This is a genomic window from Paenibacillus polymyxa (assembly GCF_018614975.1).
Classification (GTDB): Bacteria; Bacillota; Bacilli; order Paenibacillales; family Paenibacillaceae; genus Paenibacillus; species Paenibacillus polymyxa_E.
Window position 1 is genome coordinate 57,672 of record NZ_JAGGNR010000007.1, and the last position, 115,343, is coordinate 173,014.

General features: G+C 47.1%; 62 protein-coding genes, 4 pseudogenes and 1 riboswitch (2 of these 67 cut by a window edge). Of the genes and pseudogenes, 11 read left to right on the top strand and 55 right to left on the bottom strand.

Going from position 1 to position 115,343, the window contains the following annotated elements; all coding sequences use genetic code 11:
- Nucleotides 1-1,356, bottom strand: the 5' portion of a protein-coding gene (locus J7E78_RS02980) for an extracellular solute-binding protein (RefSeq protein WP_251034795.1). It extends 297 nt beyond the left edge of the window; the window shows 1,356 of its 1,653 coding nt (coding positions 1-1,356); it begins with the start codon at nucleotides 1,354-1,356; the stop codon falls past the left edge of the window.
- A gap of 199 nt (nucleotides 1,357-1,555) precedes the next feature.
- Here J7E78_RS02980 and J7E78_RS02985 point away from each other — a divergent pair, with 199 nt between their 5' ends.
- Nucleotides 1,556-1,813: a GlsB/YeaQ/YmgE family stress response membrane protein gene (locus tag J7E78_RS02985; RefSeq protein ID WP_105598914.1), complete on the top strand. Its 258-nt coding sequence runs from the start codon at nucleotides 1,556-1,558 to the stop codon at nucleotides 1,811-1,813.
- Nucleotides 1,814-2,328: 515 nt separating this feature from the next.
- On the opposite strand, the gene J7E78_RS02990 is transcribed toward J7E78_RS02985, so the two are convergent.
- The 30 genes and pseudogenes from J7E78_RS02990 to J7E78_RS03175 all read right to left on the bottom strand — a co-directional run bounded on the left by J7E78_RS02990 (nucleotide 2,329) and on the right by J7E78_RS03175 (nucleotide 71,787).
- Nucleotides 2,329-3,615: a diguanylate cyclase domain-containing protein gene (locus J7E78_RS02990; protein ID WP_215074872.1), complete on the bottom strand. Its 1,287-nt coding sequence runs from the start codon at nucleotides 3,613-3,615 to the stop codon at nucleotides 2,329-2,331.
- Between the two features lie 464 nt (nucleotides 3,616-4,079).
- Nucleotides 4,080-4,607: an antiterminator LoaP gene (gene loaP / locus J7E78_RS02995; protein WP_215074873.1), complete on the bottom strand. Its 528-nt coding sequence runs from the start codon at nucleotides 4,605-4,607 to the stop codon at nucleotides 4,080-4,082.
- A gap of 145 nt (nucleotides 4,608-4,752) precedes the next feature.
- Nucleotides 4,753-5,952, bottom strand: a complete 1,200-nt coding sequence (locus J7E78_RS03000) for a cytochrome P450 (RefSeq protein ID WP_215074874.1) — start codon at nucleotides 5,950-5,952, stop codon at nucleotides 4,753-4,755.
- A gap of 106 nt (nucleotides 5,953-6,058) precedes the next feature.
- On the bottom strand, nucleotides 6,059-6,574 hold the full coding sequence (locus J7E78_RS03005) for an isoprenylcysteine carboxylmethyltransferase family protein (protein ID WP_215074875.1): 516 nt from the start codon (nucleotides 6,572-6,574) through the stop codon (nucleotides 6,059-6,061).
- A gap of 103 nt (nucleotides 6,575-6,677) precedes the next feature.
- Nucleotides 6,678-7,319, bottom strand: coding sequence for a phosphopantetheine-binding protein (locus J7E78_RS30155; RefSeq protein ID WP_463674768.1), 642 nt, complete (start codon nucleotides 7,317-7,319; stop codon nucleotides 6,678-6,680).
- A gap of 36 nt (nucleotides 7,320-7,355) precedes the next feature.
- Nucleotides 7,356-8,957 (bottom strand): annotated as a pseudogene (locus J7E78_RS30160) (type I polyketide synthase); the annotation flags it as partial.
- 243 nt (nucleotides 8,958-9,200) lie between these two features.
- Nucleotides 9,201-14,123, bottom strand: a pseudogene (locus J7E78_RS03010) (SDR family NAD(P)-dependent oxidoreductase); the annotation flags it as partial.
- 19 nt (nucleotides 14,124-14,142) lie between these two features.
- Nucleotides 14,143-25,173 carry an SDR family NAD(P)-dependent oxidoreductase gene (locus J7E78_RS03015; protein WP_215074877.1) on the bottom strand — a complete coding sequence of 3,677 codons (11,031 nt, stop codon included), beginning with the start codon at nucleotides 25,171-25,173 and terminating at the stop codon, nucleotides 14,143-14,145.
- A 111-nt stretch (nucleotides 25,174-25,284) separates the two neighbouring features.
- Nucleotides 25,285-42,900 carry an SDR family NAD(P)-dependent oxidoreductase gene (locus tag J7E78_RS29235; RefSeq protein WP_251034783.1) on the bottom strand — a complete coding sequence of 5,872 codons (17,616 nt, stop codon included), beginning with the start codon at nucleotides 42,898-42,900 and terminating at the stop codon, nucleotides 25,285-25,287.
- Between the two features lie 42 nt (nucleotides 42,901-42,942).
- Nucleotides 42,943-48,828: a type I polyketide synthase gene (locus J7E78_RS03080; RefSeq protein WP_215074878.1), complete on the bottom strand. Its 5,886-nt coding sequence runs from the start codon at nucleotides 48,826-48,828 to the stop codon at nucleotides 42,943-42,945.
- A gap of 35 nt (nucleotides 48,829-48,863) precedes the next feature.
- Nucleotides 48,864-54,128, bottom strand: coding sequence for an SDR family NAD(P)-dependent oxidoreductase (locus tag J7E78_RS03085; protein WP_215074879.1), 5,265 nt, complete (start codon nucleotides 54,126-54,128; stop codon nucleotides 48,864-48,866).
- A 48-nt stretch (nucleotides 54,129-54,176) separates the two neighbouring features.
- On the bottom strand, nucleotides 54,177-55,418 hold the full coding sequence (locus tag J7E78_RS03090) for an FAD-dependent oxidoreductase (RefSeq protein WP_215074880.1): 1,242 nt from the start codon (nucleotides 55,416-55,418) through the stop codon (nucleotides 54,177-54,179).
- Nucleotides 55,419-55,472: 54 nt separating this feature from the next.
- On the bottom strand, nucleotides 55,473-58,754 hold the full coding sequence (gene fabD, locus J7E78_RS03095) for an ACP S-malonyltransferase (protein WP_215074939.1): 3,282 nt from the start codon (nucleotides 58,752-58,754) through the stop codon (nucleotides 55,473-55,475).
- Nucleotides 58,755-59,323: 569 nt separating this feature from the next.
- Nucleotides 59,324-59,653, bottom strand: coding sequence for a metal-sensitive transcriptional regulator (locus J7E78_RS03100; protein ID WP_215074881.1), 330 nt, complete (start codon nucleotides 59,651-59,653; stop codon nucleotides 59,324-59,326).
- Nucleotides 59,654-59,730: 77 nt separating this feature from the next.
- Nucleotides 59,731-59,919 carry a ferredoxin gene (locus J7E78_RS03105; protein ID WP_215074882.1) on the bottom strand — a complete coding sequence of 63 codons (189 nt, stop codon included), beginning with the start codon at nucleotides 59,917-59,919 and terminating at the stop codon, nucleotides 59,731-59,733.
- A gap of 94 nt (nucleotides 59,920-60,013) precedes the next feature.
- On the bottom strand, nucleotides 60,014-60,253 hold the full coding sequence (locus J7E78_RS03110) for a glutaredoxin family protein (protein WP_215074883.1): 240 nt from the start codon (nucleotides 60,251-60,253) through the stop codon (nucleotides 60,014-60,016).
- A gap of 33 nt (nucleotides 60,254-60,286) precedes the next feature.
- Nucleotides 60,287-60,499: a heavy-metal-associated domain-containing protein gene (locus J7E78_RS03115; protein ID WP_311516913.1), complete on the bottom strand. Its 213-nt coding sequence runs from the start codon at nucleotides 60,497-60,499 to the stop codon at nucleotides 60,287-60,289.
- The gene (locus J7E78_RS03120; RefSeq protein WP_215074884.1) at nucleotides 60,496-61,125 is read right to left on the bottom strand and encodes an NAD(P)/FAD-dependent oxidoreductase; all 630 of its coding nucleotides are present in this window, start codon (nucleotides 61,123-61,125) and stop codon (nucleotides 60,496-60,498) included. Before J7E78_RS03120 ends, J7E78_RS03115 begins: the two co-directional genes overlap by 4 nt.
- 16 nt (nucleotides 61,126-61,141) lie before the next feature.
- Nucleotides 61,142-61,459, bottom strand: coding sequence for a hypothetical protein (locus J7E78_RS29240; protein ID WP_251034785.1), 318 nt, complete (start codon nucleotides 61,457-61,459; stop codon nucleotides 61,142-61,144).
- The gene (locus J7E78_RS03125; RefSeq protein ID WP_251034786.1) at nucleotides 61,443-62,021 is read right to left on the bottom strand and encodes a hypothetical protein; all 579 of its coding nucleotides are present in this window, start codon (nucleotides 62,019-62,021) and stop codon (nucleotides 61,443-61,445) included. Before J7E78_RS03125 ends, J7E78_RS29240 begins: the two co-directional genes overlap by 17 nt.
- 27 nt (nucleotides 62,022-62,048) lie before the next feature.
- Nucleotides 62,049-64,283 carry a heavy metal translocating P-type ATPase gene (locus J7E78_RS03130; RefSeq protein WP_251034787.1) on the bottom strand — a complete coding sequence of 745 codons (2,235 nt, stop codon included), beginning with the start codon at nucleotides 64,281-64,283 and terminating at the stop codon, nucleotides 62,049-62,051.
- Nucleotides 64,284-64,312: 29 nt separating this feature from the next.
- Nucleotides 64,313-64,513: a cation transporter gene (locus J7E78_RS03135; protein ID WP_047843207.1), complete on the bottom strand. Its 201-nt coding sequence runs from the start codon at nucleotides 64,511-64,513 to the stop codon at nucleotides 64,313-64,315.
- Between the two features lie 282 nt (nucleotides 64,514-64,795).
- Nucleotides 64,796-64,963 (bottom strand): annotated as a pseudogene (locus J7E78_RS03140) (RCC1-like domain-containing protein); the annotation flags it as partial.
- Nucleotides 64,964-65,155: 192 nt separating this feature from the next.
- Nucleotides 65,156-67,087, bottom strand: coding sequence for a fructose-1,6-bisphosphatase (locus tag J7E78_RS03145; RefSeq protein WP_215074886.1), 1,932 nt, complete (start codon nucleotides 67,085-67,087; stop codon nucleotides 65,156-65,158).
- 252 nt (nucleotides 67,088-67,339) lie between these two features.
- On the bottom strand, nucleotides 67,340-67,564 hold the full coding sequence (locus tag J7E78_RS03150; protein WP_215074887.1) for a hypothetical protein: 225 nt from the start codon (nucleotides 67,562-67,564) through the stop codon (nucleotides 67,340-67,342).
- Nucleotides 67,565-67,665: 101 nt separating this feature from the next.
- Entirely contained in the window at nucleotides 67,666-68,706 is a 1,041-nt protein-coding gene (locus J7E78_RS03155; RefSeq protein WP_215074888.1) for an NADH:flavin oxidoreductase, read from the bottom strand.
- Between the two features lie 205 nt (nucleotides 68,707-68,911).
- Nucleotides 68,912-69,487 (bottom strand): TetR/AcrR family transcriptional regulator, encoded by a 576-nt coding sequence (locus tag J7E78_RS03160; protein WP_053783056.1) that lies wholly within the window; start codon nucleotides 69,485-69,487, stop codon nucleotides 68,912-68,914.
- 141 nt (nucleotides 69,488-69,628) lie between these two features.
- Nucleotides 69,629-69,820 carry a hypothetical protein gene (locus tag J7E78_RS03165; RefSeq protein WP_215074889.1) on the bottom strand — a complete coding sequence of 64 codons (192 nt, stop codon included), beginning with the start codon at nucleotides 69,818-69,820 and terminating at the stop codon, nucleotides 69,629-69,631.
- 126 nt (nucleotides 69,821-69,946) lie between these two features.
- A complete protein-coding gene (locus tag J7E78_RS03170) occupies nucleotides 69,947-70,288 on the bottom strand; it encodes a hypothetical protein (RefSeq protein ID WP_215074890.1) in 342 nt (113 codons plus the stop codon).
- A complete protein-coding gene (locus J7E78_RS03175; RefSeq protein WP_215074942.1) occupies nucleotides 70,276-71,787 on the bottom strand; it encodes an FAD-dependent oxidoreductase in 1,512 nt (503 codons plus the stop codon). The genes J7E78_RS03170 and J7E78_RS03175 overlap by 13 nt, the downstream gene beginning before the upstream one ends.
- Nucleotides 71,788-71,953: 166 nt before the next feature.
- On the opposite strand from J7E78_RS03175, the gene J7E78_RS03180 reads away from it, so the two are divergent.
- The gene (locus J7E78_RS03180; protein ID WP_215074891.1) at nucleotides 71,954-72,523 is read left to right on the top strand and encodes a TetR/AcrR family transcriptional regulator; all 570 of its coding nucleotides are present in this window, start codon (nucleotides 71,954-71,956) and stop codon (nucleotides 72,521-72,523) included.
- A gap of 146 nt (nucleotides 72,524-72,669) precedes the next feature.
- Here J7E78_RS03180 and J7E78_RS03185 read toward each other — a convergent pair whose 3' ends face one another.
- The 3 genes from J7E78_RS03185 to J7E78_RS03195 all read right to left on the bottom strand — a co-directional run bounded on the left by J7E78_RS03185 (nucleotide 72,670) and on the right by J7E78_RS03195 (nucleotide 75,613).
- Nucleotides 72,670-73,368 carry a hypothetical protein gene (locus J7E78_RS03185; RefSeq protein WP_251034788.1) on the bottom strand — a complete coding sequence of 233 codons (699 nt, stop codon included), beginning with the start codon at nucleotides 73,366-73,368 and terminating at the stop codon, nucleotides 72,670-72,672.
- A 101-nt stretch (nucleotides 73,369-73,469) separates the two neighbouring features.
- The gene (locus tag J7E78_RS03190) at nucleotides 73,470-74,834 is read right to left on the bottom strand and encodes a sensor histidine kinase (RefSeq protein ID WP_311516914.1); all 1,365 of its coding nucleotides are present in this window, start codon (nucleotides 74,832-74,834) and stop codon (nucleotides 73,470-73,472) included.
- A 71-nt stretch (nucleotides 74,835-74,905) separates the two neighbouring features.
- Nucleotides 74,906-75,613 (bottom strand): response regulator transcription factor, encoded by a 708-nt coding sequence (locus J7E78_RS03195; RefSeq protein WP_215074893.1) that lies wholly within the window; start codon nucleotides 75,611-75,613, stop codon nucleotides 74,906-74,908.
- 157 nt (nucleotides 75,614-75,770) lie between these two features.
- Here J7E78_RS03195 and J7E78_RS03200 point away from each other — a divergent pair.
- From J7E78_RS03200 to J7E78_RS03210, 3 genes and pseudogenes are all read left to right on the top strand, one after another.
- Nucleotides 75,771-75,866: pseudogene (locus tag J7E78_RS03200) on the top strand (GlsB/YeaQ/YmgE family stress response membrane protein); the annotation flags it as partial.
- A 189-nt stretch (nucleotides 75,867-76,055) separates the two neighbouring features.
- Nucleotides 76,056-77,612: a glycine betaine uptake BCCT transporter gene (locus J7E78_RS03205; RefSeq protein WP_215074894.1), complete on the top strand. Its 1,557-nt coding sequence runs from the start codon at nucleotides 76,056-76,058 to the stop codon at nucleotides 77,610-77,612.
- Between the two features lie 153 nt (nucleotides 77,613-77,765).
- Nucleotides 77,766-77,900 (top strand): NAD(P)-dependent oxidoreductase, encoded by a 135-nt coding sequence (locus J7E78_RS03210; protein WP_251034789.1) that lies wholly within the window; start codon nucleotides 77,766-77,768, stop codon nucleotides 77,898-77,900.
- Between the two features lie 135 nt (nucleotides 77,901-78,035).
- On the opposite strand, the gene J7E78_RS03215 is transcribed toward J7E78_RS03210, so the two are convergent.
- From J7E78_RS03215 to J7E78_RS03255, 9 genes are all read right to left on the bottom strand, one after another.
- Complete coding sequence (locus tag J7E78_RS03215; RefSeq protein WP_215074895.1) at nucleotides 78,036-78,521, bottom strand: nitroreductase family protein; 486 nt, start codon at nucleotides 78,519-78,521, stop codon at nucleotides 78,036-78,038.
- A gap of 17 nt (nucleotides 78,522-78,538) precedes the next feature.
- Nucleotides 78,539-79,114 carry a nitroreductase family protein gene (locus tag J7E78_RS03220; RefSeq protein ID WP_215074896.1) on the bottom strand — a complete coding sequence of 192 codons (576 nt, stop codon included), beginning with the start codon at nucleotides 79,112-79,114 and terminating at the stop codon, nucleotides 78,539-78,541.
- Between the two features lie 18 nt (nucleotides 79,115-79,132).
- Complete coding sequence (locus tag J7E78_RS03225; RefSeq protein WP_017688279.1) at nucleotides 79,133-79,615, bottom strand: MarR family transcriptional regulator; 483 nt, start codon at nucleotides 79,613-79,615, stop codon at nucleotides 79,133-79,135.
- A gap of 279 nt (nucleotides 79,616-79,894) precedes the next feature.
- The gene (locus J7E78_RS03230; protein WP_215074897.1) at nucleotides 79,895-80,857 is read right to left on the bottom strand and encodes an amidohydrolase family protein; all 963 of its coding nucleotides are present in this window, start codon (nucleotides 80,855-80,857) and stop codon (nucleotides 79,895-79,897) included.
- A gap of 16 nt (nucleotides 80,858-80,873) precedes the next feature.
- Nucleotides 80,874-82,367, bottom strand: coding sequence for an ABC transporter substrate-binding protein (locus tag J7E78_RS03235; RefSeq protein ID WP_215074898.1), 1,494 nt, complete (start codon nucleotides 82,365-82,367; stop codon nucleotides 80,874-80,876).
- A 56-nt stretch (nucleotides 82,368-82,423) separates the two neighbouring features.
- On the bottom strand, nucleotides 82,424-83,305 hold the full coding sequence (locus tag J7E78_RS03240) for a carbohydrate ABC transporter permease (RefSeq protein WP_215074899.1): 882 nt from the start codon (nucleotides 83,303-83,305) through the stop codon (nucleotides 82,424-82,426).
- Between the two features lie 17 nt (nucleotides 83,306-83,322).
- Complete coding sequence (locus tag J7E78_RS03245; RefSeq protein ID WP_036615375.1) at nucleotides 83,323-84,255, bottom strand: ABC transporter permease; 933 nt, start codon at nucleotides 84,253-84,255, stop codon at nucleotides 83,323-83,325.
- 334 nt (nucleotides 84,256-84,589) lie between these two features.
- Entirely contained in the window at nucleotides 84,590-85,810 is a 1,221-nt protein-coding gene (locus tag J7E78_RS03250; RefSeq protein ID WP_215074900.1) for an amidohydrolase family protein, read from the bottom strand.
- 23 nt (nucleotides 85,811-85,833) lie between these two features.
- Nucleotides 85,834-87,093 (bottom strand): amidohydrolase family protein, encoded by a 1,260-nt coding sequence (locus tag J7E78_RS03255; protein WP_215074901.1) that lies wholly within the window; start codon nucleotides 87,091-87,093, stop codon nucleotides 85,834-85,836.
- A gap of 202 nt (nucleotides 87,094-87,295) precedes the next feature.
- On the opposite strand from J7E78_RS03255, the gene J7E78_RS03260 reads away from it, so the two are divergent.
- Nucleotides 87,296-88,954, top strand: a complete 1,659-nt coding sequence (locus tag J7E78_RS03260) for a PucR family transcriptional regulator (protein WP_215074902.1) — start codon at nucleotides 87,296-87,298, stop codon at nucleotides 88,952-88,954.
- A gap of 143 nt (nucleotides 88,955-89,097) precedes the next feature.
- Here J7E78_RS03260 and tenA read toward each other — a convergent pair whose 3' ends face one another.
- Together tenA and J7E78_RS03270 are read right to left on the bottom strand one after the other, a co-directional pair.
- Nucleotides 89,098-89,760, bottom strand: a complete 663-nt coding sequence (gene tenA / locus J7E78_RS03265; RefSeq protein ID WP_215074903.1) for a thiaminase II — start codon at nucleotides 89,758-89,760, stop codon at nucleotides 89,098-89,100.
- 113 nt (nucleotides 89,761-89,873) lie between these two features.
- A riboswitch (TPP riboswitch) is annotated at nucleotides 89,874-89,971 on the bottom strand.
- Nucleotides 89,972-90,034: 63 nt separating this feature from the next.
- On the bottom strand, nucleotides 90,035-92,707 hold the full coding sequence (locus J7E78_RS03270; RefSeq protein WP_215074904.1) for an endo-1,4-beta-xylanase: 2,673 nt from the start codon (nucleotides 92,705-92,707) through the stop codon (nucleotides 90,035-90,037).
- A 239-nt stretch (nucleotides 92,708-92,946) separates the two neighbouring features.
- Between J7E78_RS03270 and J7E78_RS03275 the strand changes: the two genes are divergently transcribed.
- A complete protein-coding gene (locus tag J7E78_RS03275; protein ID WP_215074905.1) occupies nucleotides 92,947-93,339 on the top strand; it encodes a collagen-like protein in 393 nt (130 codons plus the stop codon).
- A 70-nt stretch (nucleotides 93,340-93,409) separates the two neighbouring features.
- Here the strand turns inward: J7E78_RS03275 and J7E78_RS03280 are convergent, their stop codons facing one another.
- Both J7E78_RS03280 and J7E78_RS03285 read right to left on the bottom strand, forming a co-directional pair.
- The gene (locus J7E78_RS03280; RefSeq protein WP_215074906.1) at nucleotides 93,410-95,149 is read right to left on the bottom strand and encodes an ABC-F family ATP-binding cassette domain-containing protein; all 1,740 of its coding nucleotides are present in this window, start codon (nucleotides 95,147-95,149) and stop codon (nucleotides 93,410-93,412) included.
- A gap of 124 nt (nucleotides 95,150-95,273) precedes the next feature.
- Nucleotides 95,274-96,137 carry a LysR family transcriptional regulator gene (locus J7E78_RS03285; RefSeq protein WP_215074907.1) on the bottom strand — a complete coding sequence of 288 codons (864 nt, stop codon included), beginning with the start codon at nucleotides 96,135-96,137 and terminating at the stop codon, nucleotides 95,274-95,276.
- Nucleotides 96,138-96,288: 151 nt separating this feature from the next.
- Between J7E78_RS03285 and J7E78_RS03290 the strand changes: the two genes are divergently transcribed.
- The 4 genes from J7E78_RS03290 (at nucleotide 96,289) to J7E78_RS03305 (ending at nucleotide 99,922) form a co-directional block, all read left to right on the top strand.
- A complete protein-coding gene (locus J7E78_RS03290; protein ID WP_215074908.1) occupies nucleotides 96,289-97,128 on the top strand; it encodes an alpha/beta fold hydrolase in 840 nt (279 codons plus the stop codon).
- Nucleotides 97,129-97,369: 241 nt separating this feature from the next.
- Nucleotides 97,370-99,124 carry a methyl-accepting chemotaxis protein gene (locus J7E78_RS03295; protein ID WP_215074909.1) on the top strand — a complete coding sequence of 585 codons (1,755 nt, stop codon included), beginning with the start codon at nucleotides 97,370-97,372 and terminating at the stop codon, nucleotides 99,122-99,124.
- A 272-nt stretch (nucleotides 99,125-99,396) separates the two neighbouring features.
- Complete coding sequence (locus J7E78_RS03300; RefSeq protein ID WP_215074910.1) at nucleotides 99,397-99,648, top strand: (4Fe-4S)-binding protein; 252 nt, start codon at nucleotides 99,397-99,399, stop codon at nucleotides 99,646-99,648.
- Nucleotides 99,641-99,922: a GNAT family N-acetyltransferase gene (locus J7E78_RS03305; RefSeq protein WP_036615433.1), complete on the top strand. Its 282-nt coding sequence runs from the start codon at nucleotides 99,641-99,643 to the stop codon at nucleotides 99,920-99,922. The genes J7E78_RS03300 and J7E78_RS03305 overlap by 8 nt, the downstream gene beginning before the upstream one ends.
- Before the next feature lie 97 nt (nucleotides 99,923-100,019).
- Here the strand turns inward: J7E78_RS03305 and J7E78_RS03310 are convergent, their stop codons facing one another.
- From J7E78_RS03310 to J7E78_RS03345, 8 genes are all read right to left on the bottom strand, one after another.
- Nucleotides 100,020-101,687 (bottom strand): glycoside hydrolase family 13 protein, encoded by a 1,668-nt coding sequence (locus J7E78_RS03310; RefSeq protein WP_215074911.1) that lies wholly within the window; start codon nucleotides 101,685-101,687, stop codon nucleotides 100,020-100,022.
- Between the two features lie 52 nt (nucleotides 101,688-101,739).
- The gene (locus tag J7E78_RS03315) at nucleotides 101,740-103,368 is read right to left on the bottom strand and encodes a glycoside hydrolase family 13 protein (RefSeq protein WP_215074912.1); all 1,629 of its coding nucleotides are present in this window, start codon (nucleotides 103,366-103,368) and stop codon (nucleotides 101,740-101,742) included.
- Between the two features lie 22 nt (nucleotides 103,369-103,390).
- Entirely contained in the window at nucleotides 103,391-104,284 is an 894-nt protein-coding gene (locus tag J7E78_RS03320; RefSeq protein ID WP_215074913.1) for a carbohydrate ABC transporter permease, read from the bottom strand.
- Between the two features lie 13 nt (nucleotides 104,285-104,297).
- Nucleotides 104,298-105,212 (bottom strand): ABC transporter permease, encoded by a 915-nt coding sequence (locus J7E78_RS03325; protein ID WP_215074914.1) that lies wholly within the window; start codon nucleotides 105,210-105,212, stop codon nucleotides 104,298-104,300.
- Nucleotides 105,213-105,273: 61 nt separating this feature from the next.
- A complete protein-coding gene (locus J7E78_RS03330; RefSeq protein ID WP_215074915.1) occupies nucleotides 105,274-107,010 on the bottom strand; it encodes an extracellular solute-binding protein in 1,737 nt (578 codons plus the stop codon).
- Nucleotides 107,011-107,260: 250 nt separating this feature from the next.
- Nucleotides 107,261-108,667 carry a response regulator transcription factor gene (locus J7E78_RS03335; RefSeq protein ID WP_215074916.1) on the bottom strand — a complete coding sequence of 469 codons (1,407 nt, stop codon included), beginning with the start codon at nucleotides 108,665-108,667 and terminating at the stop codon, nucleotides 107,261-107,263.
- Complete coding sequence (locus J7E78_RS03340; RefSeq protein WP_215074917.1) at nucleotides 108,664-110,376, bottom strand: sensor histidine kinase; 1,713 nt, start codon at nucleotides 110,374-110,376, stop codon at nucleotides 108,664-108,666. The genes J7E78_RS03335 and J7E78_RS03340 overlap by 4 nt, the downstream gene beginning before the upstream one ends.
- 274 nt (nucleotides 110,377-110,650) lie before the next feature.
- Nucleotides 110,651-115,343 carry the 3' portion of a rhamnogalacturonan lyase family protein gene (locus J7E78_RS03345; protein WP_215074918.1) on the bottom strand. 1,694 nt of this gene lie beyond the right edge of the window, so the window shows 4,693 of its 6,387 coding nt (coding positions 1,695-6,387); its start codon lies off the right edge, out of view; its stop codon occupies nucleotides 110,651-110,653.

Here is a 115,343-nt window from a genome sequence, read left to right on the forward strand (position 1 = left end):
TGGTCTCCACTTGTTAACGAAAGCAGGGTTTCGCAACATCCAGTAGGTATCCATAATGCCATATTCCTTTTCCAGCCGCTCCCGATCCGTGTCATGCAACTGAACCATTGCCGCCGTCAACTGCGGTTTGCCGTTCTTCATCGCCCAGGTTTCACCTTCTTTGCCCAAAAATAAATCCCTTTGGCCTTCTTCACTGGCCAGATAGGTCAAAAATCGGATGGCCCGTTCAGGGTTTTCCGTGGATCTGCTAATCATCGTAACCATCCAGCCATCCATGCTGCCGGGAAACAATTTGGCGGATTCTCCCCTACTGCTCCGGGGTCCATCTACAGCAATATAGTATGAGCTCTGATTCGTAAGGGCTTCCAATTTCGAATTGAGGTCCGATATGTCTGTCCATTCCCGAATCATCATAAAATATTGGGCATGATTGGTTTTTTCCTGTACCTGTGCACTGGAATCGACCAGAAAATCAACATTAATCATCCCCTGCTCGTAAGCGGTACGAAATGTTTTCAGCCACTCGATATAATCGGGATCTGTCATTCGGTCGTATACTTTACCGTTCTGTTCATGGGGGATCGCAAGCAGATTTTGCAAATATTCGGTCATCCCATAGGATGCATTCCCCTGTGCCCAAAACGGACTGATCAGCTGGCCTTTATAAACAGAATATTGATTCTTCAGCAATTGCAATGCATTTAGAAAACCTTTCGGTGTGGTAAGGTCCGGTTTGCCCATCGACTCATACAGATCTTTACGTACGAGAAAGGTTTGGTTCGCTCCTGTCAAGCCGGTTGAACGCATCTGTTCGGGACTGTACGCATCATTGGGAATGACATAGGTATGACCGTCTTCCTGGCGATACCATTGCAGAGCACCATCACCTGCTACCTTGTAAAAGTAAGGATCATATTGGTTGGCTAGCTCATCCAGGGCATAGATGAGATTACTCTCCCGAAGTTTGTTAACCGCACTCTCCCAGGAGCCGATGGTTATCAAATCCGGCAGACTGCCGGTCGGCAACATCCGTGATAACATCTCGCTTGGTTCACCAGTGGATACTTCAAATTCGATATTGACCCCTGTTTTTTGGGTGACATATTTGGAAGTCAGGCTCTCACCCCAAGTGTGCCCGTACCATTCGGCTCCAACGAACCACGTTAGATTCACCGGGGTGGTATCCAGCTTCCATGACGGTTCTTCCAGATTCAGATTAAGGCTCTGTATCTGCTCGGTGAAGTCAGCCTTTGTCGAAACACTCTTATCTTCCGATTGCTCTGACTCAGAACAAGCAGCGAAGCCTGACATCAGGCATATTATCAACAAGGCTATAATAAAAGGACTTCGAAACATAAACACCTGAGCGCCTCCTTTCTATACTGGCGATCTCCAATTCCCATCTGCACCAGCATTCATACTAGTGGTGGTACAACCGATTTTACTACCCTTGGATTAAAATGGAAATGATTTCATGGTCAATTCTCAGATGATCCGCAACATTCGCCCTAACGAAACATAACTTGTAATAAATCAATGGAAGGGAGACCAATTCGTGTATTTAATCTGGATAATTATTGTCGGTGGGCTAATTGGCTGGTTAAGTGGAAATCTGATTGGACGGGACGTGCCGGGAGGCGTACTCGGAAATATCATTGCTGGCTTTGTTGGATCGTGGTTAGGGTATGAACTGTTGGGACCGAGGGGGCCGGTGGTGGGTGGATTTCATATCATACCCGCAATCGTCGGGTCGATCATTGCTCTCTTGATTTTCTATGCTCTGGCCCGCGGTGGAGCGTTCCGAAGACGTTAACAGGCGGAGACGACATGTTTTTCCCAATTGATTGGGTATTGACGTAAAGCTTCTTTCGCCTCCTTTGGTTTTATGAAACTATTGTTTCCCGTGAGTTTAATGAACGGTCTTAGTTTGGTCATTTTATTTCCTCCGTTTAATAAGGGAGGGAGAAAACCATTTTTCATTGGAGATGGAATTATCCTAGGCATAACAAAAAGCGGATACATCAAGTATCCGCGCCCGGGTTTGATTCAAATGGTTCCTCGCGTCCCTTGAATGATTGCAGATCGGCATAACAAACCAGGCATGTAGTTATAACCACAACACCAAGTCGAGCGATCCAGTTTAGATAATCATTACAAGGAAGTCCACATTGTCCGGCGAGTCCCCTTTCCTACATCTCTACTTCAATTATTACGAGTCAGACTCAATTACTGTCAAGATAAATACATAGTAGGTGTCGCACTTCATATTACAATCCGTCTTTCTTTAATATTGCAATGCCTCTAGATATATCTGCTGTCAGTACACATTCAGCGCATGGACAAGTCACGGAATGAGTAGATGCGATATGTATTTTTGCCTTCCGCTTTGGCAAGATAAAGTGCTGCATCTGCTTTCTGAAGCAGTTCTTTTACTGAATCGTCTTCTTCATATATGGCAATGCCGATGCTTGAAGTTGTATAGAGCTCCTTCCCACCGAGTATCCAAGGGAGCTGCAATGTTTCTAAGATGTTTTCCGCCAAAAGGCTGAGTTCTGAGGAGGATTTGACATGAGGAAGTACAAAGACGAATTCGTCACCACCCATTCTGGCCAGGACATCGTGTTCTTGAAGACAAGCTCCTGCTCGCTTTACAAATTGCCGTAGCAATTCATCCCCCGCATCATGACCTAATGTATCATTGATCTGTTTAAAATTGTCTAGATCTGCAAACATGACGGCTAGCTGGCCAACGCTTGTCGTTGCTGCACTTAAAGCATCGTTGAGCATTTTATTGAGATATCTCCGGTTAGGGGCACCGGTAAGTGCATCATGATAACTTAATTGTTCCAGTTGAACTTGGTACTTTTTCCGCTCTGTAATTTCTCTTCCCACGAGCATCATGTTTTTGAAATCACCATCCTCGTCGAACATGGGTGTTCCTTTCATCTCCAGCCATACAGGATAGCCCTGTTCATGCTGACGCTCTATTTCATAGGTAAAGGGCTTCTTCAAAAGCAACATACTCATAAATACTGTACGAAACTTATCGTCCACATCTCCATTTGGTTGGTAGAATACCCATTTATCTATGTATTCTTTTGGATCGAAGCCAAGCACCATTTTATGAGAAGGAGAGGCATACTCCACAATGCCATCCAGGTTGATCAACTGGATCAGATCGAGGGAGTTATCGGCTAACAGTCGATAGCGCTCTTCGCTTTTTTTCAAAGCCTTAAGTAGCTGTCTGTACTCAGTAATGTTTTTAGCCACTCCAAAGATCCCATTTACCTTACCTTCAAAAAACAAAGGAACTTGCTTAATTTGCAAATAAACAATTTCTCCATTTTTATGATGAGCTTCGGCAACATATTGACAGGATGCACCCTTTAAGACCTCAGAAAAATATTGGATGATCAAATCAAGCTGATGTTGACAAAAGAGATCTTTGTAGGATGAACCCATGATTTCACTCTTTTGAAATCCTAAACACTCTGTAACCCCTTCATTTACTTCTACGATCGTTCCTTCGTTCGAAACGATAAAAGTGGCATCTGGATTGTGATTTATAATTGATCTAAATGCTTCAATGGACTGCTCGCTCAAAAACTCTTTCATACTTTCCGATCAATCCTCCGCTAGAATGTCTAAATTTGTAGAATAACTATACAATATTTTAGCAAATTTTGTTTTCATTTAATATTACTAAAATTATCCAGCCACGTTGACGTCTTAAATCCCGACCCGGATAAATTAAATTAGACTGATAAGTTACCTTTCGGTGGTTCTATATCAGTGAGCTTAAAAAAAGTCGTTGAAGGTTTAGCGGGACTTGCTTAATTCCACATAAAAATGGAGCAGCTGCGCCCAGGCGAACTGCTCCTTGCCGTATGAATAACGTTAAATGACGACTATTACATCTCGAGTAAAATAAATATATGCAATGAAGCTATTTCTTCTCAAAATATGCTGCCTTTGCGGATCGTTATACATATGCCTCAACTGTTTAGCATTCCAATGTAGGACACCGATTTCCTTACTCCTCTTCCCTGCAATCTCCCACCAATGCTCATCCAATTAACTCAAGCAAGTGAGACATTGATGCCAACATCGATCAACTTGACCTCGTTCAGCAACTGCACCTCAATTTTGGCCCTTGACTTGCGTTTATCAATTTTCCGTATCATCGCTTCTTTGCCGAGGAGTGGTCCGGACGTTACTTTGAATTGGTTCCCGCCGATAATGATATCTGAGTATCCCATTGTTCCGTTGACACCGCATAGCTGGAGGAGCCAGTCCATCTGTTCCTTGGGAATCGGAGTGAAAAAATTGGCAGCCTGATCATGCTTGTGAATGCCGCCATTGACCATATACAAAATATACGGCGTTTTTTTGATGTTGTAATATAAATCGTGAATCTGTCCGGTTTGGATAAAAATATAGCCTGGAAATAATACTTTGGTGCAATGACGAGTTTTTCCCTGCTTTCGTTCCGGAATCATTCGTTTGGGTACTAGACAACTCAAGTGCTGTAGCGCATAAAATCGATCCATAAAAAGTTTAATTTCTTCTTCTTTCCCACTCTGTACAAAAAAGCTGTACCAGTTCATAGATCCTCCCATGATCTTTTTTATGGACAAATTCAAACCCATTCATTATGTATTATTATAATAAATTACATTTAAGTAAATAAAAAGTGCCTAGGGTCACGGTTCACCCCGGGCACTTTTTACGTCTTTTCACCTAACAGATCGATTAGCCTTGAAGCAGAAGGGATAAATTTTTCAGCCCGTATACATTGCTGGGATTGACGTCGACCTCATAGTCGGGATGCACTTGAAGCCCCGGATAGGTAGTCAGCATCGCTGTCAGCGCCGCTTTGGCTTCCATTCTGGCCAGGTGGGAGCCCATGCAAAAATGGATGCCTTTACCCAGAGCCAAATGTGGGTTATTCTTTCTGCCAAGAATGAACGTATCGCCTTCTTCAAATATGTCCTCATCCCGGTTTGCTGAACCGATCCAATTGACAACATAGTCGCCGGGCTCCAGTGCTTTGCCGCCAATCTCTGTGCGTTTGAGCACTTTGCGAATCGCTCGCTGCAAAGGAGAACGGTAACGCAGCATCTCCTCGACAGCGGATGGAATCATTTGCGGATGCTGCCCCAGTTCCTTAACCAGCTCATAATCATTGAATGTGTAGATGGAGTTGGTGATGAGACTGGTGGTGGTTTCATTTCCTGCGATAAGCAGCATGACACAGCTTGCAATCAGCGACTCGGAAGACAGCTTCTCTCCATCTTCCTCCGCCTGTGTCAGGTCAGATATGATATCATCGGCTGGATTACGGCGTTTCAGTTCAATGATGTCCTGAAAATAGGCCACAAGCTGTTCACTCGCCTGAGCCTGCAACTGATAAATACGCATATATTCTTCGGGCGTATTCTCCTGGGGTGCCAGAGTCAGTGTATTTGCCCAGTCCCGGAATTGCTCACGGTCGCTTGTAGGAACGCCAAGCAACTCCGAAATAACAATCATCGGCAGCGGGGAGGCAAAATCCTGCACCATATCTATTTCGATGCGTCCCTCAATCGATTCCATCAGCTCCTGTACAATCATATCAATTCTGGATGCCCAGGAGGACATCGCCTTTGGTGTGAACGCTTTGCCTAACAGCGCGCGGCTGATGGTATGCTTGGGCTGATCCTGAAAAATGATCGTATCCTGAATAATCGGTGGAGCAAGCACCTTGTTGGAGAAGTAATCCTTATCCTCGGCAACCCGCTTGACATCCTCGTATTTGAATACACTCCAGACATCCTCTGCTTCGTTATAATGAACCGGATCTTCCTGCCGCATTTTTTTGTACCATGCAAATGGCTCATATTTCTCCGCGTTGGTCTTAAAACCTGTAACCAAGTTCAAATCGGGAAAACTACTTCTTTCCTTGATATTCATGCCAATCGCTCTCCTTTATATCCATATGTGCAGAGGGGATGCAGCCCGTTTGATCCATACAGCCATTGGAAAGAGCCAGCAGCTGCCGTAAGGTTACAACCTGTTCCTAGTACTGAGTGAACGTTTGTTTCATCACCTTTTCCTCCAGATTAATCCGGTTGAACAGTGTAATGAGATGAAGGATAAACAAAGGCACAAATACAGGCCAGGCTTGAGAAATTAGTGCAAAACCGAGAAGTTCGGGAATAATGTTCAGGTAATAATTGGGATGGCGCACCAGCCGGAACAGCGAGCTTTGCACCAGTTTGTGGTCCTTGGCAATGTATAGCTTGTATGTCCAAAAAGGACTGAGTTTGCGAATAACATAGATGAGACAGCAAAGGGCAAACACGTACACGACAAGACCAATTACCGTCAACACATTAAACTGCACATCGTAAATAAAGGCATATACAATGCAGCTCAGATAAATCAGGTTTTGCAGCACAAATAACACTTTGCTGTTCAGGTTGCCGTACTCGGTACCTCCTCCTGCAACGATCTTTTTCTCGTTACGCATGGCAATAACAACCGATGGTATACGAATGAGTGAGATGATAATTAACAAAAATCCAATCCACATCGTGATCCGCTCCTTCTTCTCGCTTTTTATATTGGCAAGTATGGATTACATGCATTTCCTCTCCGAGACTTTCTCGCTGGAACTTTATTCAACTTGGTACTCATCAGGGAGTGTCCCGTACCAGTCTCCACTGATCTTCCGGATGCGTTGGGTTCAGGGAGACGCTGATGACGTCTTGCAAGGTATAGCATTTATTCAGATCCTCCATACCAATATCAGAGGAAATCCGTGCCTGGAGATGTTGAAGAAGCTGAAGCGCCAGTACAGAGTCCATTCCGTAATCTTCCAGCGAACGATGCTCGTCCATGTCGTCTGGTGGGATTCCCAGCAGAGCTGACATGATGCTTCTGACCTCACTTTCAACCGAAGGATTCGGGGCTGTTGATCCGATAGCCTCAACTTTGGCAACGGGTATGGTTTCAATTTCTTCGTTACTTGCTTCGAAGGACTCTTTTATACCAGAGCTTTTCACTCCGACCCAATATTTCTCGGGTGTGAACGGATAGGTTGGAAGGGATATCCGCTCAGGACGATCCTCTGTATATAACAGCTCCCACTGGATCTCTACGCCCTGCACCCACAGTTCAAGCAATTTATGGTATTTGCGACGTATAATCCATTTTTGCAGCGCTTCTCCGAGTTCTTCATCCTCTCTGAACAGTGCTGCCGTCCGTTTGTGAGCAGCAATGGAGCCAAGATGTAGCTTGTGACCTTTCGCAGATTCGGATGAACGCTGTGCATGCACAGATTCATCCGAATCGGTCCACAGGTGCGCTTCCTGAACATAGGCGTCCAGCAAGGATTTTAGCTCTGTAATCGATGCGGCTATGAAGCCTGCACGGTATTCCATCGCTTGTCTTCCTGTCTGAAGTGTACAGGCAATGCGGCGAAGATGTTGAGAAGTGTCCTCCTCCCCATTGCGGAGCAGGACAGCCGACAGTTGGATCATCTGTTCCCTGAGCCGCTCTTTGCTTTTGGCCGACAGCACGATCGCAACCGGAGCCAACTTGGATTCAGAAGCTGTCATCTTTTCATGCTGTAATGGTGGTATATATTCCTCCAGAATAACGTGGGCATTGGAACCCCCAAAACCAAAGGAGCTTACTCCTGCCCTACGGGGGATTTCGCTGCCATTGCCGTCTTTGAGTCTCTCCCATTCCTGCGTCAGTCTGACAACATAGAACGGGCTGCTCTCAAGCTGGACATACGGACTGATCTGCTCCGCATGCAGGCTGGGAACAAGCTTGCGGTGTTTCAGCTGTAACAACACCTTAATTACTCCAGCAATGCCAGAAGCTAGCTCCAGGTGACCGATATTTGTTTTGACAGAGCCGACGCCACAGTATGCGGTTGACTGGCCTGGAATGGAAAAACCCCCTGCGGCCGATAAGTCTGCTCTTGTCTCCTGAAATACTGTCTTGAGCGCATTGATCTCAATTGGATCACCAAGGGGTGTGCCTGTGCCATGTGCTTCAATATAATTTATAGTGGAAGGGTCAATTCCCGCCCGGGCATACACGGATTTCAGCAGCGCTGTTTGTGCCTTGGGGTTGGGAGCTGTAAGTGAGCCTGCCTTTCCGCCGTGATTTTCCCCGCTACCGCGGATCAGTCCGTATATGTGATCATGGTCCCGCTGAGCATCACTCAATTTCTTAAGAAAAATCATTCCTACCCCTTCGCCACGGCCGTAACCGTTTGCCTCGCTTGAAAAGGTTTTGCAGCGCCCGTCTGCGCTAAGCATGCCCGCTTTGGTCAGACTGATATGAGCATCCACGGACAGGATTGTATTTACACCCCCGGCTACAGCCGTCTCGCAATCCCCGTTTCGAATCGCTTGAACGGCCCGATGAATGGCGACCAGGGAGCTGGAGCAGGACGTTTCGACAGGCTGGCTAGGACCGTGTATGTTCAGTGTGTAACTCATCCGATTAGGGCCGACCGAAGGAACGGTGGCTGTGACGGAGTATGCTTCGACCGCTTCATTCGACTGGGCCAGCATGACATTATATCCGCTGCTGCCTGTGCCAATGAACAGTCCCATGGCCGAACCTGACAGGTCTGACGGTGCATAACCTGCATCTTCTATCACTTTCCACACATGCATCATCAGCAAGCGCTGTTGTGGGTCCATGTGCATGGCTTCCTTGGGAGAAATGCCGAAAAACAGTGGATCGAACTCACTGATTCCGCTCATAAATCCCGCATGTTTTACGTTGGTTTTGCCATTCTCTCTAAGCGGATCTCCCATATAATCCTGCCAGCGCCAACGTTCCTCCGGAACTTCCGAAATGCAGTCTTTGCCATCAAGCAGATTCTGCCAAAACTGCTCCGCATTATCGGCCATCGGAAACTTGGCGCTAATGCCCACAATGGCTATCGGCTCGGGGGAAGACAGTTCTGAACCCGAATTAAGCTTGCTGCCTGTACCTGCATGGGAATGGGCAGATGTGTGTTTCTCCTCTTCTGAAGCCGTTGACCGCAATGAAGTTTGCAGCGGTTCTTCCCTTTCTGTTGCTCCTGGCACAGAATGAGACATAGCATTGAACGATTCGGGTTGAGGTGCCGTTCTGGTGGCAGAAGACGATGTCCACTTATCGGTATGATTTTGCAGCAAATGAACCGCTAACTCGCGAATAGTGCCATGCTCGAAAAAGATGGCGGGTGTCAAACCCAATCCATGGTCGCGGTTCAACCGATCCGTCAGCTCTGTGAACAGAATGGAATCAAAACCGTATTCTGCCCATTCCGCATCACTGTCCAGATCGTAGATGCTGACTTTTAACAGGGAAGACACCGATTGGGATAATAAGGATAGAACCTGTTCTTCCCCCAGATTTTCCTGAAACGAAGGCGTCATTTCAGCTCCCGTAACAGGGTTGGATGCTTCATTTATATGCTGAACGATGCCCGCGCCTTCAACTTCGGAAGAGGATGTTTCCGCACGGTTCAATTGCAAGCCCTTTTCCCTCGTTGTCTCTCCAAATGATTGATCTTCAGCCTGAATCCAGTAACGATTTCTGGCAAAAGGATACGTTGGTACACGAACAATAGCCGGCTTCGTCTGAAGATCTTCATACAAGGCCGTCCAGTCTACCCCCTGTCCCTGCTTCCACAATGCAGCCCATTGATGAAGCCTCTCCTGCGACGAAGGATGATTTTCCAGCAAAGTCATTTCATCTAATTTTTCACTGGAATTTTGTTGCAATGAGGATTGACCGTGTAGGAAGCGATCGATCTGTTCCACCAGTTCACTGTGGCTGCTTCCGCTCAAAGCAATCCTGTATTTCATGTCCGTTCTTCCAACCTGAAACGTGTAGGCGATGTCTATTAGGCGCTCAGACAGACCACCGTTCTCCAAATAAAAACGAACCTGATGAGCGTATTCCTTCAATCTTTCCTGTGTTCTGGCCGAGATCGGAAGAACTACTTCACCATCCGCTGAAGCTTCCGCTCCACTGGAATCCTCATCTAATGCAGAACGATCTGTCCATGAGACGGAAGTTGGGATATATTCCTCTACGATCAGATGTGCATTGCTTCCGCTTGCACCAAAAGAGCTCAACCCGGCACGAACAGGCCACTCCGCATAGCGCCCATTTTGTTGTCCATGACGGCGCTCCCAGCGCTGGGTTGTCCGCTGCACGTAGAAGCAGGTGTCCTCAAACGGAATCAGCGGGTTCAGCTCCTTGGCATGCAGCGAGGGGAACAGCTCTCTGTGCTTGATCTGCAGGATAAGCTTGGTTAGCCCGGCGACGCCTGCCGCTGCTTCCAGATGTCCAATGTTGGACTTCAAGGAACCGACAGCACAGTTTCGGCCCGGATTGTGGCTGTTTCGAAAGGCTCGATCCAGCCCCTGAATTTCAATGGGGTCACCCAGTGACGTTCCGGTTCCGTGGGCTTCGATATATCCAATGGTTCCTGGCTCGACACCTGCTGCGACGAGTGCATCTGCAATGACTTCCGATTGGGCCACTGGATCTGGCACCGTCGTTCCGGATGTTTTGCCAGCATGATTCAGAGCCGAGCCCTTAATGACGCCATAGACCGGATAACCTTGCTTGCGGGCTTCAGCCACCGTTGTGAGCAGGACAGCCCCTACCCCTTCACTTGGCACATAGCCGTCGCCATCCTTGCCAAAGCTGCGACATCTTCCGTCCGACGACAAAAACTTGGCCTGTTTCAGAAATACATACTTATGGGGATGGGTGACCAGATTCACCCCTCCTGCTATGGCATACTGGCTCTGTCCATGCCGAATGCTCTCGCAGGCCAAATGTATCGCTGTCAATGAGGATGAGCACATGCTGTCTACAGCGATGGATGGACCATGGAAATTCAGGTGGTAAGAAACCAGATTGGCGATGGCTGAGGCGTTGCTGCCCATAGCCGTAGGCGTACCTTGCTGCGTCAGGGCTGCGCCAAGCAGTTCATAATGGTTCCAGAACACGCCAGCAAATACACCGACATTCCGCTTGGCTGCTGATGCATCATGATGCTTGTCACGTTGAATAGCAAAGCCTGCATCTTCACAGGCTGCCCATGCCGACTGCAAAAACAGGCGTGCCTGCGGGTCCATCCTCTCGGCCTGAAGCGGAGAAATTTGAAAGAAGGCCGGGTCAAAGTCATCGATCATATCCAGAAATCCGCCAACCGGGTAATATTCAGAAGCGGAATACGGAAGATGCAGCCCCGCCCAGCGTTCATCCGGCATGGGCGTGATACAATCTCGTCCCTCTTTCAATATCCGGGCCAATTCGTCCATGTTGTTCGCCGAGGGATACCTTCCCGCCATGCCGATGACAGCAATATCTTCCGGATCAGATGGCGGCGGCATATGAATAGCCATGTCGTCTCCCATAACGGACTGAATCCGGGATTTGTTTCCATAGAGAAGTACGACCTGCGAAACATCCTGAGCAACAATCCGGTCGATAAGCGCCATCCCCTCTGCCAGTGGCAGCGGCATTGAACCCGAGGACGTATACATGTTGCTGCGAATGTGATCATTCACTTGCATGCCGCCATCTGCCCATAGCGGCCAGTTAATTGTATACTGGCGTGTACTTGTCCCGTTTGTTCCACCTCTCTCCTGATGATTCAACAAAAGTCTGTCCATGCAGCTGTTGGCCACAGCGTAATCAGCCTGCCCTTTGTTACCTACAATGGCTGACAGGGAGGAAAATGCAACCGTGAACTCTGGGCTAAGATCAACGAAGGCCTGTTCCAGATTCCAGAGTCCGTCCATTTTGGGCTTCAACACCTGCTCCAGGTCGGATAAAGGCTTTTGTAGCATGAACTGGTCTTTGGCAGTTCCTGCACAGTGAAATACCCCTGTGATTCCGCCATACTGATCCCGAATCTTCAGGACAGCCTTCTCCAGCTCGGCCTGAACGGTTGTATCGGCCTGAATATACATGGCTTCTGCACCGTTGATGCGCAGTGGATTCAGTTTGCGCTGAATGTTTTCATTCAGCGGAGAACGTCCGATAAGAACCAGCTTGCATCTGCATTGACGGGAAAGATGAACGGCCAGTGCATACCCCAGCCCGCCCATGCCGCCGGTAATAAGATAGACTCCGCCAGGCTTATAGGGTTTTTCCAATACGGCCCCCGGAACAGGGATCTCCACCAGCTTGCGAACATGCCGCTGAAGGGAGTCCCCTTTGTACCATATGGAGACAGCGGACCCTGACGAGATGTTTTCGGCTTCGAGTCGAAGTTGACGAATTAGCGTCTCATCCATGGAGCTTTCATGCAGATCCATTCTGATTAATTGAGCCCCAAAGGCTGGAAGCTCCATCGCGGCCGTCTTTACCATCCCTTCAAATCCGTGAATGTATCCTCCCGTGTCACGGGAATCCGACAGCACTTGAAGAACGATTCGTCTGCCCACATTCGGGTGAATTGCTTTGGCCTGGATCATTCCGTATAACGCGGTTACCTTCTGGCGGTACAGATCAGCGTCCATAGACAAATGATCAGGCAATTGATGAACCTCGTATATGTCAGATTGAAGCTCCAACTTGGCAGCAAGATCCGGATAATTGCCATAGAGAACCACGATCCGGTACGGGGTAAGATCGGACTGCAGCTCTTTTCCATCCGCTATCATGTGTCGGGCAGATTCAGCCTCATGGATATCCAGTGTTTTAATCCATTTAGGCTCATAACATACAGGTTCTCCTTTCCCCTCGATTTCTCTGGCTGTTGCTGGTATTTCCGAATGCGTTGCAGGTTGTTCATCAGTCGAATGACTGCTTTGGTACGGGAGCGTATTCAAGTTCACACGTTCCGACACCGCTGCTGCCTCATTCCAGGCGTCGGAACAATGGGTGTGCAGGTATTCGGTCAACGCCTGCACGGAAGAGTGCTCAAACAGCAGCGTTGGATAAAGCGCCATGTTCACCCGGTTTTCTATCCGTTTCACCAGCTCAAGCAGATGCATGGAATCGAGCCCCTGCTCATAGAAGCCTGCATGCTCATCCACTGCCTCAGGTAAAGTGTTCAGCATACGTGCGATTTCAGCTTTCACATAAGCCGAAATCGTGGTTCGGACCTGATCTTGTGAGCCCGCAGACAATTGCGTTGTATTTGCCCATTCGGAACTTTCAGCTATGGCCGCTTCAGAAGCTGGTTTGTCGTTGCGTCCAGTTGTCATTTGGTTTGTCAGCCCGGTAATGGATACGGCATGGCGAACTCTTTTTGCCTTCAAATTCACAAACTCCGCAAGCAATCTGCCCTCCCGATCCGTAACAGCAATGCTGCGGGAGATGATATCCCCACCGGAAAGATCACTTGGTGTTTGTTCGGTAAACGTGCGAATCTCGGCTGGAAAACGGTCGTATATAACAAATCGTTCAATCATGAACGGAATGTATGGCGGAACTGCTGCATCCAGACCGTCGACATTTCCCAGGCGAAAGGACGACCCGGCAAAGGTCGCCCCGTCCAACAGGGCCACATGAGCGTGAAATTTGTCCAGATACTGCTCGGCCAGGCTGCTCAGCCGGATATCCATCCACTCCATTTGACCTTGTCTGAAGACATCTCCGTGGTTTTTCATAAAGGAAAAATGCTGTATATCCGCCTGGCGGGCGAGTTGATAGATCTGATCCATATCCCACGTCTGTAGCCCGTCTGTGTTTTTGGAAGGCAGCGGGTGTGTATGCTGTAAAGGTTGTACAGGCCCCTTCCCGCCGAGCAAACACAGCTTGCATTCCATATTCAGTACTTCCGATGAAGGCGCCTCACTGTCTTTTGGTACTTTGCGGCTATGAATCGTGATTTGCCCCTGACCCTCATCCATATTCATGGACAACGTCAGCATGATATCCACATCAAAATCCGTCGAAGTGACAATCGGCTGTGTAAACACGATATCTCGAAGTTCAATGGAGGTGGTACGCAGATGGCTCCCGCTCAGTCGGTACACCATATCCAGCAGCACCACACCCGGAAGGGTGCAGACCCCGTGAACACGATGATCCCTCACGAAATAGTCGCTGTGGCGCAATCGCTGTAAAAATGATTCGGTTGCAGGCAATGTCATGATCCGCGTCACTCCCTTCTCATAGCTTGATGAAATCAAAAAAGCTCGAATGCTCTGATTGCTCCGATAGCTGTTGCATCGGCGACGCAGCTGAAACAATGGACGATGTCTCCACCGATTCCGTGGCCTTGACGGGTGGCCAGCAATACTTGCGTTGAAAAGGTGAATCAGGGGAACGAAGCGGCAGGCTCACCATACGTTCGGCAGGAATGCCTTCATTGCTGACAATGATGTGTGCGTTATTGCCTCCAAGTCCGAATGCACTTATGCCTGCCCGCAGTGTGTCGCTTGGCCCATTTCCCCACGGTTGGTGCTGCTGCACGATATAAAAAGGAGATTCCCCGAACTGGAACCGCGGATTCGGCTGGTCGCAGTGAATCGTCGGCGGAAGCTCGCGGTGAGCAAGCGAGAGCAGCACCTTGATCAGGCTGGCAATACCCGATGCGCTCAGCAGATGCCCGATATTACTTTTGACACTGCCTACGCCGCAAAACTGGCGCTGATTTGTATATTTTGCAAAAACACCTGTCAAAGCCTTAAGTTCAATGGGATCACCAATGAGTGTCCCGGTTCCGTGTGTCTCGATATAGCTGATGGTGGAAGGATGAATGCTTGCATTCGACATCGCTTTTTCCAGCAATTCCTGCTGGGCTTCCGGGTTAGGTGTGGTAATGCCCATCGTTTGACCGTCATTGTTGATGGAGGTACCATCGATGACCCCATAGATCGTGTCCTGATCGGCGATGGCTTGCGATAGCGGTTTAAGTAATACAACGCCGCAACCTTCACCCAGCCCGATGCCGTTTGCGTCCGCACTGAACGTTTTGCAACGAGAATCCGGGGATAATACGCTGGCAGCTCCAAGCATCTCGTAAGGTGCATCATCCAGCAAAATGTCCACACCGCCCGCAAAAGCGAGATCACATTCCCCATCCAGCAGACTTCGTACAGCAAGATGAACTGCGGTAAGTGAACTGGAGCAAGCGGTATCCACCACCATGTTGGGACCTTTCAGATTATAAAAATGGGACAGATGTGCAGCGATAAAGTTTTGGCCGATGCCAACGATGGTATCTTTGGTGCTGCCGCCCAGCTTGGACGAAAAGTTGCTCGCTCTGGAGCCAACAAATACGCCGGTCTGCGAATTCCATAAACGTTCCCGGCTGTATCCTGCGTCTGCGGCGGCCTCCACGCTCACTTCCAGCAGTTGGCGCTGGAGCGGATCGAGCTGTTCAGCCAGCGTATCCGTCATTCGGAAAAATTCGGGATCAAACTGTTCAATGTCCCGAATGAACGCCCCAATGCGCTTGCTGGAAGCGGAAGTTCTATGGGTGCTGCTGCCTGTCAACCTCAAGCGTTCCGCCGGGATTTCGGTCATGCTATCTCTGCCCTTTTGCAGATTGGACCAGAATTGCGCCGGATTGTCGGCATCGGGAAAATGGCAGGCAACGCCAACAATCGCGATTTTATCCCGCTTCTTGGTTTGTTCCAGCTCGGCTGGTTTTTCGTATGCCTCATCCACAGGATCATTCAGTTCGTTCAGTCCGGTTCGCACCTCCATATCTGGTTCAGCATGTTGCACAGGAATGGAATGTGCTGAACGAACATCAGAAGGTTTTTCAGTCGAATTCCCCCCCAACTTGGAGTTGGCTTCCATCAACAGGTCAGCCAAAGATTCGGGATAGATCCGTACCAGATGTTTTGCTAATTGGCGCAGTGTTGGATGTTCAAGCAACAGCGAAGGATCTATAGCAACATGCTGCAACTGTCGGTCCATGACCGTCAGAACTTGGACAAGCAGGATTGAATCCATTCCATAGTGCTGAAAAGGGGTATCTTCATCCAGCCGGGATTCATCCAATCTCAGTTCTTTGGCCATCAAAGCCTTGAGCCACGCTAGTGTCCTGTTCTCCAGCTCCTCCGTGAGGCTTGCGGTCATCCGCTCCACCGGGCGTGGAATTAACGGAATCGACATCTTCTGTGCTTCACTTAACGATGCCTCTGCCTGATGCTCCGCTTGTTGCTCTGCCTTGTGAACAGTTTGCGATGCAACTACAGCCGGCAGAATAACAGGCCCCCTGTTTTCCCGAATAATCCGATCCAGCCATAACATTCCTTCCGCATCAGTGATGCTGAGAAGGCCGCTCTGGCGATATGCTTCGCTAGTGACCGCACCAAAGCCGGATTCCTGCCAGCTCGGCCACTGGATGCTGATAACCGGGAATGGATTGATGGCACTTTCTTGGGATACGGCTTCGGCAAAATAGTCCATATAGGCGTTAGCCATCACATAATCGCTCTGCCCTGCTCCCAGCGAAGGCATCGCTGAGGATACGGAGGAAAACAGCACAAAGAAGCGCAGCGGCTCATGCCTGAGCGCATGATACAACGCATGCATCCCGCCTGTTTTCGGATCAAGGACCCGCTGTATGGCATCCGCCTGTTTGCGAATAAAAGCCGGATTGGCATGATCCACGTTGCCAGCACAATGAATAATCCCTCCAACAGGACCCATGGTGCGCTTAACTCTGGCCAGTTCCGCCTGAATGGCGCTCTCGTTTGTAAGAGAGATATCCGTAACAAGTACCTCGGCCCCCAGGTGTTCGAGTTCCAACAGGGATCTGATTTTGGTGCCTATCGCCGTGTCATGGCTTGCATATGCTTCCCATTCCTCCCGCTGTGGAATGGCTTCCCGTCCAGTCAACAACAGCCGCTTCACATTGTGATGCTTCACAAAATGGCGGGCACATGCCATTCCAAGGCCGCGGGTACCTCCGGTAATCCACAACACCTGATTGGCTTCCAGGATCGGTCGTTCTGGATCGATTGAAGATTCCGTGACATTATTGTTTATACTTTCCCCATAAGACAGCTCACGCATATAGGAACGCCAGCGTTTACCATCACGGTAACATATCTCCGGTTCCCGATCGGTTTGCCGGAACTCTGTTGTAATGCATTTGATCTTTGCCTCTTCCGATGCCGACGGATCAACATCCAGATGTCTGGATTGGATGCTTCGGTATTCGGCTTGCAGCATGCGGAACAGACCCGCACGAGAGGCGTGGGCCAGATTCACTTTCGAATTGCGGAACGACTCCAGGCCATTGGTCACCAATAGTAACAGCATCCCCTCATGGCCATGGATCTCAATGACGTCCTGCATAAGCTTCAGCCATGCCGGACGAATCTGTTCTGCGCAGGAATCATCAACAGTGATCTGGCTCATGCATGCTGTCAGATCAATCAAACCTGTCAGTCCATGTTTCAAACGTTCCTCATCTTCGAGCCAATGGCGTCCCGGATCATCCAACTGTTCCTCATTCAAAACCACCGTATGTTTAAAATGTTCTGTCAATCTCGCAGCAAGAGCTGCTGACTCCCGATTGGCAAGAATCAGAATCTTTCCAGCAGAATTGCGTTCATCAGACATGGATGCAATGTCCGCAAGCTGCCAGTCTTTGTGATAAGCAGTCATTTGGCGCTCCGGTGCTGCTTTCTGAATTCCAGCAGATACAGCAGAGTTGAGACGATCCACATGTTCACGGATAGCGGCTTCCTCAGGCAATTCAAACCAGCAGCGCTCGCGCTCAAACGGATAGCCAGGCAGACTAATTCGACGAGGCTGTTCTGTGGAGTATAGGACACTCCAGTCTGCTTTGATGCCTTTCACCCACAAATCCAGCACTTTTCCGTAAAGTCCTTCATTTAACCAACGGCTCACCACTTCGCCAAAATGCTCATCCATGGCGATTGCTGCCTGCACAGCCTGATAGGATTTGATATTTCCGAGGTACATTCCGTCTATTCCATCTAATGCCTCGTTTATGTTCTCATTTCCCAGGAAAAGGTGAAGACGTTCCTTTAACTCCTGAACGGATCGCACGACGAATCCGAGGCGCTCTTCCATCTCCTGTCTTCCTGTTTGAAGCGTAAATGCCAAGCGCTCCAGCAAACATTCCGGTTCTTCCGTTGCTCCTCCGGTGAGATGCTTCTCATCCACAGCAGTGAGCAAACGTCTGGCTCGTTCCCTGAGAGCGGATCGGGTTCGCGCCGAGAGCACAATGATGGCAGCTCCTCCTCTTGTTGCTTCGTTCAAGCTCCCCTCCTCATGTGGAGGGTAATCTGCCTCTTCAATGATCAGATGGGCATTGGAACCACCCGCACCAAATGAAGACAAGCCCGCCCTGCGCGGTATCTGGACCAGCTTGCCATCTTCCATCCGCTGTAACGGCTTCCACGCTTCAGCATCCCGCTGTACACGAAACGGGGTCTGCGCAAAGTCGATATTCGGATTGGCCGGGTCTGAATGCAGAGAGGGCACCAGTTGCCCATGTTTCAGCTGAAGCAAAATTTTGGTCAGTCCGGCAATACCCGCCGCACTTTCGGCGTGGCCGATGTTGGACTTTACCGACCCAAGAGCGCAAAACTGTTGCTGATCCGTGGATTCTGCAAACGCTTTGCTCAGACCGGCAACCTCAATCGGATCACCAAGCGATGTGCCTGTCCCGTGAGCCTCCACATAGGTAATGGTATCGGCGGAGATGTCCGCCTCAGCAATGGCTCTCCCTATGACACATGACTGAGCTGCCGGATTGGGCACGGTATACCCATTCGTTTTTCCACCGTGATTCAGTGCACTACCTTTAATAACCCCGTAGATATGATCTCCGTCTTCGATTGCCTTGTTGAGCGGCTTGAGAATGACTGCTCCGACCCCCTCGCTGGGAACATAGCCGTCCCCTTGTGCACCAAAGCTTTTGCATCGGCCTTCGCTAGAAAGGAAGCCACCTTGGTTCAGTAAAATATACTTGTTTGGATGAATCGATACGTTGACACCGCCCGCCACCGCCACTTCGCATTCCTTCAATACAAGACTCTGGCAGGCCAGATGAATCGCAGTCAAGGAAGAGGAGCACATCGTATCAACAGCCATGCTTGGCCCATTGAAATTGCAATAATACGATATTCGGTTGGCAATGGATGCGGGATTGCCACTTAAAGCGATGGAGGAATCTCCCTTAGCCTGAGCCTGGGCGGCGTACAGCTGGTATTCTTCGTACATGACTCCGACGTACACGCCAACCTTGTTTCCCCAAGTATCTCCGGTTGCAGAAGCCAAACCCTCTGGTGTGTACCCTGCATCTTCAATGGCATCATAGGCCGTTTCCAGGAACAGCCGCTCCTGCGGATCCATCATCTGTGCTTCTCTGGGCGAGATATGGAAAAACAATGGGTCAAAACGATCCACGCCCTGGAGGAAGCCTCCCCACTTGCTGCCAGGTTTCGGTGAATTAGGGTCCGCATGGTGCATATGTAGCCTGTGATCCCAGCGATCCAACGGAATTTCAGTGACACTATCCCTGCCCTGCATCAAGTTTTCCCAAAATTGTTCCAGGTCGTTCGCCTCGGGATAACGTCCGGACAGGCCAATAATGGCGATATCCTTGGCTAGTGAACGCACTTGAGCATCTGCTGGCACTGAGGAGCTCTGAGCTGGACGCTGAAATGCACGAAATGGAGGGTGTTGCAGGCCGGCTCGGGCAGTCTTAGTCTTATCCGAACGTTCCTTACGTTCTTCACAGGGCAGTTCAGGAACGGAAATTAGGCGATTGACGGTATCGCCGTGGGCCTTGATTAGATATTCTCTCAACTCTTTGAGGGTCTGATATTCAAAAAGCAGCGTTTTGGACAAAGGCCCGAAAGTACCCTCGAGCTGATCCGTCAATTGAGTAATGCTAATCGAGTCTATACCATACTCTTCCAGTCGGGCGTGGCTTACAATTTGATCTGCGGGCACTTTGAGTACCGCGGACAAGGCCTTTTTCAGAAAAGTATCCAATGCTTCCGCCAGTATATAGTCTGCTGCTGTGGTCTGCGTATGCTTCGCCAAACGATCCGTTGGCAGGCTGGTTTGACTTGTACGCGGTAATGGTTCGCTCTCAGGAACTAACGGTGCTGACGGAAAAGCGCTCGGGTATCGCTGGCTCAGAAATGCCGAAGCAGATTGCAGCGTTGGATACTCCACAAATAGAACATGACTCAGATCCAGCCCACATCGCTCGTTCAACCTTTGGGCCAAGAGTGTTAATTGAGGCTGATCCAGCCCGTATTCAAGCCAATCCGCTTCGCGGCTAATCTCATCAGGACCAACACCAAGCAGCTCCGCAGCCAATTCTTGCAACACAGACATGGCATCTGCTTCTGAAACGTTTGGGATATCCTGCGTTGCACGGTTCATATTCCAACGTGCCTCCAGGCTGGAGATCAGCTTCGGGATGTCCCCTTGTACCCCAATGATTTCACATTCTGTGGAATGAAAAGCCTTATAAAGCAACGTAATACCTGCTTCAATAGCCAGTGGACGCATTCCCGTATTTTCCCATAACGCTTTCTCTTCCACAGGGCTTAAATGCATGCCACCATCTTTCCATAACGGCCAGTGGATGGCCAGGGTCCTTCCTTGCCGTTTACCGGCCAGCATTAACTGATGACGATACTGTGCATAGCTGCCCATATACGCGTTGGCTGCAGCGTAATCGCATTGGCCCGGATTTCCATATACACCCGACATAGAGGAGAACAGGATAAAAAAGTCCAGCTTCATCGCCCGGGTTGCTTCATCCAGATAAAAGGTGCCGGCAACTTTCGGAGCCATCACCTTCTCCATTTCGGCTTTTGTTTTGTTCAAGATGTACTGATCTCCTGTTAAACCTGCGCTATGGATGATTCCATCCAGACGGCCGAAGTTATGCTGAATATAAGCAACAAGCTCCGAGGTATCTTTTTCCCGGGATATATCCCCTTGGCGATAGATGATCGTGGTACCATTTGTTTTCAATGGTTCCCATACCTGCTCCTGTTTCGCTGACATGTCCGATCTGCCTGTCAAAACCAGCGTGGTGTTGACAACCTTAGAGGCAATCTCACGGGCAAAAATATGGCCCAGGCCACCTGCCCCTCCTGTGATAAGGTACACCCCGCCATTCTTCCAAGGCATGACCTCCGTCTTAGCAGGCAGATGGAGGGCCTTCCAGTGAAGCACTTGTCGTTGTGCGCCTTGGTAGCCGATAGATATATCCTCAGACTCCCGGTTAATCTTGATCAGTTCGGCAGCACGCTTGGCATTAGGCGTTTCCCGAGGTCGGCTCTTCGATTCTGAGCCGACCTCTGCCATATCTTCAATGAACTGAACATGAATCCGGGGATTTTCCAGTGCCGCCGTTCGCAGCAATCCTGTTAATCCGCTATACAGCTGAAAATGATCTTCACGGCTGTACAACAGCTGAATAAGCACATTCTCAGCGTTGGCTGGACTACTCACCAGTTGTTGAAGTACGTGGAGTACTTGGGTAGAAGCAGACGCAAAACGTTTGGAGCTTGCGCCAACGTTGTCAATATCAGCAATTTTTTCAGATCCAAGCGCTACGATCTCGGTTGGTAGTTCCTCTTGCTTCAGTCTTTCCTTTATTTCCTCCGCCAGTCCGGCCCAAGGTTCAGCCAGCATTACGATATGCCTGTCAAAAGGGTGGTTCCAATCATTTCGGACAGCGGCGATTTTTTCCCAACGAGGTACCAACATGGCCGTTGCCCGCCCATGCGGCTCAGCCCCCGGGACTATACCATTGTTCAAGGCTCTGCAACTAAGTCCCTGAATAAAAACACATGGCACCCCTGTACTGGAGAACAAATCAATATCCAGCCTAGGCATGGCATGCGCAGCGGATGAAGCAGAATCAGAGCTGTAACGCACATGAGCCCACATTTCTTCCGTGAAGGAGCCCAGAACCTGAAGTTCATCCATGGCATAGGGAATGGGCAGCATAGAATTTGCGTTTTCCAGCTCTTTGCCCTCTTTTCCCTCCTGGTCCTCCATCCACAGCCCAATCGCGGATTGCAATGCTCCATCCAGGATGGCGGGATGCATTACATAGGAGTGCATTTCATGCTTCAGAACAGAAGGCAGGCGAAGCTGTCCTAACACCTCGCCTGCTCCCACGTTTAACTCAACCAACAACCGATGAGCGGGTCCGTAGTTGAGACCACCTTGTTCGTACATTTGGTAGCATTGATCCGCGCTAAATCGTTTGGTGTTGCAGCGTGCCTTTATCTCGCCTGGATTAACCGCCATTGCTGCGACTAGCTCATCTTCCAGTGAAACGATACTGGCATAACCGCTGCTGTACACCCTATTTTCGCCCGGTCCATCCGCAGACATCTCACTGTACATTTCATACTGAATAGGCTGAGTTTCCAATGAGGCATGTAATCGAATATGCAGAGATACCGGAGTCTCCTTGACAACAAGAGGACGCATCCACACATGGTTTTTCAAGATAACTGCAACATTCTCTCCTTGCTGCTCGCCGAGAGCATCGCTAACTGCAGCATGCGCCATTTCAAGGTAGGCCGCACCGGGTAGAATCCGCTCTTGTCCGATCCGATGATCATTCAGGTAAAATTCCTGGCCGGTCAGAACCGTCACGTATTTTTGCTCTGACAAGTTGGACTTATTCTCATGAAGCAGTGGATGAATAAAAGGAATATGACCGGAGTATCCGTTAAGGGAAGAATCCCCCTTCATCCGGAACTCCACAGGAGGTTCACCAGATACCCAATACCGTTCTTTGGCAAATGGATACGTAGGCAGGCTGATCTTGTGGTGTGTGAATCCGTCATGGAGCAAGTTCCAGTCCACATTCAGGCCTTTCACCCAAAACTCCAGCAATTTTCCGAATTTGCGTTTGGTAATCCAGTTCATTAGGGTATGGCTCATGTCTGCATCCGTTGACAATATGGATAGCGGCTGTTGTGCATCACCTGCATATCCCACATACATGTCGTCCATATCCTGATCTCCCGAACAGTAGCTTTCCAGTTTCGAGCTCAGTTCCTGTAGCGAACCTGTCACGATGCCAAGACGCATGTTCATCATCTCACGTCCGGTTTGCAGCGTATAAGCGATGTTCGCCAATTGTTCCTCTTGATATCGATTGGATCGCAGAGCGGTTAACATGCGTTCACACAATTCACGAAGCTGCTTTTCATTCCGGGCCGACAAAACGATAAGGGCCTGCTGTTTAGCTGGTTTATCCTGCTCAATCGGCAACATATCTGACTGCTCGGGACAATACTCCTGCACAATGATATGGGCATTGGAACCCCCGGCACCAAATGAGGAAATTCCCGCAATTCGCGGGACTTCCTGTGTAGAGTCTCCAGAATCAATCGTTATTCTGTCCCAGTCACTTAATTGCTTCTGCACTGCAAAAGGTGTCTTGTCGAACTGAATGTGTGGATTAGGCGGGTCCGCATGAATGGAAGGAACCAGCTGCCGATGCTGCATCTGCAAAAGAACCTTGGTCAAGCCTGCAATGCCTGCCGCACTTTCGCAATGACCAATATTCGATTTGGCTGAGCCAATGGCACATTTGCTGTTTGCTGCTTTCCCTTTCCTAAATGCCTGGGTTAACCCTGTAATTTCGATGGGATCTCCCAGTGAGGTGCCTGTCCCGTGAGCCTCGATATAGCTGATGTCCGTAATGTCGATTCCTGCCTCCGCGACAGCTGTTTCAATAACCTCCGCCTGTCTGGCAGGGTTGGGAACCGTATAACCGTTCGTTTTGCCGCCGTGGTTAACGGCAGTTCCTTTAATGACGCCATAGATATGATCGCCGTCGGCTATGGCACGGCTTAAAGGTTTGAGCATCACAGCCCCTACACCTTCTCCGGGGACATAACCGTCACCGCCTTCACCGAAGCTTTCGCAGCGACCTTTCGAAGACAGGAATTGCCCCTGAGTTAACATCACATATTTATTGGGGTGAACAGATACATTGACACCTCCGGCGATTGCAGTTCGGCATTCTTTTTTACTCAGACTCTGACAGGCCAGATGAATAGCCGTGAGAGACGAGGAGCACATGGTATCTACTACCATGCTGGGCCCATGAAAATTACAAAAGTACGACACGCGATTGGCAATGGAAGCCGGATTACCGTTTAATGCAAAGGGCTCTCTACCCGCAATCCTGGCTTCAGCGCCATACAGCTGATACTCCTGATACATGACTCCTGCGAATACACCGACATTCCCAATCTGATCCGGGGGGGCATCTGGACCTGCGGCCTGTCCGCGGGTATATCCCGCATCCTGAAGTGTCTCGTACACACATTCCAGAAACAGTCGCTCCTGTGGATCAATTCGTTCAGCTTCCTTCGGAGAAATCTGAAAAAAGAGTGGATCAAAACGATCCACTCCATCCAAAAATCCGCCCCATTTTCCAGACTGTTTTCCTTTGCTCGCATTCATCTCGGTATGAATCCGGTAATCCCATCGATCTTCTGGTATTTCAGTGATGCAGTCCTTCCCATGTTTCAGGTTCTCCCAGAACTGCTCCAGATTACTAGACTTTGGATATCGTCCAGACATGCCAATGATGGCAATGTCCAGTGATTTGCTGTGCACATGTTCTTCGCTAGTCGATTCTCCACTTGCGTTAGTCGCTGCTGGAATTCTTCTCCGTGAGCCAGCAGATCGCTGGCGCATATCGAACGAATTCGGGCTTTCAGACTTCCGTATTGTGCTGGACTCAAGCTCTGAAGTACGGAGTTGTACGTCTGGATTGCTTTTCGCCTGCACCCCTGTGAGCTGCTCCAGTCGTTCCCGATGATGGCTCATGAAATACCCGGCAAGCTCCGCTATATTTTGGTATTCATAGAACAACGTCTTGGACAGCGGACCAAATTGCTGTTCCAATTGATCCGTCAATTTCATCACCATCACGGAATCAATGCCATAGTTCTCCAGAGGCGCATGTGCATCGATCTGTCGTTCCGGTAGCATAAGGCTAGAGGACAATATTTTTTTGACATAACGAATGGCTTTTTCGCTGGTATCGTCCTCTTTCTCTTCATGAGGCATCTCACTCAAGCTTGACTCCTGTTCTCCAGATACGGACAACAGCCTTTGCAGCTGCTCCGCTGCCTGTTGATCGCTGAGCTTTCCTTGCTGAATCTTTCGATACAATGTGGACAGTTGGTCTTCCAAAGCGATCACCTCCTTAAAGAAAAACGTCAATCGATAGAATTGTTGAGAAAGTCAAGTTGGCTTTCGTGAAAGTCTTAAAAACCGGCTTAGAAACAAGCAAAGCAAGTACAACTACTTGAGATGCATTAATTGATCAAGGGTACATTCGCCGCTGCGAATTTTCTCTACAAGGTCGAGGTAATTCTCGTCATCGGAACGGCTGTATGCTTCATCCGTATTCATAATCGGTGCTGTCCCGGAAATACCCATGAAGCTTCGCAATTGATCAGCCTGCCCCTGCATGACGACTACAGGTGACCTTCTCTCTTGCAGTGTCTGCTGGAGAGATCGCATCGCATTTGCCCGCTCCAGTGGTGCCGCTCCTGATATTCGCTCCATGTTCTGTCTCGCATGATCATTCATATGCATACCGCCCTCTTCCCACAAAGGCCAATTAATGGCGAGTGTAAACCCGTGACGTTCTCCCTGCTGAACACGCTCATTGCGGTATTCGGAATATTCGTCCATAAACGCATTTGCTGCCGCATAATCGGCTTGACCCACATTGCCATGTACCCCGGCTAGCGAGGAAAACAATACAAAAAAGTCCAGCTTGAAATACTGGCTTGCTTCATCCAAATGAACCGTTCCAGCCACTTTTGGAGCCAGCACCTCCTCGATGTCATCAAGCTCCTTTCGGATCATATAGCTGTCGCGAATTAAGCCTGCATTATGAATAATTCCATGTAATTCGCCGTAGTTTCGGTTGATTTCCAGCATCAGTTCATCTACAGCTTCCCTCTTCGAGACATCCGAACGCCGATACATGACCTCTGCCCCCATCTGTTCCAGCAACGCCATTCGCTGGCGATCTGATTCATCGAGTTCCGAACGCCCCGTAAGGATGAGCACGGGATGTTCCGCCTGCTCGGCGATATGCTCCGCTAGGATCGATCCGATGGCTCCCAGACCGCCTGTAATCAGATACACGCCTCGATCTTTCCAAGGCAGCTTGACCAAGGATGAATGCGAAGAACCGACCTCTTTCCACAATGATGTATATCTTTTATCGTTCTGATAGCGGATATGTGTATCGCCAGCGCTTTGACTGCTTTCCTTCAGGATCTGCACAACTCGTTCGGTACTCTGAAGATCATCGGCTTCGATGATTTGGATGATGATTTTCGGATTTTCCAATTCAGCCGTTTTTAGCAAGGCGGATAATCCTCCGAACAATTTATATTGTGCCCGCTTGGCAACCAGCAGTTGAATAAGTACAGCACCTTCCGGTCTAGCTTTGAGCAACTGTTGTACATAACGATAGGCCTTCTTAACAGCAAATAGATATTGCTCATCCATCAAGCCGGAATGACCAGCCCGATCCGCTGGGTCTGGACCTAGGGATACATACTGCACATTCGGAAGCTTGGCAGCCATGACGTGTTCCTGCTCTGTCCAAGGGCCAGATAACATGACGATATGACGACTGTATACCACCTCAGGCACAACTACTGCTTCCTGCTCCTTCCACTCTCTTGCAAACATCAGTGTTTGTGATTCGGTTGGAGATGATGTTTTCCCCATGTGAATCTCTCCCTTCAAAGGTTTGCTAGTGAAGCCCTCGAACTGGACACATACATTTCCATCTTCATCACACAAGTCAATGTCCAGCTTTTGCAGCGAAGTAGATGGTTTATGTCCGTTATTGTAACGAATATAAGCCCACATGTGTGCTGTACAAGGACGACGGAAAACGACCCGCTCCAGTGCAAAAGGAAGCAGGGGACTTGGACTAGTTTGCAGTCTGGGATCATCAGGCATCGAATGTGCAAGCAGCAATCCAATGGCGGACTGCAAAGCCGCATCCGCCATGGACGGATGAAGGACGAAGTCACGAGCGGAGTCCCTCACCCGGGCAGGGAGAGCAAGCTTGGCCAGCACCGCGTTTTCTCCCGTATAAACCGTTTCGATCCCTTGCATGGCTGCACCATAGTGAAGTCCCATCCGTTCAAAAGCATGATAGCATTCATCCGCTGTCCACGGTTTGATGCATCTTTTTTGTATGTCTGCCAGATTCAGCCGTAAGTTTTGGGATTCGGTTCTCAGCAAAGCCAAACCCTGACTATGCAGCAACTCGGCTGACGCATCTTGGGTGTATACTTCATAGTGAATGTCTCCCTGCTCTCCCGTATACAAACGCACATGAACGTCGATGGACTGAGCAGCGATTGCCATCGGTCTTCCCCAGATGATATTTTCCAGCACGATCACCTCAGGCACGGAATCAACCTGTTCTACAGAGCGTTTCACAGCCTCGCGAGCCATTTCCAAATAGGCCACTCCCGGAAGCACCCGGTGGGAACCGACCTGATGATCTGACAGGAAAAATTCATCACCGCTAAACCGTGAGGTAAAGCGCTGCTCCGATAACAGGGATGTATTATGGTGAAGCATCGGATGAAGCACTATGGTATCGCGGGAATCCGCTTTGGTATTGTTAGCAACATGTAGCGGCATTCCTTTGGCGCCAGGCAGCCAATATTTTTCCCGCTCAAACGGATAGGTGGGCAGACTCATTTTGCCTGGTGTTATTGCACCATACATTTCCTTCCAGTCCAGCTTCGCGCCATTCACCCATAATTCCAGCAATCGATTCACGTTAACTTGCATCATGGCCAGTCTGACATCTTCTGAAGGAGGCTTGCTCCCTTCTTGCTCGGTGTCTAAAGGCGTATACGAGGTTCGATTAACCCGTCCTCTGTATATTCCGGGAATGGCTTGCTTTAACTTTCCGGTTTGAATGGTAACCAGTCTAGCCATCAGTTCACGTATCGTGCTTGCTGTAAAAGCCAAACGTTCTTCCATTGCCTCTCTGCCGGTTTGAAGTGTATAGGCCAGCTTGTCTAACACCTGATCATCCAATGTTCGGCGGCGAATATATAGTAGAAGTTTCTCCGCCACAGCAACCAGCCTTTCTTCATTGCGGGCAGACAAAACGATCATTATCGGTTGCTTCGACTTACGTTCTACCCTGTTAGAAGAGCTTTCTATCACAGGAAAAGAAGGTTGGGCAGGAGCAGGAATGTATTCTTCAACGATTACATGAGCGTTTGCGCCCCCAGCGCCAAATGAGGATACACCGGCAATGCGCGGTATTTCCTGCATCTGTCCGTTCACCTCAACCATCGGTCTTGACCAATCGCTCGCCTGCTGCTGTACGATAAACGGCGTGTTCTTGAAGTCAATTTCCCTATTCAGCTCTCCAGCATGAAGGCTGGGTGCAATCTGACCATGCTTCAACTGAAGAATAATCTTGGTCAGTCCACCAATTCCGGCTGCCGATTCCATATGTCCAACGTTGCTTTTCAGTGATCCGATGGAACAGTATCCTTTATCCTGCGTATCCTGGCGGAAAGCTCGGGCAAGTCCGGCCATTTCAATCGGGTCTCCCAGGCTTGTCCCCGTACCATGAGCTTCGATATAGCTGATCCAACGGGCGTCAATGCCTGCTTTGTTGATTGCCTCCCGAATCAGGTCTCCTTGGGCTGCAGGATTGGGAACCATATACCCATTTGTCTTGCCGCCGTGGTTAATGTGGGTTCCGCGGATGACAGCATGGATCTGATCGCCATCTTCAACCGCTTTGGACAGTTGTTTCAGGATAACCACCCCGACGCCTTCCCCGGGTACAAAACCGTCCGCCTCCTGAGCGAAGCTCTTGCATTTTCCGTCCGCTGCCAGCATCTGCTGGGCACACAAGGCAACATAGCTGGAAGGATGCAGATACAGGTTCACCCCGCCTGCAATCGCTGCCTCACATTCGCCGCGGCGAATGCTTTCACAGGCTTCATGAATAGCCGTGAGTGAAGAGGAGCACATCGTATCCACCGGCATGCTGGGACCATGGAGGTTTAGCAAATAGGAAACCCGGTTTGCGACCGAACTGAACGAGGTCTGCGGGAACCATTCACTGCTTTCATTCCATAGAGGCGGGCCGTAGAGGTTGAAGCCATTCTTGGTAATGCCCGCGAACACCCCCACTTTGCCATTGTACTGTCGATCCATCTGTTCCCTTGTATAGCCCGAGTCTTCAAGCGCTTCCCATACGGTTTGCAAAAAGAGCCTTTCCTGCGGGTCCATGTTCATGACCTCTCGGGGAGAGAGCTGAAAGAACAGCGGATCAAAATCGGCGTATCCTTCAATGAAGCCGCCCCATTTGCTGTAGCTTTTGCCTTTGCGTGCAGCTTCCTTGCGATCCGGTTCATAGAATCCTTCAAGGGACCAGCGTTCTTCCGGAATTTCCGTGATACAGTCCTTGCCCGCAATCAGGTTGTCCCAGAATTGTTCCAGATGATCGGCCTGCGGATATTTGCCGCTGATGCCAATAATGGCAATCGGTTCATTGGCAGCCAAGTTGAGAGGTGCCGTGACGGGTACAGGCTTTGCCGGATACAAAACAGGTTCGTGCATCGTTCTTTCCACTGCGGAAACGGTTGACTGAATAAGGGATTCGTGTGTCTGTTCCGGCTCTTTTTCAGGCAGCTTAGGTAGGGCCGCCGCCAACAGCTCCTGTCTGTGCTGTTTCATAAAATAATGAATTAATGATGCAAGTGTTTTGTGTTCAAAAAACAGCGTGGTGTTCACGCCGTCAAAATGCTTGCGCAACTGATTGGTCAGTTGAACAATCAGGATAGAATCAATGCCGTAAGCCTCCATTGGTTCGGACTCATCGATCTGTTCAGGTGACATTCGAATAACCTCTCCGACCAGACGTTTGAAAAATGTCAGGCTGGCCTGCCACATCTGATCGGAATCCAGTTCGGACTCCGGCTGTGACAGTGGTTCTGTGTGCATGTTGTCCATCTTCATGGCCGATGTGTTTTCAGAAGAAATCTGCTCATCATTTGACCTGGCTTCTGCAGAAGGTGTAGCCATCGATATATAGCCGTCGCTGAAAGCGGTGATGATCTGCTGCCCAAGACTCTCACCGGGTTCGGCTGGCAGCATTGCCTGTCCAAACCCGGCTTCTTGTAGCGTCTTCTGCCACTGCTGCTTGCCAAGAACAGGAGAGCCTCCGATCCGGATCTCATCATCTTCATACAGCCACCACCCTTCCAGCAAACCAAATGTCAGGTGGCTAAACAGCGAGCTGCGAGTCAGTTCATTCAGCAGAAGCAGGCCGTTTTGTTTCAACAGATCGTGTACATGACCCAGGGTGCGGCTTATGTTCCGGGTAGCATGAAGAACATTGGCTGCGATGACCAGATCATACCTCCCCAGATCATAGGATTGTTCTGCAGGAGGCTTTTCGATATCCAGCATGGTGCAGTTCAGATAAGGGTGATTCTCCCCATAGGTCTTTTCTCCATGCAGCAGGAATGCTCTCGAGATGTCCGTGTATGCATACTCCGCAATAGAGGCGGCAAAAGGTTTGATCCGCTCAAGCACCTTTTCCGTCGTTCCTCCTGTCCCGGCACCGATTTCAAGAATACGCAAGCTGACCTGCGGATTGGATTCAAGTCGCTCGGCGAGGTACGCTGCGGCGGTATCGGCCAGTATTTCGTTGAAATAGTCTGCCGCTGAATTATGCTTGTAAATGTTCTGAACCATATCCATCGCTCCGTCGGGGAACATGATATTGGTGGCAGCCAGCTCTCCTCTGACAATCTCCGGCAGGCTGCGTATCATCTGGTCGACTAACTTAACCTGAGGCGCAAAATCCGGGTCCAATAGCCAGTGCTTCATACGCTGCTCCCATGCCGACCACATCGAGTCAGAAGCAAGAGACTGTTGCGACAAGGTATACTGCTCTATACGCTTTCTGCTTTCCTTCATCCAGCGATTATAGAGGGCATTAGGACGGTTTGCCGAATCAGCTGAGACCATCTGCTGCAACTGAATCGACATCAGTCCGGCCAGCATGGACTCGAATTCATCGTTAAAGGCAGCCCACTTTTGTTGAAGCGGCTTCACGTTGAGCTGTTGCCCAGAGATTCGATTCATGAGCTGATGGCGTCCTACTTGCTTCGCTTCAGGCGCTACCATAAATATACGATCAGACGCTGTACCTTCCACTGCCCCTGGCTTGTCCGTCTGAACGAACGCCAGTTGATGCTTGCCTCCTGCCATTAGCAGTTCCAGCGCACGCATGGCATCTTCAGGATGTATGGAGCCAATTCCCGACTGATTCAGTCTTTGCTTGAAGGCGGCAGGCACCTGGCTGGCGATGCCGGTCTCAGCCCAGTAACCCCAATTCATCACTTTTACAGGGAATTTCCAGGCTTGTGCTGCAGCACTCATGCCATCGATAAAGGCACATCCAGCGGCATATCCGGCTTGTCCAGCTGGTGTGGTGAACGAGCTCATGGAGGAGAAAAACAGCATAAAATCCAGAGGCTCCTGTCCAAAAATGTTCATCATATTCACACTGGCATCCAGCTTGGAAGACGATACATTTCGGAAATACTCCAGAGTCATCTGAGACAGACTTTGATCCATCAGGCCTACCGCTGCATGCACAACCCCGTGAATGGCTGGCGTCAATGATTTGATCTGGCGATATGCCTCCTGCAAGCTGTGCTTGTCGGCTGCATCCGCAGAAATATACAACGGTTCGGTTCCCAATTCGCCAAGACGTCTGCATAGCTCTCCGATCCGTGCATCGACCGCTCTTCGGCCAATCCAGATAAGCCGCGCCTGATAGCGCCGAATCATATATTCACTCCATGCTTCCCCAATGCCGCCCGCACCGCCAATAATAACGTAGACGCCATTTTTTCTAAATGCTTCATGCGTGTTACCGAGCGTGTCACCCATAGAGCAGACGTTCACAAGTATACGTTCATACCCTTTTCCATTCCGCCAGGCGCGTGTATTCCCATCCCATATCCCTGGAAAATGGCGTTCGGGATGCACTCCGATATCATGGACATCATCCACATCCAGATGGCAGACCCTCCAATCCGGCATTTCTTTGGCGAGGGAACCTGCCAGTCCGCTAATTCCGGCATGCGCCGGATAGATCGTTTCTCCAGCCAATACGTTGCAGGCCTTCTCCGTTATGATGATCAGATCGAGTCTGCGTGCGTCGTAGCCCAGATTCAACAATACTTTAATGAGAAGAAATGTCTGGAACAAGCCCTGGTTCTGCTCATTGATCACTTTCGCAGCATGCTCCGGTCCATGAACGATGCTTGAGGACGGCACAATCCAGACCAGACGGCTGATTACGCCATGGTGCTTTAACTTGAGCTCTAGTTCTGTTTCTGAGGCATCCCATTCAACCGCTAAAGGTCGCAGGCCGGGATGCCATTGCTGAATGACGTGCTGCTGCCTCGACGTCCCGCCTACAATAATCCCCGAACCACCGAAAGACATGGATAGAGGTTGGGTTACATGAGGACTGGTCGATACTTCTCTCCAACCTGGCGCATAAGTCATCGCTCCCGAGAGCGGAACCTGTGTCAGTGTCTGCTTCTCCGGGGTGGCGTTTGTTAATGTTTCATACGGAAGTGGCTTCGCAAACATATTGGACTCTTCCTGTAAAACGCCGGTTGGTTCCCCAGGATACGGTCTGTGCAAAATCGTCAGCCCTATGAATTGCAGGACTATTTTTCCCTGGTCGTCACACAGATCGATCTGTACTTTGCTAGACGTTCCAGAAGAATCCTGTTCCGGCAATAGACGCACCCATGCCCAGACGGAACCCGGGCAGTCTCGATAGATTACAGCCTGATCCAAGGAAAAAGGGGTCACTCCCCCTTCCTTGAATTGCGGCAATCCAATGCATGCCTGTATAGCTGAATCTACCAGAGCCGGATGCAGACCGTACTCCTCAGCTGTAGATGCAAGAGATGATGGCAATTTCAATTGTGCGAGGACTTGCCCCTCTCCAATATGAAGACGCTGAATCCCTTGATGACCCGGTCCATAAAACAGGCCGGACTGCTCAAAGATACGGTAACATTCAGCAGCCGTCATCGATTGTTTTCCGCATTGCAGCAGCAAGGATTCCAGATCGATCATTGGATGGGAAGATGCTTGACGAGTGGACGTCGAAATCGTTCCTAAATGATGTACATTTCGTTTGGATGGTTCGGATTGTATGGTTCTATGGTTGTTTTCCTCGCTGGTTATTTCATAACGGATCTCGCCTGTATCCAGCGGAGTTAATCCCAATTGCGCCTGGAGCCTGCCCGGTGTGACTGAATGCAGATCTATCCCCAGCGGCACAGTCCAGTAAATGTCGCGAAGAAGAATAACTCTGTCCTGCCGGGATGTATCTGCCTTAATAACCTGTTCCACCGCTGCCCTGGCCATTTCGAGGTAGGCGGCCCCTGGCATAATTTTACGATTATGAATGACATGATCGTTTAGAAAAAATTCCTGGCCACTCCACTCTGAACTGAAACGAATCCCTTGCAGATCCGATGTATTTCGCTGGAGAAGCGGGTGAAGATAAGATGTCGGTACAGGTTGTCCCGATTTTCGCTCCTTCTGTTCAGGCACCCAATAACGTTCTGTGGCAAACGGATACGTGGGCAGACTGATTCGCTGGGGTGTCCTTCCCGTGTAACCTTCAGACCACGGAACCTCAAGACCCTTCACCCAAAGATCCAACAGCTGTCCATACTTGCGTTTGCGGACCCAGTTTTTTACTGTTTCCTGCATATCTGCATCCTCTGCCAGTGCAGCGATGGAGGCTCTGTGGGACTTTATTTTGCCGCGATAGATGTTTTCGGCTTTCTCCGGATTAGCCATATAGGCGTCGAGCCGTTCTTTTAATTCAAGAATGGAATCCGCCAGAAAAGCCAGTCGTTCTTCCATCGCCCCACGCCCCGTCTGAAGTGTGTACGCGAGCTGAGGCAGATGATGATCCTCATATCGTCCCGTTTGCAGCGCCGCCAGCAATTGCCGAGCCTGCTGCTGAAGTCTTTCTTCGGTTTTGGCTGACAGTACAATGCACACTGGAGTAGCTTTGTTCATTGAGTCCCCATGAGCCGGATGAAGGGTCCTATCAGAATTGGCTACCGATTCAGTCGGAATATACTCTTCAAGCAGCACATGTGCGTTGACACCTCCGAATCCGAAGGAACTCACTCCTGCACGTCTTGGCAGCGCTCTGCCGGCAGAGTCATTAAGCGCTTCCCATGACTTGTTTTCATCAACGATGTAAAAAGGACTTCCTTCCAATTGAATGTAAGGGTTAGGTCTCTCATAATGAACCGTCTTCACGAGCGTTTTGTATTTCATCTGCAGCAGTACCTTAATGACCCCGGCAATACCCGCAGCAAGCTCCAGGTGCCCAATGTTGGTTTTGATAGAGCCCAGACCGCAGGAAGCTGAGGTTGTTTTATTAGATTCCGCAGTTGCAAGAGTCTCCTGAAACGCGATCTTCAAGCCATTAATTTCAATGGGGTCACCAAGTGGCGTGCCTGTTCCGTGAGCCTCAATGTATCCTATGGTAGACGGATGCACCCCAGCTTTTGAATACACGGATTTAATTAAGTCGGCCTGAGCGCGAGGATTCGGCGCGGTGAGCGATGCGGCCCGTCCACCATGATTTTCATCCGTAGCACGAATCAGGCCATATATATGGTCATTTGCTTGCTCGGCGGCCCGTAACCCTTTCAAAAAAATCATGCCAACGCCTTCTCCGCGTACATATCCGTTAACCTCATCGGAGAACGTTTTACAACGTCCATCCGGACTCAGCATACCTGCTTTATTGAAACTGATATGATAGTCCGGGTCCAGAATTGTATTAACGCCACCTACTATAGCAGTGTCACAGTCTCCGTTTCGTATCGCCTGAACAGCCCTGTGGAGGGCCACCAGCGAACTGGAGCATGCCGTCTCCACGGGTTCACTTGGACCATGTATATTCAGGAAAAAGCTCATTCGGTTAGGACCTACGGAAGCCACATGGCCTGTCGAAGTATATCCTTCGATTACGGTATCCGCCTGTGCCAACAGACGATGATACCCGCTGCTCGCAGTGCCAACAAAGATACCCATTTTGGAACCGGACAAGCTCGGTGGTGCATAGCCCGCATCTTCAATAGCTTTCCAGGCATACATCATCAAAAGCCGCTGCTGCGGGTCCATCAATTCCGCTTCACGCGGGGAAATACCAAAGAAACCAGGATCAAATTCGGCGACACCCTCCATAAATCCGCCCCATTTGATATTGGTTTTGTTGTGAGCCTGATCGGGGTCTCCGTAATAGGCTCTCCAGTCCCACCGATCCGGTGGAATTTCCGAGATGCAATCCCGTCCTTGAAGCAGGTTATCCCATAATGTATCAATGTCCTTCGCCATCGGAAAACGGCCGCTCATACCAATAATGGCAATGGGTTCCGGTGCCTTATGATTTTGATGATCGGATTCAGGCAGGCTGGATTCTCTATGGCGTTCGGAGGATGGTATTGAACCTTCCATTTGTTCTTTCTGCTCAAAGGAATCGGTCGTTTCCTTCTCCTGTGGTGAGACAGAAACATGCAGTTCCTCGGTGTCCATGTGCTTCTCAGCCAAAAGTGTGTCCCACTTTTTCGGATAGGCTCCGACAAGATGTCCTGTTAAAGACCTTAAGGTGGAGTGCTCAAAGAAAACAGTAGGTGTAAGTTGAAGCGCATAGTGCTGATTAAGAATACCGGCGTAATCGGTAAACGAAATGGAATCGAATCCATATTCGCCAAATTCCACATCTGGAAAGATGTCGGTCCGATTTACCTGCAACAAGTCAGACATATGACCCGTTAAAGCGTCCTGGACTCTGGAAACGAGCAGCCGTTTTCGCTCATCCCCTGTCGGAAATGTTCGTTCTTTCAACTCGGGGATGTCGCTTGGGACCGCAACAGACGTCATGGATTGTGAAGGAGCTGTTGACACGTTCCATGTCGACGGCTGATCCACCGAACCTGCGGAACCGGACATCACACCTGACAGAAATACGTCCGGTTCACCGTAAAAAGCCAGCACTTGGGCTGAACCGCTGTTCAAGGCCATATGCAACAGTTTGATTCCGATTGAGGTGTCCATTGGGTGCATTCCCCATTGGTGGCGAATTTTCTGCTCAGCTGCGGCCCCTGGTTGCATACGTCCTTCCCTCCAGAGCGGCCAGTTAATTGCGAGCGTTGTGCCGTTTCGCTGTCCGTTCCGAACCAGCGCAGCTCGGTATGTGGCGTAGGCATCCATAAAAGCATTCGCACAGGCATAATCCGCTTGACCCGAATTGCCTGTCACAGCAGCGAGCGAAGAGAACATGACAAAAAAATCGAGCGCCATGTGGGCGGTCGATTCATCGATCCATATCGTGCCGTCCACTTTGGGAGCCAAGACGGAGCGCAGTTCTTTTGAATCTTTGTACCGTAAGGCACGATCTTTCACGACACCTGCCGCATGAATAATGCCGTTCAGCTCACCATAATCAGACTCAATTTCCTGTACCAGTCTCTGAACTGCTTCACGTGAAGTGATGTCCACTTTCCTGTAAAGTACGTGATTTCCGTTCAATTGAAGCTGTTGAAGATGGGCCTGCTGCTCTGCGTTTGGATTCGAGCGGCCGTTTAACATAATCGTGGCATTCCTAATTTGACTGACAAGCGTACGTGTCAATGCTAATCCGATTCCGCCGATGCCTCCGGTTATCAGATATACCCCACCGTCTTTCAAGGACAATGAATGGCTTGTGGAGGGAGCAGTCAGCTCATGCCAGACTCTTATTTGCCTGCTGCCGGAAGCCGGATAGCGGGCAATTACGTTCTCTGAATGACGACTCTCTGAAGCCAATTTATCAATCAGTTCTCCTGTTCGTATGGAGGAGTGCAGCTGAACAAGCTGGCATGTCAACTGTCGATGCTCTCTTGAAGCCGTCAACAACATTCCGGCAAGACCATTAAGCAGTCCGCCCTGTCCCTCTTCCTCATAAGGAATAACGAGCTGAATAAGTATGCTTCCGGTTTCCGTGCTCAGCATTTGGCTGATTTCTTCGAGCAGGTGTGCAGCTGATTCAGTAAAAAAGCCTGCCAGCGGGTGCAGCAATGCATCATCTTGCTCCAATCGCTCTGCGGATGCAAATACATCCGTTGCCAGTCGCACGCAGCGAGCGTGAGGGAACGATTCACGTAATGAAGATAGCTGCCCTGTAAAATGATCCGAAATCAGGATCAGATGACTATTGTACTGAGCAGCGGCTGATCGGTCGGAAGAGATCTCAAGTGGCTTCCATTCCGGCGCCATTAGAATCGGCCTCACGCTTTTTTCCAGCTGTGTATCGAAATCCTTCTCCAGAACACGTGGCGTGAATCCGGTCATGCGTATACGTACCATTCCGTCCATGTCGCACAGCTCTACATCCAGCTTGTGAATTTTGCTGTCCCGGCTGTTTCCTGAACTGTACGTGGCAACCGCCCACATCTCCGCTGTACAGGGGCCCAGAATATCCAACTGCTCCAGCGCAAACGGCAGTGCAGGCCTGCCAGAGGCAGCCTGGTCCGTCACTATGCCGAGCAGATATCCGATGGTGACCTGAAGTGCCGAGTCCATCAAGCTGGGATGAAGAATATATTTCTCACCCGAAGCAGTCAGAGATTGCGGTAGTGACAGGTGTGCTAAGACACGATCCTGTCCAACATATACAGACTGTATCCCGCGCAAGCCCGGCCCAAGGACAATACCAGTTTGAGCGGAGGCAGCGTAAAATACTTCGGCATCGACCGGGCTGGGTGTGCAAGCCTCAAGTTCGGTTTGAATATCCCGCTCCATCTGGACCGGAAGCTTGGCAAGCATGACTTGGCCCTGACTGTATACCTGTTTATGTGGACCGCTTTCCTTTCCCTGCTCCTGAACAATTTCAAAGTGCATCGTTTCGTCTCCCTCTGTCTGCTCGACAGGACGAAAACGGATGGCAAAGGACGTTGATGTTTCATTCAGAATTAACGGGGCAGACCAGATCACGTTTCTCAAACGAATTATCCTCGAATCCGAGAAATCACCCCAGGCCGTATCTGCTGCAAAGCACACCCACTCCAAATGAGCTACACCTGGAAGCACCTTCATCCCCTTCACCAAGTGATCCTTGAAAAAGAATTCCTGACCACTGAAAGTGGACGAATATTGCAATTGCCCTACGCTGGATGTGTTTCTGTGAACCAGCGGATGCAGCACTGTTCCAAAAGCATGTTCGGCGTATGGCGGCTGTTTAACGCGCTGCGTTTCTTCATGTACCGGTACCCAGTAGTCGTCCCCTGCAAAGGGGTAAGTCGGGAGCGGGATACGCCGTGCAGAGATTGGAAACAGCTTGTCGAATGAAAGCTCGTAGCCCTGTACATACATTTCGCAGAGGGCTGACAAATGCTCCAGATAAACAGACGAATCCTCCGTCTCCCGGCACTGCCTTATACATTCGGCGGCGTATCGCTTCAACGAGGCGTTGCCGCGTTGTTCGTTTCGATTAACGAACCCGCTGGATACTGAATTGCTCTCCCCTTTTGCAAGCCACTCACTCAACTGATCTGCAAGCTGCTCCCCGTTGCGGGCAATACAGATCATCCGATGAGCCAAGTGAGGTCTGCCTGTAAGCAAGGTATAACTCATGTGCAGGCTTCCCACCGCGGAGTTTTCCTTCGCATAGGACACAAGCTGCTCAGCTTGCTGACGTAGTTGGTCCGCAGTGCGAGCTGACAGTGCTATCAGATATCCGGGCCGCAGATCCGACCTGATAGCCGGACGTGGGGGGGCTTCTTCAATGACCATATGAGCATTGGTTCCGCTGAATCCAAATGAACTGATTGCAGCCCTTCTCACCTGTCCTTTTTCCGTGTCCCATGCCTTGGTCTCTGTATTGACATAAAAAGGGCTGTCGTCGAACGTGATGCTGGGATTGGCCTTTTCCATATGCAGCGAAGCAGGAATGCGCTTGTGACGCAGGGAAAGCAAAACCTTGATTAATCCGGCAATACCCGCAGCGGTCGCCAGATGCCCGATATTGGTTTTGATGGAGCCGAGCGCACAGTATTGCTTCTGATCCGTATATGACGAAAATGCGTTAGTGAGCGCCTGAAATTCGATCGGGTCCCCGAGCCGGGTTCCGGTTCCATGCGCCTCTACCAGCTGAATGCTGGCCGGATCAATACCAAAGCGATCATAGACCTGTTTCTCCAAAGCGGTCTGCGATTTGGCGCTTGGTGCGGTAATTCCGTTGGTCGTACCATCCTGATTGATGCCTGTTCCGCGAATTACACCATGTATGTGATCTCCATCACGGATAGCATCACTGAGGCGTTTCAGCAGAACCGCTCCAGCTCCTTCTCCTGGCACAAAACCGTCTGCCCGTTCATCAAACGTATGACATCGCCCTGTGGTTGAAAGCATGCCGGCACGGTTGGCATCCATATAGAACTGGGGAGTCGATTGAATAAACACTCCGCCCGCAAGTGCCATTTCCGTTTCCCTCGCCCACAGCGACTGACACGCCAGATGAATGGCCACCAACGAGCTGGAGCAGGCGGTATCTACCGCAATGGCAGGACCTTTCAAATCGAGATAATAGGCGATCCTGGCCGGAATGATGGACCCGGCTTTCCCCCAGAAGGACTGAGCCGGAGGTTGTTCACCCATCAGCTGTCCATAATCCATTTCCGTACAGCCAACGTATACGCCGCATTTACGGCCCTGCATCGACTCGCCGGCATAACCGGCATCCTCGAATGTTCTCCAGGCTTCCTCCAGAAAAATCCGTTGCTGAGGGTCCATGTAGGCGGCTTCTTGCCCGGAAATGTTAAAAAAGAGCGGATCAAAGGCATGAATGTTATCCAAAAAGCTGCCCTGGTCGCAAAAGGAAACATCCGCTCCATAATGCTTGGCAAGATTCCAGCGCTGCTCGCGTTGGATCAGGTCATCTCCCTTTTCGAGATGCGACCACAATTCCGCTACGTCGCGCGAACCCGCAAATCGGCCGCTCATGCCAATGATCGCCACCGGCTCATACGTTGTCAGCTCTTCGCTTTTGTTTTCCAATCCGTTACGTTCAATCCGAACTCGGGTGGTGACACCGGCAGAATCGGCTGGAAGAGCGGCAGCAGCAGGCTGATAGCGCATGTATTCCGGCACGTTGATGACAATTTTGCCGATATTTTTTCGTTGATCCATGCAGCGGTAGGCTTCCTGTAATCTGTCCATCGGGAATGTCTGACCAATCAGGGGACGGATGACTTCCTCTTCTACCCACTGCAGCATCTCTTGTCTGTATTCCGCGAGCATTTCGGGCTGCTCCATGCCCAGCTTGCGCAGATCCAGACTGTAGAAGCTCTGGTTGTGATTGAGTCCTGACAGGTTGACTGCATGGGCGCTTTTGAGAGCTGTCATCGCGATTTCAATGTATCTTCCGTTCGGCGCAAGACAGTTTAGTCCTTTTTGCAGCGCCTCACCTGACAGGGTATTTAAAATGACGTGTACCCCTTCTCCGTTCGTAAGCCGTTGTACTTCCTGTTCAAAGTCCGTAGTGGCATAGTTGATTACATGGCTGGCGCCCATTTCGCGCAAATAATCCAACTTGTGCTGCTTGCTGGCCGTGGCGAAAATTTCTGCACCAAGATGGCGGGCAAGCTGAATGGCTACTAGTCCGACACCTCCGGTTGCCGTTTGGATCAGAACCCGTTCGCCGGGTTTAATATTGGCTTTGCGGAAGGCGGCAATGACGGTCATGGCTACGACGGGCAGCGAGCAAGCTTCCTCATGAGTGAGCCGATCAGGTTTGGCAAACACTTGCTCTGCTTTACATGTGATGGCGGTGGCATGCGCTCCGAGAGAGGCATCTGCATAGAACACTACCTCATCGCCGGTTTTTACCGTTGTAACGGATGAACCTGTTTCAACTACAATACCGGATGCCTCGAATCCTGGTGTAAAAGGATACGGCGGCATGGTCGGATATAGGCCCCGAATACAGAGCAAATCCCCAAAATTCAGGGAAAACGCTCTGACCGAAATACGCACTTCGTCAGGCAGCAACTCCTGCACAAAGGTCTGGTGAAGCTGAAGATCGCTGATCTCCGAGGGGCTGCCAATATGTGTGTGATAAAAATAAGACCCCGAGGTCTTGTCATTGATTCGGGTATTAGGTGCTTTCGCGTTGCTGCTGTCCACAAAGGGAGCTGATGCATAATTGACAGATTCAGAAGGGAGCGATGTGCCCGGCAAAATGGTTGTCGTTTTATCTGATGCCATGGTAGCTGCCGACTCCAGCTCCAAAGCCTGACTCTGCAATAGCAGCGATTCGATCGTTTTTCCGTATTCCTGCAAAATGTGTTCTGCCAGACGATCCACATTGTTATAGTCGAACAGCACGGTCGTTTGCAAGGTCAGTTTGCACTTCTGATTAAGCACGTTGACCAGATGGACGGCAATAATGGAATCGACGCCATAGTCCGAGAAGCTGCGATTGTTCTGGATTCTGGACTGCTCCATCTTCAGGTCCTCCGCGATGCTTTCACGGATCGCCTTTTTCACAAACTGTTCAGTCATCTCCGCGGTGATGATCCCATGATCCGCAGCGGGCTGCTCCTGTTCATAGAACGATTCGTTCTGGTGTACGATATCGGCAGGACGACTGGGTTGAAAAACGTTCTTAACGACAGGTGCAGAACTATTAGCCCGAATGACGATACCGTCACTTTTGGCGGCAATGATGTGCTGTCCATAGCGGTCTGCCTCTGTTGACGGGTAATGAACGGAATGATAACCTTCCCGCTGAAGCATCTTTTTCCAGTTTGCGGCCGACAAGGCCGGACACCCCGGGATGCGGACATTTTCATCCGTGTACTGCCACCAACCCTCCAGCAGTCCGAAGGTCAGGTGATTTATTACGGTTTTGCGCGTAATCTCGTTTAACAGCAATTGTCCATCCTTTTTGAGTGATGCCTTGATCATGCGAAGTGTATCTCGGATATCCGGGGTGGTATGAAGTACATTGGTTGCAATAATGAGATCATACCTACCCGGTTCAATGCCTTGCTCGGCAAAAGGAATTTTCAAATCGGCAATTTTGTATGTCAAATAGGGTACCGAGGGACCATACTGCTGCTCAGCATGCATGAGAAAGGCACGGGATATATCGGAATAACAGTATTCCTGTATCTTGTGTGCGACGTGTTTTAACTTTTCAAAAACGACTTCGCTTGTGCCTCCGGTGCCGGCGCCGATTTCCAGAATGTTTACTTTCCTGTGTCCTGTGATCTCGGACGTCAATTCATTGATTACGCTTAGCGCCTGGTCTGCAAGGATTCCATTGAAATAATCGGCAATGGCATGATGTTTATAAATACCCTCAACCATATGCATCGATGAGTCGGGAAACATCACCTCAGTAGCGGCCCTATGTCCTTTGAGAATGTCCGGAAGAGCACGAATCATCGAATCGGCCAATCTTGCATAGGCACGCACATCGGGATGCGAGATCCAGCCCGGAAGTCTGCGTTCCCATTCCGCCCAGGATAACCGTGTCCAGGCCGCAATCTCTTCTGATTGGAGGCTTTCAACCGGACCAGGCAACTCCTGGGCATATTCGGCAAGCATTAGGCGACTTTCGCTCAGCCATTTCTGATAGAATGGGCGGACCGTTTTTTTAAACACAAAATGTTCGTCCATACATCCTGCATTGTGCAGCTGCCCCCATAATAACCGAATAAGAAGCCGTTCGATGCTGCTCATCTGCTCCTGAACCGAATCCATATGTTCTGTAATGATCATCTACTACACTCCCTTTGCATATCGGTCAATGTGCACTTTGGTCTAACGATATACCGTTAGCATTTGATTTTCATTTAGTACAAGCATTTCGGGTTTGTGGGTCATCTTGAGTATGGCGGCCTGCTGCAGGGAACCTGACATCAGCCATTCCAGAATGGGATGGGCTTCCTCCGCTTCAATAGAACCAATACCTTTCTGATGCATGCTTTGCCTTACCTGCTCCGATACGACCGAACCGACGCTGCCCCAATATCCCCAGTTGACCACTTTGATCCGTCCAGGCCATTTCCTGTTCATCTGTGAGGCCAGGGCATCGGCATAACAGCAGGCAGCTACATAGTTGCCCTGACCTGGCAGTTTCATAAAGGAGTTCAGCGAAGAGAAAAACAAGACAAAATCGGGTTGTTTTCGAAGCCGACCCATTAATGCATTCACTTGTTCACTAATTTGAACTTTGGCAGACAGCACGTTGTTGAAAATCTCTTCATCCATACGCGCCAGACTTCTGTCAGACAACACTAATGCAGAGTGGATTATTCCATTCACCCGTCCAAACTGCTTTATGACAGACTCATAAGCCTGTTCCAGAAGACCGGGGAGCGAAGCGTCTGCCTGGATATAAAGAGGCTCCGGCCCCAATCGGCTCAACTGTTCGATTTTACGGCGAATCTCGGGACCCATGGGGCTTCTTCCTAGCCAGATCACTTGTGCGTTGTAGGTCGCAATCATATAACGTGTCCAGACTTCGCCGATTCCTCCGGCTCCGCCGATAACCAAATAGACCCCTCCCTGCCGATAAGCGGCTAGTGGAACGGAATCGTATTCTACAGGCACCAATTCCTGGCGATACCATTCCTGATCCCGCCACACATATGCGTTTCCGTGGGGGTCTGGTGTCATATCTGCAATAGCATCCATTGGGAGAATTTCACTGCCATTCAGATCAATGACGCGAATGGCCCAATGGGTATATTCCTTAGCAAGTGAACCCGTCAGCCCATGAATGGCTGCCTGATCCGGGTCGATGGTATCATCGAAGGCGAGCGCCTGCGCATTCATTGTAACGACCGTGAGGTGAAGACTCCTGGAGCCGTATCCCAGGTGCAGAAGGCTTTTGACAAACCTGAAGAAACGAGTAAGTTCAGGTACGAAGCTTTCCTGCTCTTCCCTGTTTGTTTCTGTCATGCGATTCTCGGACGTACCGGGGCGACAATGCCAGATCATATGATCGCAATCTCCTTTGGCAGCAAGCATATCCACCATCTGCGTCTCAGATGCCTGTCTCGGAAAGACAATCTGCCGAAAAGCATCCCCTCTCTGGAAACGGATGTTCATGTCGGCATTTTCGCAGAGAATCAGAAGTTTTTCCGCCGAATACACATCAGTGCCGGAAACGTCTTCACTTGATGATTGCTGTTCTAATGGGGCCCAAATCGTTGTAAGAACGGCCAGTTTAGCATCATTTTCGGCTGTTGCTGCCGCCGCCGACATGGCCAGATTTTGTGTCCAGGGCTCCAGTGCGTGCAGATTATTTAGATGATCCCCGGACAGACTCGAGAAGGCTGCTTCCTCTCCGGTCGAATCCTGCCGGGATTGGGGTGCGGCAACGGAAGCCCACTTCCGTAACGCCAAACCTTCAAACTTCGCACAAAGCAATCCACCCTCACTATAGAGTGAGAGGTCATAACGAGGCATAGAATTCTCAGGACCACTGCCCGCCGCATAATTGACTTCCACCCACATCACTGAAGAACATGGTCTGTAAATCTCCGCTTGTTGCAGTGCATATGGCAGCCAGGGCTCAGGTGGAAGGCCTTCTTCCTGACTTAAATCCATAGCAAGTGCCAGACAGGCCTGAAAAGCCGAATCTAGCATGGATGGGTGGAGTCCGTATTCCTCCAAACTTTCTGTACCCGACAATGGCATGGCTAGTCGTGCCATAACACTGTGCTGACCTGTATACAAATGTGAGATGCAGCGGTGAGTGCTTCCATAAACCAGACCTATTCGAGAAAAAATTTGATATCCTCTCTCAGGTGGAACGAGCTTGTTGCTATGACGCTTATGCCAATCAGCAGGTTGGAATACAGGCGTGTCCCCTGTGGAGCGAATCATGGAAACGAATCCTTGACTGCATAATACAGATGGAGCCTCAGCCTTTGCTTTGCTCGTAATTTCAAATCGATATCCCTGCTGGTGTTGCTCAGCTTGCAATTCAAGATGTACAGACAATGGCTGATCCTCTACAGATGCGGGATGCAGCCATACGAGATCATGCAGGCGAAAATGATCGTTCCCGTTTTCCTGTCTGTCGTGTTCTTCAGGCGGCAGGGAATGCCGCAGCGCTGCTGCAGCCATTTCCAGATGAGCCGCTCCGGGTAAAATGTTCATCCCTTTTACTTGATGATCGCGCAGAAATGATTCGTTTCCGGTAAAACGTGAGCTAAACCGCTGACTGCCCAAATAACTGGTGTTTTTATGCAGCAGCGGATGCAGCCATTCTGTCTGGCTTGGCGCTACGACGTTCGTGGTTTCAAAACCTTCATTCCCCGTTGAGGAGGAGGATAAAGAAGGGATCATGTAATGTTCTTCGGCAAAAGGGTATCCCGGTAGGCTAATTCGCTGTGGTTTAACCGTTCCATACCACTGCTGCCAATCCAGCTTCATTCCCCGAACCCATTGCTCCAGAAGCCGGGCCGTTTTTCGTTTGCGCATCCAGCTTGCTGCCAGCTCCTGCATATCGTCATCGTCTACAAGTCGATTGTCATTCCGTTCCATATCGATCTCTCCGGTAAATATCTGTTCATGTGCCGTTTCCCCGGTGAGATACGCCTGCAATTTGCTTACCATCTCCATGATGGTATACGCCGTGAAAGCGCATCTGCATTCCATTTCTTCTCTTCCGGTTTGCAGCGTGTAGGCGATCCGGGCGAGATGTAAGTCCGTATAAGCGTTATCTTGAACGGCCTGCGCAAGCTGTCTCACCTTGATCTTGAGTCGATCTTCGCTTTTTGCGGATAGGACGATCATTACGGGTGTATTAAAATCTCCTACCGCCGCCGATTCCTGGCCCATGTGGTTGTCCGCCCTGTATTCCTCAAGGATGACATGGGCATTGGCACCGCCTGCTCCGAATGAGGAGATGCCCGCAATCCGCGGATATTCGCGTATGCCTTCAGGTGTATCCAATACAGGACGAACCCATGGGGACATGTGCTGCTGAACGCGAAATGGAGTTTGACTGAACCGGATATTCGGGTTACTGCTCTCTGCATGCAGTGAAGGCACCAGGCAGCCGTGACGCATTTGCAGCAGTATTTTGCTGATTCCGGCGATGCCGGCCGCACTCTCGGCATGACCGATGTTCGACTTCACCGAGCCGATTGCACAAAATTGTTTATCCGCTGTATGTTTCTCAAATGCCCTGCGCAAGCCTTCGATTTCAATGGGGTCACCCAGTGCAGTGCCGGTGCCATGAGCCTCAATATAACTGATGGTCCGGGCATCCACTCCAGATCGTGAGATGGCTTCGCTGATCACCTTTGCCTGCTGGCCGGGATTGGGCACGGTGTACCCTTTTGTTTTGCCTGCTGCATTAATCATGCTTCCTTTAAGGATGCCGTAAATGAAATCCCCATCGGCCTCCGCCAGATGAAGCGGCTTGAGCAGCAATGCACCAACACCTTCGCCGTCCACAAAACCGTTGGCTTCCTCTCCAAAAGGACTGCACTCGTTGCCTGGAGACAGCATGGTTTTTTCGGATAACCTGACATAATGAACCGGGTCAACGATCAGATTCACACCGCCTGCGATGGCTAGGTCGCAGGTGCCGTTGCGCAGACTTTCCATTGCCAGGTGAATGGCCGTTAAGGAGGAAGAACATGCCGTATCCACAGCCAGACTTGGACCCGTGAAATTAAACGTGTAGGATACCCGATTGGCTACCGACCAAAAAGAAGCTCCCGTAGGATAGTTGCCATTCATTACGCCTGTGTACACACCGACTGTACCCGCATCGGCAAGAGCATGAGGCGTATAACCTGCATCTTCAATGGCAGCATAGACCGTTTGCAGGAACTGCCGCTCCTGCGGGTCCATTTGTTCGGCCTCCTTAGGAGAAATGTGGAAGAACAACGGGTCAAAATGATAGATACCACGAATAAATCCTCCCCACCTGCTGTAAGACGTTCCTTTTTGTCCTTTCTCCGAATGATAGTGGGTTCTCCAATCCCAACGTTGTGAAGGTATTTCAGTAATGCAATTTTTGCCCTGCATCAGATTATTCCAAAATTCTGCCATATCATCAGCCTGAGCGTAACGCCCGGCAAGCCCGATGATGGCTACTTCACCTGTTGCCTCAGATGGTCGTTGCTGCTTGTAACTTTCAGTTAGGTGAACGGCAGCTTCTGCCGAAAATTCACTAATAGGCTCCGGGTCATGTTGCATTTCCGTCAACCCAAGCATCGAGATCAGTTCAAACTTGTGCTTTTCCACAAAATGGTTGACCAGTGCATCTAGGGTTGTATATTCAAAAAAGAGCACGCTGCTCACATGCTCTTCCATTTCCTTATTTAGCTGCTCAGTTAACTGAATGATGAGAATTGAATCCAGCCCATACATTTCCAGAGCTTCCGAGGGATCAATATGCTCTGGTTCTATATCCAGAATGGAACCAATCATCTTTTGTAAATACATCATGCATGCTTGTTTTAATTCCCTGTCATCTACAGCAGGGTCTTTCGGAGTTAACGTGTTTAAGGCTGGTTCTAGTTCTTGAACTGTAGTAGTCTCTTGTGACTGTAAAGGCTCTTGCCTTCCAGCTGTGGGCAGCATCTGAGCCGCTGATGAAAAGGTGTGTTTCTGCCGGACGACACCGTCACTCGCTGCGCTTATAATTTGCTGGCCCAGTCCTTCGGCAGTGGATGCCGGAAATTGTACGTCGAGGTATCCCTCCAGCTCCAGTGCCGCTTTCCACTGATCCGGATGCAGCAGCGGAGTGCCGGGAATACGCACCTGTTCGTCTTCGAACAGCCACCACCCGGTCAGCAGACCAAACGTGACGTGGTTAAACAGGGAATCCTCAATAATTTCGTTGATTAGCAGTTTACCTTTCAAGGTCAACAGCGCTTTGGCATTGCGCAAAGTATGGCGGATCTGACGTGTGGCGTGCAGTACATTGGTAGCCACGACCAGGTCATATCGTCCCGCTTCAATTCCCTGAGAATGCAAGGGCTCTTCAATATTGAGCAGGCTGTACGTCAGGTAGGGATAATACGGACCATATTGATTCCTTGCATGCTGCAGAAAAGATTTGGAGACGTCCGTGTAACAGTATTCCTGAATAAGTTCACGGTAGGGCTCGAACTTTTGAAACAACATGGAGCTTGTTCCACCAGTTCCGGCGCCAATTTCAAGAATACGGATCTTGCGATTGTCATGCCCGGAGAACTCCCGGATCAGCTGGGTGGCTTCATCTGCAAGCCGTCCATTGAAATAATCTGCAATTGAATTTTGCTTGTATATTCCCTCGACTCTTGACATGGAGCCCCCCGGAAACATGATCTCTGTTGCGGACTGTTTGCCTGTAATAATGTCGGGCAGCGCCCGGATCATCACGTCAGCGAGCTCCACCCTTGCTCTCATTTCTGGCTGCGTAATCCAGCGCTCCTTGTGCTCCTCCCAATCAGACCAAATATTGCTTCGTTCGAATTCACCGAGTTCCGGGTTACGCTGAAGAATGCGAAGTGTGTGGTCCATCCATCGTTGGTATGCAGGAAGCACATCAGGATAAGAAGTCCAGTACGAAGCTCCTGTTATCGTTCTAACATCTCCAAGCTGTTCCATCTGAACAATCAACACATGCATCAGCTTCTGGTTTAATGAATTCCACAGCTTGTGCTGTAAGGATAATCGCTCGTTATCTTGCATGATTTCGCCCTCCTGTTGGATTACACGCTTCATGCCTAATATACTGTCATGAATTCTTGCTCGCTGATCGCGTATGGCTGTGCCTCACCAATGATGTTGACCAATCCCAGTTGAGGAAGTGAACTGGCCAGAAACATTTCAAGCGCAGCCATCGCTTCGGGAGGCTCAATCGAGCCAATGCCCTGTTTGGTCATCCGCTCACGATAAGCTGGAGAAGCTACCGTTCCGGTGCTTCCCCAATACCCCCAATTCATGGTTTTAACAGGGTAATGAAGTCGGCGATGAAGCCACTGAGCGAATGAGTCCTTGAACGTACACCCGGCCGAATAATTACTTTGCCCGGCAGGTGTGGCAAATGCATTGATGGAGGAGAAAAACAGCATAAAATCAAGCGGTTCCTTCTCAAAGACCTCGAGCATTCCAGCGCATACGTTGACTTTTGCATATAATCCTTCATTGAATTGTGGCAAGTCCATTTTCATTACACTGCTGTCCCTGAGTGCAATGGCAGCATGAATAACACCATGAATGGTTCCGTGGCGTTGTTTGATTAACCTGTAAGCCTCATGCAATGCCTCAGGACTGCCTGCATCTGCTGATATATATTCTGGAGCAGGACCCGTTAGAGCAAGCCTTTCCTGCTCTTTTGCAATATCGGGGTTGAGCGGTGTTCGTCCGATCCAAATGATCTGAGCGTTATAACAACTAATCATATACTCGCTCCAAACTTTACCCAATCCGCCAGCACCGCCTACAACGACATATACGCCGCAGTGACGATAAGCCGATTGCTGGATGGAAGGCAGCTTGACAGGAAGCAATTCGCAGCGATGCCACTGTTTGGCTCGATAGACAATCAGATTGCTCCAAGTATTCTCAGGCACAATGGGCATGTCACTCAGCGCTGGCAGACTTCGATCTGCAAAATCCAGATCAACTACCCGGAATGTCCAGTTTTTGTATTCTTTGGCCAAAGAACCGAGGAAGCCATGTATGCTTGCATGGAGCGGATGCACTTTATCCTGCGCATGAATGGCTATGGCACTCAAAGTAACTACGGTCCATTGGAGAGGGATTCTGTCGTACCCCAGCTGCAATAGACTCTTAACCAAACTGAATACAATAATCACGCCTTCCTCCTGGCTCTGAGTGATCGCGCTGGCATCCTTCCCTTCTGCGCTGCCCAACCCCGAGACCCACACCAGATGGTCAAGCTGTCCGCAGTTTTCCAGTCTTTGGGCCGTTTGCTCCACAGTTTCTCCAGGCTTCATTGATATCAGCGAAGCTCCCGGATATTGCTGTGTGACCTCATCCAGGTATCCGCTCATCTCCACTGTCTCTGCAACAATGATGGCCGTTCTGAGACTCGCGAAAGAAATCCTGCTATCTTTCTCCGATGGAAGCACACTCCACACAGGAGCCAGCAACGCTGTACCAGGTGGAAAATCTTCGTGCAAATCCCTGGTGATCGTTACACGCTCTGCATCTTGCATCACGTGCTGTTGCCTTTTCTCTTCCGGCATGCTGCGGCACATGTAATTCCGAACCCGGACACAGACGGTTCCCTCAGCATCCATTAGATCCATGTCCAGCTTCGCCACGTTCCCTCCCATTGGATCACCACCACTGAGACGCACATGCACCCACATCTCCGCTGTAGACGGTAAAAAACAATCCATTTCTTCCATATAAAAAGGGAGCTTCGTTCGCTTCTCTTGATCCTGAAGGGTGGCGTTATCGTGAAGCAACAACATCGCTGCCTGCAAGGCCCCGTCCATTATGCTTGGATGCAGCGCATAATCGCCCAATGTATGCTTTATATGGGAAGGGATGTTCAGATGTGCCAGTGCCTGACCAGAACCGATGTACATTCGCTCAATCGCCTGATGACCTGGTCCATATTCCAGCCCTTGAGCTCGCAAGCGGCTATAGATGGTCGCATGATCCAACAAATTCTCCTCTCGCATTGCTGCAATCAGAGACGTAATATCAAGACGATCAGGATCAGCAGAGGCTGACGATCTCAAGGCGACGCGTCCTGTTCCGCAGCTCAGACGATCAAGGGGTTCACTGCCCTCCTCACTGATCTCATATCGGAGAATTCCTCGTTCCGTGTCTTCGTAATGCAGACGAACGGATACCTCAACTGGACGTTCATTCACGAAAATCGGACTTGTCCAGGCTACGTTCTTAATCTGGAACGCTGCAAAGGAGGAAGGGGGTGATTCGTTTACACTGTGCAAAGCCATGCGGGCCATCTCCAGATAAGCCACACCAGGAAGTACCCGTTGCCCTCGAACTCGGTGATCGTTGAGAAAGAATTCATGCCCTGTAAACTCCGAACGGAACCTTGTGTCCTGATTGGCCGAAAGGTTGCGGTGAAGCATTGGATGAAGCCATTCATTCTCTCTCTCTTTTTCCGTTTCCCGGAAAAATTCCTTCGCTTTTTTACCGAAGTTGGCAGCAGACCAACGGAATGTTCTTCTTTGAAATGCATAACGTGGCAGTCGTACTTTCTGATAAGGCTCCTCTTCCACAAGCTGACGCATATCGAGCTCCATGCCGGACAGCCATAATCGCAGTACATTTTCGTGAAATGGTAATTCCAAGCTCACTTCCTCTGCTTTTTGTCCAGTCTGCTTCCTCCAGTCTGGGGCTTTTTCTGAATGAGGTAGAGGTATCTTGCGATCCTTTTCATTTTCACTACCGGGTTGAAGGAAGTATTGTAGAAATTGGACTGCGTTGTCCATTCCACCTGTCCGCTGTTGATGCTGACGAATGAGTGTGTATGCGCGTTCTGGCAGCATGAGTCCGGAATTCTGGTTTAACTGTGCTGTGATCCGTGAAAGTTCATGATGTTCCCCTGTCTCGTTCAACAACATCTCGATAATGTCTCTCCGAGTAATAAGCTTATCCTCCAGAAGATCAAGCAGTTCCTGTACCGCCGGAATGCCTGACTCTTCAGAGACCTGAAGCTGCCATTTTCGTTTCACCCTGCGTAGCGCATCCATGACTGCAATGCATAACACAGCCGACGTGGAACGGGAAGATTCGCTTGTACTGTTGCTGTCGGGCGTTGGTTGCAATTGCCATGGGATGGCTGTTCCCGTGCTTTCCTGCCATTCGTCATTCCATTCATTTATGTAGTTCCTGAACGTATACTGATGGGTGTATAAACGATGCGCACGATCCATCAATTCGTCTCGGAACCCGTGGTAAGCCTGTTCCTCCACAATCCGTACAGATTGAATCAGATCTTCTACATAGGAATCATCAAAAGCAAAGGGCATGATTGGGGATGAGCTTCCCTCCTGCATGACAGGCCATATAGGGCTGCACGGTCTCACGTCCTCGACACGCTTCTGCTTGAGCAGAACGGAGATCATATCTTCAACAGAAATGTGACCTCCAATGACCCATGCAATCAGCATGCCAATTCCTGTTCCCTGAATCCACCGTGGGGCAAAACCCAGTTGAATCAAGGAAGCAGCATGAACATATCCAGCTATAAAACAATACAGCTCTCGCCGATCTTCATGCCACGTATCCTGATAGAATCCTGCCATCAAATCTTCCCATTCTTCCCTCATGCCGTTTGCTTTTAATGCTGCCTCGATTTGCCTTTCCACCTTCCGCAGTAATAACAGAGACGTATGTCCAGAGCATTTCAATTGGGCGTATCCCTTCCATGTGGGACTTTGAATGTTCAGATACCCTGCGGATGCTCCAATTTGCGGGCTACCGTAACAGTCGGAATTCAGCAATGTTCTGAGCTCTTCCTGGGTATGAGCCCATCCCCCAAACCGATATTTGAAATGCTCTCTGCCTTTAAGCAGCGACAGGCTGATAGCCCGTAGTGTATCTTCCACATTAGCATGCTTGTCGAACCACTGCTGCCAATCTGCGACATGCTCCTGTAAGCTCGCTTCCGACTTGGCAGACAGCAGGAATAATCGGGATGGCTCTCTGGATTCCTGCTGGACGGGAACAGATGGTTTGGGAGCGGGTTCGTAGTGTTCGACCAAAACGTGGGCATTTACACCTCCGAAACCGAATGAACTGATCCCTGCGCGTAAAGGCTGTCCCTGCTCCCGACTGTGCCAAGTCTCTTGTTTCTGTGCAACCTCCAGCGGAGTATGCGAAAAAGGAATCATCGGATTCAGCGTCTTCACATGAAGAGAGGCCGGGATTTTCCGATGTTTCATCATCATCATGACTTTAACAAGACCAGCGATGCCCGCGGCACTCTCCAGATGACCGATGTTCGTTTTAACCGATCCGATCTTACAGAATGAACGATCCGGGGTATAGTGCCGAAATGCCTGAGTTAATGCTTCGACCTCAATCGGGTCCCCTAGAGAGGTGCCAGTCCCGTGTGCTTCGATATAGGTAATGGAGCGAGGATCAATATCCGCAGCCTTCCACGCAGCCAAAATGACATCACGCTGCGCCTCCATGCGAGGTGCCGTAATGGACAAGCTTTTTCCCGTATGGTTGACAGCAGAGCCTTTAATGATGCCATAAACCGTATTTCCTTGCTCGACGGCTTCCTCCAATCGTTGTAGAAGTAATACAGCAACCCCGTCTCCCGGGACGTATCCGTCCGCGCTCTGGTCAAATGTTTTGCACTGCCCTGTTGGGCTTAACATTCTGGATTGGGAAAAGGAAACATATTTGAGCGGGTCGAGATTCAAATTTACGGCAGAAGCCAAGGCATAATCACATTCTCCCAGAATCAGGGCACGTCTCGCCTCGTGAATAGCCACAAGTGAGGAAGCGCAGGCCGCATTAATCGGCAGGCTCATGCCACTCAAATTAAACGCGTAGGATATCCGGTTCGCAAGCAAGCTCTCATAATTGCCAAGACAGGCATAGCTGTCTGCCTGTGAGGCTTCCATTTGCTGCAAATAACCCGCAGTCATCACGCCGGTATAAACAGCTGTCACCTTCTGCTGAAGCTCCGACAGAGAAATGCCCGAATCCTCGATGCAATGCCATGTATCTTCGAGGAGCAGACGCTGCTGTGGGTCCATGCTCGCAGCCTCGCGCGGGGAAATGTTAAAAAAGCTGTGGTCAAAATCATATGCTCCTTCGACCAAGCCGCACCATTTGCTTGAGGTTTTGCCTGTGTCATTCGAGTTTGGCGAATAAAACTGCTCCAAGTCCCAGCGTTCCGGGGGAATCTCGGAGATGGAATTGCGGCCTTGAATCAGATTTTCCCAAAATGAATCATATCCGCTGGCTCCCGGGAAACGACAGGCCATACCCACAACGGCAATTTCCGTCCTTTTGCTTCCCATCTGAATGTCTCCTCTCCTTTAGTATCGGAATACTGACCTTTCATCTCATCACGGCTTCATAATTCCCGCAAAGCGCAGCATGTGTGAGAATGACGGCGGCTTGTCACTGTATCCAGACGTAGTCAGCATTTGTTCCTTCAGCAGATTGGGACACTTGCCAATTCGACGAAAAGCAGCATTGCGAAGCGTCACAAAGGCGCGGTTCTTCACAAACCAGCAATAGGTATGAGCTGTGCTGTTACGCTGGATGAGACGCACATATTTCCTTCTTTTTTTCTCATACAGGCGAAGCTGACTTTCCGAGCAGTCATCGGTAATGAGCGCTTCTTCCAACGTATTCGACAGTTCGACAGCACCCTGAATCGCCAGATTCATTCCCTGTCCCAGTGCCGGACTTAGAGCGTGGCATGCATCTCCCAGCAGAACGGCGCCGTTAACCGCCCATTTTTCGGTATGCAGATAATAGGCCGGAATGGACTGAACCTGTTTGAAATCCTCGATCTGCGATATTTCTTGCTGCAAGTGTGGACAAAGGGACAGCAGCATGCCGCGCAACGATTCGATACCGTCCTCCCGAATGCGCTGCCATAGATCCTTTCGCAGAGCCAGGTAGATCCGTAGCCTATGGCCCGGTAAAGGAAAGACTCCGCAGCTTACGCCTTCGCCAAAGAAAAAGCTGGCTTCTTCCCTGATTTGTGTGACATCGTGAAAAGTAAAAGCGAACATTTTTGCCATCTTTTCCTCATAGGGATAAAGGTGATATTTAAGCCCCAGCTGATCACGAATTTTGGACTTGATGCCGTCTGACCCGACAAGGATTTTGCTGCCGATACGTACCTTTTTACCCGCAGAATCTGCTTCGATTCCGCTCACATAATGATTGGTGAACAACAGCTTGCCTGCGTTCATGCCGGGGTAAAAGCGTACATTGGGCATTTCCTCAATGGCATTAAACAGGCTTTGATGAATGTGGTGATGGTCCCCGTTCAATGCATAACGCACAGGCATGTCCATCTCCTCATAGCTGCCCGTAAAACAGTTGACACCCCCAAGCGTGCCGTAGTTTACCCGTGCTACATGAGCGCAGTGTTTGGTTACTTCAGGAAGAACGCCAAGCTTGTCCAGCAGATCGATTGTTATGGGCTGAAGAAAATCACCTTTTGGAATGTTGGGAAATTGTTTTGAACGTTCAATCAACACCACTTGTCGACCTTTTCTGCCCATGGCCAATGCCAGTGCCACGCCTGCAATGCCCGCCCCCACAATAAGCACTTCACTTTCGATATCCATTCGATTCCTCCTTATTGGCTTGTCTCACTGAGCATCTAATTGTGCTGAACCGTTTTATACCTGTTGAAGCAAGCTTTCGTTAAGCAGTTGGGCTGTTTCTTCCATTAACTTCTCTCCGATCAGGTGCACATGGCGCTGTGTCCAGGATTCAAGCGTTGTTCCTCGTACCCACTGATTAAAAGCACCAAGTGCCGGACCGCAATATACCTGAAAGTCCACCCTGTGCTGATGATTCTCATCCCCCTGAAGCGCCAGTTTGGCAGAGTGCTCCAGATACCATTTAAAGATAACGGCCATTCTGGCCTTGGGACTACGTTCGGCAAGTGCTCTCTCCTGGGTCGTAAGAGCGGATTCCATCTCCGCGTAAATGCTGTCAAAGCTCCTTTTGAAATACTGCTCCTGAAGCCTTGTTTTTGTTTTCTCATCGATCTCGTCGATGCTGTCGTACTGGCGATACAGCTCATGCAGTTTGTTAGCACGCGCAGGAAAATAAACGCCTTTCTTCAGCACCTGTACCTTGCCTCCCAGTTCAAACATGCCTGCTGCGGGCGCATATCCGGTATCCTGAACGTTGATTTGCTGAAGCAGTTCCTTTACGAGTTGGCTAGTATTGGCTTCGACCGTACATTGATTAATGGAGCCGGTCAGAATAAAGTCTGCCCCCATGACAAATACTGCTGCAGCCGCCTGGGGTGTACCAATACCCCCAGCTGCACCGATCCGAATGGCTTTGGCATAGCCATGCTTTTTCATCATCTGATTGCGCAGGGACAGCATGGCAGGCAGCAGGGTCATAGATACTGCACCATCGGTATATCCTGCACAGTCTGCTTCTGCACAAATGTCATCTGCCATCGGCAATTGCCGCGCCCATTGGGCCTGTTCAGCGGAAATACGTCCTTCAACCAGCAATTGGTCCAGCATATGTTGCGGAGCTGAACTCATAAACAGCTCTGCCACCTCTGGACGAGAGCATTTGGCGAGAACAAGATGAGATGAAGCCACAGTACCATCGGATCTGCGATAGATTCCTTTGATCCGATAGTGAACAAGTGCCGGAGTCATGCCCAGATATCCTTTTGCTTCAATCTTGTTCAGGCCCAATCTAAGCATTAACTTGATCATCTCTTGCTCGCGCTGAGGGTGGAGAGGATCATGAAGCACATTTAATCCCCAGCAATGTTGGACAGGCAATTGTTGGCGGATGGACATCACCGCTTCTTCCACCTCTTCAACGCGCAGTCCACCTGTTCCGAGAAAGCCGACCATGCCAGCTTTTGCAAGTGTTGTGATCATTGCCACAGATGAAATGCCGCCAAACATGCCTCCCGCAACGTATGCCAGCCTGGCACCATAATCCTGCCTGAATTCAGCGCTGCCCATCCGTTCAGATTGGAAACGTCGCGAACTGCTGAACGGATGGGCAGCGGTCTCAGACACTCCCAATGATTCATCCTTAGGTACATCCCTTATCACTGCAGGCGAAGGCGGAGGCGGTTCAACAGATAATTTCTCCACAAAAAGTGGCTGAGCCTGAGTCTGGATAGCCTTTACGAGTTTGCTTAGAGCCGTCCCGGGTCCAATCTGTACAATATCGTTAACCCCTTTTCCCATCAGATATCGAATGGTATCGGTCCATTGCACAGAGGACGTCAACTGCTCCACCATGTTGTGTTGCAGATGATCGATTGTATAGGGTCTTGCCCCAACATTGGAAATAACGGATAGCGTCGGGGCAGCAAACTGAAATTGCTTGAGATATGCAGCAAATTGCTGCTTGGCCGCCTCCATATATCTAGAGTGAAATGCGCCGCTTACATTCAAGATGACGTAATTGGATGCACCTTCCTGCTCAAACACAGACTTCGCCTGAATTAGCAAGTCCTGCGGACCCGAAATAACGATCTGACTGGGACTGTTCATATTGGCGATATCCAAGTGGTCAAGGCCATGCTGCTCAAGAATCTTACCCACAACATCCGCATGGAGCCCAATCACAGCAGCCATCCCACCGCCCTCTGCTCTTCCCATTAATTCACCACGGAACTGGACGATACGTAGTCCGGTTGCAAAATCAAACACACCCGCAGCCAGCAATGCATTAAATTCACCCAAACTGTGTCCCGCAGCATAGTCCGGCTGCCCCTGTTGCTCGAGTTCCCTGTAGTACATCAGGGCATTGACGGTGTACAGGGCCGGCTGGGTGTATTCCGTACGTTTGAGTCGCTCTCCGGGATCTTCGAGACACAGCTCTTGTATGGAATATCCCAATATTTCATCTGCGGTGCGGACCAGGTCCGGATAATGATTCCAAACGTCGTGCCCCATGCCCTTGAACTGCGAACCTTGCCCTGGAAATACATAAGCCCTCATGTTCTGCTCTCCTCTCTGAATGTTCATCGACGGCTGTTGATATTGCCTGGCCACGCTCTCCAATTGTTCCTTATCCCTGTAAAAGGGAGATAACAAACCGACTGCCGCTGATGAAGCTTGTTTGTCTGAAAGCCGTTTCACAAAACCTGCAAGCGTACCGCCCGGACTGATATCGATATAGTGATGCGGTCCGGCAGATTCAAGCTTTTGTATTGCTTCGCGAAAGAGAATTGGCTTTCGTGCAACCTGCCAGAAGTGATTTTGTGCAATTGGGGCAGCCTCCCCTCCAGTCATACAGGAGATTAAAGGGATATTAGGGGCTGCAAATGTAAATGCCTGCAAATCCTCCGTGTATGCTGCCTCTGCACTATCAATCCATTGAGAATGATAGGCAAAAGAAACCGGGAGCATCTGACTTAACACAGCATGCGATGTGAGCCACTCCTGTGCTTTTGCCAGTGCATGCACTGGTCCGGAAATAACAAAATGCCCGTCATAATTGACGGACACCAAGGTACAATATTCAATTTCCGGAAGTTCCGGATATAGAGATGCATCTCCCAATATCGCTAACATCGCGCCAGAAGGGCAGTGTTGCTCGAATCGTATTGCCTGCTTCATAACACAGCGCAAGCCATCTTTTGCACTGAATACGCCCGCAATGGCAGCGGCGGCAAATTCCCCAAGGCTGCTGCCAAGGACGTAATCAGGTATCACGCCACGAGTTAATAACGATTGGGCAAGTGCATACTCCACCATATAGATGGCGGGATGCGACAGAATTGTACGTTTGAAGCGGTCCTCATCGGTTGACGATTCGCCGTACATATACTGGACGATTGACTCGCCCCCGCATTCCAAAACCGTTTGATCCAGAGCAAGCATCGTTTCCCTGAACAATGCATCCTGCTCAAACAGCTCCTTCCCCATCTGCGGATACTGCGATCCTTGTCCAGAAAACATAAAAACAACGGAATCGCTCAGTCTGAGCACCTCCTTACAAGCACATCAATAGACATATCAAATAAACTCCGCTATCCCCGTTGTGATCAGGGACAGAAGCTTGTAATTTAACACAAAACTATCATTATATGTGCATTTTCCTATCTTCAACGTGCCGAAACAACGATTGAATTAGTTGAAAAGCTTGTTGAATATACTATAATCAATTTTGTAATTTTTGTAAATGATGGATTTTGTAAATATAGTCATTGTATATCGTAAAATGATGAATAACATTGTATTTTAAATATAAAAAAAGAAAAATAGTATAGTTCTGTATTATTTTTTTCCATAAATCAGAATTTCGGAATGATTTAATAAATAGATAACGACTAATTAAATAACAATCGATGTTACTTTTATGCTTTATCTATCTGATAGAAAAGCTATATTAAAGCTTCCGCCGTTTTTGCATATGTTAACGATTTTTTTAAACTTTTTCACCAATAACCCTAATAAAATTAACCTTGATGTAACCCTTGATGGGACATTTGCCTGAATACAACAAGAGGTACCTCCAATATTCTAGCTTATTTAATTAACTTATTTACAGTTATCATCAGTTCATCCAAAACTTTGTGATCGCCTTCTGAAATGCGTTCAATGACACAGCTTTTCATGTGATGTTCTAAAAGCTGCTTTCCTACTCCATTCAACGCGGATTGAATAGAGGCAATTTGGTGCAACACGTCATCACAATACGTGTCCTTCTCAATCATTCCTTTTACTCCACGCACTTGCCCTTCAATCCGATTCAACCGGCTAATTAAGTTTCGCTTCGTACTCTCCGAATGATGGCTTTTCCGCTCGTTTGAAGATGTATGGTCACATGAGGCGTCCTCAAGTATCGTATCATCCATGTAGATCAACTCCTTTATTACACATTACCATCCCCCCCTATCCTATGTAAAGGGAGCAAGAAGTATCATGGTACGTGCTAAGAGAACGGCTTGTCATCAACCAAGATTGAATCGGTTGGGCAACCATCTACTGCATCTTGTAAGTCTTCCAGCCAACCCGGACCTATTATTGACATACCGTGGTTGTTGTCTCCTTCAAAAATCACATGTGCCACTGCTCCACAAGCGATGCAAGTATCTTTATCTACACAAGTATATTTAGACATATGATACCCTCATCCCCCCTACAACGATATATCAGTCAAAGGGCTATTTCTATTAAGAATAACCCCGGTCAAAAGTTGACCGGGGTTATAAGAGTTACTTAACTAACTCGCTGATTTCAGTGAGGTTTTCGGCAAAGCCTACAAAGACCTTATCTTCAATGACAATGGTTGGTACAACCTGTTTGCCAGTCAACTTCCAGACTTCCTCAGCGTACTTGGTATCTTCTTCACAATTGTAATCCGTATAGGGAAGTTCATGCTCTTTAAAGTAACGTTTAGCATAATTGCAATCGCTACAGGTTGGGATTGAATAAATCTGAATGGATTCCGTCATGTCCAATGACCCTCCCTTGTATTTCAATATATATTACGCTCCGACGTTATATCCTTTTTTGCGGATCGCTTCTTCAATTTCAGCAATTTGAACTTTAGATTCGTCAAATCGAACTTCTACTGTTCCTTGTTCAAACTTAACGTGGCCTTCAGCGCCAAGAGCGCTAATTGCACCTTCAATTTTAGATACACAAGAACGGCAAGACATACCTTGAATTTTTACAGTTGCTTCTTTCAGTGTTTTCACCCCCTTTCAAGCGTCATAGACTTCAAGTTTTCCAGTGTCATTCGATTAACGAATTTGCTGAACTTTTCTTTGCCTTTGGCATGCATCCTATAATAATCAATAATTGCGGTAACGAAAGGAATAAGCTGATCCTCCGTTAGTCCGGAACTTAGCAGCGTGGCAAAGGAGGTTTTAAGCCCCTTCGACTCGCCACCAACATAAACATCGAACTTATCGCGCATCTTTACGATCCCAATATCCTTAATCAACGGTTCACTAGTGCCTAAGGCACATCCAGCATATCCAATCTTGAGTGGTGTAGGCGTATCGATACCGGAAATGGCTTGATTTAAATTTTTGGCTGTTTCCATGCCTGCTTCTTCTGCACCTCTACAAAAGTTGCAAGCGATCAGACTTTTGGTTACAAATCCTGCAGGGTTTATTTCAAGACCGTGATCTTCAAGTTTATTTTTGATCTGATCTCGTTGTTCAATCGATACTTCTGCGTAGAGTTGCTTAAAGGGTGTCATCTCCACTTTTGAATCTGGACCAATAATCTCGCCAATTTTAACTAGTTGCTCTGGAGTGAATAAGCTTCCACCAAGTTGGATTGCTGGACTAATCGCTATTTTAATTTTATCTCCCATGCTCATACCTCTCTACTCACTTTACATCTACGACGAAAGGTACTGTAAAGACTTTCCCATCATGTTGGAATTGACCCCAGATTTTATAGATTCCGCTATGCGGGAAGGAGGTCATAAATTCCGCTTTTGGACCTGTTGCCTTTTCCTCTGTTGGATGAACATGCAGATATTGCTCTGCATCCTCTGAAAGGATAACAACATGACCTACAGCACCGAGGTATTGTTCCAGATTATTAATCCCTTCGTCCGTTTTCGCATCCATGATATTAAAGGTCAGATTTACGTCTTCATTGGCCTTTGTGCTACTCACTAAAAGTTCAATTTTTTTTATCATCCACTTCTTTTACAAGACTGGAATCCGCTTGAACAGGCTTTTGGACTTTTTCTTGTCCCCCAACATTCACCCATTCACTGAGTGTAGTGCTAGCTCCACCTTTTGGAACAAAGTCGGCAAGGATTTTGTATTCGCCACCGGCTGGAAATGAAGTTTCAATCGCAAATTTTCCATCGCCTTTATAATCAGGATGAATGTGATTAAAGTAAGAAAGATCTTTACTCACCACGATAAGGTGCATTTGTTTTTCGTGACCCATTTCAAATTCATTAACCGGATTACCATCGACGTCCGTGATTTGGATTGTCAAATGCGAATTTTCATTGGCCTTCACATCTGATGCAAAGGAGCACGAGGCTTTAAGGGTACTTGCTGTTGAATCAGCATGAGGCCCTGCATGATCATGACTCGCACCTTCAGTTTCAGAATCCATCTCAGTATGATTCATAGCACCATGTCCATCTTTATGTGCACTTTCTTTAGGGGTTCCGCAAGCAGACAACACACCAAAAGCTAAAACACCGGTTAACATTAGCATGATTTTTTTACTCCTCATCATCATTATGTTCGCTCCTGTTCTAGTACTTGACTAGCGACGTACTTTTACGCGTTGCAATCGCAGGGCGTTTAGAACGACGGATACCGAACTCAAGGCCATCGCTGCGCCTGCAACCCATGGTGCTAACAGACCGATAGCTGCAATAGGAATGCCTAAGGTGTTGTAACCAAGTGCCCAGAACAAGTTTTGCTTAATGTTGCGCATGGTCTTACGACTCATGTAGATAGCATCAGGAATACTGGATAGATCGCCGCGCATGAGTGTTACATCAGCCGCTTCCATCGCTACATCTGTCCCCGTACCAATCGCCATACCAATATCTGCAGTTGCCAAAGCGGGTGCATCATTGATACCATCGCCAACCATGGCCACTTTTTTACCTTGTGATTGCAGTTTTTTCACTTCTTCCGCTTTTCCTTCAGGTAAGACCTCTGCACGAACGTGGTCAATACCTACTTGAGCAGCGATGGCTTTTGCCGTACGTTCATTGTCACCTGTAATCATAATGACCTGAATGCCCATTTCTTTCAGACGGCTCACTGCAGCTTTCGAAGTTTCTTTAATTGTGTCTGCCACAGCGACCATACCTGCATATTGACCATCAATGGCAACCAGCATCGCAGTTTTGCCCGCTTCTTCCAAACGTGACATCGAATGATAAGCTGCTTTTGCATTGATATTATACTTTTCCATCAGTCGACGTGTACCCACGAGTAGCTGTTTACCTTCAACCATTGCCTGGATTCCGAAACCCGGAAATGCTTCAAAGGATTGTGTTCCTGGTAATTCGATATTTCGTTCCTGGAAGCCTATTACGATGGCTTCTGCAAGTGGATGCTCAGAATTTTTCTCTGCAGCTCCAACAAGTCTCAGGAATTCATTTTCATTGCCAAGAGCGACGACGTCAGTCAATTCAGGTTTACCTTTTGTAACAGTACCGGTTTTATCCAGAAGGATCGCATCAATTTTATGCGTCTGCTCCAGATGTTCCCCACCTTTGAACAACACCCCTAGTTCAGCCGAACGACCAGACCCCGCCATAATGGATGTTGGGGTTGCAAGTCCAAGTGCACAAGGACATGCGATAACAAGAATCGCAATTGCTTTTTCTAACGAACCTGCAAAATCACCTGGTGTAACCCAGAAGTACCAAACCACGAAAGCAACTATTGCAATCCCTACAACGATCGGGACGAATATGCCCGAGATCACATCGGCTACCCGCTGAATTGGTGCTTTTGATCCCTGAGCTTCTTCAACAACCTTAATAATTTGTGCAAGAGCGGTTTCTTTACCTACTTTGGTTGCTTTGATCCGAAGAATACCGTTTTTATTAATCGTAGCTCCAATCACAGCATCTCCGACTTTTTTCTCTACTGGAAGGCTTTCACCCGTAAGCATGGATTCATCTACAGATGAGATCCCTTCCAGCACCTCTCCGTCTACAGGAACTTTATCTCCTGGGCGAATAATGACAACATCTCCTACAGTGACTTCATCCACTGGAATGGTAAGTTCTTTGCCATCCCGAACCACTAATGCCGTCTTCGCCTGCAGACTCATCAGTGATTTAATTGCCTCTGATGTTCGACCTTTCGCAAGTGATTCAAACAATTTACCCATAAGAACCAATGTAATAAGGACCGCACTCGTTTCATAATAGAGGGATGGACCATGATGCATCCCGTCAGCCATACTTGACCATTGAATGGTCAAATACAAACTATAGAAGTAGGCTGCAGAGGTACCAAGTGATACCAACACATCCATGTTGGCACTCCCGTTTCGGAGAGCCTTATACGCACCCACATAGAACTGTCTACCAATATAAAATTGTACTGGTGTAGCCAGAATTAGTTGGAACCACGGATTCATAAACAATTCCGGTACATAGATCCATGAAGTGAACGAGAAGTGACCTACCATAGTCCACAACAACGGCAAGGAAAGAATCGCCGAAATCAGTAATTTCCGTTTTTGATTACTCAGTTCTTTAGCACGATGGTCACTTGCACCACCACTGGAACCGTCTGCCTTCACGATCGCCGTATAACCAAGTTTTTTCACCTTATTTTTCATGTCTTCGATGGAAACTTCATCAGGGGAAAATTCAACTCGGGCCGTTTCCATAGCGAAGTTTACTGAAGCGTTAGTAACGCCAGGCAGCTTATTCAGGCCTTTTTCAATTTTGTTCGCACAAGCTGCACAGGTCATACCTGTAATTTGTATACTCGACTGTTTCATCTGAGCCGCTGCTGTTGCCAAAATAACTCACTCCCCTCATCGTCCATTACTTACGCTACTTCGTAGCCTTGCTCTTCAATAACTTCTTTAATTTGCTCCAAGGAGACTTGATTTTCATCATACGTCGCTTCAACCGAATCATCACTGAGGTTCACCTTGCCACTCACTCCGATTTCTTTCAGAGCACCTTCGATGGAGTTTACACAATGTTGGCAGCTCATACCTTGTACATTCAAAACAATGTTTTTCATCTTATTTCGTCCCTTCTTGTGGGTGATTTTTTGGTTTAGTTTGACCTAAACAATGGGCTAAACTCTCGAGTCCAGTTTTTCAGGTCTCATCAAGCTCTTGTACAATACAATACCCCCCTACCCTATACTAGTCAACATATTTTTATACCCCCACACCCTATATGAACTATCTTTCTCGTTAGATCAACGAATTTATGGAGAGAAGAACCGATTATTTATACGCTGATTGGTAATCGGACCATGATCTTGTCCCTCGATATAAAATTCCTTTATTTATTGTTGAATGTTACTCCATCCGCTTACATCACATTGTCCATAATCATTATCACCCACAGCTGTTACTGTTCCGTCAGATTTAAGAGCAACGGTATGACGACGACCTGCCGCTATGGTATAGTTACGGAACCGTTTCGTCTCAAACACTGCATCCTTCCGTGGAATGTAGTCCATATCTTTCTCCCCTCCACAAATTGAAAATCCGCCCGTAGTTCAACAGTAAGTCATAAATTTTGTTGTTAAATAGCACTGTAACAAAAGAAAGGCTCGCACAGACAGGGTCTTATTTCTTCCCTGCCCAATACGAGCGTCTACGTCATATTGCACTCAAACGGTTGATCCGAATGTGTACTTTAAGCAATCGTTTCATTTCATGTAGCGATATTCTAGTAGATCCTTCAAGTTTGAGATTTTCCACAGCAGTTTCTCCCCGACATTGGTTTCCCTCACCAGTTTCCGCTCCAGTTCTTTGTCCACCAATCTTTTTAGAGATAACACGTCCGTTCCGTTACATAACACATCTTCTTTTGAGTTAAATTTCTGATGGGCGACGAGCTGCATACCAAAGGAATTGTACAACAAGGTATATCCGGCAATGCCCGTTGTGGATTGATAGGCTTTGGAGAAACCGCCGTCAATCACGATCATTTTTCCGTTTGCTTTAACAGGGCTCTCTCCACGACTTTCTTTGACTGGCGTGTGACCGTTAATGACATGTCCATGATCTGGATTCAGATCAAACTCCTGCAAGATTTTTCGACAGGTCTCTTCATTTTCACGTAAATGGTAGTAAGGATTCTTTCTCTCCTTATGTGCTTCTTTATCTTGGATAAAATACCGTTCAAAAGTGGTCATTTCTCTCTTTCCAAAGAGCGAGGAGCATTCCCCTGTCCAGATGTACCATACCATATCCGTCGCCAGATCTTCTGTCTCTTCCGGATGCGCAAAGGCGTAACGTAAGTTTTCTTCAAAAACATCAAGCAATTGACGGCCCGCATATGTCTTGTCTTCAATCTGCATTTCTTCCATATTTCCTTCTTCATCCAAAGGAATACAGCCGTGGATTAACAAATTCCCGTTGTATTTTAAATAAAGGCTCCCCTTTTTCATGAGAAAATTCATATGTCTGGCCATCTTTTCGGAATGCTGAACGGAAAACAGCAACTTTTCCATCACCTGGCGTTCTTCCTCCAGTAATTGTTCAGGCTTCTGCGGATTTACGGTTGCAAAACAGGTGTTTTCGAGCAGGTACGTTTTACCGCAGATGTTGATTTCATTGTTGTCGTAATCAATCTGCTCCAGCAAAAGTCTTTCAGACATATTAAAGTATGGGCGTCTCTTGATAATCGGGCTTTCAAGTTTAAACTGAATCATGGCAATGGCTTGGTGAATTTTGGTGATCTGCAGAATTTCCTGCTCCGATACGTTATGGCCAGCCTGTAACTTAGGTCTGAAGGACGGATTGTCTTCGTAATATTTCTCCGCCAGGTTTAGCAGTGGGCGCAAATTGATTCCGTATACATCTTCAATGATGTCCAGATTATCGTATCTGGCGCAGATCCGAATAATATTCGCAAGGCAGACCAGAGAACCTGCGTAGGCTCCGATCCAGAGGACATCATGATTCCCCCACTGTATGTCTACAGAATGGTAGTTGATCAGCGTATCCATAATTTTATCGGGGTACGGCCCCCGGTCATAAATATCTCCAACCACATGAAGGTGGTCAACCACCAGACGCTGTGTCGTATAAGCAAGGCCGATAATGAGATTGTCTGCCTGGCCCAAGGATATAACTTGCCGATATATTTCCTCGTAATAAGGATCCTTATTGTTGGTCGAATCCGTCTTGTATAGAAGCTCTTCTACAATATATACATATTGCTCCGGCAGAGCTTTACGCAATTTCGAGCGTGTATACTTGGAAGAGGCATAAGAAATAAGCTTAAGCATGTGTTCAATCGTTAATCTATACCACTGGTTCAAAGCCTGTTTATTGCTAAGTTCCCCTATAACCAGCTGTATTTTTTCTTCCGGATAATAAACCAGCGCCGCAAAATCATTGATTTCTTGATCCGTCCAAACCTCTCGGAACAATTCTTTGATTTTCTCTTTGACGGTACCCGAACCGTTTCTTAGTACATGCTGAAAAGCCTGAAACTCCCCATGCAAATCACTGACAAAATGCTCGGTTCCCTTCGGGAGATTGGAGATCGCTTCAAGGTTGATGATCTCTGTTATGATTTTTTCTTCCGTATCATATTTCTCGGCCAGTAGATCTAAAAATTGCTCATCCAAAACAGATGTCCCCCTTCAAGGAAGTTATGTGGCATTGATTTTATAGTGAATTTCCAAGGGAAATCCTGTTGAACTATAGCTAAGAAGAAAAACATTAGGTTAATTGGTAACTCTTCACCTGTATGGTTAACAATAAAAATAAAATTACTTATATGGTGATTATCAGCATTGCCTTCCCCCATCATACTCCAGTTCATCATATATGAACAAATTTCATTGAATGGATTCGAATGAACAATGTCTGTAGTTATTTTAGAAATAAGAATTGTGTTCAATCTGTTCAAATACGAGAACTTGTACCGATAAAATAAAAAAGCCGCTATAATAGCGACTTTCAATGGGACCATGTTCTTGTCCCTCGACATATCCGGTTGCTCTAAGCAGTGTAATTCTCCATTTCGATACTGGTACCTCTGCCAGTCTCATTACTATGGCTTTCATCTTTAATTCCACCGGATAACTCACTCTGGTTGCCATTACAAACACACCTCCAAGATCATCTCCCTATCTTAAGACAAGGTTTCATTTTCTTGAAGGTATGTTTGATTAATACATATTCCTAATGATTATAACTGCAATTAAGTAAGTACGGTCATTGCCTCTCTTGTGAATGGAACGAGATCATCGATACGTCCTTCTTGAATTTTCTTAGCCCATTCAGGGTCGACTAGGAGAGCACGTCCTACAGCAACCAGATCAAACTCATCATTCTGAAGTCGTTGTACCAATCCATCGATACCGACGTTACTTGCGCCTTTACCTTCTGTGAACAGACTTGTAAAGTCACCATCAAGACCAATCGATCCAACAGTGATTGTCGGTTTGCCAGTCAGTTTTTTGGTCCAACCAGCAAAATTCAGATCAGCCCCTTCGAATTCCGGCTCCCAGAAACGGCGTGTGGAACAGTGGAAGATATCGACTCCAGCTTGAACCAACGGTGCGAGAAGCTGCTCCAGTAATTCCGGTGTTTCAGCCAATTTAGCCTGATAATCATCTGTCTTCCACTGAGATAAACGCAGTACAATAGGGAATTCCGATCCTACTACTTCACGGCAAGCCTCAATCACTTCAACTGCAAAACGTGTGCGAGCCATCATATCTCCACCGTAACGATCCGTACGAGAGTTGGTTTTCTCATACAGGAATTGGTCGATCAGATAGCCGTGTGCTCCATGGATTTCAACACCATCGAACCCAACGCGTTTCGCTTCTGAGGCTGCTTTTGCGAATTCCTGAACGATTGTAGCAATCTCAGCTTCCGAATAATCATTAACATGACCTTTGGCTCCCATATGCCAGATCTGTGGAATAATTCGACCGCCAGCTTCATGTACTTCAGATACAACATGTGCCCAACCATTCATTGCAGCTTCGCCATAAAAGTGCGGCACATTGGCTTGATTGGATGCATCCGGATGATTAATTATTGTCCCTTCCGTCACAATAAGCCCCACTGCGTTCTCTGCTCTGCGGCGGTAATAGCCCGCAACATTCGAACCCGGGATACCGTCTGGAGAAAATTGACGCGTCATCGGCGCCATCACGATCCGATTGGATAACTTCAAGTGACCTAACTCTATAGGTTGGAACAATGCTTCTACCGATTGAGAATAATTCATAATAACCTCCACATATTTCGTTTTATATAAATTGACCTAGGAGATGTTAAACAGCAACCAGCCTAGTTAACAGCTAGACGCTACTTCCAAATGAATCAATACACGATTTTTATCGAAAAGCCCCACCTCCTTCAAGGTTTCGTGGTGTATTAATCTGCCTTTAATTATTTTTGACTTTGTAGTCAAGAATTTCACAAAAAAAAGATCAAGACATAATCATGCCAAATGAAGTACGTAGAACCGTCTCGATCTGTTCACGGGATGAACCTGATTTCTCCATAACTCTCACACCAAGAATGGTGTTATTTAGGTAAGATGCAAGCTCTATACTCGTATACCGGTTGGAAATTAACTGTTGTTTCTGGCCACTACTTATGATCTTCTCTAATACCAGTTGAACCTCTTCTACCATGAGCTCAGCTTCGCGTGTGACCTGCTCGTCATCTGTTCCGAATTCGAGTGATGCATTCACAATTAGACACCCTTGGCAGCCAGTTTCATCGTCTAAAAGGGAATATCGTAAGGCATCCAGTTTATCACCGGGAGACGAATCCAGGGCTTCAATCTCTTTCAGTTTCGCTATAACCTGTTCACGGTAAAGTGCCAGCGCCTTCAGGAACAACGATCGCTTGTCTTTAAAAACACAGTACAAACTTTGCTTTTTGACTCCTGTAGTACGCGTAAGGTCCTCATAAGAAGTTGCTTTGAAGCCTTGATTCCAGAACACTTCCATAGACTGGTGTAATACACGATCGACATCAAATTCTCTTGGTCTGCTCATGGGATTAATGTATCAGTTATTGACCATGAAGTCAATAATTGATCATTTTATATCCTATTTGATAGAGGATGGTCACAATGGATAAATATTCTAATCGACATCGATACCACGTTCCTAACCTTTTCAATGGAACTAAAATCTCTACGTTAATTTCCTGGAGGTCCATTGCATCCAGGTCCCTATGCCCCACCCACGCAACTTCTGTTCAACCGCGAGGTAATCGATGATCAGGATGCGGTCCGCAACCTTCCCCTCCAGTCCAGTAACAGCCATCGCAACCACTTCTCCATGATGCACGCCCGTGTATAAATAACCAACCTCCCGGTCCAGCATACTGTGCAGAAGCGCTTTTGTCTTAGCGCCGCTTTGAAAAGCCTCAGTTATCAAGCAACGTTGTTACGATGCCAATCACAAGGGCAAGCGCACCGATCCATGGAATATAGTTCAACAAGTTGTGGTTTACAGCAATCCCCCCACTATTCCAGCTCCGGCAGCCATTCCAACTTGTCCAATCGCGCTATGCAGACTCAGTACAATGCCAGAAGCGGCAGGAGCGAGACTTATAAGCTGAAATTGGATCGGTGTACCTGAGTACCAGGCTGCTAGTGCCAAGAAAATAATAATATATATAGAAGAAATTGAAATTGCAGCGCTAACTAATGCCGTACTATTTCCCATAATAACCGTAGCAATTGAACTGCCTTGTTTGCCTGAAGCAGCCAAAACCGCAGCAAGAGTAAGGAGCGTAACCTGAATAACACCGGCACTAAGTGCTGAAATAATTCTAGTTATGATAAGCATCTCATATGCTGTAGAGTTTTCAGCAGTTTCTTAATCTCTTCATCATATTCCAGTTCAAATGATGGAAGAATCTCATCCAATCTTTGCTGGAACAAATCAGGATCTTGTACACCAATCTCAGCCCTTAATTCCACTTCCTCTTCTGAACCATTGTCGTTCAGAATCATGTTCAGCACGTCACTATTAAAATATTCACTTGGAGGAAGAATTAGCGCATTCATCAGGAATTGCATAAAAAAGAGATGGTTATCTTTTTCCTGATCCGCTTTTTTCATCGCTTGCTTCGTAAATAAGTTGATATATTTCTGAGCAAAATCCACTCCTTTCAGTTCATAAGGCCCACCATGTTCAACCCCTCTCCAACGCAGGTCAGCCACGGAACTAAGCCACCAAGCCGGATCGATGGCCTGCTGCATACGAAGCAATACGTTCCGTTCAAACTGCGGATCGGGATGCAAGCGATGTGCTTTCAAACATTTTCCTATAGTCTCAGCTTCGATCGCAGCAACGGTGATGCCTTGTCCATGAATTGGATCAAAGCTGCAAAATGCATCACCAAGGACGAGTAATCCAGACGGCCAATCTTCCATGAGTTCAAAATGCTGGCGTACAGACTCGGATATACGGTATCCGCGCGGCCCTTGCACAGGCTCCAACCGTTCCATCAACTCCACAATTTTATCTGAAGCAAACAAATGTTTGAGTTGTTCTTGAAACTCCTCTGGCTGAGTTGAAGGATATACATCTCCTCCTGCGTTAAAAAGAATGAGTCCAGCGATATCATCCTCAATACGCGTAAATATGCCTGCACGAATACCTTGCTCAGGATCTGAATCAGACATTACCCATTCGTTTGGAATAGAGGATTTAATTTTGTAATAGCGGGTGCTGTAACCAAGAGATACCTTCAACACCTCCGGTTCCGGCACAGACAATCCGATCTGTTCAAGCCATCTGATCAATTTGGAAGAACGTCCTGAGGCATCAATAACCATATCAGCTGAAAGTTGTTTTTCGCGCTTTTCCCCACGTCTTTCTTTTGTATAAATGCCTGTAATGGAATGCTTATCCTCAGACACCAGTAGCCCTGTAACTTCTGTATTCGTTAAGAAGCTTATTTGAGAGATTTCCTGGATTCGGTTGCGTAGTACCCATTCCATCAAGGCTCTACTGCTTGATGCAATTTTAAATGAAGAAGGATCCTCCTTATTAACTAATGTACCGTATTTATTGGTAACCACAAGTTTCTCTTCGTTTGAAGAGATGGCGCCTAATGCAATCAATTCTTCATTGTATCCTGGGAAATAATGTTCCATAATCAGCGCGCCGCGTGGTTGTACACGGTGTGGATGAAAAGATTGAGGTACACCCTGTCGGTTATTTGGTGCCGAAGGGAATTCATCCCTTTCAATCACACATACTTCCTCATAATAATCAGCTAACATTCTTGCAGTAATTAATCCTGCAATCCCTGCTCCGATCACCACAGCTTTTTTCATGTCAGACACCGAAGATTCATCCTTTCTATGAAATTAGATTTTAATCTACACTTGTAGATCAATCAAAATATTACTTATAATACCAATATATAATCAAAATTTCTTTTATAGTAAGAATCAATATAGGAATGGTATATAGTTAAACTACGATATGGAAGTGGTGTAGATGAAAATTATTAGAAAAAAGGTTGATTTAAGAGTTGCCCGGACTCATAAATTGTTAATTACGGCCTTTAAAGATCTGTTATCTGAGCAAGGCAAACTATTCAGCAATATCACGATTAATGAAATATGTGACAAAGCGATGGTTCACCGTACAACGTTTTACAAACATTTTGAGGATAAATTTGCGCTGTTATCCGCTACCCTCACGTGGGTTCTTCAGGATTATTTACAAATGAGTATAGAAGATCGGCTTCGGCAGCCTTTGCAAAGCCTATCTAGATTCATGTTGGAGAATTTACTGGAGCCAATTGTTCAAAACCAGAAGAATGACAAGGGATTTACTGACTTTTTCAAAAAATATATCGGAGATATATCCAGAAGAGATTTTCTGGAACTAAAAAGAAGAGGTAAACCATTTTCACCTCCCATAGAACTCTTAGCCGAATATCATTCAGGGGTCATTAGTTTACTTGTGACGTGGTGGGTATATCATCTTGAAGAAAATGTTACGGCGGAACAGATGGATGAGTATTACTATCAAATGGTTAACGAGAAAATCATGTTAGATTAGCACGAAGCTCAAACTTAAAATCCGTATCTGATTTTAAGTTTGAGCTTTAAAGTTATAGATCATGTCTCTTAAAGATGCCGTTCAAAGCAAAAAGCCGCTAAATAAGCGACTTCAACGGGGTTATGTTCTTGTCCCTCGACTTAATATTAGTCCAGAAGGCTGTAGATCTGAATGCTCTCCACCTTGGCATTCTTGATATGAAATGACATCACATCCACATAATTGGATGGCTCGTAACGGAAGTCATCCTCCTCATCAGGGGCTCCATTACCAAGCAGTTTCCCCTCAGGATAGACATTTTTGAGTGTATCCAGACTATCTCCTGCTTTAATGTTTCGCACTGTCGTGTACTTAGGATCTGTGATTTCGATATGAAAGATGGAGTCTTGTTTGCCCTCCGGTATACTGATCGTTTTAATCTCCAGACCAGGATACGTATAGACCTTTTCTGTAAAACCGATTAACGTATCCATGTTGGTTCCATCGTCGGCGCTGTACGTATGAGATTTCAGGTTATCCGGTTTGCCCAGCATCTGTTCCATCTGATCTTCATTCGCTGTATCTGAAATCGCAATGGTGTGCTCATTATAGACAAAAGCAAGCTCCTTCAGCACCACATTGCCTTCCTTCTCCACTTCCTTGATTGCTTCAGCACCCTTTTCTTTAGAACTTTCGGAAGCAGGCGCATTAGCATTTGTTGCTCCTTCGCCTTTGCTCTGTTCATTCGCTGTGTTCTGTCCGGTTGCTGGGGGCGTAGCATCATTGGACTGACAGCCCGCTAATGCCACCGCTAGTAGAGCACCTAGTATGATAAAACCTGCAGTTTTCTTGGTTAACTTCATCATGATCCCTCCATAAATGTGTGATTGGTTCTTATGAAGTGATTATAAATAAAACATTTGTTAGTCTCATAACAGAAATGTACCAATCTTGTAACGTTAATTATTTACGCGCGTGTTTCCGCACGGGGCAACACAATCGTAACGGTCGTTCCTTCCCCGATTTGACTTTCCATGTCGATATATCCGTTAAACCGCTCTACAATCTCTTTGCAAATAGAAAGTCCAAGACCTGAACCGTTCGCTGTGCTTGCATTTTTCGCCCGGTAAAAACGTTCCTGCACTCGCTCCAGCTCCTCGCCCGAGATACCAATGCCTTGATCACGTATCCGTATAACTACCTCGCTTGGCGTATGTTCCAAATTTAATTCGATCAGCGATGAACTGCCGGAATATTTGATGGCATTATCCACAAGATTGGCGATTGCATGAGACATCAGCATTGGATTTACGTTGGCGTAAACTCTTGTTGTACCCTCATCATCCGGCTCTTCCTCCGCCTGACTAACTCTGATCTCGATCCCTTTATCCTTAGCCTTGGCACCCATATTCGTTGCGACTTGCTGAATCAGTTCGCTCATTTCTGTCTTCTTGACTTCCAATTCGTTAGAATCATCCTTATCGAATCGGGATAGTAGTAAGAGTTCATTAATCAAGCGGGTCAGCCGATCCGATTCCTGCAGCAGATGAGCATAGATTTTTTGCAACTCCTTGTTCTCGTTCTCCCCTTCAACCAAGTATTGAGAGAAACCACGAATGGCTGCCAAGGGTGTTTTTAACTCGTGAGATACGTTGGAGACAAATTGCCTCTGGTACTGAATGTAATCATGAAGCTGCCGCCCCATGGAATCCAGCCCATCTGCCAGCATGCCCAGCTCATCCTTCCGGTTCAGATGAACTCTCCGAAACTCCTGTCTGGAGAAACTTTGAGCAGCGCCAAGCAACAGCTTAATCGGCTTAGTTGTGTTGCGGGCAATCCACAGGCTGGATAACGTAATCAGCACAATAAATCCGCCTGCACCGACAAACAAGATATAACGGATTTGATCCATGATCGCATAAAAGTAGGAAATGTCCTCCACGAACTCATACACATAAGCATTTTCGTAGAATTGATCCTGAATGGGCGTCGCAAAATAAAGCAGATGATCTTCCGTGACGCTGTAGGCATAACTGCCGCTCAGCGCTTTTTCAATATTTTTGTCAAACATAAGCGGTTTGCCATCATTAATGATGATGCCATCCACGGCCAAGCCCAGCAACTGCTTGGAGCTGTCATAGATACGTACTTCCTTGCCTGAAGCTTTCAGCTTTTCCAGAGCAAGTCTGACCATTTCCTTCGTTTGGGGCTCTCCTGAAGATGACCTATACTGTGCCAACACCTCACGGAAGGACAATTCGGACAGATCCGCCTTCTCCATCATCTGTTTTTCAATGGTAATGAAGCTGTAGTAATCGATGGCTTTATTCACCGCAAAAATGATGATGCCAAAGGACAGCACGGAGAAAAATAAATAATTGAGCAGTAACCGGGTTGCATACTTCAGGACTCGCCACCTCCAAGTTGATAGCCAAATCCATAGATCGTCCTGACATATTTCGGTTCGTCCGCGTTATCCTCCAGCTTCTTCCTTAACCGCATGATGGTCATATCTACACTTCGACTGTCTCCCATAAAGTCATATCCCCATGCGATCTGCAACAGCTCATCCCGGGTAAAGATTTTGTCTGGCCTTTTGAGTAACGTTTCCAGAATTTTAAACTCTTTGGTCGTTAAAGAGACGGGAACATCATTTTTCAGCACTCTCCGGCTCTCCAGGTCAAAAGTCAGCTCCTCATGAATGATGCGTGTAGATTTCACTTCTGTTCCATCACTTGATTCCTCCTTGCTCTCGTTTCTTCTCAGAATCACCTTGATTCGGGCGAGCAATTCACGATTGTCAAAGGGTTTGGTCATATAATCTTCCGCGCCTAGTTCAAGTCCAAGCACCTTGTCGATCACCTCATTTTTGGCAGAAAGCATGATCACAGGAACGGCACGTTTCCCGGTGATTTCCTTGCACAGGTCATATCCGGAGCAGTCTGGCAGCATCAGATCAAGTACCACTAAATCGGGTTGAAAAGAGTTCAGCAGCTGCAGGCCTGTTTTGCCGTCCTCTGCGGTCTGCACATCGTAGTTTTCTCGCCTTAGCACCAGCTCAATTAAATCTCGAATTGCGATTTCATCATCAATGACAAGTATTTTCTTCAATGTGCACCCCTATCTAGCCTTGTTTTTCACCAGGTTCAATCAACTATTAACCCATCTTAGCACAGGCGCTTTAGATTCCTCCACCAACTGGAAGGTGAGGTATATTCCACTGAGCCCAACATAACTTGTAATAAACTCGAAGAAAGGAGAACAAGCTATGGATCTGCTCTGGGTACTCATTGTTGGTGGACTTATTGGCTGGTTAAGCGGCAACTTAATTGGGCGGGACGTACCGGGCGGTGTACCAAATAATTATTCCTATGATCTCAAATCCGATTTTCTTCATAAGGGCAACGGAAAAGGGAACGAACAAACCGACGGGTGTTTCATTACACGGCGGTTTGTTTTAATTTAACAACAGCTGCTTTTCCGAAATATTACAGGTCGGACTGGCACATACTAAGGAACACTTGGTTGAAGCTTACATAACGGAGGTCTCATCATGGTATTTACAATCACAATTATCATCGTTGCACTGTTTGCAATATGGGGAGCCGTTGCTCCTGATCAGCTGGCAGATGTGGCTAATGTTGCCTACAACTTCTCTATTCAGAATTTTGGCTGGTTTTATTTGCTAGCGACATTGTTCTTCCTGATCTTTGCTTTTTATCTGGCGTTCAGCCGATTTGGTGGTATTAGGCTTGGGGATGACGATGATGAGCCAGAGTATTCTACGGTTTCCTGGCTGTCCATGCTGTTTAGCGCTGGTATGGGCATTGGGCTGGTTTTCTGGGGAGTTGCTGAACCGCTGTCCCACTATTTATCTGCACCGGAGGGGGCGGTACCCGAAACAACGCAAGCAGCAAGACTTTCTATGCGGTATTCCTTTTTCCACTGGGGGCTTCATCCTTGGGCTATCTATACCGTTATCGGCTTGGCGCTCGCTTACTTCCAGTTCCGGAAAGGCTACAAAGGGCTGATCAGTTCCACCTTTATTCCTCTGATAGGTGAGCGTCTTGCGGCAGGCTTGCTTGGGAAAATCATTGATATTCTTGCAGTCATTGCCACTATTTTCGGTGTTGCAACCTCCCTTGGATTGGGTGCGCTTCAGATCGGCGGGGGTCTGAATTACTTATTCGGTATTCCTAACTCGACGATGTCCCAGGTTGTCATTATCTCAATTGTAACCGTACTGTTTTTGATCTCGGCAACCACCGGTCTGGATAAAGGGATTAAGATTCTGAGCAACACCAACCTCGTTATAGCTGTGCTATTGATGGTGTTTGTATTAGCGACTGGACCGACTTCATTCATATTTGACACATTCACGACAACCTTCGGCAGTTACATGCAGAATATTATTAACATGAGTTTGAGACTGACCCCGTTCTCAAGAGAAACCTGGATCGGAGCATGGACGTTATTTTACTGGGCATGGTGGATCGCATGGGCTCCTTTTGTCGGCACTTTTATCGCAAGAGTATCCAGAGGAAGAACCATAAAGGAATTTGTAATTTACGTCATGGTTATTCCAAGCCTGTTCGGATTTATCTGGTTCTCAGTTTTCGGCGGAACAGCACTTCACCTCGAATTGTTCAATGCCTCCCATCTGGCGGAGGCCGTCAAGGAAGATACGACAACCGCTTTATTCCTTATGCTGGAGCAGCTGCCTTTGGGCACGATCGTAGCATTCATCGCTACACTCCTCATCATGACCTTCTTTATTACGTCTGCAGATTCGGCTACTTTTGTGCTGGGCATGCTATCTTCAGATGGCAAGCTAAACCCGAGTACAAGAGTGAAATTAACCTGGGGAATCATGCAGTCTGCCATCGCGGTAGTACTGCTAATCAGCGGAGGGTTAACTGGCCTCCAGACGGCATCCATTGTATCCGCATTGCCGTTCGCTATTGTCCTTATCGGTATGTGTTTCTCCCTGCTCAAGGCTCTAAAGGCTGAGGACAAAGAGCGCCGTCAGAAAGAAAAACGGCAGCGCCAAAAGCTGAAACGACTACTGGAGGAACAAGAAAACTCACTGAATGAAATTCCCGGCATGTAATGTATACTTGATTTCTATGAGATGGTACCTGCCTTCAGGCGGGTGCCTTTTTATCCAGACTGCAGAGGGTTTTCTCAAACCCAACATTCACAAGACGGGTGCAGGATTTGATAATGTGGATGTCCCTGCCTGTACAAAGTGATATTTAAATAAATGAAGAATACTGATCTTTTTCTCAATACATCCCGCGGTGGGATTGTCAACGAAAGGGACTTGATTGATGCATTAAAAAACGGGGATATTTCAGGCACATGCCTGATGGTCGGAAATATCATAAAAAAGATATGATTTCCTTATAAAAAATATAAAACGTGTAGAAAATGGTGAGGAGCCTGAGAGCAAGCTCAATCAGTTATGATGTTTTGGTGCAATCTGAATGGGGGGTTATTCACATTTTGGAGTCTCATCCGATCGTCTCCACCCCTACAGCAGTTCAAAATGAAGTTGAATTTCGGGTAATTCAGTATTTCCTTTCCACTGATTTGCACCGTATCCCAATTCTAGAACCGCAGCAATGCGCTCGTTTCTCAGTACACCAAACATTTCAGTGCGGCTCGAGTCGTACATCCAGTCATGCAAGGTACAGCGCACACCCAGACTTTGCTCATGTGCCAGCAAGCGGAAATTCTGAATTAGGCAGCAGACTGCTGCAAAGTCCTCTTCCCGCTTATATTGATCAGCCTCTTCCTTCACCAAGACCAGAAGATACGCAGGGGCAGGCTCCTGTAATCCCTGCATGATGTCCCCATACCGGTTATCTGCAAAGATGAATCGCCAAGGCTCTCGGAGGCCATCATTTGGCGCCCATACGGCATGATTAAGCAACTCAAGGATTAGATCCTGCGATACTGGTTGATCCAAAAACTCACTCGGACCGTCCATGTCTCCTTCCAGTTCTGACAATTTCATTTTTACATCCTCCTCTTTTATGTAGACTGTCCTCGCAATACGGTCCACTTCTGCTCGGCTGGCGTCCTTTTCCGACTTCTTGGCGCTTTGTCGTAATATCCTACATGAAGAATACCAACAAATCTTTCATCCTCACGTAAGCCAATACCATTGAAGAACCCTTCATGCTGAATCATGGACTCTGTATCCCACAACATTCCTAACCCTCGTTCCCAGCCCAGCAGTTGGAAGCTCTGCATCACCCCGCAGGCAGCCGAATAATTGCGGTCATTGGTCAGACGATTCGGTCCTACAGTCGACATAACAATGACGTGGGCAGGAATATCGGTAAATCTCTTTTTAAAAATATCCAGAAGTTTCCCTGGAATCAGCTTGCCAAGCTTGCTCTGCGACATCTGTTCCAGCATGCAGTCCACCAACCGTTTGCGTGCTTCTGGAGTTCCGGCATATACTACACGCCACGAGCCAGACTCAACAAATGGTTGAAGCCGTATAGCCTTATGCAGTAATTCTACAATTAACTCCTGGTCCACCGGCGTAGAGTTACATTTACGAATACTCCTGCGCTCCCTGATCAATTCCGCCAGACTCATATGCTTCACTCCTTCGTTCTATCTGGATTCAATATTTATACTGCTGTCTTGAAGAAATTGATGGATTACTTTTAGCTCTGTTTCTGAATATTTGTCGAGAGTACGATAGAAGCGCTCAGCCTCATGTATATGCAGACGTTCATGCAGTTCAAAGATTTTTTTGCCTTGCGGTGACAACCGGAAATAGCTTTCCTTTTTGTTGTCGTTCATTTTCGTACGTTTGACGAATCCTTCCTCCAGCAGTTTGTTGCCAATTTTGGTGATACTTGCTTTGGACAAATTCATCGCCTCCGCAATACCCGTGTTGTTAATAGGCTCATGCTTGCCTATGCAATCTATCATATGAACCGCGGTCAAATGCTGAGGGATTTTCTCGATGCTTTCTCGCTGGGCGATACTTAGGAAATGCTCAATTTCTGTATCCTTGTGGTTCTCATACACATGTAAAAAACGGATAAATTGGTCATATAGCAATTGTTTTGTTCGATCTTTTGAGATCATTCTTTTATCGCTCCTTATTTACTTGTAAACAAAAATAATCATTTAAAAATAGAGTTTCTTTTAAATGATTTCTTATATTTAGTTTACTGGTGAACAATATATCATGAATGAGAATGCTTATCAACTATATTCTCTGACATTACAACATTACTCTACAATCCAGGACAGAGACCTGCCTTGAACGGATTATCTTTTAACCTGCTCGTTAGTTAAAGAAAGCAGCTGATCACTTTGATCAGCTGCTTTCTTTATATTATTGAAATATCGTTTCCTGTCACTTTAAATTAACTTTTTCTCTATATCTAAAAGCTTAGAAATGCGAGGAAATAGGCGAAAGGCATTGCCATAAGCGATCGCCTTCGCGTTTTCTTCGCTGATCTGCTGTGCTTCTTGGAATACCGACTCCCGCTGTATACGAAGGACGCTGTCCGCTGGCCAAGGTATGTCCGCTCCGAACAGAATTCGATCAGGCGCAATCAACTTTTGGATTGTGCCGAGGTTCAACGTGGAATCATAATAAAGGTCGTCCAGTTTGGCTATTTCAGCTTGAAATTGTTCCGGTGTTGTTTCAACCTGAATCAAATCTCGCCCGATGGCGGCAAGTGCAATTCTCCATTTGATATACGGCACCATGCCCCCTGTATGAGGAAGAATGAATGTAATGGATGGATATTGGTCGAAAATGCGATGAACAGCCATCGTAGTGACGGCCCGCGTCGTATCGAAGGTGCCCTCAAGCAGCGCAGGACTAAGTCCTGCGATTTTTTGCGGTATGAGGATGGGATGCAGAAACACAACAGCACTGCGTCGATCCAATTCGGTTAACAACTCGGTGTAATCCGGATGGCTTAAATATTTCCCCTGATAACTTGTCAGCATTGCAACACCATCCATCCCGAGAACATCAAGTGCATACAAGGTTTCTTCCATGGCTGCTGCGGGATCCGGGAGTGGAAGCGTTGCAAACGCACCATACCGCTCAGGATGAAGTTGAGCATACGATGCGAGCTCTTCATTCATTTTACGTGCCAATGTGTTGGCAGAAGATTGGTCGATGAACGTCAGGTCTGACGGGGCTGAAAGGAATGAAAACGAGATGTCACATACATCCATTTTTTGCATCCCGATCTCGGGCGTCCACTTCGGCATAAAACTTGGAATCTCCATTCCCAGCTCCCGCTGCTTTCGTTGCATTTCTTTAGAGATGATATGGTGGTGAACATCAATGACAGGATTAAACATGCGTGATCAGCTCCTTCTATTTATTTTCAAGCCATTGGTTTAACTGGTTTTGCTTTTCCGTCAATATTTTCTCTACGCCTGCTTTCTTTAGTTTGTCGAGATAAGCACCCAATTCTGACGGGTCAAAAGTTCCTGTCTGAAAGCCTGCATCATACTGGTTTTGGACGTTGGCCACCGAGGTAATTTGTGTTTTGACCGGATTGATGTCGAAGCTGAAACCCATCGCCCTTGATTTTACGGCACTCTCGTTTTCACCCCTCAAGTGCTCCCACATTTCAGGGTCGTTCCCTTCCCATATATAGGACAGGAAATTGTTCCCCACGGCATATTGGTTCGAATCGTATCCTGTTGCAGTGACACCTTCCGGCTTGCCGATCAGGTCATTATCCCGCTTAACAAAATGCTTGCCCTCAATTCCGTTGGTAAACAGATTAATGACTGCTTCGTCCGAGTAAAACAGTTCCAATACTTGAATCGCCTTATCCGGCTGCTCACTGTTCCTTGCCAAAGACATCATGTTGGAAGCTATGCTATTTCGCGTCATATACGAATCCTCAAGGGGTACGCATACAAGTTCAGTCCCAGCCGCAAGTGATTCCGAGTAACACTCATTGATAGTCCGGATATACGAGAAGGCTTTGCCTGCCTTGATCAGATTGAAGCCCGTTTCCTGTGACGTTGCGACGTCTTTGCTGAAATAACCTTTTTGATACCAATCACGCATCAGGTCAGCCATTGTGGAGAACCGCGAAGTCGCAAAAAGATTCTGCACGGTGAAGTCCTCCCCGCCAAAATCCAGTACGCCAGGTGCTGTTCCCAATGGATCAAAATTTAGCATGGCTTGTCCGGGTGTTTCCTGCGAGGTATAGCTGACAATCGGCGTGACACCCGGCTCATTCTCCTTGATAAGCTGCAATACAGCAGAGATATCATTCCAGGTTTTTATGGCGCTAAGGTCAATATCATGCTTATCGGCAAGCTCTTTGTCCATCACAAAACTAGGGGAAAGTGCCCAAGCTTTAATGCTGGGAACACCATATGTTTCGCCATTCATCTTCCCGGCTTCTGCGACTTCTTCTGGAACAGCCTCCAGTATCTCTTTACCGAATTCATTCAGTGATTCGTCCATGGGCAGTAACTGTCCCCTGCCGATTTGGGATTCAAGGCCTAACCAAACGCTGGTATACACCAGATCCAGTTTCTCTCTGCCCGCCAGCATCAAGTTCATTTGATTGGCATAGTTCGATCCATTAACAGGCAAGAGCTTCACGGTGGCGCCTACCTTTTCTGATGTAATATCACTGATGGCTTCCTGAATTTCCTTAACATCTGTTACATCCCCAAAAGCCGGATACGTCATGACCACTTCATACATGTCTGTTGCTGAAGCTTGCCCAAGTTCTGCTCCCTCCTTACTGTCTGGATTTCCGCATGCCGTCAACAATAGAGGGGCCGCACAAATTAAGGACATTACCTTCATGAAACCCGCAGGCAATCTTTTTCTGAACATCTTCATTCACTCCCCGTGTTTGCTTTTGGATGAGACATCTTGGATACGAGGCATGACTAACCTTTTACGGCACCAATGGTCAGTCCCTTGACGAAGAACTTCTGGAAAAACGGATACGCTGCGATCAGTGGCAACACGCCGATTACGGCAATAGCCATTCTCACACTGCCGAGAGGTACGGATGAGACAACAGCCGTCTGGCCAGACAGACTGTTTTGCTGCAAGTACTGGACATCAGACAACATTCGATTAAGCAGGTTTTGAATGCTATAGAGGCTTCCGTCATTGATGAAGATCAGACCGTTAAACCAATCGTTCCAATACGAAATCATGAGCATCAGACCAATGGTTGCCAGGCTTGGGAGAGCAAGCGGGAGAACGATTTTGCAATAAATAACCCATTCGTTGGCTCCATCCACATAGGCTGACTCCACGACTTCGCCGGGAATGGATGTGGAGAAGAAACTGCGCATCAACAAAATGTAGAACCCGTTGGTCAGTAAATTCGGGATGATTAGCGACCAGATGGTATCTTTCAAATGGAAGAGGTCCGTATAAACCAGGTACATCGGCACCAGCCCCCCATTGAAAAGCAGGGTGAAAAAAACGAAGAATGACAGGAACGAACGAAATGGAAGCACATTTCTGGATAGCGGATAAGCGACCAGGGTTGTGATCAACAACCCAACGATCGTGCCCACGACCGTGATGAACGTCGTAATTCCATACGACCGCAGAATCAACGAATACTGATTAAACAGATACACATAAGCATCGAAGCTGAATTGAGCCGGTAACAAACGATAACCATCCCTGATAATGGCCTGTTCCTCGGTTAGGGAAGCGGATATCAGAAGTATAAACGGAAACACTGCAGCGATTCCCATCATGATAAGCACGAGGTGAACAGCCATTTGATATATCTTATTTGAATACATGTTGTCCTCCCCCTTAACTAAAACAGCGCCAAATCCCGGTTTTTGCGACGAACGATCGCATTGGTCGTTAATACTAACAGAAAACCGACTATGGACTGATAAAGTCCGGCAGCGGATGACATTCCGAAATCCCCGAAAGTCATCAATCCACGATAAACGTATGTGTCAATGACATCGGTAGTCGTTTGCAGTGCACCCGAATTCAGCGGAACCTGATAGAACAATCCGAAATCGGAGTTGAAGATGCGTCCCACTGCAAGAAGCACCATAATGACCATCGTGGGTTTAAGCAGAGGAAGGGTAATGCTCCAGACTTGCCTCCATTTGGATGCTCCGTCCAGCGTAGCGGATTCATAATATTCCTGGCTGATGCCTACAATTGAGGCCAGATAAACAATGCATGTATAACCAACGTTTTTCCACAGATATACGACACTTAATATAAAGGGCCATTTACCGGAATCCGCATACCACGACACGGGGTCAATCCCCAGCAAAGGAAGCACGTAATGATTGACGAATCCGTTTTCCTCGTTGAGCAATGCCAGAACCAAGTAAGCGACAATGACCATCGAGATCAGATAGGGCAGCAAAATGATGCTTTGGTAGAGTCGGGAGGCAAATCGCTTTTTTACCTCGTTCAACAATACGGCCACAGCTATGGAGAGCACTGTTCCAAGCACGATAAATGCGCCGTTGTAGAGTAACGTGTTTCGGGTAATCACCCAAGCATCCTGCGTTTGGAACAGATAGGCGAAATTATCGAAGCCTACCCAGTCACTTCCCCAGATTCCTTTTGCAAAATTGATATCTTTGAACGCAATCACAATGCCAAACATGGGCAAGTAATTGTTGATGAACAGATAGACGATGCCTGGCAAAATCATGACCAATAACAGCCCATGCTTTCTGATATTTTGGATGCGGTTTGCATGGAAACCTCGACGCATGTCTCTCTCCCCCTGTTCGTAACAAATGATGTTTGTTTTGTGTAACTCCTCCAACATCCCTCCTATTCTATAAGTGTCAGTTTATGTGACTCAAAATTGTTCTTATAAGAATAATACGATGTAAGGAAGCCTCAGTCATTGGTGTGATTCACTAAAAAAAATGATTTCATTTGGATTATTGCACCAAAAGAAAAGCCTGTCTAAATTGAAGTGTCAAGTATTATTACATTCAGTGCATTAAGCAACGTTTTATACGTCATGTGATCAGCCTTTTCATGCCAAAAAGCAACGCACCTAAAAAAGGATGCGCTGCTTCATGTATAATTAAAGATTGTTACGAATGGATGGCTGCCATCTGTCTGCTGTTTGGAAACATTCGACCACCAACAAGCACACCACCCGAAAATACTGCTTCGCGTGGAGGTGCCGCCGCCAACGCATGCATCGCATTTATGGTATTTACCAACGAGAAAGTGCCTCGTTCGCCCACTTTTGGAGTTAATGGTGCATTGGAAATAAGTTTGTACGTTTCTAGCAACCAGAAGTCTTCCACCCAGCCTGATGCTTCAGCGAGACGGGACCCACGGGAGAGCATATCGCCATTTCCGAATGGGCTCCACGAATCCAAAATGTTATCGGAACCGATATGCACGGACACGCCCGTTTCCATCAAGATTTTGATGGGGGGCATGGGCCTGTCAATGGGCACACTCGTCACGATGGCTACGCCGGTCGCACACAACCTCTCCGCGATTGAACGCACCTCTGTTTCCCCAACCTGGCCCAAACAGTAGGCATGGCTTACCGCGTTACTGCCGGACATACCGGCTTGTTCTGTCAGTTCGGCGAAGCGGCTAATCGTGTATATTCCGAGATGACTCGGGTCATGCAGATGCAAGTCGATGCCCGCAGAGAATTCTGTCGCAAGTTCAAACATGGCTTCCAGACTGGCATCCACCCGGCGGTCCAGTCCGGCCGGATCCACACCACCAACATAGTTAGCTCCAGCCCGAAGCGCTTGCCGCATGACGGAAACGGAGTCAGATCGAAGCAGGCCTTGCTGGGGAAACGCCACAATTTCCATATCGATGCGTCCTTGGTACATCTCACGCACTTCCAAGACCTCCTCAAGATGAGAGAGGCCAATTTGCGGATCCACGTCAACGTGTGTGCGGATTGCCGTTGTACCTTGGGCTAGCATTAAATCCAACATTCGTTTCGCACGTTCTCCCGCCCCGGTTGGTAGTTCTTCCAACATGCTTTTCTCAAATTCCAACTGTCCGGGTAGCGTGACAAACGGCTGCAAAGACTTCCACGGCTCACCAATAAAATGCTTGTCCAGATGGGTATGCATATCAGCCATTGGCGGTACATAGTGGAGTCCATCCGCGTCAATGACGCTTGTCGCCCTATCGACAATATTTACAGATGTGAGATCCACATCAGTTCCGGCAGTCTCAATGCTGACAATAAGTCCTGTTGTTTGATCAATGGTTAGATCGAACAGGTTTTCCGACCATTTGACATTTTTAACGAGTGTTAATCCTTTCTCCATAACTCCATCCCCTTACTTCATGATCAGATTGTTTCAATACCTTCCGACAACCACGGTAATTCCAAAGGTTTTGAGTCAGTACAAGCTACCTGTAATCCCGATTTCCAAACCGTGCGGGCCTCCGGTTTATTAAGCAGAACTTCTCTTTCCGACCGCTCTCGGAACAGTACCATATCAACCGGAGCGCCGACCTTAACGCCATAATTATTAATGCCTAACGCCTGTGCCGCGTTATGCGTCAGCATGTTGGTCAAGATGAGCGCATCCCGTTTGCTACCCATGTACGAAGTAATCGCCAATAGCCAGGCAGCTTCAATCGGGTCTGCCTTGCCAAACGGCGTGAATGGATTGCGCACATTATTGACGCCAATTGCCACATTCACTCCACAATCCTGCAGCAGTTTCACGGGGGTCAGACCTCTATGATAACCTTCGGAGCCTTCCCTTCCATTCAAAAAGAGGTCCGTCATCGGCAGCGTAATGACGCTGATTCCGGCATGACACAGTAGCTCTCCGATAGCCAAAGCTTCGTGTTCAGGGAGGGAACCGAGAGCGGTTACATGTCCGGCGGCTACATGCCCCTGCATTCCTGCAGCAATTGTCCTTTTTGCAATTTCCACAACGGCACGGTCGTTGGAATCGACCGAGAAATCGGCGTGAAAATCCAGCGGTTTTCCGTACTTCCCTGCCAGACCAAATGCAAAATCCAAGTGCTCCCCCAGGTCTGCATCCTGATACGTGATTCCTCCAATCACATCGGTTCCCATACGAATGGCCTCTTCCATCAGCCCAGCAGTCCCCGGACTCTTAAACACCCCTTCTTGCGGAAAGGCAACTACCTGTAAATCCAGTTGATGTTTTAAGGATTGTTTGAGACTCAGAGCAGATTCGACAGCTCTGAGTCCGAGAACCGGATCAACCTCTGCATGGCAACGCATATGGGTTACACCATTCCTGACGGCTTCCCGAATGACAACAAGCGAGCGCCGGTACATGTCCTCCTTCGTGAACGAACTTTTCAGTTTGGATGTTATCAGAATCGCGTCCTGAAGAGACTCCGCCTCCCGATCCATGGAATCCAGCAAATATGCTTTTTCCAAATGAATATGCGGCTCGACGAATCCGGGCAGCAATAAACCCCCTTTGCCCTGCACGACATGAGGCGCTTCGGTTTTCCTTTCCCCGCATGGCGTGACAAATGCAATCTTGCCTGAGGATATCCCGACATCCATTCGCCTTTCATCTCCGGAAATCACCGTATCCGTGATAAGTAGATCGATCATTACATCCTCCATTCATGTACGCTTTTATTACACGCAAGAAACACTTTAAGCATAATTCACTCCTTCTGAGAAATCATTGGATGAAAAAGATAAAAATAATTAGCAATCTTGGATGATTAAACCAAAGATATTTACTCCACATGATCGTAGTGTTATATTACTTAACAATAAAATAACTTGTTCCAGAAAGGGATGGGTCGATGTGCTGCTGACAGATTTGCTGAAAAACGGCATTTACGATGATGCCAGAGTGATTACGGGGCATAAGGGTCTAATACGTGAGGTTCAAACGGTCAACATTATGGACTGTCCGGATATCATTCGGTTTCTAAGGCCAAACGAGCTCTTGCTGACCAACGGCTTTTTCATGAAGCAGCAACCAGAGATGTTTATTCAACTAATCAGGGACATGCAGCGTCTTCATTGCTCGGGGTTGGCCATCAAAACCAAGCGGTTTGAACTGCCAATCCCTGATGAAATACTTTGGGAAGCGGATCAGAACGAATTTCCCATTATCGAAATTTCCGATGTCCGTCTATCCCTTGGCGAAATTTTGCAGCGATCGACCAGTGTGATTCTGAATAACAAGAGCGACGAACTGCAATATGCACTCAGCATCCACAAAAAATTCTCCGAGATGATCATGCGCGGCAAAGGAATTTCCAGCATTATCGATTCGCTGTCCAAACTGTTCTCATCCCCAGTCATCCTGTTAAACTACAAATGGCAAACTATCTCTGCTTCCAGCCAGAATACAAGTGTTGCTGAACTCACTACAGCCGCTGTAAATACACTTCAAGACTTGTCCGATATTTCTAGTCCCACTTCGTTGTGCTTCATCAACCCATCAGTCCGAGAGCGTTGCTGCATGCTAGCATATCCAGTAAAAACTTACCGCCACGAAGGCTATTTGTTATCCTTTCATTCGCCCGATCAATGGACTGGCCTTTTCGGTCTGACGCTTGAGCAGGCCTCCAACGTCATTGGAATGGAGCTGACCAAATCGCAGGCTGTCAAAGAGCGCTCCCGCAGGCACAAAAACGAATTCTTCTCCGATCTGATTGAGGGATATATCACTTCTGAGCAGGAGGCGATGAACCGCGGCAAGAGATGTGGGCTTATCAATGGGCGTTCAAGCGTCGTGCTGACCATGCGTAATGACGAGGTGCATCACATGCATCAGAGATTTCCTAATCACGAAGGTTCGGTGCCTCCAAAAGGAGATAATATCACGGAGCAAGAGGAGCAATACGAGCACATCAAACGTCTTTTTGGTGGGTTAGATCATTCCTTCGTCATGTTTACCAAACATGATACCTACTGTCTTCTGCTATTTATCCCTGAGTCGGGGTGGGATGAGGCGAAAACCACCGAGCAGCTGTCAGGAATGCTTAAAGAACTTCATCATGACACTGGAGTGAGTCTGTCGATCGGCATTGGCAAACCTGCAACAAATGTACTCGGCGTTCGTCATTCTTATACCGAAGCGGTTAATGCTTTGCAATTCGGCTACTGGCTAAAACGAAAGCAATTCGTCCAATCTTACCAAGCCAAGGACATCGGATATTTATTCCACATGCTTCCCCACAACGAACTGAAACAATTTTACGACGCGACCTTAAACGGATTGCTGCATATTGCAGACGAACATGAAAAAAAAGAGTTGCTGCGCACCTTGAACGCTTTTTACGATACACAATGCCAGCTTGTCGAAACATCCAAGCAACTTTTCGTTCATCGAAATACGGTGGTGTATCGACTGGAAAAGTGTGAAAAACTCCTGGGTGTGAAACTCAAAGATCCAACAGAAAGCTTACGAATCCGCATAGCGATAGCCATCGAACCTCTGCTACTTCAATAAAACTTGTCATTGGCTTGAGTCAAGATTAAAATAAAAAGCCAATGCGAACGACAAAATATCGGTACCCATTGGTTATATTAAATGTCAGTATTTTCTATACTGAGATGGACGCTAATCTCTAATTGAGTTAACTATCAGTGAACTCAAGGCTCCAGCCTCCATGACATCTCCCAAAAATCAAGCTCAAAGCGACTGCACATCACAAAAATATCTTCCATCCGTTGGTACGTTCCCTCGTTACAACCTTCTAATCGCTTATCCGTTAACATCACAAGGGATTGATTGCTGCTGTTGTATTCAGAGGAAGCATATCCTGTGATCCACTCTCCGTAAAAAGGATGCTCAGCTGCACCTGGCTTTTGAGCAAGGACTTGACCAATCTCTGCATAGCTCCACGAGCAGGCCAGAATGGATACAAGTACTTCTGCTATGCCACCCGCATGGGAAACAGAGAGCATATAGTTAGTATAGGCTGCATTTTTCAGGGCAGGTTTTACCTGAAAAACATGATCCTCTGTAATTCCTAATCGTTCCATATAAGAACGATGAATTTTCATTTCACCATTCAGGATGTTATCTACGTTTTTACTAAAAAACTGCATCAACTTGGGGTCGTGCGACTTGACGATACCTAGTGCAAATACACGGGCATAATCGAACAGATACAAGTAGTCTTGCAGCAAATAATAACGAAATTGTTCGACCGGTAAGGAACCATCTCCGATCCCTTTAACAAAGGGGTGCTCAAGACATTCCTTCCACACAGGGTGGGCTGCCTGATATAGTCTCTCTGAAATAGTCAACATGTGTTCCTCCAATTCATAATGTACGTATTTAAAAACAAAAAAACGAAACATCCATAGGATGTTTCGCAGACAAATACACTAAAACAATGGGGTTCGCATGAGCTACCCAAGTACAGTGTTTCATCGTTGTATCCCTACGTTGGCATTATCCAAATCAGGTAAGGTCGGTTTAACACCCTCTCAGCCGGTTAAGGCTCCCTTGCAAACGGTTGTAAATGGTTGAGTTTTAGCCACTGTTATGATGGTTTCTATTCTTGCAACTACTGCCAATGGTTTAATGCCCGAGTTTGTTCTTTTCAACAAAAGTGATTATTCCGTACTGGGAAGTGTTTCTCCAGCTCTCATTGGTCGTATCATTCCACTTGGCTACGTTCTGCTTACCTCCGCCCTGGTTGTCGTTAATTTGAAGCTCGAAACCGAGAACATTTTCTGCTTTGGGTGTCAGTGAATGTAATTGGATTCTGGTTTCTACGAGATATCCTTTATTTGTTTTCTTCAAAGCACTTACAAGGCGTCCGGGTGAGGCCCCCCCTGCAAAGGTTCCCACATTGTCTGCACTGATTCTGAACTGGGCATCATCATATTGAAAATACGGTGTGCGCTGGTGATTCTCGTCCAGGAAAATCTCAACCGAATCCTGATCCCATGGGTTGATGTTATCTGTGATGATGTCTGGATCAGTGACGTCGATCAGCAGGTATAGATACTCACCTGACCACATTGCGCGAGCCACTGCCTCTGCACCTTCGCCCTGGTTCAACCGTTTTACTTCAAATGGTACAGCCTTATTCCATAATGTGTCTTTCTTCCCATCAATCTGAACAATCCCTTGCACAGCTTGTGCAGATTTGGGCATAGGGGCAAGTTGAATCACGCCGTATTTGCTTGTATCTTGTTCCTGAGATTGTGTTCGATCATTCCAGTACAGTGGATTATAAGGTTGTGTCCCACTTGAATCGCCATCAGTCACACGGATATCCAATCCGGCTTCATATTCTGATCCGACTTGGATACCACCCCACGGAATGGACAATTCAACCTGATATCCGCCTTTTGTCTCACGTACACGATATGAACGTCTCTCCGCGCCCTCAGCTTTGCCCGACCGCTTAATGATTACGTGTCGGTCATCTGCTTCATATGAGGTAGTCTTGCCATTATTGAGATCAACAAAGATATCTACTCTGTCATTCACATATGCCTTTGCATCCTGAACATCCACAAGGATATACAGGTTGCTTTGATCCCATAAGGTGCGGAAACTGGCTGATCCCGAAGAGTCGCCTTTCAGTGAAGTAGCCACCGCTTTGTTCCAGAGCGGATCTTGTGAATGTCTTTTGATATCTGGTTTACCGGAAAGTGATACGGCTCTCTGTGTCAACACAGGCAAGCTGGATTCATCCACGAGTCCCCAGTATGCTTTTTTGGCCTTCAGGGCTGAATCAAACAGCATAGCCTGGTTGTTGTAAGACTTCTCATCTTGGAGTCCCCATAAGGTAACTGAAGAAATGTGATCTTTGTGTTTTTTGTACAAATCTAACAGTTCCTTATATCGATACGCCTGTTTTACCGCAACTTCATCCGACATCTCTTCACCATATGGAATTCCGCTATCCACATCAAGTTCGGTGATCTGAATATCCAATCCAAGTTCGACGAACATGTTGATCGTTTTTTCAATTTCCTCGATGGGCGGGGATTCCAGGTTATAGTGGGATTGCAAACCCACACCATCGATGAGTCCCTTCTCTTTCAGTCGTTTGACCAACTGAAACATATGCTCTCTTTTCTCAGGGACTTCCGTGAAGTATTCGTTGTAGTATAACTTGGCATCCGGATCGGCTGCACGAGCGAATTCATAGGTTTTCTCAATGTAATCCGGACCGATCAGTTCATAAAAGGGACTTTTACGTAAACCGTTGGCATCACCATTGCTATCCGCAATCGCCTCGTTTACCACATCCCAGGCATAGATCTTACCTTTGTATCGGGTCATGACGGTTTCGACATAATCCTGAATCCGGGCAAGCAGTAATTCTCGACTCGCAGGGTTACCCTGAGGATCCTTGAACATCCACTCTGCTGCATCAATATGCCACAACAACGCATGTGCGCGTACGCCCATACCATGCTCCTCAGCGAACTGAACATATTGATCGGCTGCCTCGAACTCATAAACACCTTCGGAAGGAGACATGTACTTTGGTTTCATCTCATAGGTTGCGGTCAAGCTGTTAAAGTGTTTCGTGAGCAATTGTCCATATGCGCCTTCCAACTGCCAGCGATACACCGCTGCACCAATGGGGAAATCATCTTTATACAGGTCCTCCAGGGACAGAATCCCTTCTTCAATCTCCAGTTGCTCGGCCAGAGTAAATGATACATCATCCACATAGAACGATAACGTATCTACGCTATCTTCAGAGATGTAGGGTGTTTCGATGAACAAATTCAATTCAGTGGGATCATCGCTATATTGAAATTTTCCGGTGATCTTGTGCCATGTATTCCATTCTGCTTTGGCAATTTTCACGCTACCGATCGGGTTCCAGCTTTCGGCAGTTGTTTTTTTATATGTGGTGAGCTGTAGTGTTTGATCCGTGGTGGGCTCCTGGGTAAGTCTTACATATGCCGTAATTTCGTACTCTTGGTTACGCTTAAGCAGATCCTTCATGGATAACATCGGTCCATGATAGGAACGCTCACGGTTGGAAACAAGCATACTGGACTGACCTTCGTGTGCTTCCTGCTGTGTCACTGTCAGGCTTTCACTACCGATACGTGGAGTCCATCCCTGAAGTGTACCGTCTTCAAAGTTTGTGCTCAAATGACTTTCCTCCACTTCCGTAACTGCATTGGCTGCATGTGAGACATTCGAAAATGGAAACATGGCGAGTACGAGCACAAGAACCAAGGCTGTTATATTCCATTGACCTAACCGTTTCATACAATTCCTCCTCTTGATTTGGTCTAAGTTATTTCTGAACGGATTAACATCCAGATAAATAGATTATAGTTCTTTAGATAGCGCTTACATATAAAAAAATTCCAATAAAGATAATAAAATGTTATCATTTGGTAAAATTATGCGAGTTAATATTAGTGACCTTCTATAGGCTCCCACCCATTCCCCTGCTCAATTGCCTACATACAATACATTAGACTAATGAACAGGAGTGATGTGATATGACATTTTTACCTCCTTTTGGACCTGGTGGAGGGTTTGGTGGACCTGGGGGTCCCGGAGGACCTGGAGGACCCGGAGGACCCGGTGGAATGCCTGGTCCTCCATCGTTCCCCGGGGGTGGAGGCGGCGGACCACAAGGCGTGCAGGCACCGACCGGGCCGCCGCCATCATTCATTCCACAGCAACCCGCTTCGTTATATGCGGTAGATCCAAGAGCTATATCGGGCTGTCTGTTTCGCTACACTTATATTTGGCCGGATCGTGGTCCCGGCTTCTGGATGTACCCGGTATTTGTAGGTAGAAATTCGGTGGCTGGCTTCCGCTGGAATGGCTTCTTCTGGATGTACACTGGCATTGATCTGCAGCTAATCAGCTCGTTTAGCTGTTTCTAGAATTAAATCCCCCTGTATGCGGAGTAATCCACATACAGGGGGATTTAGATTTATAGAATATTCACTTTGTCTAAAGCAACTTAATCAGCGCTTCTAGCTCATTAACCAAACTTTTTGCAAGTTCAAAATTAGTATCTTTTAAAGCCAATTCAATTTTCATTTCAACAGACTTTTTCTTTTGTTCCGTGTCTAGATAGTTTTCATCAAAATGACTCGTATAAATCATCTCTCTAAATTCTTGTATACTCATTTTACTAATCGTCTTGTCCTCAATAATCAAAACATAATCCATACCATTTACAACAGAATAGAAATCATGAGAAATCATGAGAATCGCACCTTTGTAGTCCTCAATAGCTTTCTCCAATGCGATTTGTGTGTAGATGTCTAAATGGCTTGTCGGTTCATCAAGAAGTAATACGTTGGCACGACTGGCAGCAACTTTAGCCAATTGAAGCATGTTTTTTTCTCCACCAGATAAAGACTCTATCTTTTGCTCAAGGATTTCTCCTTCGAAGCCATAATGCAAAAGATGCGATCTAATCTCATCATAAGTTTTAAACCCGGCATCAATAAAGTCGTTTAATATGGTATTCGAATCCTTGAGCATTTCGCCTTGAAACTGAGATAAATACGCGACTGTAGCATCAGCATTTATTTGGATGGAGTCCTGGTTGTTTTGGAAGATTTCTCGGAGCAGCGTCGTTTTCCCGGTACCGTTTGGACCGATGAGGGCTACTTTATCTGTGGATTTCATCTTGAAGTTCACATTTTTCAACAGCAGCTCATCAAAAGAAACGCTATAATTATTGACGTTAACCACAACGGTGTCTTCCATTTCCTGATCGATATCAAAGCTGATATTCGGCTGCTTGATATCGACAAATGGTTCTTTTATTCGACGTGCTTCCAATCTCTCTTGAAACTTGACTCGGGCCTTTAACGCTCTGCCTCTGGAGGCTTCCGAATTATATGTGGCGATTTCTCTAAGATTATCGATGATGTGATCGTATCTCTCAATTTCTTCAGCTTCAGCAACCGCGATTTCTTGCAGCTCGATCTTCGTCTGAAGCAGCGTGAAGTTGTACTCGATATAGCGCCCGTCAAACTCTTGGATCTCTGTGTTTTCAAGGTGTATGATTTTGTTAAAACAGTGATTTAACAGATACCGGTTATGCGTAACGACCAATAACATGCCCTTATGGGAATTGATCAATTTTTTAAGCGCATTGAGGTTCTCAAAGTCTAAAAATACATCGGGTTCGTCCATAATCATCAAGTCGGGACGACTCAGCATTTCCTTTATCACTTGAATAAGCTTGAATTCCCCGCCGCTTATGGCGGATATACTAAGATCTTTGAGCTTCATGAGATTGGCCAGGTTGAGCTGCTTATTAATAGTGTTTTCGTAATTATCCCCATCCATCGCCTCAAAGGCATCCAAACACAATTGAACCTTCCCCATCAGTGAATCCATATCCAACGTGGTTTCCATTTCAGCATAGATGGCTGTAATTTCATCTTGTATCTTAATAAATTCTTCTCCGATATATTCAAAAACGGTCATTTCTTTCGTTTTGTCGACTTGAGAGAACTGACTGACATACCCGATTTTACAATCTGGGTCTATTTCTAACTTGCCCTCAAACAAATATCTTTCTGGATCCATCAGGATATCGATCAGTGTACTTTTCCCACTTCCGCTGGTTCCGATAAAAGCACAATGTTGTGCCTCTTCAAACGTAAATGAAATGTTGTTATATAGTTCCTTTTGTGGAAATGAGAAGGATAAGTTTTCAACTTTTATCATAGTGTTACCTTTCTTTATAACTAAAATGGTGAGTATTTTGAAATATATTGTCGAACACAGACTTTTAGAGTAACACTGTTTACCCCCAAGTACAATCGATTTTTAGCTCTTTACCCACACTTCCTTACCAGAGGGAGGAATGCTTTCTAACGATCTCGATAAAAGCTTCTACTTGGGGAGAGATCCACTTGTTTTTGGGATATAACAACTGCGTAGCTAGATTTTGTTTGTACTGCTGACCTGAAAGTTTTCCTTCCTTCAGCTCCTTCTCTACCGTAATTCGAGGTAACAAGGATATACCCATACCACTCAATATCGACTGTTTCACAGCTTCAATACTCCAGAATTCAATATTGGAAGTAATCCCGATCTGGTACTCCTCAATGCATTGTTCAAACAATGTGCGATACCCACAACCTCTTTCGGTAAAAAGTAGATTGCTTCGCACAATGTCCCGTTGTAGCTCAAATGAATTGGGATACAACAACATCATAGGCTCCTCAGCCAATTTCTCACTGTACAGATTGGGGTCATGTACCTCTGTCCCCAGCATGAAGGAAATATCACTTTTACCTTGCATCAAATTCTCTTTAAAATGTACGGAATCTAATTGGTGCCACTCGATATTGACATGAGGATGCAATTTTTTGAACTCTTCAATAATAGGTGGAAAACGATAGATCAACAACGTTTCCCCAATACTGATCACGATATTACCCGTTAATTCACCTTGTGCAGCAGTCACTTCCTTAATCATGTGATACAGGTCAAGCATTTTTTGGGCATGTGGCAATAATTTTTTTCCAGTCTCCGTTAAAATAACCCGCTTACCAATTCGATCAAATAAAGGATAGTTAATCTCCTCTTCCAATGCCTTGATATGCAATGTAATTGTAGATTGCGCGTATCCAAGATGCTCAGCAGCTTTGGTAAATCCCTCGTGTTCCACAATTGTAATAAATGTGACCAAATGACGTATTTCCATCATTGGCTCCTTTCTTTTTAACATCATTAAAACTGATCGTTTACATATAAACTATCAATTTCACTAATGGAAAGCAATCGTTTATATTCAATGTAGCTCATTAAGAGCCCATTTCATTTTTAATCTCAATCGTTTATGGAAGGAAGTAATCACTATGCAAACAGCAGCAACGTCATCCATCTTGATTAATGGATATCGAATCGCTTATGAACAATATGGAGAAGGCTCTCCCATATGGCTCCTTCACGGTACACCCTCTTATAGCTATGAATGGAGAAAAGTAATACCCTCTCTGGTTCAAAAAGGGTACAAAGTCTACGTGCATGACCTTCTGGGATATGGAGCATCCGAAAGACCACTCGAAGCAGATACTTCTGTGGCAGCACAATTTAGGCTTTTCAGTCAGCTTTTAGACGAACTTGGAATGGATCGTTTACATGTCGCAGCCCACGATCTAGGTGGAATTGTTGGTCTCCAACTGGCCCAGGAACAACCTGAGCGGGTTCAATCGCTTACGTTACTCAACATGCCCAGCTATGATTCGTGGCCCTCACCAACCTGGAAGAAAATTATCGAAGAACAGCTCGAACAGGTGGAACGAATGCCCCGTGCTGATTTTGATACCATGTTAAAGAAACAATTACCCATGGCAGTTTATAACAAAGATCTTATGACTGGCGATATAATGGATGCATACCTGGAACCCCATGCAGGTTCATTGGGCAAAGCCTCATTTTTCTCCCATCAGGTAGCCCACTATAATGCAAAATATACTGAATCCTATGGAACAGATTTACCCAAGCTGAAGGTCCCCGTTCAAATTTTATGGGGGGAAGAAGATGAATGGCAGCCCCTCGCTTATGCAAGGAGGCTTGTCCAGGATATTCCCCATGCCTGCCTACATGTCATTCCCAAAGCAGGTCATTTCGTTATGGAAGATGAGCCGGGGCAATGTTCTGATTATATCGACCATTTCTGCAATAAACATCCGTGAGTATATTTGTATATTGAACAGAATGTCTTAGAGAAAAATTAAGCGTTCCACTGGCATAAAGCTGGTGGAGCTTTTTTTGGTTAATGGCAAAGTGTCCATGCATACTGTTAGTTTATAATTACGTATATGTATATACAAATTTTAAGATTAGTCTTCATTTCCCCCTTCAATATTACGATAAATAGTATGGGGTTATACGAATAACCATATTTACTTTATTACATCCAAGGGGGAACCGAACGTGAGACAGATTCGCAAAAAAAAGATGGATTTAAGGTTCAAACTGTATTTGATTATTCTGGTTCCGCTACTGGCCATGGGCGGTCTAATCATATGGGCCACCATCGACTCCAGTGAAAATGCATCATTAATGACCATGCAGCATAACAATCAGCAGCTGGCTGTGAATACCGCCTCTCAACTAGGTCAGGAATCGGAATTAATTAAGACATTATCTTCTACTGCTTCAGAGGAGAGCAACGAATATAAGAGTCTTAGGGACGAACTCGTTAAAGTTAGGCTTCAATCGGGAGCCTTGTATGTTTATATGTATAACAAAACTTCGGACGGTTGGATCTACACCGTAGATGGAGCGGATTGGGATGATACAGAGTATAGTCCTTACGGCACTGCAATGGAATTCAACCCCCAGATTCAGGAACGCTTATTGAGCGGAGAAGTCATCACAACAGGTATTGTAGACGATCCAACCTGGGGCCAGCTATTGTCCTCCTTTACACCAATCAAGGATTCGCAAGGTACTGTCATTGGCTATCTGGGCATTGATATTTCTGCAGGAGCAGTGAATCAAGTCTCCGCGACATCCGTGAATAATGCTTATCAGACCATTATCCCGATTTTTGTGGTTGTACTGATTCTTTCTTTGGTCATGATGTTATTCGTAGTACGAGGTATTCTTAGACAAGTACGCGATATTAAGTCAAGTCTCGAGCAGGTAGCTGATGGGAATCTCAAAGTCGTATCCACACATATGTCCAATGATCAACTCGGTGACATCAGTGATTTGATTAACATCATGGTTGCCCAATTGACGAACATTCTGATGGGAATACAACAAGGATCAAATACGTTACAGCAGTCATCAAAAGATATTTCGGAAACCGCTCAGACGAACCAGCGTCAGAGCGAAGAACTTTCCAGAGCAATTGAGGAAATTGCCATAGGTTCAATGAAACAGGCTGAAGAGACAGAACACTCCGTCCAGCATTCAGGGAATCTCGGCAAAATAATGGATGAAGTAGGTTCATATGTGAAACAGTTTACTTATACCTCAGAGCAGCTATCTTCTGTTCAAGTACAAGTTACACGTGAACATGAGGTTCTGCTTGAGAAGGGCCGAGAGAATGCCAAGCGTGTTGAGCATCAACAGGATATTTCCAGGTCTCTGACGACTCAATCCGAACTCGCTTCCTCTATTAGCGGTCAAATTCACAACATTTTAAAACAAACTCAAATTCTATCCCTGAATGCTTCAATTGAAGCAGCCCGAGCTGGAGAAGCGGGTAAAGGCTTTGCAGTCGTTGCTGGTGAAATGGGACAGCTCGCTCAACAATCCGAACGTTCGATCCAAGAGATTGATGAGATCCTGAGTTCATTTGTTCAAGAGATACATCGGATGGGCAGTCATTTTGATGCGAATATGGTAGCTGTTAAGGAACAGGAGAAACAGATCGCTGATTGTCTCCAGGCATTTAGACAGGTTAGCCGCTTATCGACCGAAGTGCATGAGTTGGCTCAGAGTTTAGACAGCCGAACGATGGATATGCACTCTATTCGTCAGGAGTTGGAACAGAACCTCAGTTATATTGCTTCCGCAACCGAGGAAACTTCAGCCATGGCGGAAGAAGTCACGGCTAGTGCTGTGGAACAGCAACGGTCGGCGAGCGAACTGTCGAACATCTCCGGGGAACTCGCTGGTCTTGCAGGGAACCTCAAATCATATTCCGATCAATTTCAGATCGAAGTCACTAAATAAGTTCGCAATCTCCATTAAAGGTGTTGTTAGATGACAACTTAGAATTGCCGGAAACATAAATTTCTTGGAGGTTTAATTTTTTTGGAGGAATCAGGGTTATGATCAGCACATAAAATGACCGTGTTCTTGTCCTGTGTCACGTTGACTTATTAACGATTCCTCATTTATGATTCGGACATTAAGTGCCTGGCAGACATGGCTTACCATGGATGCTTGGGATATCGATCTGTAAACAAACTCAAACTCAAGAGTGTGAAAGATGTGAATGCATTATGGTTAAAGAGAAATTATATTACGGTAAAGATATCGAGGTCATGTTTAATTCGGATGTCTGCATTCATTCCGGTATTTGCGTAAAGGGCCTCCCTGCTGTTTTTAATTTAAGCAACCGTCCCTGGGTTGATCCTGATGGTGAAACTTCGGAGGCCATTGCCCGGCATATTAACACATGTCCAAGCGGAGCTTTGACGTATAAGCTTCTGGACGGTGAATATTCAACAAAGAAAGAGGATGAACATGCATAACGTAGAACATGAACCTGCCAATAAAAGATTCCTTATTCAAGATAACGGTGACATTGCTGCGGTGATGACCTATGTAATCTCGAGTCCAGAGCTATACATAATTGATCACACTTTAGTGGAAAATGCTTACCGAGGACAAGGGCTTGGCGATGAACTTATCAAAGCGATGGTGGAATACGCGCGGGAAAACGGTATTAAGATTTTACCTTTATGCCCGTTTGCCAAGGGACGTTTTGAACGTATCTCTGAATACGCGGATGTTCTCCATCAATAAAACGAATATTCGCAGTTGATTTTCATGTGGTTACACATCAATAAAAGGCGTCTATATAATTCAGACAATGATATAGACGCCTTTTTACGTATCCTACTTAAACTTTATTGCTTAATCCAACAATGGTTTCAAACGGTCGCAACACCAGTGGCAGCATGCCATTTTCATAATTGGTAAGCCAGATCTCTGAGAAGTTGAGGCCAAGCTCATCTTCCTCAAGCTCCACCATGTGTTCAGAAAGATTGATTACTACCAGCACCTGTTCGTCTACCAGTGTACGTGTATATGCATATACACTCGGATGATCCGGCAAAAGAAGCTCATAAATACCATAAGTCAACGTATCGTGCTCTTTTCGCAGCTGAATCATTTGTTTGTAAAAGTGCAGGATGGAACGTGTCTCCAGAAGTTGTTTCTCTACATTAATATAAATGTAATTGTCATTCACTTTCAGCCATGGCGTACCGCTGGTAAACCCGGCCTCTTTGGCCGAAGACCATTGCATCGGCGTTCTGGAGTTATCGCGACTCGATGCCCAGATGATGTTCATGATCTCCTCATGTGACATCCCCTCTTCACGTTTGATCTGATATAAATTCCGATCGGCTATGTCGTTATAATCCGCTATGGAAGGGTAAGCCACGTTGGTCATGCCTATTTCTTGCCCTTGATATATGAAAGGCGTACCTTGCATGAAAAAGTACATGGCGCCAAGCGCAGTGGCACTTTCATACCAATACTCTGTATCATTTCCCCAAGAAGAAACTTTGCGGGGCTGATCATGATTTTCAATAAACAATGCATTCCAGCCGACGCCTTCCAGTGATTTTTGCCACTTGGTCAAGACGTTTTTCAATTTGGGGATATCCAGTTCTCTGTCCGTGCTGTTTTTCCAAAGATCAAGATGTTCGAATTGGAAAACCATATTAAATTTCCCTCTGACTTCACAGATCCAATCCAGCAGATCTTCTTGGTCCTCAACCTTAACTCCATTTGCTTCCCCAACAGTCACGACGTCATATCTGGATAATGTATTCTCTTTCATTTCTTGCAGATAACTTTGGATTCCCTTGACATTCATATGCTTTTCAAAAGAAGAGATATACTTGACGCCTTCTCGGATAGGCATATCCAAGAGGCCCTCTTCTTTGTGAATATGGCTGATTGCATCCACACGGAAACCATCAATCCCTTTATCCAGCCACCAATTCATCATTTCATATATGGATTTCCGAACTTCTTTATTTGCCCAATTCAAGTCTGGTTGTTTCTTGGAGAACAGATGGAGATAGTACTGTCCGGAGACTTCATCATATTCCCAAGCAGAACCGCCAAAGATGCTCTCCCAGTTGTTCGGTTCGTCCCCATTCTTCCCATCTCTCCAGATGTACCAATCTCGTTTGGGATTATCCAGTGAAGCTCTGGATTCAATAAACCACGGGTGTTCGTCACTTGTATGATTGATCACCAAGTCCATAATGAGTTTCATGCCGCGGTGATGCACTTCATGCAGTAATTGATCAAAGTCCGCCATCGTGCCGAATTCATCCATAATGGAACAGTAATCACTGATGTCATAACCATTATCATCGTTAGGTGACTTATACATCGGACAGATCCATATCAGATCAATACCGAGATCTTGAATATAATCCAGTTTAGATATGATCCCCTTGATGTCACCAACCCCATCTCCGTTGGAATCCATAAAACTTCTGGGATAGATTTGATAAGCTACTGCTTCTTTCCACCATACTCTTTTCATTGAATACAATCCTTCTTTCTTGAGAACTGAACATTATATAACGTATTATGCTTTAATCATGGATAAGGTACATTCTGGCTTCATATGGACGTAATTCGCTCTTCGAGAGTTGACCTGTATAGTTAGCTATCAAAAGCCGATGGGACCCTGTCAATTGCTCCTGAAGCGGGAGTTCTGTCGTATATCCCTGGAAATTGCATACCACAAGAATTGTCGTACCATTCAGCGTTCGGGTATATGCAAACACATCTGGGTTCTCTGGAAAGATCAGCTCATAATCACCATATACAATGACTCCATGATCTTTTCGTAATTGAATTAATTTCCGGTAATAATGGAATATGGATTCGGGATTATTCAAACTTTCCTCGGCATGGATATGCTTATAATTTGGATTCACCTTAATCCAAGGTTCCCCTTGTGTAAAACCCGCGTTATCGGAAGTATCCCATTGCATAGGTGTGCGTGCATTATCACGTCCCTTGGCGTAGATCGACTCCATCACGCTTTGTTCAGGATAACCTTTCCCCATTCTTTCCTTATAAAAGTCGAGCAATTCAATATCCCGATAATCCTCGATCGCATATTGAACATTCGTCATACCCAACTCTTCACCTTGATATATGTAAGGCGTACCTTGCATGCCATGAAGAAGGGTAGCCAACATTTTAGCCGATTCAACTCTGAATTCTCCATCATTTCCCCAACGTGACACGATTCGAGGCAAGTCATGGTTGTTCCAGAACAGACTGTTCCAGGCATCACCCTTGAGCTCTGTTTGCCACTTGGACAGCACTTTTTTTAATGCCATCACATCCAAAGGTTTAAGATCCCACTTTCCTTTGCCTTCTTGTTCATCCAAACTGATGTGTTCAAATTGGAAGACCATTGAAAACTCACTGCCGTCTGGATTACTGTACAGTTTGGCGATTTCCGGAGTGGCGCCCCATGTTTCTCCAACGGTTAGCAGGTCTTCCGCTTTTTGAAACGTCTCCTTGCTCAGTTCCCTGATGTATTTATGCAGATTAGGCCCGTTTCCCGTAATCTTCAAATCCGGTTCTTTACCAATTAAGTCGATCACGTCAAGTCGAAAACCCCCAACACCCTTGTCGATCCACCAATTGATCATGTCGTATATCTCCTGCCGGACTTTCGGGTTTTCCCAGTTGAGATCTGGCTGTTTTACGGAAAAGAGATGTAAATAATATTGCCCGATCTCAGGCACCCATTCCCAGGCTGAACCACCGAAGGTGGACCCCAAGTCGTTCGGAGGTGTTCCTTCAACACCATCTCTCCAGACATAGTAGTCATGGTACGGATTGTCTTTACCTTTTTTGGCTTCTTGAAACCAGGGGTGTTCATCCGATGTATGGTTCAACACCAAATCCATGATGATCCGAATGTCTCTTTTCTTGGATTCAAGAATTAACGTTTCCATATCTTCCAAAGACCCAAACATCGGATCGATATCCTGATAATCTGAAATATCATATCCGTAATCATCTTGAGGGGACTTGCAGACAGGTGATAACCAGATTGCACCAATGCCGAGTTGCTGCAAATAATCCAATCGGGATACAATGCCCTTCAAGTCTCCGATTCCATCACCGTTTCGATCTTGAAAGCTACGTGGATATATTTGATATACAACGGTTTCTTTCCACCATTTTTTATTTTCCATGTTCCATTCAACCTTTCTAAGGTTATTCTTTGACCGATCCTACGACAATGCCAGTCACAAAGTATTTTTGCAGCAACGGATAAATCAGCAATAGCGGGATAACAGCAACTACGATTTTGGCTGCGTTCAGGTTTTTGTTCGAAATTTCAGTCAGGTTGCTGAGCTCGCTGGAATTCGTGCCGGCTTGAAGCAAATCGGCAATATTCACATTAAGGGACTGAATATAGGTCATTAGCGGGTAATTGCTAACTTTGGTCATATAGATCAAACCACTGAAGAAGTCATTCCATGTACCCACGATACTGAATAAGGCGACTGTCGCCAGCGCAGGAATGGACACAGGGACATACACTTTGAACAAGACCTGAATGGGATTTGCTCCATCGATGAACGCTGCTTCTTCAAGCGCCTTAGGTACAGCGGAAAAGAAATTCATCACAAGAATGACACTGAATATGGGGACAGCGCCTGGCAGAACGAGTGCCCATATCGTATTCAGCATGTCCAGGTTTTTGATCAGCAGGTAACTCGGAATCATGCCTCCGCTAAACAACATGGCAAAAATCATGATATTCATATAAATGTTTCTGCCTTTGAAATCCCTCTTCGATTTGGATAGCGGATAAGCCATTAAAATAATCAAAATCATGTTAAGCACAAGGGTAAGCGCGACACGTAGAATGGAGATGCCAAAGGAACGCCAGAACTGTGCATCATCAATAATTTTTGTGTAAGCCGCTGTTGTAAAATTGACTGGAACGAGACCTACTGCATTGGCAGATACCGCCTCGCTGCTGCTGAATGATATGGCAACGATATTCCATAACGGAAGAAGGCAGACCAATGCCAGCATAATCACAATGGCATAGATGACAAACCGGCCAATTCGTTCTTTGGAGTTTGCAGAATAGGACACAGGTTTGGCCTCCTTAGAATATTTTTCGATCAGTATATTTTTTGGCCAACTGGTTGGCAGACAAGAGCAACACAATACCTATTACGGACTTGAACAAACCAACAGCTGTACCGAAGCTATACTGGCGCCCAACGAGACCGATCCGATAGACATAGGTATCCAGAATGTCACCCGACTCATAGACAACCGGGTTATACAGATTATAAACTTGATCGAAACCGGCGCTCAAAATGTTGGTCAGACTCATTACGCCCATGAGCAGAATAATAGGCAGCATGCCTGGCAATGTAATATGCCATACTTTTCTCCACCAACTGGCTCCATCCATTCCTGCTGCTTCATACAGACCGGGATCAATCGACGTGATCGCAGCCAGATAGACGATGGAACTATAACCAAACTCTTTCCATACGTCTGTACCGATAATCAGTGGCTGAAACCAGGTGTTACTGCCAAGGAAATTAATATTTTCGAGGCCAAAAAACGCTAACATTTGATTTACAATGCCGTCCAGACTGAACATGTTGACAACGACGGATGCCAGAACAACCCAGGATAGAAAGTGCGGCAGATAAACAATCGTCTGCACGGACTTTTTAACGTATTTGACACGAATTTCATTTAACAGAACGGAAAAAATGATGGCCATCATCGTTCCAAGCAAAATCTTGCCAATCGCTATCACCAACGTATTGCTGACGACCTGAGCGATATCCGGCAGCTTGAACATATAAGTAAAATGTTTCAGCCCTACAAATTCAGAGCCAAACATGCCTTTGGCCGGTATATAGTCCTGAAAAGCAGTAATGATGCCGACCATTGGAACATAGCTGAATACCAGCAAAAACAAAATGCCTGGCAGCATCATCATATGGTACATGGCACCTGGGCCAAGCCGACCTCTCGCTTTCAAATTTCCCTGTTTCATGGATGAACCCCTTTCGTTGAAGAAAGGCTGCGTATCGCAGCCCCGCTACTGTTCATAGATGTTATTGTTTGGATGCGATCTCGTCTTCAATTTCCTGAATGACTTGATCACCGCCTTGTTTTTTCCAGTTACTCACGAATGTATCGAAATAATCAAGCGGTTCTGAACCCGTGACGATTTTGATAAACGATTCCTGTTCGAGCTTCGTCAGATTGGCCCACGTCTGTTTCATGCTTGGTGTAGTTCCAGAGAAAACAGGTGTCATCCATTCGAATTTCTTTTCCTCTGTCAGTTTGTCGATTAGTCCAACACCGTTGATCCGTGAATGATATTTTGACCAAGCAGTCACGTCATCCGTATCCATGTCACTCAAATAGGTTTTGATGCTTCCGATATTGTTCTTCGATTCTGTAGTGCGAACCTCATCCAGGCTGATCTCTCCTTTAATCCCGCGAACAACGTCAGAGTAATCATCCAGTAGCGATGTAGCCGAATTGACTTCGATATTAAACGGTCTCGTTGAACCGTCTACGCCCATCTCCTGATACTTGGCCGCTTCCGGCATGGTTGTTGCGGCATCTTTATCATTGGCCAATTTATCGTAGAACAGGTTAAGAATCTTAACGGCCAGTTCAGGGTGTTCGTATCCCGTTCTCACCACGATAAACTGATTGGATGGATTGGCATGGGCTACGTTTACTTTGCCGTTTGCATCTTCCAGCGTATAAGCCGAGAATTTCGCATTTTTATCCATCTGTTTTGCACTGATCAGTCCCCAGTCAGGGATATGCCACGGTCCAAAAGCAATACCGCTTTGGCCATTGGCGTAGAGTGCGGTAATATCGTCAAACGTGCGGGTTCCAAATTGCGGGTCGATGATACCATTCTTGAACCAATCCGCCATGATACCCAGCATCTTCTTCGTTGCTTCTGTCGTGGAACCATACACGATTTTACCGTCTTCACCATTCATCCAATATTGCGGGAAGGCTCTCTCGGTTGAGGCCACACCCAGCATCGTATATGCAGAACCATTATAATCTGTTGTATTCATCGTATTCACAAATGGAATACCTACCGGGTTCCCCGATTGGCCAGGGTCTCTTTCCAGGAATTCCTGTGCCGTTTTCTCTACTTCATCGAGCGAGATGGCACCGTCTCCGTCTGCATCAAGTTGTATCCCCAACAGATCCAACCAGTCCTGACGAACCCAAACCATCGTGGGTGCGGAATCCAGAGAAGTCGCCGGAAGTCCCATCAGACGTCCATCAATCGTCGCATTTTCTAATGCACGGCCATCATAGGAATCGTATATCTGCTTAATATTATCCGTAGCATATTGATCATATATGGTTGTCAGATCCTCAATCAGATCGTTATCCACCAGCTCTTTCAATTCATCTTTGGAATCAACACGCATCATGTCTGGCAATTCCCCGGACGCGATGGCGAGCGAAACCTGACGGCTATAATCTTCGCCATTGGCTTCAAATTGATCTGAAATCTGTGCGTTAAACGTGTCTTTGACCAGCCTTGTATACGCGTTGTTCTCATAGGTATCACCGGCTGGCAGTTTCGGGTTGGCTGTGGTTACCCGTCCCATGGTAACGGTAATTTCGTCTTTATAGGCACTGAACGGATCTCCCGGCGTTACCTCATATTTGCCTGCTTCTTCTGCAGTAGGAGGAGTGGAAGAATCTCCACATGCCGCTAGGGCAGCAACCATTAAGGCAGACATAGACAGCACGGCCAGACGTTTCGTCAACCGTTTGCTTTTCATGGACCATTTTGTTCTCATCTAGTTCGATTCCCCTTTTTCTGATGTTTAATATTTGTTTGCGCTTTCATTATAAAATGGAGTGAAGCCCCATCGTGATAGGGATTACACGTCCGTTTGGATAGAGAAATGATTACAGTTTTTCAGTCCGCATTATGAAGTATTGTTGACTTGTGAGCATTTACCCTACCTACGGATCTACATTCGTCTAACCACCCTTACTCTTAATCACAAACAAAAGCCGGCAGCTCCTAAAACAGGAGGCTGTCGGCTATTTATTTCCCCTACCCAGCTGCCGATATTCGCTTGGCAGAAGACCTGTCAGTTCGCGGAAAATGCGGCTGAAATACTTTTCATCCATATACCCCACTCGCTCCGCAATCCAGAAAATCGTGTTGTTTGTATTGAGCAAATATTCTTTGGACTTTTCTACCCGGATAAATCGGGAGTACTCATTAAAGGTTTTCCCCATCAGATCTTTGAAACATTGACTGAAATAACTTCGGCTGATGTTAAGTTCTTGTGACAGACCTGAAGCTGTATAGGGATGCTCCAAATCATTTTGCACGATCATCACCGCTTTCTTAACGGCATCGATGATTTCCTGCGAATACGAAGTTTGTTCATCTGTTTTTTGAATGCTTGCAGCTGTCTGCTTGATCCATGCTTCAACCTCGTACCAGGACTCGAAAGAATGTATCATGGCGATTCTTCCAAGCGTAGTTTGGGCAAAAAGGTGGTTCCATTCCATAACGATCGAGTACAGCAATCCCATCAACTGACCTTTATGTAATCGTAATGATATAAACTGGTCAATGAGTTGATTGTAGTACCTGTCGTTGTGGGTCCATGGTGTCTGGAACCAACTTTGCTTAATCCGATCCATCTCTTCATCCTGCGGTTCTTTTAAACTTGTGTTGTCCTCATTCATCGAAACAGCAATGACTTGGTTATCGGGGTTGTATGCATAGAATAAAGACGTATCTGTATAATTCATAATCCAGTTTTTGATCTGTGACCATGTGCGCTCTTGTACATCAGACAAAACCAACAACGTACTATGGGCATCTTGATGCAGCGATTCCTTCAATTGATGAAATAGTTGATCCTCTTCCGACGGGTGAACAGCCCACATGCAGCTATTCCGCTCAACCTCCCACCTTACCTCATCTTCATGCGCAGTTATCTCCATTGGCCACTTATGCTCTGATTTTCGATCCTGTGAAACAAGTGCATACACATGTTGATAATGGACATTGATTTCATTCTGCGAAGGCATCTTTCTTATCTTGTTCGTCAACCCGTTGATTCGGGTATGTATCCGTTGCAGAACATGTTCAAATTGCTCTTTCTCCAGCTGGACTTTGGCTATATAGTCAATGGCTCCGAGTCTGAGTGCTTCCTGGATATAATCGAAATCCTGATGCAGTGTTAACACAACGATATGAAGTTCCGGATAGAGCTGCCTCGCAGCTCGCATCAGTTCGATCCCTGACATAACGGGCATCGCAAGATCCGTCAGCATCAGATCGACCGGTTGGGTTTTCAGGAAATCCAGTGCTTTTGCCCCGTTACTCGCCTCTCCTACAACCTCCATACTGAACTCGTTCCATGGCATCGCAGAGCTTATGCCTTTGCGTACCAGCTTATCGTCATCTACAATCAATACCTTAATCATGCCGAGATATCTTCTCCTTTAATAGGCAATACGAGCAGGATGCTTGTCCCTGTCCCCAATTCACTCTCAATCACCAGTTGTGCTTGATCCCCGTACTGTGCTTTCAACATGCGGTGAACGTAATTGAGTCCGATGCCCATTCCTACTTTTTGTTGTTCAGCTTCACGATTGTTCAGCAGATTATGAATGGTTTCCTCAGTCATACCTGCACCATTATCTTGTATCATAATGTTCAACGTTGTAGTGCATGTCACTTCAATCTGAATAAAACCTTCGTCACTCAATCCATGATATAACGAATTTTCAACCAGCGGTTGCAGAATGAAGCGGGGTACAGGAATTTGAAGCACTTGTTCATCTGCAGTAATACGGACGTCAAATTCAAAATCATAGCGAATTTGCTGCAAAATTAGATACTGTCTTAACGCATCAATCTCCTCTTCCATCGTGGAGACTTGCCCTAATTTGCCCAAATTGTAATACAGTAGCTTGTTTAATGACTGCACCAGCTTGTCGATCTCTCCTTGTCCGTTCATGACGGCCAACCAGTGCACCGTATCGAGCGTATTCATCAGAAAGTGCGGGTTGATCTGATAGAGCAGTTTTTCCACTTCCAGGTCTGCACGTATCTTCTCTTTCTGCTGAACTTCCTTGAAGAGGTCACCGATTTGATGCTGCATATTCGAAAATTCACCCAATAGAAAATCAAATTCAGGAATCTGAGTGCGAGCTCGGTTCCCTTTCGTTTGTGGATTTTTGGACATCCCATTGATCTCCGAATGGAACAGACCGAGTGGTTTGTAGACCATCTTCCACAGGAGCCAAGCGAGAAACACGGTAAAGCCGAGGAAAAATAAAGCGACCAGCAAAATTTGAAGCAACCACTGGTTTTTCTCCTGTTGATATTGAGACTGCGAAATGACCGATACGACACTCCATTTCTGTGAGGAATCCTCCTTGAACCAGTGATACCCCCGGGATATCCCGTCCTTGGCAGGATCTACTGTTAAGCTGGAGAAATTTTCCCCTACCTTCATGGCCTCCGGTATTTCACTGTACACAATGTTTCCTGTACCATCCAGGATGAGGTGAGATAACGCGCCGTTGTATTGATTGTAACCCAAGATGTCCTGTGTAAGCCGGAAGCCAGATTCAACGTAAATATACACATCGTCCCTTTTGGAGAGTTGTACTTTTCGCATAGCGGACAGAACGAGTTGGTCATCGAATCGGTTCATACTGATATGAGGGCCATAGTATTTAATGCTATAGGTTTGGAAGAGCACAGGTAAAGAGTCAAACGTTAAACGATCCTTGATTGGAAAGTTGTCGAACTGCGTTGTACCTTCTTTCTCAAAGTAATATAGCGTCAGTCCGATGTTGGGATTGGTAAATGTGACCACACTTAACTCGCTCTTTAATTCGTCCCTGGCCTCAATCAATTGAAAGATATCAGATGACGGATTCAAGAATTCATCCATGCTTTTGCCCAAAGTTCCCCTGTAGGACAATTGCTGGGTAACGTGATTCATATTGGTGATTGAATTCTCCAATGAGGACGTGACCTGATGTAAATTGCTACGGATGCCATCATCGATCTTATTTGCGAAAATGGAGTCGATCGTATAATAAGAAATCGTAAATATACTGATAAAGGGGATAAACGCACTGAGAAAGAACAGTAAAAAGATTCTTTTTTTAAGTGTCATTCTGACTTATTCTCCTTCTGAAAATGAAACAGCAAGCCTCCTGCTATGGAAGCTTGCTCTGAATATACATTCAAGCGGACAGGCTGTCTGTATCCTGTCCAAGTCCAATTTCCTTTCATCATTATAGATTGATATTCAAATAAGTCAAACGCTTTCATACTATGCGCATATAAAAAGTGCTACTCCTCAAAATGATGAGGAATAGCACTTTTATATGCGTACCTTACTTCAGTTGTAATCACTTCTTGTTAATGGAATGCTCAAGCCTCTCAGTCTACTCGCGTACCGTCACATTTAATTTGTGTGATCTGGTTTCCCCTGCCAAATTACGCAGTACAGCTTCATACTCATAGCTTCCAGTTGATCTTCCAGTGATTGCGGTAACCGCAGACTGTGCACCAGGAGAGTGAGATTGCAGCGATTGTGTGTCAATCAATACACCATTTTCGTAAAGTTCGTATTCGGTTGCGTTTGTTCCCCACCACAGATTCATGGTGACATTATAGTTGCCGTCACCGTCCCAGTTGTCGTTCGACAGAACGGCTTGCCCCGGGGAAGCATCCGTGACGATGACTGTCAGTGGAACACTCATGGTCGTACCGAGTGCATTGATCAATTCCCCAGTATAGATATAGGTGCCATTTTTCTTTCCAGTAATATCAACTTGAACAGATTGGGCAGATGGGGATTGATCGACCAGAGAAATTTCCTTAATCAATTCACCATTCTCATACAGCTTGAACTGATTGCCGTTATTCCCCCACCACAGACTCATCGTGATTGTATAGTCTCCGTCTTTGAGCCCCGTGTCGTAACCATTATTATCAGATAACACCGGAGTGCCCGGGGCCCCGTTTGCTAGTGGCGTTGCCTGATGGAGCCATTCTTCCCACTTCATCAGCACACTTACCTGCTCATCCGTAAATATGGTTCCTCTAGCTGCTTGAACGTCATTACCGTAGGATGCAAGCAATTGACGCGCTTTTGCTCCTTCACGATCGTTTGCTGCCTGTTTGGCCTGCTGTAACGTGTTTGTGAGCTGATCAGCAAGAGCGCCAGCATTAGGATCGATCGATTCATCTGCAAAGGCGTTAGTCAGATTGATCAGGCTATCGAATGTAGCAATAACCGCAAAACTATATTCTACCGTCTGTTCCCACCCAGCCAAATCGGAGACCGTTGCCGTAACCTGGTTCAGGCCGGGTTCCAGTGTATACGCAGGAGTGTCGAGAAGCACACCCTCCGGTTTTTCCACACCGGATACCGAATCGGAGGCTGTATAGCCAATTTCCACATGCTGATCCATGGTGTACTCGGTTTGACCATGAATTTTAATGGTTGGAGGTACGAGATCAATGGATATGGACAAAGACTGTTCACTCTCTTGGTTACCGTCAACATCGACACTCCAATAAGTGATGGTATGTGTACCTTCTTCAGTTAGGGTCAGCTGTGTGCCACTCACCGTTTCGCCACCATTGATTTGATAATAGGTCCCTTCTATATCGGAATCTTCATCGCTTGCTGTGAAGGTTACTTGTGCCGGAGAAGTATACCAGCCGTTCTGCAATTCTCCTTCCACGGTCGCTGTAGTATGCGGGGCTTCCTGCTCCGGAGTTTCTCCTTCCAACGTAACAAAATCAGATAGCGGAATATTCAATTCCTTCACAAGGCGTGCCACGAGTTCAGACACCTTGATTGCACCGTTCATTTGCAAATGTGTATTGTCCTCGGTTGTACCTACCCACATGAATATCGATTTGGTTCCTTCTGTGCCAAGCTCCTGGAAATGCTCCCAACTGGCTTGGTTCAAATCAATGATGAGCGTTTCCGTCTCCTGCGCCGTTTCTTTCATCGCCTGTACGTATTCCGGGAAGCTCTTGTTCAGCACTTCTCCGGTAAAATCACGACGGTTCACTGGCGTGACCAGAACCGGAATCGCACCTCTCTGCAGAGCACCGTTAATGTACTCTTTCAGATAGACCTTAAACTGCTCTGGCGTAAGATAACGCTCCGGACGGGACGGCGTGGAATCATTATGAGACCACTGCATGAACAAATAATCGCCCTCTTGAATGTCGAGTAAAATATCGTTGAGATATCCACCGACCAAGAAGGTTTTGCTGCTCAAACCTCCAACTGCCCGGTTATCAATACTGACTTCATTTGGATCAAAATATCCACCCAACGTTTCTCCCCAGCCCGCTTGCGGACGATAGTTTTCCGCGTAATTGGCCACAGTGGAATCGCTGGCCAGATAAATAACCGGTTTATCGCTTGCACTGTGATCTGGCAGTCGCTCCAGCTTCAGCGCATTGATCTTTGGTGCATTTCCGGTAAAGTTGAAGTTAAATACCCCATCGATCAGGGCAACGTCATACGTGATTTCTTTGAATTCGCCCTTGGCAATGCTTGTAAGCGGCAGCTTGGTCATCTGCTCTGCAACGACATTTGCGCTGGTCGATTCCTCCGCATCCCCGATGGTCATCGTTACCCGGTAATTCGCCGGCTCCATTTCCACCAGGAAAGAGGTACCGTTTACCCGTGTGAAATCCTCTTTGAGCGCATCTCCGGTTTCCCGGTTCTCATCTTTGGTCAGCGCAGTATCGGCAAATCCGTACCCGTTACCTTCGATGTATGCTCTTTTGGCATCTACTTTGATGTATCCGTCGGCTGTGGCGCCAGAACCAAAGTCAAAGTTGTATTCGTTTATCTCTTCGCTCGCTTCACTTGTCAATGAATCCTTCGCAACAGTTAACATGTTAAACGCATGGTCAACTTGAGCTTGGGTAGCTTCCGTATTGAAAATGGCTTCTGCTGCTGCCAAAGCCCGGTTCACCACGGCTTTCGATGCATCTGTATAATCCGACAGATCCAGTGTGTTGATCTCATCGTACAGAGCGATCAATGCAGTCTGATCGCCACCCTCCGACGAGAGCTGAGTGCCTTCAATCCGCACGTTGTCGATCTGGGTAGTCCAGTTCAACGTGCCTCCACCGCCTTTTCTCGTTCCCAGGAAGCGCATGGATCTGACGTTGTCCGCATATGCGGCTGAACTCAGTGAGATATCTGCAATCGTTTGGGTAACTGTCGGATCCGCCACGTTCGTTAATGTCAGATCAAGTGTTTTCTCGGCAAAATTAACAGTAGCATCCACATTGACCCACTGGTTCTTGGAAATATCTGTAGCCGTTCCCCCCTCAGGTATGGCTGTATCCCCTGTGCCGTAGTCCGGATTATATGCACCGACAAAATAATGAATTTTGGTGCTTCCGGTTTTCGTAAATAACGTGAAAAGGGCATTTTCGTTTGAATCCTGGACCGTGAGATGACCTTCTGATGGATAGGCACTCACATTACCGGATTGCCAGTCAAAGTTCACGTTCACCTGATCGCCGTTTACGGCATCGAACAGACGGAACACCTTGGCCCGATTGCCCGATCCTGACCCCGCGACGGACAGCACCTTATTTCCGGACTGTTCAACCACTGTTCCCGCCATGGTTCCTGCAATACCCGTGGCATTGACCATCGCATACTGGTAGTTGGCAGCGTCGCCTTCAAAATCCTCCTCATAGAGTTGGGTTTCCGGCTCTGGTTCTGGCTCGGAAATATCCGGGTCGATGACCAGTGATGAAATGCTCAGCTCCATGTCTTTGACCGCGCCAGCAACGAGTCCGGCAATTTTCTGTGCCCCATAGCTGCTGAAATGCGTATTATCGTTGATCCCATTCGGGTATTTTGGATATTCACCCGGATTAGCATATAGGAACACTTTTTCCGTAGCTGTATTACCAATTTTGTCGTAGTACGCAATACTTAACTTGCTCAGATCAATCAGCGCTACGTCAAGCTCCTCTGCTACTTCTTTGGCAGCCTGCACGTATGCCGGGAAGCTGACATTGAACTCCTGAGTCACCGTATTGAAGTCTCTGCGTCCAACCGGAGTGAGCAATACCGGTGTAGCACCGCGCTGTTTTGCACCGTTTACATACCGAGCCAAGTAGATCTTATAATCCTCCGGTGATGCGTAACGGTCCGGTATCCCTGCACTGGCGTCGTTATGACCAAAGGAAATGAAGAAGAAGTCCCCCGGTTTAATTCGCTGCAGGATTGTATCGAGACGACCGTCTACCATAAACGATTTGCTGCTTCGGCCGCCGATCGCATCGTTCACGATCACTGCCCCATTGGAGAAATAACGTCCGAACTGCTGGCCCCATCCTTCTTGAGGAGCCTGCATTTCACTGTACGATTGCATGGTTGAATCACCAGCCATATAGATCGTTGCTGCCGCACCGGCCACTTTCTCCGGATATTTCTCGATGATGACGTCTTGGATGTCTATGGCTGTACCCGTAAAGAGAAGATCAAGCTGTCCATCCACCACAGCAATATCATAGGAATACTCCAGCGGTGTGCCTGCTGCCACATTCGTTAAGGCGAGCTTCTGAACGAATTCGGATTTAACTCCAACGTTCGAATCATTCGCATCATTGCCCAATCGTAGCGTCACCTTATAGTTCGCATTGGGCAGATCAACGGCAAATGTCGTACCTGCCGCAACCGAAACCTTGTTTGCCCCTACCGTAATACCGTTCGTATCCGTGAACCCGTAACCCGGATCTTCTGCGTAGAGCGTATCTTGTATGTTTGTAGTTCCCGACATTGTCTCTGTACCGAAATTAAAGCGGTAGACCGGCTCCGGCATTTCAGCTTCGCGAGTCAGCGCCAGATCGGCTTTAGGGAATGCTGTAGCTTCCGCTCCAAGATAAAAGCCGGTATGAGGCGGCTGGTTATAGGATACATTTTGCCAGGCTACGCCAAGTCTGTACACAGGGTCCTGCATCAGCGTAGGGATGCGATAGTCTGAAGGAATGGTCGTTGTGTAGAGACGATACTCCGAACTGTCTTCGCTCCGCAGCAGAAGCTCCTCACGCCAATCGCCCAGAATGTCCGCCTGGAGT

Coding starts and splice junctions, on each gene's coding strand:
- J7E78_RS02990 (WP_215074872.1), bottom strand. CDS start 3,615: ATGAAAGAGTTTTTGAGCGAGCAGTCCATTGAAGCATTTAGATCAATT.
- loaP (WP_215074873.1), bottom strand. CDS start 4,607: ATGAACTGGTACAGCTTTTTTGTACAGAGTGGGAAAGAAGAAGAAATT.
- J7E78_RS03000 (WP_215074874.1), bottom strand. CDS start 5,952: ATGAATATCAAGGAAAGAAGTAGTTTTCCCGATTTGAACTTGGTTACA.
- J7E78_RS03005 (WP_215074875.1), bottom strand. CDS start 6,574: ATGTGGATTGGATTTTTGTTAATTATCATCTCACTCATTCGTATACCA.
- J7E78_RS29235 (WP_251034783.1), bottom strand. CDS start 42,900: ATGATCATTACAGAACATATGGATTCGGTTCAGGAGCAGATGAGCAGC.
- J7E78_RS03080 (WP_215074878.1), bottom strand. CDS start 48,828: ATGCAAGATAACGAGCGATTATCCTTACAGCACAAGCTGTGGAATTCA.
- J7E78_RS03085 (WP_215074879.1), bottom strand. CDS start 54,128: ATGGGAAGCAAAAGGACGGAAATTGCCGTTGTGGGTATGGCCTGTCGT.
- J7E78_RS03090 (WP_215074880.1), bottom strand. CDS start 55,418: ATGGATATCGAAAGTGAAGTGCTTATTGTGGGGGCGGGCATTGCAGGC.
- fabD (WP_215074939.1), bottom strand. CDS start 58,754: ATGTTTTCTGGACAAGGATCGCAGTATCCGCAGATGGGGAAGGAGCTG.
- J7E78_RS03100 (WP_215074881.1), bottom strand. CDS start 59,653: ATGGATGATACGATACTTGAGGACGCCTCATGTGACCATACATCTTCA.
- J7E78_RS03105 (WP_215074882.1), bottom strand. CDS start 59,919: ATGTCTAAATATACTTGTGTAGATAAAGATACTTGCATCGCTTGTGGA.
- J7E78_RS03110 (WP_215074883.1), bottom strand. CDS start 60,253: ATGACGGAATCCATTCAGATTTATTCAATCCCAACCTGTAGCGATTGC.
- J7E78_RS03120 (WP_215074884.1), bottom strand. CDS start 61,125: ATGGGAGATAAAATTAAAATAGCGATTAGTCCAGCAATCCAACTTGGT.
- J7E78_RS29240 (WP_251034785.1), bottom strand. CDS start 61,459: ATGATAAAAAAAATTGAACTTTTAGTGAGTAGCACAAAGGCCAATGAA.
- J7E78_RS03125 (WP_251034786.1), bottom strand. CDS start 62,021: ATGATGATGAGGAGTAAAAAAATCATGCTAATGTTAACCGGTGTTTTA.
- J7E78_RS03135 (WP_047843207.1), bottom strand. CDS start 64,513: ATGAAAAACATTGTTTTGAATGTACAAGGTATGAGCTGCCAACATTGT.
- J7E78_RS03150 (WP_215074887.1), bottom strand. CDS start 67,564: ATGGCAACCAGAGTGAGTTATCCGGTGGAATTAAAGATGAAAGCCATA.
- J7E78_RS03155 (WP_215074888.1), bottom strand. CDS start 68,706: ATGAATTATTCTCAATCGGTAGAAGCATTGTTCCAACCTATAGAGTTA.
- J7E78_RS03160 (WP_053783056.1), bottom strand. CDS start 69,487: ATGAGCAGACCAAGAGAATTTGATGTCGATCGTGTATTACACCAGTCT.
- J7E78_RS03165 (WP_215074889.1), bottom strand. CDS start 69,820: ATGCTGGACCGGGAGGTTGGTTATTTATACACGGGCGTGCATCATGGA.
- J7E78_RS03170 (WP_215074890.1), bottom strand. CDS start 70,288: ATGCTTATCATAACTAGAATTATTTCAGCACTTAGTGCCGGTGTTATT.
- J7E78_RS03175 (WP_215074942.1), bottom strand. CDS start 71,787: ATGAAAAAAGCTGTGGTGATCGGAGCAGGGATTGCAGGATTAATTACT.
- J7E78_RS03180 (WP_215074891.1), top strand. CDS start 71,954: ATGAAAATTATTAGAAAAAAGGTTGATTTAAGAGTTGCCCGGACTCAT.
- J7E78_RS03185 (WP_251034788.1), bottom strand. CDS start 73,368: ATGATGAAGTTAACCAAGAAAACTGCAGGTTTTATCATACTAGGTGCT.
- J7E78_RS03205 (WP_215074894.1), top strand. CDS start 76,056: ATGGTATTTACAATCACAATTATCATCGTTGCACTGTTTGCAATATGG.
- J7E78_RS03210 (WP_251034789.1), top strand. CDS start 77,766: ATGAAGAATACTGATCTTTTTCTCAATACATCCCGCGGTGGGATTGTC.
- J7E78_RS03215 (WP_215074895.1), bottom strand. CDS start 78,521: ATGAAATTGTCAGAACTGGAAGGAGACATGGACGGTCCGAGTGAGTTT.
- J7E78_RS03220 (WP_215074896.1), bottom strand. CDS start 79,114: ATGAGTCTGGCGGAATTGATCAGGGAGCGCAGGAGTATTCGTAAATGT.
- J7E78_RS03225 (WP_017688279.1), bottom strand. CDS start 79,615: ATGATCTCAAAAGATCGAACAAAACAATTGCTATATGACCAATTTATC.
- J7E78_RS03230 (WP_215074897.1), bottom strand. CDS start 80,857: ATGTTTAATCCTGTCATTGATGTTCACCACCATATCATCTCTAAAGAA.
- J7E78_RS03235 (WP_215074898.1), bottom strand. CDS start 82,367: ATGTTCAGAAAAAGATTGCCTGCGGGTTTCATGAAGGTAATGTCCTTA.
- J7E78_RS03240 (WP_215074899.1), bottom strand. CDS start 83,305: ATGTATTCAAATAAGATATATCAAATGGCTGTTCACCTCGTGCTTATC.
- J7E78_RS03245 (WP_036615375.1), bottom strand. CDS start 84,255: ATGCGTCGAGGTTTCCATGCAAACCGCATCCAAAATATCAGAAAGCAT.
- J7E78_RS03250 (WP_215074900.1), bottom strand. CDS start 85,810: ATGGAGAAAGGATTAACACTCGTTAAAAATGTCAAATGGTCGGAAAAC.
- J7E78_RS03255 (WP_215074901.1), bottom strand. CDS start 87,093: ATGATCGATCTACTTATCACGGATACGGTGATTTCCGGAGATGAAAGG.
- tenA (WP_215074903.1), bottom strand. CDS start 89,760: ATGTTGACTATTTCAGAGAGACTATATCAGGCAGCCCACCCTGTGTGG.
- J7E78_RS03270 (WP_215074904.1), bottom strand. CDS start 92,707: ATGAAACGGTTAGGTCAATGGAATATAACAGCCTTGGTTCTTGTGCTC.
- J7E78_RS03275 (WP_215074905.1), top strand. CDS start 92,947: ATGACATTTTTACCTCCTTTTGGACCTGGTGGAGGGTTTGGTGGACCT.
- J7E78_RS03280 (WP_215074906.1), bottom strand. CDS start 95,149: ATGATAAAAGTTGAAAACTTATCCTTCTCATTTCCACAAAAGGAACTA.
- J7E78_RS03285 (WP_215074907.1), bottom strand. CDS start 96,137: ATGATGGAAATACGTCATTTGGTCACATTTATTACAATTGTGGAACAC.
- J7E78_RS03290 (WP_215074908.1), top strand. CDS start 96,289: ATGCAAACAGCAGCAACGTCATCCATCTTGATTAATGGATATCGAATC.
- J7E78_RS03300 (WP_215074910.1), top strand. CDS start 99,397: ATGGTTAAAGAGAAATTATATTACGGTAAAGATATCGAGGTCATGTTT.
- J7E78_RS03305 (WP_036615433.1), top strand. CDS start 99,641: ATGCATAACGTAGAACATGAACCTGCCAATAAAAGATTCCTTATTCAA.
- J7E78_RS03310 (WP_215074911.1), bottom strand. CDS start 101,687: ATGAAAAGAGTATGGTGGAAAGAAGCAGTAGCTTATCAAATCTATCCC.
- J7E78_RS03315 (WP_215074912.1), bottom strand. CDS start 103,368: ATGGAAAATAAAAAATGGTGGAAAGAAACCGTTGTATATCAAATATAT.
- J7E78_RS03325 (WP_215074914.1), bottom strand. CDS start 105,212: ATGAAACAGGGAAATTTGAAAGCGAGAGGTCGGCTTGGCCCAGGTGCC.
- J7E78_RS03330 (WP_215074915.1), bottom strand. CDS start 107,010: ATGAGAACAAAATGGTCCATGAAAAGCAAACGGTTGACGAAACGTCTG.
- J7E78_RS03335 (WP_215074916.1), bottom strand. CDS start 108,667: ATGATTAAGGTATTGATTGTAGATGACGATAAGCTGGTACGCAAAGGC.
- J7E78_RS03340 (WP_215074917.1), bottom strand. CDS start 110,376: ATGACACTTAAAAAAAGAATCTTTTTACTGTTCTTTCTCAGTGCGTTT.